Annotated in this window: 90 protein-coding genes and 7 tRNA genes (2 of these 97 running past the window's edge); 38 read left to right on the top strand and 59 right to left on the bottom strand. The window is 49.8% G+C overall.

From position 1 onward, the window contains the following. The 5 genes from PCI15_RS19245 to PCI15_RS19225 form a co-directional block, all read right to left on the bottom strand. A protein-coding gene (locus PCI15_RS19245; RefSeq protein WP_271271529.1) for an efflux RND transporter permease subunit crosses the window boundary here: on the bottom strand, positions 1 to 157 show its 5' portion. Its footprint begins 3,011 nt before the window's first position; only the first 157 of its 3,168 coding nucleotides appear in the window; it begins with the start codon at positions 155 to 157; its stop codon lies off the left edge, out of view. Positions 158 to 160: 3 nt separating this feature from the next. Further along, the gene (locus tag PCI15_RS19240) at positions 161 to 1,300 is read right to left on the bottom strand and encodes an efflux RND transporter periplasmic adaptor subunit (protein ID WP_271271528.1); all 1,140 of its coding nucleotides are present in this window, start codon (positions 1,298 to 1,300) and stop codon (positions 161 to 163) included. A 39-nt stretch (positions 1,301 to 1,339) separates the two neighbouring features. Next, positions 1,340 to 2,425, bottom strand: coding sequence for a DUF418 domain-containing protein (locus tag PCI15_RS19235; protein WP_271271527.1), 1,086 nt, complete (start codon positions 2,423 to 2,425; stop codon positions 1,340 to 1,342). 65 nt (positions 2,426 to 2,490) lie between these two features. Continuing rightward, complete coding sequence (locus PCI15_RS19230) at positions 2,491 to 3,756, bottom strand: sensor histidine kinase (RefSeq protein ID WP_271271526.1); 1,266 nt, start codon at positions 3,754 to 3,756, stop codon at positions 2,491 to 2,493. Continuing rightward, positions 3,753 to 4,424 (bottom strand): response regulator transcription factor, encoded by a 672-nt coding sequence (locus PCI15_RS19225; protein ID WP_271271525.1) that lies wholly within the window; start codon positions 4,422 to 4,424, stop codon positions 3,753 to 3,755. The genes PCI15_RS19230 and PCI15_RS19225 overlap by 4 nt, the downstream gene beginning before the upstream one ends. Positions 4,425 to 4,742: 318 nt before the next feature. Between PCI15_RS19225 and PCI15_RS19220 the strand changes: the two genes are divergently transcribed. Both PCI15_RS19220 and PCI15_RS19215 read left to right on the top strand, forming a co-directional pair. Further along, positions 4,743 to 6,383, top strand: coding sequence for a FecR domain-containing protein (locus PCI15_RS19220; protein ID WP_271271524.1), 1,641 nt, complete (start codon positions 4,743 to 4,745; stop codon positions 6,381 to 6,383). Between the two features lie 4 nt (positions 6,384 to 6,387). Then, positions 6,388 to 8,910: a putative bifunctional diguanylate cyclase/phosphodiesterase gene (locus tag PCI15_RS19215; protein ID WP_271271523.1), complete on the top strand. Its 2,523-nt coding sequence runs from the start codon at positions 6,388 to 6,390 to the stop codon at positions 8,908 to 8,910. Positions 8,911 to 8,955: 45 nt separating this feature from the next. Here the strand turns inward: PCI15_RS19215 and PCI15_RS19210 are convergent, their stop codons facing one another. Both PCI15_RS19210 and PCI15_RS19205 read right to left on the bottom strand, forming a co-directional pair. Next, positions 8,956 to 9,519, bottom strand: coding sequence for a flavodoxin family protein (locus tag PCI15_RS19210; protein WP_271271522.1), 564 nt, complete (start codon positions 9,517 to 9,519; stop codon positions 8,956 to 8,958). Positions 9,520 to 9,624: 105 nt separating this feature from the next. Continuing rightward, on the bottom strand, positions 9,625 to 10,362 hold the full coding sequence (locus tag PCI15_RS19205; RefSeq protein ID WP_271271521.1) for a DUF459 domain-containing protein: 738 nt from the start codon (positions 10,360 to 10,362) through the stop codon (positions 9,625 to 9,627). A 145-nt stretch (positions 10,363 to 10,507) separates the two neighbouring features. Here PCI15_RS19205 and PCI15_RS19200 point away from each other — a divergent pair, with 145 nt between their 5' ends. Then, positions 10,508 to 10,849, top strand: a complete 342-nt coding sequence (locus tag PCI15_RS19200) for a winged helix-turn-helix transcriptional regulator (protein WP_271271520.1) — start codon at positions 10,508 to 10,510, stop codon at positions 10,847 to 10,849. A 207-nt stretch (positions 10,850 to 11,056) separates the two neighbouring features. Here the strand turns inward: PCI15_RS19200 and PCI15_RS19195 are convergent, their stop codons facing one another. Beyond that, complete coding sequence (locus PCI15_RS19195; RefSeq protein WP_271271519.1) at positions 11,057 to 12,061, bottom strand: TRAP transporter substrate-binding protein; 1,005 nt, start codon at positions 12,059 to 12,061, stop codon at positions 11,057 to 11,059. A 242-nt stretch (positions 12,062 to 12,303) separates the two neighbouring features. Here PCI15_RS19195 and PCI15_RS19190 point away from each other — a divergent pair, with 242 nt between their 5' ends. Then, positions 12,304 to 12,966, top strand: a complete 663-nt coding sequence (locus tag PCI15_RS19190; RefSeq protein WP_271271518.1) for an ankyrin repeat domain-containing protein — start codon at positions 12,304 to 12,306, stop codon at positions 12,964 to 12,966. A gap of 48 nt (positions 12,967 to 13,014) precedes the next feature. Here the strand turns inward: PCI15_RS19190 and PCI15_RS19185 are convergent, their stop codons facing one another. After that, positions 13,015 to 13,857, bottom strand: a complete 843-nt coding sequence (locus tag PCI15_RS19185) for a FadR/GntR family transcriptional regulator (RefSeq protein WP_271271517.1) — start codon at positions 13,855 to 13,857, stop codon at positions 13,015 to 13,017. A 273-nt stretch (positions 13,858 to 14,130) separates the two neighbouring features. On the opposite strand from PCI15_RS19185, the gene acuI reads away from it, so the two are divergent. Then, complete coding sequence (gene acuI / locus PCI15_RS19180; RefSeq protein ID WP_271271516.1) at positions 14,131 to 15,117, top strand: acrylyl-CoA reductase (NADPH); 987 nt, start codon at positions 14,131 to 14,133, stop codon at positions 15,115 to 15,117. A 64-nt stretch (positions 15,118 to 15,181) separates the two neighbouring features. On the opposite strand, the gene PCI15_RS19175 is transcribed toward acuI, so the two are convergent. The 5 genes from PCI15_RS19175 to PCI15_RS19155 all read right to left on the bottom strand — a co-directional run bounded on the left by PCI15_RS19175 (position 15,182) and on the right by PCI15_RS19155 (position 21,422). Beyond that, positions 15,182 to 15,604: a hypothetical protein gene (locus PCI15_RS19175; RefSeq protein ID WP_271271515.1), complete on the bottom strand. Its 423-nt coding sequence runs from the start codon at positions 15,602 to 15,604 to the stop codon at positions 15,182 to 15,184. A gap of 126 nt (positions 15,605 to 15,730) precedes the next feature. Continuing rightward, positions 15,731 to 17,170, bottom strand: a complete 1,440-nt coding sequence (locus tag PCI15_RS19170; RefSeq protein WP_271271514.1) for an MATE family efflux transporter — start codon at positions 17,168 to 17,170, stop codon at positions 15,731 to 15,733. 197 nt (positions 17,171 to 17,367) lie between these two features. Beyond that, positions 17,368 to 18,738: an ankyrin repeat domain-containing protein gene (locus tag PCI15_RS19165; RefSeq protein WP_271271513.1), complete on the bottom strand. Its 1,371-nt coding sequence runs from the start codon at positions 18,736 to 18,738 to the stop codon at positions 17,368 to 17,370. A gap of 14 nt (positions 18,739 to 18,752) precedes the next feature. After that, the gene (locus tag PCI15_RS19160) at positions 18,753 to 20,927 is read right to left on the bottom strand and encodes a PepSY domain-containing protein (RefSeq protein ID WP_271271512.1); all 2,175 of its coding nucleotides are present in this window, start codon (positions 20,925 to 20,927) and stop codon (positions 18,753 to 18,755) included. A gap of 6 nt (positions 20,928 to 20,933) precedes the next feature. Then, positions 20,934 to 21,422: a DUF2271 domain-containing protein gene (locus tag PCI15_RS19155; RefSeq protein WP_271271511.1), complete on the bottom strand. Its 489-nt coding sequence runs from the start codon at positions 21,420 to 21,422 to the stop codon at positions 20,934 to 20,936. A 601-nt stretch (positions 21,423 to 22,023) separates the two neighbouring features. Between PCI15_RS19155 and PCI15_RS19150 the strand changes: the two genes are divergently transcribed. Both PCI15_RS19150 and PCI15_RS19145 read left to right on the top strand, forming a co-directional pair. Then, positions 22,024 to 22,650 (top strand): cytochrome c oxidase subunit 3 family protein, encoded by a 627-nt coding sequence (locus tag PCI15_RS19150; protein WP_271271510.1) that lies wholly within the window; start codon positions 22,024 to 22,026, stop codon positions 22,648 to 22,650. A gap of 5 nt (positions 22,651 to 22,655) precedes the next feature. Beyond that, positions 22,656 to 22,985 carry a cytochrome C oxidase subunit IV family protein gene (locus tag PCI15_RS19145; RefSeq protein ID WP_271271509.1) on the top strand — a complete coding sequence of 110 codons (330 nt, stop codon included), beginning with the start codon at positions 22,656 to 22,658 and terminating at the stop codon, positions 22,983 to 22,985. 31 nt (positions 22,986 to 23,016) lie between these two features. On the opposite strand, the gene PCI15_RS19140 is transcribed toward PCI15_RS19145, so the two are convergent. Next, a complete protein-coding gene (locus tag PCI15_RS19140) occupies positions 23,017 to 23,919 on the bottom strand; it encodes a serine hydrolase domain-containing protein (protein ID WP_271271508.1) in 903 nt (300 codons plus the stop codon). A 126-nt stretch (positions 23,920 to 24,045) separates the two neighbouring features. Beyond that, positions 24,046 to 24,522: a BamJ family beta-barrel-assembly machinery protein gene (gene bamJ / locus PCI15_RS19135; RefSeq protein ID WP_271271507.1), complete on the bottom strand. Its 477-nt coding sequence runs from the start codon at positions 24,520 to 24,522 to the stop codon at positions 24,046 to 24,048. A 368-nt stretch (positions 24,523 to 24,890) separates the two neighbouring features. Between bamJ and PCI15_RS19130 the strand changes: the two genes are divergently transcribed. The 3 genes from PCI15_RS19130 (at position 24,891) to PCI15_RS19120 (ending at position 27,246) form a co-directional block, all read left to right on the top strand. Next, positions 24,891 to 25,832, top strand: a complete 942-nt coding sequence (locus PCI15_RS19130; protein WP_271271506.1) for a GAF domain-containing protein — start codon at positions 24,891 to 24,893, stop codon at positions 25,830 to 25,832. A 189-nt stretch (positions 25,833 to 26,021) separates the two neighbouring features. Next, positions 26,022 to 26,393, top strand: a complete 372-nt coding sequence (locus tag PCI15_RS19125; RefSeq protein WP_271271505.1) for a group I truncated hemoglobin — start codon at positions 26,022 to 26,024, stop codon at positions 26,391 to 26,393. A gap of 382 nt (positions 26,394 to 26,775) precedes the next feature. Next, the gene (locus PCI15_RS19120; RefSeq protein ID WP_271271504.1) at positions 26,776 to 27,246 is read left to right on the top strand and encodes a hypothetical protein; all 471 of its coding nucleotides are present in this window, start codon (positions 26,776 to 26,778) and stop codon (positions 27,244 to 27,246) included. Between the two features lie 975 nt (positions 27,247 to 28,221). Here the strand turns inward: PCI15_RS19120 and PCI15_RS19115 are convergent. From PCI15_RS19115 to PCI15_RS19105, 3 genes are all read right to left on the bottom strand, one after another. After that, positions 28,222 to 29,163 (bottom strand): RCC1 domain-containing protein, encoded by a 942-nt coding sequence (locus PCI15_RS19115; protein ID WP_271271503.1) that lies wholly within the window; start codon positions 29,161 to 29,163, stop codon positions 28,222 to 28,224. An 87-nt stretch (positions 29,164 to 29,250) separates the two neighbouring features. Next, positions 29,251 to 30,651, bottom strand: a complete 1,401-nt coding sequence (locus PCI15_RS19110; RefSeq protein WP_271271502.1) for a sensor histidine kinase — start codon at positions 30,649 to 30,651, stop codon at positions 29,251 to 29,253. Further along, on the bottom strand, positions 30,632 to 31,315 hold the full coding sequence (locus PCI15_RS19105) for a winged helix-turn-helix domain-containing protein (protein WP_271271501.1): 684 nt from the start codon (positions 31,313 to 31,315) through the stop codon (positions 30,632 to 30,634). Before PCI15_RS19105 ends, PCI15_RS19110 begins: the two co-directional genes overlap by 20 nt. A 137-nt stretch (positions 31,316 to 31,452) precedes the next feature. Here PCI15_RS19105 and PCI15_RS19100 point away from each other — a divergent pair, with 137 nt between their 5' ends. Beyond that, the gene (locus PCI15_RS19100; RefSeq protein ID WP_271271500.1) at positions 31,453 to 31,938 is read left to right on the top strand and encodes a GlcG/HbpS family heme-binding protein; all 486 of its coding nucleotides are present in this window, start codon (positions 31,453 to 31,455) and stop codon (positions 31,936 to 31,938) included. A gap of 252 nt (positions 31,939 to 32,190) precedes the next feature. On the opposite strand, the gene PCI15_RS19095 is transcribed toward PCI15_RS19100, so the two are convergent. Next, entirely contained in the window at positions 32,191 to 33,303 is a 1,113-nt protein-coding gene (locus PCI15_RS19095; RefSeq protein WP_271271499.1) for an NADH:flavin oxidoreductase, read from the bottom strand. Positions 33,304 to 33,440: 137 nt separating this feature from the next. On the opposite strand from PCI15_RS19095, the gene PCI15_RS19090 reads away from it, so the two are divergent. Further along, positions 33,441 to 34,337 carry a LysR family transcriptional regulator gene (locus PCI15_RS19090; RefSeq protein WP_271271498.1) on the top strand — a complete coding sequence of 299 codons (897 nt, stop codon included), beginning with the start codon at positions 33,441 to 33,443 and terminating at the stop codon, positions 34,335 to 34,337. Positions 34,338 to 34,696: 359 nt separating this feature from the next. Here PCI15_RS19090 and PCI15_RS19085 read toward each other — a convergent pair whose 3' ends face one another. Both PCI15_RS19085 and PCI15_RS19080 read right to left on the bottom strand, forming a co-directional pair. Further along, positions 34,697 to 35,404, bottom strand: coding sequence for a TorF family putative porin (locus PCI15_RS19085; RefSeq protein WP_271271497.1), 708 nt, complete (start codon positions 35,402 to 35,404; stop codon positions 34,697 to 34,699). Positions 35,405 to 35,455: 51 nt separating this feature from the next. Further along, the gene (locus PCI15_RS19080) at positions 35,456 to 37,186 is read right to left on the bottom strand and encodes an amidohydrolase (protein ID WP_271271496.1); all 1,731 of its coding nucleotides are present in this window, start codon (positions 37,184 to 37,186) and stop codon (positions 35,456 to 35,458) included. A gap of 575 nt (positions 37,187 to 37,761) precedes the next feature. Here PCI15_RS19080 and PCI15_RS19075 point away from each other — a divergent pair. The 6 genes from PCI15_RS19075 (at position 37,762) to PCI15_RS19050 (ending at position 56,363) form a co-directional block, all read left to right on the top strand. Beyond that, a complete protein-coding gene (locus PCI15_RS19075; protein WP_271271495.1) occupies positions 37,762 to 38,418 on the top strand; it encodes a TetR/AcrR family transcriptional regulator in 657 nt (218 codons plus the stop codon). A gap of 2,060 nt (positions 38,419 to 40,478) precedes the next feature. Continuing rightward, a complete protein-coding gene (locus tag PCI15_RS19070) occupies positions 40,479 to 42,659 on the top strand; it encodes a type I secretion system permease/ATPase (protein ID WP_271271494.1) in 2,181 nt (726 codons plus the stop codon). A gap of 61 nt (positions 42,660 to 42,720) precedes the next feature. Next, positions 42,721 to 44,172, top strand: coding sequence for an HlyD family type I secretion periplasmic adaptor subunit (locus PCI15_RS19065; protein ID WP_271271493.1), 1,452 nt, complete (start codon positions 42,721 to 42,723; stop codon positions 44,170 to 44,172). A gap of 19 nt (positions 44,173 to 44,191) precedes the next feature. Further along, on the top strand, positions 44,192 to 46,447 hold the full coding sequence (locus tag PCI15_RS19060) for a type I secretion system permease/ATPase (RefSeq protein ID WP_271271492.1): 2,256 nt from the start codon (positions 44,192 to 44,194) through the stop codon (positions 46,445 to 46,447). Beyond that, positions 46,431 to 47,171 (top strand): hypothetical protein, encoded by a 741-nt coding sequence (locus tag PCI15_RS19055; protein WP_271271491.1) that lies wholly within the window; start codon positions 46,431 to 46,433, stop codon positions 47,169 to 47,171. Before PCI15_RS19060 ends, PCI15_RS19055 begins: the two co-directional genes overlap by 17 nt. A gap of 30 nt (positions 47,172 to 47,201) precedes the next feature. Further along, complete coding sequence (locus tag PCI15_RS19050) at positions 47,202 to 56,363, top strand: calcium-binding protein (RefSeq protein WP_271271490.1); 9,162 nt, start codon at positions 47,202 to 47,204, stop codon at positions 56,361 to 56,363. Between the two features lie 83 nt (positions 56,364 to 56,446). On the opposite strand, the gene PCI15_RS19045 is transcribed toward PCI15_RS19050, so the two are convergent. The 14 genes from PCI15_RS19045 to PCI15_RS18980 all read right to left on the bottom strand — a co-directional run bounded on the left by PCI15_RS19045 (position 56,447) and on the right by PCI15_RS18980 (position 71,206). Beyond that, a complete protein-coding gene (locus PCI15_RS19045) occupies positions 56,447 to 59,236 on the bottom strand; it encodes a DNA polymerase (RefSeq protein WP_271271489.1) in 2,790 nt (929 codons plus the stop codon). A 63-nt stretch (positions 59,237 to 59,299) separates the two neighbouring features. Further along, entirely contained in the window at positions 59,300 to 59,848 is a 549-nt protein-coding gene (locus tag PCI15_RS19040) for a hypothetical protein (RefSeq protein WP_271271488.1), read from the bottom strand. Positions 59,849 to 59,859: 11 nt separating this feature from the next. Beyond that, entirely contained in the window at positions 59,860 to 60,066 is a 207-nt protein-coding gene (locus PCI15_RS19035) for a helix-turn-helix transcriptional regulator (protein WP_271271487.1), read from the bottom strand. 11 nt (positions 60,067 to 60,077) lie between these two features. Continuing rightward, positions 60,078 to 61,265 carry a tyrosine-type recombinase/integrase gene (locus tag PCI15_RS19030; protein ID WP_271271486.1) on the bottom strand — a complete coding sequence of 396 codons (1,188 nt, stop codon included), beginning with the start codon at positions 61,263 to 61,265 and terminating at the stop codon, positions 60,078 to 60,080. Between the two features lie 595 nt (positions 61,266 to 61,860). Next, entirely contained in the window at positions 61,861 to 62,295 is a 435-nt protein-coding gene (locus PCI15_RS19025) for a DUF2787 family protein (protein ID WP_271271485.1), read from the bottom strand. Between the two features lie 62 nt (positions 62,296 to 62,357). Beyond that, positions 62,358 to 62,927, bottom strand: coding sequence for a hypothetical protein (locus PCI15_RS19020; RefSeq protein WP_271271484.1), 570 nt, complete (start codon positions 62,925 to 62,927; stop codon positions 62,358 to 62,360). Positions 62,928 to 62,967: 40 nt separating this feature from the next. Further along, positions 62,968 to 63,291 carry a YkvA family protein gene (locus tag PCI15_RS19015; protein ID WP_271271483.1) on the bottom strand — a complete coding sequence of 108 codons (324 nt, stop codon included), beginning with the start codon at positions 63,289 to 63,291 and terminating at the stop codon, positions 62,968 to 62,970. Next, entirely contained in the window at positions 63,284 to 63,640 is a 357-nt protein-coding gene (locus tag PCI15_RS19010) for a hypothetical protein (RefSeq protein ID WP_271271482.1), read from the bottom strand. The genes PCI15_RS19015 and PCI15_RS19010 overlap by 8 nt, the downstream gene beginning before the upstream one ends. Before the next feature lie 78 nt (positions 63,641 to 63,718). Then, positions 63,719 to 64,462 carry a hypothetical protein gene (locus tag PCI15_RS19005; protein ID WP_271271481.1) on the bottom strand — a complete coding sequence of 248 codons (744 nt, stop codon included), beginning with the start codon at positions 64,460 to 64,462 and terminating at the stop codon, positions 63,719 to 63,721. A gap of 10 nt (positions 64,463 to 64,472) precedes the next feature. Beyond that, complete coding sequence (locus tag PCI15_RS19000) at positions 64,473 to 65,369, bottom strand: helix-turn-helix transcriptional regulator (protein ID WP_271271480.1); 897 nt, start codon at positions 65,367 to 65,369, stop codon at positions 64,473 to 64,475. 280 nt (positions 65,370 to 65,649) lie between these two features. After that, entirely contained in the window at positions 65,650 to 66,831 is a 1,182-nt protein-coding gene (locus PCI15_RS18995) for a tyrosine-type recombinase/integrase (protein ID WP_271271479.1), read from the bottom strand. Between the two features lie 144 nt (positions 66,832 to 66,975). Beyond that, the gene (locus tag PCI15_RS18990; protein WP_271271478.1) at positions 66,976 to 68,973 is read right to left on the bottom strand and encodes an ATP-binding protein; all 1,998 of its coding nucleotides are present in this window, start codon (positions 68,971 to 68,973) and stop codon (positions 66,976 to 66,978) included. A 576-nt stretch (positions 68,974 to 69,549) separates the two neighbouring features. Continuing rightward, positions 69,550 to 69,634, bottom strand: a tRNA-Leu gene (locus PCI15_RS18985). A gap of 180 nt (positions 69,635 to 69,814) precedes the next feature. Further along, positions 69,815 to 71,206, bottom strand: a complete 1,392-nt coding sequence (locus PCI15_RS18980; protein WP_271271477.1) for a PepSY-associated TM helix domain-containing protein — start codon at positions 71,204 to 71,206, stop codon at positions 69,815 to 69,817. Between the two features lie 198 nt (positions 71,207 to 71,404). Between PCI15_RS18980 and PCI15_RS18975 the strand changes: the two genes are divergently transcribed. Then, positions 71,405 to 71,770: a hypothetical protein gene (locus tag PCI15_RS18975; protein WP_271271476.1), complete on the top strand. Its 366-nt coding sequence runs from the start codon at positions 71,405 to 71,407 to the stop codon at positions 71,768 to 71,770. Between the two features lie 72 nt (positions 71,771 to 71,842). Here the strand turns inward: PCI15_RS18975 and PCI15_RS18970 are convergent, their stop codons facing one another. Next, a complete protein-coding gene (locus tag PCI15_RS18970; protein ID WP_271271475.1) occupies positions 71,843 to 72,403 on the bottom strand; it encodes a TetR/AcrR family transcriptional regulator in 561 nt (186 codons plus the stop codon). Positions 72,404 to 72,583: 180 nt separating this feature from the next. Between PCI15_RS18970 and PCI15_RS18965 the strand changes: the two genes are divergently transcribed. The 8 genes from PCI15_RS18965 (at position 72,584) to betI (ending at position 82,347) form a co-directional block, all read left to right on the top strand. Next, on the top strand, positions 72,584 to 73,000 hold the full coding sequence (locus tag PCI15_RS18965; protein ID WP_271271474.1) for a VOC family protein: 417 nt from the start codon (positions 72,584 to 72,586) through the stop codon (positions 72,998 to 73,000). A gap of 153 nt (positions 73,001 to 73,153) precedes the next feature. Then, positions 73,154 to 74,203 (top strand): tRNA preQ1(34) S-adenosylmethionine ribosyltransferase-isomerase QueA, encoded by a 1,050-nt coding sequence (gene queA / locus PCI15_RS18960; RefSeq protein ID WP_271271473.1) that lies wholly within the window; start codon positions 73,154 to 73,156, stop codon positions 74,201 to 74,203. A gap of 195 nt (positions 74,204 to 74,398) precedes the next feature. Continuing rightward, complete coding sequence (gene tgt, locus PCI15_RS18955) at positions 74,399 to 75,538, top strand: tRNA guanosine(34) transglycosylase Tgt (protein WP_446680446.1); 1,140 nt, start codon at positions 74,399 to 74,401, stop codon at positions 75,536 to 75,538. A gap of 24 nt (positions 75,539 to 75,562) precedes the next feature. After that, positions 75,563 to 75,895: a preprotein translocase subunit YajC gene (yajC, locus tag PCI15_RS18950; protein WP_271271471.1), complete on the top strand. Its 333-nt coding sequence runs from the start codon at positions 75,563 to 75,565 to the stop codon at positions 75,893 to 75,895. Positions 75,896 to 75,959: 64 nt separating this feature from the next. Further along, complete coding sequence (gene secD, locus PCI15_RS18945) at positions 75,960 to 77,810, top strand: protein translocase subunit SecD (protein WP_271271470.1); 1,851 nt, start codon at positions 75,960 to 75,962, stop codon at positions 77,808 to 77,810. 13 nt (positions 77,811 to 77,823) lie between these two features. Next, positions 77,824 to 78,744 (top strand): protein translocase subunit SecF, encoded by a 921-nt coding sequence (gene secF / locus PCI15_RS18940; RefSeq protein ID WP_271271469.1) that lies wholly within the window; start codon positions 77,824 to 77,826, stop codon positions 78,742 to 78,744. Positions 78,745 to 78,875: 131 nt separating this feature from the next. Beyond that, on the top strand, positions 78,876 to 81,566 hold the full coding sequence (gene rnr, locus PCI15_RS18935) for a ribonuclease R (protein WP_271271468.1): 2,691 nt from the start codon (positions 78,876 to 78,878) through the stop codon (positions 81,564 to 81,566). A gap of 175 nt (positions 81,567 to 81,741) precedes the next feature. Further along, positions 81,742 to 82,347 carry a transcriptional regulator BetI gene (gene betI / locus PCI15_RS18930; protein WP_271271467.1) on the top strand — a complete coding sequence of 202 codons (606 nt, stop codon included), beginning with the start codon at positions 81,742 to 81,744 and terminating at the stop codon, positions 82,345 to 82,347. Between the two features lie 6 nt (positions 82,348 to 82,353). On the opposite strand, the gene PCI15_RS18925 is transcribed toward betI, so the two are convergent. After that, complete coding sequence (locus PCI15_RS18925; protein WP_271271466.1) at positions 82,354 to 83,244, bottom strand: LysR substrate-binding domain-containing protein; 891 nt, start codon at positions 83,242 to 83,244, stop codon at positions 82,354 to 82,356. A gap of 148 nt (positions 83,245 to 83,392) precedes the next feature. Between PCI15_RS18925 and betC the strand changes: the two genes are divergently transcribed. From betC to PCI15_RS18910, 3 genes are all read left to right on the top strand, one after another. Next, positions 83,393 to 84,964, top strand: a complete 1,572-nt coding sequence (betC, locus tag PCI15_RS18920; protein WP_271271465.1) for a choline-sulfatase — start codon at positions 83,393 to 83,395, stop codon at positions 84,962 to 84,964. 76 nt (positions 84,965 to 85,040) lie between these two features. Next, positions 85,041 to 85,982, top strand: coding sequence for a choline ABC transporter substrate-binding protein (choX, locus tag PCI15_RS18915; RefSeq protein WP_271271464.1), 942 nt, complete (start codon positions 85,041 to 85,043; stop codon positions 85,980 to 85,982). 313 nt (positions 85,983 to 86,295) lie between these two features. Next, the gene (locus PCI15_RS18910; RefSeq protein ID WP_271271463.1) at positions 86,296 to 87,609 is read left to right on the top strand and encodes a sensor domain-containing diguanylate cyclase; all 1,314 of its coding nucleotides are present in this window, start codon (positions 86,296 to 86,298) and stop codon (positions 87,607 to 87,609) included. Here the strand turns inward: PCI15_RS18910 and PCI15_RS18905 are convergent. From PCI15_RS18905 to betB, 6 genes are all read right to left on the bottom strand, one after another. Beyond that, the gene (locus PCI15_RS18905; protein WP_271271462.1) at positions 87,606 to 88,466 is read right to left on the bottom strand and encodes an urea transporter; all 861 of its coding nucleotides are present in this window, start codon (positions 88,464 to 88,466) and stop codon (positions 87,606 to 87,608) included. The two genes, PCI15_RS18910 and PCI15_RS18905, sit on opposite strands and share 4 nt — an antisense overlap. Before the next feature lie 172 nt (positions 88,467 to 88,638). Continuing rightward, positions 88,639 to 89,886, bottom strand: a complete 1,248-nt coding sequence (gene choV / locus PCI15_RS18900) for a choline ABC transporter ATP-binding protein (RefSeq protein WP_271271461.1) — start codon at positions 89,884 to 89,886, stop codon at positions 88,639 to 88,641. 2 nt (positions 89,887 to 89,888) lie between these two features. After that, entirely contained in the window at positions 89,889 to 90,734 is an 846-nt protein-coding gene (gene choW / locus PCI15_RS18895; RefSeq protein WP_271271460.1) for a choline ABC transporter permease subunit, read from the bottom strand. Between the two features lie 339 nt (positions 90,735 to 91,073). Beyond that, positions 91,074 to 91,970 carry a choline ABC transporter substrate-binding protein gene (locus PCI15_RS18890; RefSeq protein ID WP_376787847.1) on the bottom strand — a complete coding sequence of 299 codons (897 nt, stop codon included), beginning with the start codon at positions 91,968 to 91,970 and terminating at the stop codon, positions 91,074 to 91,076. A 334-nt stretch (positions 91,971 to 92,304) separates the two neighbouring features. After that, positions 92,305 to 93,996, bottom strand: coding sequence for a choline dehydrogenase (gene betA / locus PCI15_RS18885; protein ID WP_271271458.1), 1,692 nt, complete (start codon positions 93,994 to 93,996; stop codon positions 92,305 to 92,307). Positions 93,997 to 94,005: 9 nt separating this feature from the next. Beyond that, complete coding sequence (gene betB, locus PCI15_RS18880) at positions 94,006 to 95,463, bottom strand: betaine-aldehyde dehydrogenase (RefSeq protein ID WP_271271457.1); 1,458 nt, start codon at positions 95,461 to 95,463, stop codon at positions 94,006 to 94,008. Between the two features lie 362 nt (positions 95,464 to 95,825). On the opposite strand from betB, the gene serB reads away from it, so the two are divergent. Next, the gene (gene serB, locus PCI15_RS18875) at positions 95,826 to 97,094 is read left to right on the top strand and encodes a phosphoserine phosphatase SerB (RefSeq protein WP_271271456.1); all 1,269 of its coding nucleotides are present in this window, start codon (positions 95,826 to 95,828) and stop codon (positions 97,092 to 97,094) included. A 63-nt stretch (positions 97,095 to 97,157) separates the two neighbouring features. Here the strand turns inward: serB and PCI15_RS18870 are convergent, their stop codons facing one another. The 14 genes from PCI15_RS18870 to PCI15_RS18805 all read right to left on the bottom strand — a co-directional run bounded on the left by PCI15_RS18870 (position 97,158) and on the right by PCI15_RS18805 (position 109,272). Beyond that, a complete protein-coding gene (locus PCI15_RS18870) occupies positions 97,158 to 99,278 on the bottom strand; it encodes an EAL domain-containing protein (RefSeq protein ID WP_271271455.1) in 2,121 nt (706 codons plus the stop codon). Positions 99,279 to 100,857: 1,579 nt separating this feature from the next. Continuing rightward, positions 100,858 to 100,932: transfer RNA gene (locus tag PCI15_RS18865), tRNA-Gln, on the bottom strand. Between the two features lie 41 nt (positions 100,933 to 100,973). After that, positions 100,974 to 101,048, bottom strand: a tRNA-Gln gene (locus PCI15_RS18860). 12 nt (positions 101,049 to 101,060) lie between these two features. Beyond that, a tRNA-Met gene (locus PCI15_RS18855) sits at positions 101,061 to 101,137 on the bottom strand. Between the two features lie 28 nt (positions 101,138 to 101,165). Beyond that, positions 101,166 to 101,240 (bottom strand) — tRNA-Gln (locus tag PCI15_RS18850). A gap of 17 nt (positions 101,241 to 101,257) precedes the next feature. Next, positions 101,258 to 101,334 (bottom strand) — tRNA-Met (locus PCI15_RS18845). Between the two features lie 124 nt (positions 101,335 to 101,458). Next, the gene (locus PCI15_RS18840) at positions 101,459 to 102,721 is read right to left on the bottom strand and encodes a DUF1835 domain-containing protein (RefSeq protein ID WP_271271454.1); all 1,263 of its coding nucleotides are present in this window, start codon (positions 102,719 to 102,721) and stop codon (positions 101,459 to 101,461) included. Between the two features lie 231 nt (positions 102,722 to 102,952). Beyond that, a complete protein-coding gene (gene ychF, locus PCI15_RS18835; protein ID WP_271271453.1) occupies positions 102,953 to 104,044 on the bottom strand; it encodes a redox-regulated ATPase YchF in 1,092 nt (363 codons plus the stop codon). A 23-nt stretch (positions 104,045 to 104,067) separates the two neighbouring features. Further along, positions 104,068 to 104,655, bottom strand: a complete 588-nt coding sequence (gene pth, locus PCI15_RS18830; RefSeq protein ID WP_271271452.1) for an aminoacyl-tRNA hydrolase — start codon at positions 104,653 to 104,655, stop codon at positions 104,068 to 104,070. A gap of 23 nt (positions 104,656 to 104,678) precedes the next feature. Beyond that, positions 104,679 to 105,278, bottom strand: coding sequence for a 50S ribosomal protein L25/general stress protein Ctc (locus PCI15_RS18825; protein ID WP_271271451.1), 600 nt, complete (start codon positions 105,276 to 105,278; stop codon positions 104,679 to 104,681). A 185-nt stretch (positions 105,279 to 105,463) separates the two neighbouring features. Beyond that, the gene (locus PCI15_RS18820) at positions 105,464 to 106,405 is read right to left on the bottom strand and encodes a ribose-phosphate pyrophosphokinase (protein WP_271274657.1); all 942 of its coding nucleotides are present in this window, start codon (positions 106,403 to 106,405) and stop codon (positions 105,464 to 105,466) included. 271 nt (positions 106,406 to 106,676) lie between these two features. Continuing rightward, positions 106,677 to 106,751 (bottom strand) — tRNA-Gln (locus PCI15_RS18815). 84 nt (positions 106,752 to 106,835) lie between these two features. Then, positions 106,836 to 107,441, bottom strand: coding sequence for a lipoprotein insertase outer membrane protein LolB (lolB, locus tag PCI15_RS18810; protein ID WP_271271450.1), 606 nt, complete (start codon positions 107,439 to 107,441; stop codon positions 106,836 to 106,838). A gap of 76 nt (positions 107,442 to 107,517) precedes the next feature. Then, positions 107,518 to 109,272, bottom strand: coding sequence for a tetratricopeptide repeat protein (locus PCI15_RS18805; RefSeq protein WP_271271449.1), 1,755 nt, complete (start codon positions 109,270 to 109,272; stop codon positions 107,518 to 107,520). A gap of 402 nt (positions 109,273 to 109,674) precedes the next feature. Between PCI15_RS18805 and hemA the strand changes: the two genes are divergently transcribed. The 7 genes from hemA (at position 109,675) to PCI15_RS18770 (ending at position 115,119) form a co-directional block, all read left to right on the top strand. Then, positions 109,675 to 110,943, top strand: a complete 1,269-nt coding sequence (gene hemA / locus PCI15_RS18800; protein WP_271271448.1) for a glutamyl-tRNA reductase — start codon at positions 109,675 to 109,677, stop codon at positions 110,941 to 110,943. Positions 110,944 to 110,945: 2 nt separating this feature from the next. Then, a complete protein-coding gene (gene prfA, locus PCI15_RS18795; protein ID WP_271271447.1) occupies positions 110,946 to 112,034 on the top strand; it encodes a peptide chain release factor 1 in 1,089 nt (362 codons plus the stop codon). Further along, positions 112,034 to 112,873, top strand: coding sequence for a peptide chain release factor N(5)-glutamine methyltransferase (gene prmC, locus PCI15_RS18790; protein WP_271271446.1), 840 nt, complete (start codon positions 112,034 to 112,036; stop codon positions 112,871 to 112,873). Before prfA ends, prmC begins: the two co-directional genes overlap by 1 nt. Before the next feature lie 17 nt (positions 112,874 to 112,890). Beyond that, the gene (locus tag PCI15_RS18785; RefSeq protein ID WP_271271445.1) at positions 112,891 to 113,655 is read left to right on the top strand and encodes a HesA/MoeB/ThiF family protein; all 765 of its coding nucleotides are present in this window, start codon (positions 112,891 to 112,893) and stop codon (positions 113,653 to 113,655) included. A gap of 3 nt (positions 113,656 to 113,658) precedes the next feature. After that, positions 113,659 to 114,072, top strand: a complete 414-nt coding sequence (locus PCI15_RS18780; protein ID WP_376787825.1) for a CoA-binding protein — start codon at positions 113,659 to 113,661, stop codon at positions 114,070 to 114,072. A 186-nt stretch (positions 114,073 to 114,258) separates the two neighbouring features. Further along, positions 114,259 to 114,612, top strand: a complete 354-nt coding sequence (locus tag PCI15_RS18775) for a RidA family protein (protein ID WP_271271443.1) — start codon at positions 114,259 to 114,261, stop codon at positions 114,610 to 114,612. A gap of 153 nt (positions 114,613 to 114,765) precedes the next feature. Next, the gene (locus tag PCI15_RS18770; protein ID WP_271271442.1) at positions 114,766 to 115,119 is read left to right on the top strand and encodes a RidA family protein; all 354 of its coding nucleotides are present in this window, start codon (positions 114,766 to 114,768) and stop codon (positions 115,117 to 115,119) included. A 67-nt stretch (positions 115,120 to 115,186) separates the two neighbouring features. Here the strand turns inward: PCI15_RS18770 and PCI15_RS18765 are convergent, their stop codons facing one another. Further along, positions 115,187 to 115,343, bottom strand: partial view of an ankyrin repeat domain-containing protein gene (locus tag PCI15_RS18765; RefSeq protein WP_271271441.1) — the 3' portion only. Its footprint extends 476 nt past the window's final position; 157 of the gene's 633 nt are visible here — the last part of the coding sequence; its start codon lies off the right edge, out of view; the stop codon is at positions 115,187 to 115,189.

The raw sequence follows: 115,343 nt of genomic DNA, 5'->3' as shown, positions 1-115,343 counted from the left end.
ACCAGCCGGTACTGATCAGTACGGATTCCGGCGGGATTCTTGGAAAACCCTCGATGCGGATTGTCAGGGTGGTCATTACCCCCACAAAGACAATAAAGGCCATCATCAGATTGGCAGCGACCGGGTTGTGGATAAACCAGCGTACGGCGGTTTGCATTGTTTATTCCTCCCTGCCACTGACCCGCATACCCGGCAGGAAGGCTGCCAGCGGGGTGGTGGCAATGCGCCAGCTGCTGACATGGCTGTCGGGATTACGGATGATCAGGCGATTCTGTATCCGGCTGATGACGTCAGGCATCAGGTGTTGCAGCTGGCTGTTCCGGTCCAGATACCAGAGTTTACCGGCCTGGGTCAGGGCGCTGGCGGGAATGTTGAGGGCGTCGGGGATGGTGATACCGGGCAACCCGACTCTGACAAAATCACCGGACAGCACCGGGCTTTCGGTGGCATTGCTGATTTCCATAAAGACCCGGTACTGGCGGCTTTTCTGATCCAGAAATCCGCCGCCCTGACGGATGTCAGCGTGACCCAGCGGCTGGTTATCTTCAGCGAAAAGCTGTGCCTGCCGGCCAGCGACAGGCTGTTGTAACAGTGCCCATTCGTTCCGGCTCAGTTCAACGGTCAGTTCCAGCTGACGGTCATCCACCAGACGTATCATGGCATCTCCGGTATTTACGGTCTGACCCGGGCTGACCATCCGTTCTGTGATAAAACCGGAGAAGGGGGCCAGCGTCGTGGCGTTTTGCAGTGTCAGGCGGGCTGCGTTCAGACGGGCCTTCGCAGCGGCAACGGTTTTTTTTGCAACCCTGAGCTCAGGTAAATGCAGTGCCAGTTCGTTAGCGGGCCGGGTGCCGCGGCTTTTGTATTGCCGCCGTGCGGCGGTGGTTTTACTTTCGGCCCGTAGCAACTGGCGGCGGGCATCCGCAAGTGCTTGCTCCGCCTGAGCAACCTCAGCGATATAAGGGCTGTCTTCCTGACGGATCAGAATCTCGCCTTCTGCTACGTGGCTGCCGGCCAGTGCGGCAGGGGTTACTTCCGTAATCCGTCCGCTGACCGCGGCTTTCAGTTCAGCAGACCAGCGGGGCCGCACCTCAGCAAATGCACTGATACTGATACTGGCCGGCTGGGGGGTGACGGTTTCAACGCTGACCACCGGCAGGCGAGGGGCAGCCTGGGTATGGCTGATATCCACCGTGTCTTCAGTGGTGATCAGCCAGCCGACCACCGTTGCCAGTGCGGTAAAGGCGATGATCAGCCACAGCCAGCGGCGGCGGGGAGCAACAGAAGATTGTTGAGTCATTGGTGTATCCTGAAAAAAACAGACGCTCTGGCGGGCCGCTTAACCGGCCAGCCTGCGCATCAGGCTTTCGGCCGGGCCCCGTTTAAAGCGGCGCGACCAGTGATATGAAAACAGCAGGGACAGGCCACAGAACACGAACGCTGTCATCAGCGAGGTGAAAACGCTGAAGGTGCCAGTCCCTCCCAGCAGGGCTACCGGTCCCATGCCGAGCAAAATATGGGCGATGTACAGAGTCAGGCTGTGGCGGCCCGCCGGTGTTAAGTAGCTCAGCAATTTGCTGTTCTGCAGTTGTTGCCCCAGCAACAGGCTGAGTCCGGTGACGGTTGCCGCTGTACCGCAGCCGGCGAGAAAGTACAGGGGCATCGGCGGTACAGCATCGGTGGTTCCCAGATCCGCCAGTTCCGGATCAATACTGCTCAAGAAGGGGATCAGCAGGGTGCTGGCCAGCTCTGCCCCTGCGACCGCAACGGTACCTGCGGCAATTAACCACCACCGCGTGCCGGGTTGCTGCAGCTGGCAACGGCTGAGCACCATACCGAAGAGTAAATATCCCAGCCAGGGCGTGACCGGATGCCAGCCGTTGAAGAACAGGTTGCGGATGAAACCGCCCGGGGTCCAGAAGTCGGTATAACTGAGGTCGGTAAAGTTCCAGCCGGTGCTGAAATCCAGCGTGAGAATCAGCAACACGCTGAGGATATTGAGGCTGACGATGACGGTTATCAGATAGCCTGTGCGGAGGGAGAGCAACAGGGCCCCGAAAAAGAAATACACCGCGTAGTAATGGAGAATATCGGCATCGAAGATCAGCATATTCAGCAGGCCCAGTACCAGCAGAAAAACCGACCGTTTCAGGGTAACAATGGCAGTGGCGAAGGTTGACTGTTCCGGGGCAGCCCGCATGCCCGCCAGCCCCAGACCGATACCTGCCAGTACCACAAAGGTGGCGGCAGCCCTGCCTTCCAGCAGGCTTAACAGCTGCCCCAGTGTGCTGAAGTCATTATCGGAATCACCGCTGAAAATAATCCGGAAGTTGACGATGACCATTCCCACAAAGGCCAGAAACCGGGCGATATCCAGTCCGTCCAGCCGTGTAGTATGAAGTGTGTGTGATTGTGACAGCGACACCCGCTAACTCCTGCCTGAAAAATAGATTCAGGCAGGATCATGACAGAACACATCTTAAAGGTTTTTTAAGGTGCCGGACGGTTCCAGTAAACGCTGGCGACAGCGATGTTCCGGTCAAGGCTGAATTCAAACTGCCAGCCAAGTTTCTGGCAGATCCGTTCAACCAGCTGCAGCCCCAGACCGAAGCCGGGTTCCGGATTATGCTGATCCGCTTCGGCAGGATTGGTAACGCTGACACCCTGTGAGTTGAGCTGCAGGGAAATATTGCCCGGTCCGCTGTGCTGGCAGGCATTGCGGATCAGGTTTGCCAATACGACGGTGAGCAGCGGCTCCTCAATGATCAGCTCAGGGGCGAGTATATGCTGGCTGATCTGAATATTGCGCCCCTCCAGCAGATAACGGTGGTCACTGATCAACTGATCACACAGGGCATAGGGGTTTACGCTGATTTGGGGGATGGTTTTATTGCTTTCGCGGGCTAGCCAGAGCAGGGCTTCAGAGAGCTGCATCATACGGTTACTGGCTTTCAGTGCCCGGTTAACCGGCCGGCTGGCAAGGGTGTTGGCCGTTTGCACCTGCAGGGTATCCAGGCTGGCCTGTACCACCGCCAGCGGGGTACGCAGTTCATGGCTGGCGTGTTTGAGGAACTGCTGCTCCCGTTCATTCACCGCCTGCACATGGGCAACCCCTTCCTGTAACTGCCGGGCAAGCTGGTTCAGTTCGGTGATCGGAAACTCAATATCAGTCGCTTCCCGGGGATGGGTTTTCAGCTGGCCGGCCCATTCACTGAGCAGGCTGAGAGGCTCCAGTGTCCGCCGCAGAACCCAGGCAATCACCAGAAAAATAATCAGCATAATCACCAGTGTGAACAGCGCTGCCTGCAGCAGGGTTTCACTGAGAAACTCATCGAAGGCACTTTCTACCTGATCCGCCGGGTGCCGGCTGATCAGATAAAGCTTGCCGTGGCGGGGATCTTCGATAAATAACAGATACAGATATTCATAGCTGCCACCGGCGTTGCGCTGTTCTGCTTCTAATGAATCTCCCGGTTGCAGATTGCTGATATCAAAAATCTGTTGCAGGTCTGGCGGGACATTTTGCCATTGTCGCCAGGCACTCATACCGGGGGTTCTGGGCAGTGGCTGATCCGGACTTTGGCTGACGACAGACTCCGCTTCCAGCCACATGAGTTTGTCGGACAGGGTGTCGGCAGAATAAATACCGAGGCTGAAAATCAGGATCAGAAACCCGACAGTCAGTACTGAGCCGACCCAGAACAGTTGCTGCCGGAGGGTTTGTGCCAGTGGGATAGCGGCTTTACGGGGTTTCATTCCGGAACGTCCTTCAGGCAAAGTCCTTTGCCGGTGTATGTATGGATCAGCACCGATTCAAAGGGGTGGTCTACCACCTTACGCAACATGTGCAGCTGGACGTTGAAGTTACCACTGTCGACCTGTCCGTCGGGCCAGACATGCTGCTCGATGGTTTTGCGGGGCACTATTTCAGGACTGTGGCGGGCCAGCAGTTCAAGTATCTGCCAACTGATAGGGGACAGCCTGAGGGGCTGGTTGCTGCGGCTGGCCTTTTCACTGCGCAGGTCCAGTTTCAGCGGGCCGATGGTCAGCGTATCCGACGCCGGGTTATTGCGCCGGTATATGGCTTGCAGCCGGGCCCACAGAACCGGCATGGCGCAGGGTTTGGTGACGTAATCATCGACACCGGCAAGAAAGCCTTCCAACTGGTCAGCATCGGTATCACAGGCGGTAAGCATCAGTACCGGGGTGTTGTAGCCCTGATCCCGCAAGGTCTGACAGACACTGAAACCGTTCATCCTGGGTAACATCAGGTCCAGTATGATGATTTCAAAATTGCCCCGGCGGGCCATTTCCAGGCCGGCACTGCCGCTGTAGGCAAAATCGCATTCCACTTCAAACAGCGAAAGGTAGTCGGCAATGGCGGCGGCCAGTTCGGCGTCGTCTTCTACAATCAATACCTGCATGGTTGTTTCCCGGGTGGTGTTCAGCGTCAACGTCGGTATCAGTGTAACTGTTGCAGGGTTAAACCGTTGTTAATATCCTGCCGCCCCTGCTTATCTGAGAACGCCATATATCTATAGTCTGCAGCTAACTTCTTGTAGAATATCAAATTTGTATCAGAAAATGACCGATTCAGCCGGTTACCGGGTAGGCCAATGAGGATTGTGCTGCTAGAGTGGAGGCTGATGAAGTGAACAGGGGATTACCCTGAAACATAGCTTGCGTCAGTATCCGGCAGTATCAGGGAGCTGAGACCGCAAAGTTAAGAAGGATATATAACGATGCTAGGCCGCCGCATAATCGCTGCAACGGTATTATCAGTACTGTCTTCTTTCACCTCAGTCGCCATGGCGCAGGACTGGATTTATACCACCACCAAAGGCGATAACCTCTGGAATCTCAGTGAACAGTATCTGGACCGGGTAACCCGGTTCGAAGCGCTGCGTAAAATTAACGGAATTGAAAATCCTAAACAGATGCCGCCGGGCATTAAGCTGCGGATACCGCTGAAATGGATTCGCAGTAATCCGGTACCGGCTACGGTTGATGAGCTGTTAGGCGATGCCCAGCTACAGCGGGCCGGCACTTCCGAACAGCTGGCGCTGCAGCACGGTGATGAGGTGTTCCTCGGCGATCAGATCCGCACCGGCGGAGACAGCACTCTGGCGATCCGTTTTGCGGATAACAGCATTTTGACCTTATATGCCGACAGCCTGATTCGCTTCGATCACCTCAGTGCGCACGGTAAAACCGGCATGGTGGATTCCCGCCTGAACCTGATTCAGGGACGGATGGACACCCGTGTAACACCGGCATCGGGGCCGGGTTCCCGGTTCGAAATACAGACCCCTTCAGCCATCAGTGCAGTGCGCGGTACCGAGTACCGGGCACTGGTGGGTGAAGACGGTAAGGTCTCTAACATTGAAGTATTACACGGCAAGGTAAAAGTCAGTGGTGCCGGTAAGCATACTCTGGTTAAGCGTGGCTTCGGCACCCAGGTGGCTGAAGGCAAAGCGCCAATTAAACCCCGCAAGTTATTACCGCCTCCCGGGTTGACGGCCTTTGATGCGCCGGTACGGAATGTCAGCCAGTTGGTGAGCTGGCCGGCGGTTGATAAGGCTGAAGCGTATCGGGCAGAAGTGTCTGCCGATGCTGATTTTGATGTGGTGCAGTGGAGCCGGATCAGTGAGTACGCCAAGATTGCCTTACCGGATATAGCCGATGGTGAGTATTACCTGCGGGTACGGGCGATAGATGCGCTGGGGCTTGAAGGTCTGAACAGTGTTCAGCCGTTTGTGCTGGATGCCCATCCCCAGCCACCGTTGCAGTTACAGCCGGTCCCGGAACAGGTTCTGCGGGGCGACACTGCCGTCCTGCAGTGGACTGCGTCTGCGGATGCTGCCCGTTACCGGTTAGAAATTGCGACAGACGAAGCCTTTACCCAGTTGGTGATTGATCAGGATGATATTACCGGCAGCCGTTTTGATACTGCCGACTTGCCTGTGCCGGGTGAGTATTACTGGCGTCTGACCAGCATTACCGCCAGCGGTGAACAGGGTCCGGTGGGTATTTCCCGCAGCTGGCAGGTAAAACCGGCACCTGAAAAAGTGGAAGCGGCAGTGGGCGCAGTGTCGGAAGACGGCAAACTGGTTGCCTCCTGGCGCGCGGGCTCTGCGGAGCAGCAGTATCAGGTACAGATGGCGACCGATGAAAACTTTGAAGACCTGTTGCTGGACCAGTTGCAGGATGAAGCCCGGATCAGTTTCGATGCGGTAGAAGGGCAGGTGCGTTACCTGCGGGTCCGCAGTGTTGAATCTGACGGTTATCAGGGGCCGTGGGGCACCGTACAGCGAATCCTGCCGATACCGGATTACACGCCATTGTGGTTATCCGGCGCGGCAATGCTGTTACTGATCCTGTAATGATATGAAACTGTCAGAATCCCTTCGAAGCCGGCTGTATGCGGTATGTCTGATCCTGCTGTTGTTATTCAGTGGCCTGGGGCTGACATTTAACCGCGGGCTGGAACGTCTGGATCTGATGCTCTACGACCAGATGTTGCCGGCCCATGCGGTCAGCATGAGTGATCAGGTTGTCATTGTGGCGATTGATGATTACAGCCTGCAGCAACTGGGCCGCTGGCCCTGGTCCCGTAAACGTCACGCTGAGCTGGTATATAAGCTGACCGAGATGGATGCGGCGGTCATTGGTATCGATGTGCTGTTTGTGGAACCCCAGAAAAACGACCCGGAAGCGGATGAAGTGTTTGCCGAGGCGCTGGCCCGCAGTGGCCGCAGTGTTCTCAGTATCGCCCCGGGGGTGCAGATGCCCGGCTCCCTGATCAGCGAAGTTATGCCACTGCCGGATCTGGCGGTGAGTGCTGAAGCCATCGGACATGTGGATGTTGAGCTGGATGTTGACGGCCTGTGCCGCCGGTTTTTCCTCTACAGTGGTGTGGGAGATGCCCGCTGGCCGGCACTGGCGATGGCGATGTTGCGGGTAAAGGGTGAGACCGAACAACTGGACAGCCTGATCAATGTAGAAAATACCCCGGTGATCCGCTCGGATTACTGGTTGCGTCAGCAAAGCATCATGATTCCCTTTGCCAAAACCGGCGACCGTCCGCAAACCTATTCCTGGGCCGACATTATTTCCGGACGGGTGCCTGCTGAAGCGATCCGTGGAAAGTATGTATTGGTCGGTGCCACGGCCACCGGTCTGGGGGATGCTCTGTCAACGCCGGCAGCGGCGGCCCATGAGCGGATCCCCGGTGTTGAGCTGAATGCCCATATTCTGAATGCTCTGTTACGGGGAGAAGGCATTAATCAGGTCTCGTCGGCCTGGTATACGGGCATTACGCTGGCCTTCATCAGCATAGTAACTCTGGCTGTCGTGCTGCTGCCATTACGGGCCGGGCTGGTGTTTACGTTGGTGGCCCTGTGGAGCATTCCGGCACTGAGCCTGACGTTACTGGTAGGCTGGAAGTTATGGTTTGCTCCGGGGGCGGCCCTGATCATTGTGGCTTTGCCCTGGCCGTTATGGAATGTCTGGCAACTGGGCATTGATGCCCGGCTTAAGCACAAGTTATTACAGCAACTGGCCCATCAGGTTCAGCATCATGTGGCGACGGGCCTGCCCAATGCAGTAATGCTCCGCCAGAGGTTAAACCGGGCGATAGCTGAGCAGCAGGGGGCTGAAAGCTGTGTCGGTTTACTGGTGATTCATTTCAACTGGTCAGGTTCTGCCAGCACCACACTGGAATGCCCGGTGGACGATACTCAGTTAAAGAAGGTCGGCAACCGGCTGCGGGAAGTGATCCGCGATGAGCATTTTATCGCCCATCTGAACGGTGATGATTTTGCCGTTCTGCTGACAGACCTTCAGGACGTGGAACATATAAAAGATGCCGCGCTGAGCCTGCTGCAGGGCTTGCAAAAACCGCTGAAGATGGATGACGACAGCTATCTGTTACTGACGCCCCGTATCGGCGCTTCGGCATGGCCGGATGACTGCTTTGATGCAGACGGGCTGATTCGCAATGCGTATACCGCGATGTTCAAGTCCCGGGTGGATGACAGTGACACCCTGTGTGTGTATTCACAGGGGGCGGGCCTGCAGCTGGAACTGCGTTCTCAGGTTGAGCAGGCGCTGGTGCATGCGCTGGAACGCAATGAGTTTGAAGTCTATTACCAGCCCCAGGTCCGTGCGGATGATGGCCGGATGGTGGGGGTGGAAGCGTTACTGCGCTGGAACAGCCCGCAACTGGGACGTATTCCGCCGGGGATTTTCATTCCGGTTGCAGAGCACGTGGGGCTGATTCCGATGATTGGCAGCTGGGTGCTGAAAACCGCCTGTGAACAGCTCCAGGACTGGCACGATGCCGGTTTACCGCGCCTGCGCCTGGCCATTAATGTATCACCTCTGCAGTTTGCTGATCCTGAACTGGAAAGGCGACTGGCCCAAACGATCAAACACATGAGTATCGCCCCCGGTAATATTGAGCTGGAGATCACCGAAGGCTCCCTTATGTGGGACATGGATCAGGCTGTGAACATCATGAAACGGATGAAAACCCAGGGAGTGGATCTGGCGGTGGATGACTTTGGTACCGGCTATTCTTCCCTGAGCAGCTTACGGCATTTCCCGCTGGATCGCCTGAAGATCGATCAGTCCTTTACCCGGGAAATCGGTTCTGATGACGCGGCCACTGAGATTACCCAAACGATTATTTCGATGGGTAAACGTCTGGGGTTACGGATTATTGCTGAAGGGGTTGAGACCGCTGAACAGGCTCGTTTTTTGCGGGAACATGGCTGTGATGAGTTACAGGGTCATTATTTTGGCCGCCCACTGGATGCGGATCAGATCACTGATTTACTGGTGGATATCATGATCGCCGACAGCAGTAAAAAACGCGCTGCATCTGAAGATACCGAAGAAAGCCTGTAAACCTCCGGCGTCACCGGAGGTCTTTTTTGCCAGTCTCAGGCGGGTTTAATTAAAACGTTTGGTGATTTCGGCAATGCGTTTACCGAACAACCGGGCGGTTGCCAGATCACCTGCCGGCGGGGTAACTTCAGGAGAGGCATCTTCAGATGAGGCGACCGCACCCAGCATGGTACCGCTGCGGTTTATGGCTTCCGGATGCCCTTGCTGATGTTCCGGCGAAGTATTCATTTCTGTCTGGCCGACCCAGATCATGCCATGCTGAGCGGCGAATACAGCCATAGAAATCAGCGTGCTCAGTTTATCTCCGCCGATGCTGTGAGAGTTGGTAAAGCCTGCTGCTATTTTGTCTTTCCACTGTTGCTGAAACCATATATCAGAGGTTGAATCCATAAAGCTTTTGAACGGGCCGGATACATTTCCCAGATAAGTCGGTGAGCCGAAAATAATGCCATCAGCCTGGTTCAGTGTGCCGGCCTGACCGGTGAGGTCTTCAGCTTTAACCAGTTCAGTGTGTACACCACTGACCGCGGCTGCACCCTGTTCGATATGCCGGGCCTGTACTTCGGTATGGCCGAATCCGCTGTGGTAAACAATCGCAATAGTAATCATAAAATGTGTTCCGGTAATTAAGAGACGTTATATGAGGTCAGTAAAGCCCGGTGACTTTGTATCGGTCGCCGGGCATCGGGCACCGGGCATCGGGCTTTATGGTTTTCAGTCGTTAATCAGTGTCTGGACGACGGGGGCCAGTGCCTTTCCCAGTGTTTCATGGTTGCTGGCGCTGAAATGCACACCGTCAATGCCGTCGGTATCTGTGACTTTGCTGGCATCGAAGAATGTAATGCCGGTGCGGGTCGCTTCCTGTGTAAATGCTGCACTGAGCTGCACTGATGCCGCTTCACCGGCCTGGAACAGACCGCTTAACCCTGTTTTGCTGGTATCACCCATCGCAGCGGGGCCAATCACCAAGACATCCGGTGCCGGGTAGCGGGTAAAGACGGTTTTCTCAGCCTGGCTGACATTCGCTGCCATTTTGAATACCGCCCTGGCGATATCGGCCGGTGCCCGCACAGTACCCGCCTGCAGGTCATTGGTTCCGAGCATAATTACCACCAGATCCAGCGGCATATTGCGGGCAATTGCTGCCGGCAGAGCGGCGGCGCCATTAAAGTCCTCTTTTCTGACCAGGCCGTTATCATTACGGCCGTCAATGTCTGAGCGCCGACCAATCATTCCGTCAACAATGACAGTTGCTTCAGGCAAAGCGTTATCCAGCACGCCTGCCCAGCGGGTATCGTCGTTAAAACGTCCTGCAGGGTAGCCTTCGCTGACGGGGGACCAGCCCCAGGTGTTACTGTCGCCAAAGGCGAGAATTCGGGCTTCATCGGCACTGGCCGTGAAGGAAGATATGGCCGTCAGTAAAATTGCTGCGGGTAAAAAAGTTTGTTTCATCGTTACACCTCAAATACAGATAAGGGTTGAAACACACGTGTGAGTTATTGCGATACCGGTGTAGCTATAATAGATTTCAAGTGAACCAAATGAACAGTACGTACAAAAAAGTGCCCATAAAAATATCCAAAAAAGTGAGAGTTTCATGAACAGGCCAACTCCGGACCCTTATCTGGCGCAGTGTCCGTCCCGAAAACTGATAGAGGTTATCGGAAATAAATGGGTATTACTGGTCTTTCCGCTGTTATATAAAGGGCCGAAACGCAGCTCAGAACTGCTGCGGGAAATTGACGGTATTTCGCAGAAAATGCTTACTCAGACTCTGAGGCTGCTGGAGCAGAATGGTTTGGTGGAGCGCTGTGATTATCAGGAAGTACCGCCCAGAGTTGATTACCGGTTAACGGAGTTAGGCTTGTCGCTGGGGAGTTTGATTGGTGCGGTTGATGACTGGGTGGTTGATAATTTCTATGCAACTCAGGGGCAATGATTTATGAGTGCAGACATTGCCAGAATGATTAGACATACATAAAAAAGCCGCCAGGGTGAACAGCTGGCGGCCAGTTCGGTCAAGTGGGCACTCAGGAGAGGATGTCCGTGACCGGCAAGAACCTGTATTTCCCTTATCCATTGGCTCGCGGGGGAATACAGAGGTATAAGCAAGGTGTATGCCCCGCAGGGCATACAGGTATCGCTGTTAGATTTCAGCGCGGCCCAGTGAGCGCAGCAACTGGTTTACTTTGTCTTTACCGCCAACACTTTCATAGAACTTCGGCCATACGGCTTCCTGAGCACGCTTGGCCCATTCCGCTTCATCCTGCAGTGTGTCGATCTGCATGTTGTACTTGTTGACCAGTTCATCTTTGATGACTGCTTCTTTCTCTTTCAGCCAGGTAATGCTGTATTGAGTCGCTTCTTCACCGGCTTCCAGAATGGCTTTCTGGGTAGCAGCATCCTGATCCTGGAACAGGGATTCAGAGATGATCAGCGGCTCCAGCAGGAACAGATAGTGGAGGTCGGCGATATACTTCTGTACTTCACCGAACTTCATCGCGTAAATGGTAGTGTAAGGGGTGTCCTGACCGTCTACTACGCCCTGCTGCAGGGCTGTAAAGGTTTCAGACCAGGCCATTGGCGTTGGGTTAATACCCCAGGACTGATAGGTATCAATCATGATTTCATTTTTAGGTACCCGTACAACCACACCGTCCAGATCGGCCAGTTTCTTGATTGGCTTCTTGGAGTTACTCAGTACCCGGAAGCCGGAATAGGTCCAGCCCAGAATACGGGTGTTGGAATCACGGATGGTGTTTTCAACCAGCTCATCGGCAATCGGGCCTTCAGTGGCGGCGATGGCCTGGTCCAGGTTTTCAAAGATATACGGCAGGGACAAAATGCCCAGGCTTGGTGAGAACGGTGTCAGGTTGTTACTGGCCAGAATGGAGAAGTCGGTGGTACCCAGGGCGACGTCGTTGACGGTATCCTGCTCTGAACCCAACTGGCCGTTAAGGAACAGTTTAGCGGAATGTTTGCCGCCGGTTTTCGCTTCCAGAAGTTCAATAAATTTCAGCCCCAGCGCTTCCTGAGCACTGCTGCCACCGTCACCCACTGCAATGTTCCAGTTTGCGGACAGGGCGCTTGCCGAGAACAGCAGGCCTGCGGCAAGGGAAACAGCTTTAGCGATATTATTTTTATGTTTCATGTATAGCTCCTAGGTATGAAACCGGTGAATTTTTACCGGCAAAATGAGTCTGTTATAAGCAGTAGACTGACTGGGATAATCAGATAAATTTTTTACCGGTAATTAGATCCAACGTATCGCGAAATGTAGACCCAACTCTGTGCAAGCCAGAAATGGCGGGCTTCTCAGTGGTTCTGCCAGCTATAAAATATATTGTTTTGTAACGTGCCGGTGAGTAATAAGTGTCATAAAAGGTGAGATATATGAACGTAAAAAGCCCGTTATGCGGTGCCCTGATCGGCCTGTGCCTCTGGTCCGGCGTTGTTCAGGCGAGTGATGCACTGTTCCGGAACATTGAGCAGGCGGACAGCAGCGCAGTGACAGCGCTGCTTGAGCAGGACGCTGCCTTACTGGAAGTCCGGGACAGCAGGGGAAATACGCCGTTGCTGGCGGCAGCGCAGATGAACAGTGTGCCGCTAGTCAGGCTGCTACTGGCCAGCGGTGCGGCGCCCAGTGCGATGAATTATAAACACCGGGATATCCTGAACACGGCTGTTTCAGTGAGTAATCCGGAAATTGCCCGGCTGGCCTTGCAGGCCGGGGCAGATCCGACCCAGGTAACCTCGGTGTACGAAGGTTCGGCACTGATTTATGCCACCCATCAGGCTGAGCTGGAAATTATGCAGTTGCTGATTGCCGCCGGTGCACCGCTGGACCGGGTTAATAACCTGGGCTGGACGGCGCTGCTGGAAGCGGTGATTCTGGGGAATGGCGGTGAGGATTATGTCAGTGCGGTACGCCTGTTACTGGCGGCCGGAGCAGACCGGAATATCGCCGATAAAAAGGGTAAAACACCGCTGGATCACGCCCGGGATAAAGGCTATCAGACGCTGATCACCGTGCTGCAAACCCCGGTGAAAGAATAATCCCGTGAAAGAATAATCCTGTGAATGTGCTGTTACCGGAGCCGGACGCTATTGCTGCTTAGCCTCGTGCTGCTGGTTAAAGGTGTCATTCAGATAATCGAGTAATTCATTCAGAACGCTTAACAGCTGATCCTGATTCTGCTCACTAAATGCCTGACAAATCTGCTGGTGGTAACCGATGATCTTTTCCCGGCTGCGCAGACGGACAATTGTCATATTCATCACCGGTACCAGCGCATCAATGATGGAATAGACGATCATCTGCAGCATAGGATTTTCGGTGGCATCGGTAATGTAGCGGTGAAAGGCAACGTCTGCTGCACAGAACTCACTGTCGGAGATCGAGTCGTCTTTCTGGTGCTCAAGGCACTGATTTAAGCCGGCCATGTAGGTATCAGACCAGTTCTGCAGTGCGAGTTTGCAACACTCGGCCTGAAGGATCCTGCGGGTCTGAATGATGTCTGCCATCTCTACGGCGCCCATGCTGATCATCAGCATGGTAGAAGATGCCAGGAATTCGGTGGCATCTTTCATTTCAAAACCGTTGACAAAGGTTCCGCCGGCGGGGCCCCGTTTAGAGCGGATCAGATTCTGTGCGGCCAGCCGTTTAAGCGCTTCGCGGATCGTCGGACGGGATACGTCGAACTGAGCCGCCAGCTCGAATTCAGTGGGCAGACGGTCATCTTTTTTCAGCTCACCGCTGAGAATTGCCTGGCGCAGTTGCTCTGCAATCTGTTTGGTCGCACTGGCGGTCACAATGTTGCCAAAGGGTGCCTGTGTCTGCAGTGAGGAAAGCGCCGGCGTTGTGGCCAACGGTTTTTCAACAGATTTCCGGGGTGACTTTTTGGTAGATTTTGTATCAGACTTTTTATCAGACTTTATTTCAGACAAGGTAATTTCCTGAATTTACAGCGGTTACAACGGTGCCGCGGCCCGGCAAAAGGCTTTTATATACGCTGGGATAACAGTATCAGCCTTTGGTTGGGCTTGACAATTATTATCTAAATAAAATATTTTAATATTTGTCATACAAATAGAAATATATGATCTGCAGAGTCAGAAACAGGTTTTTAAGTGATATCTCAGTCACTGCCGGTTTCCGGAAGTGCCAGCGAAGAGGCTGCTATAAGCGCCTGAAAAAAACCGTGTTTACAGAGAGAATTTATGAATACTTTTAAAGCGTTACAGATTTCCAAAGACGGTGAACAGCAACAGACGGAATGCGTGCAGCTAAGCCGCGAAGATCTGATGCCCGGCGATGTGCTGGTGGCCGTTGAGTACTCAACCATTAATTATAAAGACGGCCTGGCGATTACCGGGAAAGGCCCGGTGGTCCGTAAATGGCCAATGATTCCGGGCATCGACTTCGCCGGCACGGTGATTGAAAGTGATCATGCTGAGTTTTCCGCCGGTGATGCCGTCGTGCTGAATGGCTGGGGTGTTGGTGAGGTGCATTACGGTGCTTATGCTGAACAGGCCCGGGTGAAGGGTGACTGGCTGATTAAGAAACCGGCAGGTATGACGCCGAAACAGTGTATGGCCGTCGGAACCGCTGGCTATACCGCTATGCTGTCGGTGCTGGCGCTGGAGAAACACGGCATTACACCGGATCAGGGGCCGGTGCTGGTGACCGGTGCCAATGGCGGTGTCGGCAGTGTTGCGGTATCGATTCTGTCGAAGCTGGGCTATGAAGTGATCGCTTCTACCGGGCGAACAGAGCATGCAGATTTCCTTAAGCAACTGGGGGCGAGCAGCGTGATTGATCGGGCGGAGCTCTCTGAAAAAGGCCGGCCGATGGGTAAGGAGCGCTGGCGGGCTGCGGTTGACTCTATCGGCAGCCATACGCTGGCGAACGTGATCGCCCAGACTCAGTATGGCGGTGCCGTGACCAGCTGCGGTCTGGCTCAGGGGGCGGATCTGCCACTGACCGTGATGCCATTTATTTTACGGGGTGTGTCCTTGCTGGGGATCGATTCGGTGATGGCGCCGAAAGCCGTCCGGGAAGAAGCATGGGCCCGGTTACAGCAGGATCTGGATCTGGAAAAACTGGAATTGCTGTCGGAAACCGTTGGCTTTGATCAGATCGTTGAAAAAGCCACTGACATTGTGGACGGTAAGATCAAGGGCCGGGTCATCGTCGAGATTGCCTGACCCGGGCAGCGGGCAGGAATACGCAAAAACGGCGCAGTCAGCGTCGTTTTTTTATGGGCAGGCGTTATAGCAGCATCACAAACTCATCGGCCTTTTCTTCGGGCGTCGCCCATGAAGTGACCAGACGGGCAACTGAGCTGTCGGCGGTTTTACGACACCAGACATAGAAGTCAAATTTCTCCTGCAGCCGGGCGATCAGTGCATCCGGTAATGCCGTGAAGATCTGATTGGTTGCTGTATCTGTTTCCAGTTGCAGGCCGTGGGCCAACAGGCCTTCAGAGAGTTTCATTACCATTTTATTGGCGTGGGCTGCCAGTTCGAAATAGAGGTTATCTTTGAATAACGCAACGAACTGAATACCCGGCAGACGCCCCCTGGACAGCATGCCGCCCCGTTGTTGCACATGAAAGGCAAAGCCTTCAGCCAGCGCTTGGTTGTTGATAATAATTGCTTCGCCGATCAGCGCACCGTTTTTGGTGACACCCATGGAGAATAAGTCGGTGAGCCGGGCAATGTCCTGCAGGGTAAGGTCAAGAGGGCGCCGGTTAGCCGGCTTGTAAAAAATGGCAGGCTGATGCCGGTTAAAAGGCGTCGCCGGCGCCCTGTGCAGAACCTATTTATCTTCGCTACTTTTTACGTATGAGCAGCCTAACTGACACTGGGATGAACTGAAGGGTGAAGCCATTGCCTCTGTTACCTCCGGTTCTGTGCAGGATACACTGGTATGTTCCCGCTCCAGTTGCCGGATTTGCCAGAAGACAACCGCCAGCGCGATTGTGCCCCAGACTACCGCGCCGGCCAGCTCACCGGCCAGTACACCGGCGGCACCGAACCACTGGGCAAACAGATACACCAGCGGAATGGTACCGAACAGCGCTTTGGCAAAGTTGAACAGGGTGGCCTGGGTGGCGTGGTTAAGGTTGTTTGAAGCGGCGTTGGCAATAAACAGCACACCGTTAAAGCTAAACCCGATCACCAGCCAGGTGGTGTAAAAATCGATCAGGTAGGCGGCGTCTCCGCTGGCGCTGAAGGCGCTGATGATCATGTCTCCCGCCAGATACAGTACCAGCCAGACGAACAGGATATAGACAAAGTTAATGAGCAGGGCATTGAGCAATGTTGCTCTGACCCGGTCGTAACGGTCGGCACCGGCGTTCTGACCGATAATCGGACCGATGGCACCGGATAACGCGAATATCAGCGCAAAGGCCACCGGGGTGACTCGGCCCAGAATGGCCGCACCGGCTACCGCACTGTCACCGAAACTTGCCATGGTTCTCAGCACATAGCTGCCGCCAATCGGTGTAGCCAGATTGGTCAGCACCGCGGGAACCGCAATGGGTAAAATGGCGGTCAGGTCCCGGCGCATCTGGGCAAAGTCCGGTTTGCAGTGGATCTGGTGCCGGCGAATTACCACATACAGCGCGATGCCCACCAGTGCCACCCGGGAGATGACCGAAGCAATCGCCGCCCCCTGAATTTCCAGCCCGAAGGTAAAGATAAACAGCGGATTGAGCAGGGCATTGACAATGGCTGCGCCAAGGGTGGTGTACATGGCATTACGGGCATCGCCCAGTCCCCGCAAGGTGGCGGCGGCAGACATGCCACAAACCAGTAACGGCGTACTTGGGAGCAGTATCTGGCTGTAATCCATCGCCAGGCTGAGGGTGACATCCCGGGCGCCGAGGAACATCAGTAAGTCTTCCAGCCAGAACCAGGCGGGCAGCGTCACTAACAGGGCCGCAATCAGGCTGAACAGCAATACGCTGGAGCAGTACTGGCTGGCCAGTTCCCGGTTGCTGGCCCCTTCTGCCCGGGAGACCAGTGCGCCCATGGCAATCTGAATACCGATGCCTACGGACGTTAAAAAGAACAGCAGAGTACCGGAAAAACCGATCGCAGCAGCCAGCTCTTCCTGCCCCAGTAAACTGAGGAAGTACATATCCACAAGGTCAACGGCAAACAGCGCCAGTAAGCCAACGGTACTGCTGAGCGTCATCACTGAAACGTGTCGGAAGGTTGAGCCCTGAACGAACTTGGCGCTTTTCATCATCTTATTTGCAAAACCGGCTGACGGAAAAGGAGAGATAAGATACCTAATCTACTAGAGAAAACAGCATCTGTAACCTGACAAATGGGTGGCGGATGAGGAGGGAAAAACGTCTGGGACGGCAGAAAGTGGCTGTTTGTTGGTAGGGTGAACAACCGGAGCCTTTGTGTAAACGCTCCGGCCGGGTTCCGGTTCAGGCTTTAGTGTAATTTGGCGAGAACCGGGCTGTCTTTAAGTGCCGCATTTTCCTGCGCCATCAGCATGGCCGTATCGTCGAATACATCAGTGACTGATTTGTCGGCACCTGCTTCAAGCAGGAACTCCATGGTTGATGCGTCTTTACCCAGCAGGGCTGCATACATCAGAGCGGTGGTTTCTTCGCCGTCTTTTGCGTCCAGATCGACACCGGCAGCCACGATCTTCTTCAGCAGTTCGGTTGACTGCCCACCTTTGACCGCATAGGTCAGGGCGGTACCGCCTTTAGCATCTTTGTCGTTCAGGTTTGCATTGGCTGCAATCAGGCGATCAATGACCGGCGCAAAATCTTCGCCCCGCAGCAGGGCTGCCAGTAGCGGTGTGATGCCTTTTTCATTGGCAGCCAGTGGATCTGCACCGGCATCAAGCAGGGTTTCGATAACGGCTGGTTCTTTAAATGCCAGTGCCAGCAGCAGTGGTGTATTGCCGGCATTGTCTTTTGCATTCACATCAAAGTCACGGGCCATCAGCGCATCATAGCCTTCGGCTTCTTCTTCACGGTTAGCCATCAGCATGTGCAGCGCGGTCTGTCCACGGTCATTGGTGATGTGCAGGTCGAAGCCTTTGTCTTCAAGAAACGTCAGGCGTTCTTCAGAGGTTGCTTCATCGGCCACGGTCAGCAGCACCCCGGAATATCCGTAGTTGTCAGCCACTTCCGGTTCTTCGCTCATGTCGTAGAATTTTTCCAGCATTTCGACATTGTCGTTCTTGGTCAGTGCCCGCATGAAGAGGTCGCGGCCTTCACCGTCGATATAGCCGGGGTCGTAGCCTTTATCTTCAAGCAGTTCAAACATTTTCATGGCCCGCTTATTGTAGGCGAAGGCGCCCAGCGGCGTGATACCTAACCGGCTTTGCTGGTCGAAATCCAGACCGATTTCTTCAAAATATTCGACGATGCCCGGGCGGAATTTTTTGTTTTTTGACAGCCAGTATTGCGGGGTTTCACCCATATAGTCTTCAACTTTATAGTCGGCGCCGAATTCGGCGAACAGCTTAATCAGCTCCAGATCACCGTAGCGGGCAGCATAAAGTTCAGCGTACACACCTTTACCCCCTTCAGGCCGGTAGGGGACGCCCTGTTCCAGCAACCAGCGCATGACTTCCGGAGACGCACTGCCACGCAAAGCGTAATGCAGGGCCTGGCGGCCGATTTTCTGTTTTTCGAGCAGGCTGTAGCCTTCGTCCATTCTGGCCTGTACGTCCTCGACAGTGGCGTCTTTCCAGAACTTTTTAGTCAGGAAAGGGTTTTTAGCATGCGCGCTGGTGGCGAGCAGTGCGGTAACCGCGATGGTGGAAATCAAGGTTCCGAGTTTCATTGCAGGGTCCTCTGTCAGTAGATGTCTTCAAGGTAACGGCCGCACAGACGTAATTCAGCAAGGCTGAGTCCTGTGCTGGCGGAGATAATGTCAATTTCATGTGCGACAGCCTGCGCCATGCGGGAAGATCCGCAGACCATGATTGTCGCACCCTGATGTAAATGTTGTGCCACGATGTCGCTGGCACTGCGCAGCCTGTCCTGAACATAGGCCTGATCATCGTGCCGTGAGAATGCCGGGTGGAATCCGCTCAGACGTCCGTCGCTCTGCCATTCCTGAATGGCATTGCGGTAATAAAAGTCGTTGTCGGGATGACGCAGGCCGAAGAACAGTTCCATGGGCTGTTTCCGGTTATTGCGAATCATGCCGGCAAAAGGTGCAATCCCGGTACCAGCACCGATCATGATGGTGGGGGCACGGCGGGCGGGGCGGAAGTCAGGATTATGTTCCACATAGGCGTCGATGTGCTGACCGGGTTTAAGCCCCAGCAGGTAGTTCGAGCAAATTCCGCCTTTGACGCTGGCAACGCACAGCTCAACCATGTCTTCACCTTTTGATGAGGCGAGGGAATACAGCCGCGCCACCGGGTCCTGCGGGGGGACTATGCCCAAAAGATCTCCGGCACTGAAACCGGGCAGACGACGTTTCTTTGGCGCACGGAACCGCAGGATCGCTGAGGCGGTGCCGTCATAACCGGTGAAGTCTTCCCGTTCAGCCAGTTCCAGTGGTCGGGTTTTCGGGCGGGGTGGCGTGTAATCAAGAGTCAGGCTGCTAAGCTCCAGTGCGGCAGCCAGTGTGTGTCCCCAGGCAGTGAAAGCCTGTGCGGAACGGCGGTTAATGTCCCCCATGGGCAACAGGCTGGTGCGGCCGGAGGCCATGAGTGCATTCTGGCAGTTGATGGCAAATGCGCAGTATGCCGGGAAGGCTTTATCGCCGAAGCCCAGCACGGCAAAGTGCTGACCACCCTGATAGCCGGGTAAGCGTTCGAGGAACTGTGCAGCCCCTGACGGTGGCGTGCCATCACCGTACGTGGCTGCCAGAAGCAGTAAGGTCGCGTCTTCGCGTATATAGCAGGTTTTATTCATCCCGCTGAGGTGCACGGTTTTACCTGCATCACGAAGTTGTTGTGCCAGGTAGACGGCGAACCCCCAGGTGGTGCCGGTTTCAGAGCCAACCAGTATGACGATGTCGGCGCTTGCAAGTGACACCATACCGCGGGGCTTAGGGTGGCGCCGGCGTAACCAGACGATCAGCCCTGTGACCGCAAAGAACGGCACTGACAGCGAGATAAGGCCGGCAACTGCCCCCCAGGGAGAAGCGCCCTGTCCGGTATGCAGCAGGGTAAAGAGATCCAGCGCGCGGGTTAGAAACGGTACGCTTTCCTGGCTGAGTATGTCTCCGGATTGGCGGTCAATGAAGGTCAGTGTTCCTCCCTGACGCAGTACATAGACATCCCACCAGTCGGACCAGATAGGGAAGCTCAGCTCGGTCAGGTCACTTAGCGCAATGGTATCGAAGACAGCCAGTTCGGCGGCCGGAACCGGATCGGCCTGGGTCAGGGTTTCCGGATATTCCGGTGTATCGTCCACGCCGGAAGGCAACAGACCGTTTGATACCAGTGACATCCAGGTACCTGACAGCACTGTTACGAATAGAGGGATAATCAGTAAGCGGCCCAGAACGGTGTGCCATTTATCGAGCCCCCGGCCTTTAATCCTGCCAAAAATCCGGCGGTAGCCTCCCAACCGTCGGGCTAACAGCGTAAGGCCGGTGATCATCAGCAATAGCATAGCAATGACACTGATGAGTGTAATGGGCCGGCCATTGGGGCCCAGCGCCAGATTACGGTGCAGGCTGTTAACCAGATCCATAATAGATTCGGGCCTGTCTTTACGTGCCAGACGGCCGTTAAAGGGGTTGAAGGGCACTTCGCGTGATCCGGCGGCATCGGCCCCGCGCAGGAGCACACGGCCGGAATAATCGATCCGGATCCGGTCAATCTCAAAGTAGGGATTCTTTTTTGCAGACAGGCGCAGTACATCCCCGACGGTCAGGTCACCCAGGTTATGGACATTGCGGTCAAACCGTTTCAGCAGCGGATCAACCGACAGGATCGATCCGGTGACGGCTAAAAAGATCAGTAGCAGGCCAGGAATGACTCCCGCCCAGCGGTGTATCTGACGCCACATCCTGGTTTAAAGCTTGTAACGGATGTAGCGGACGTAGCCAGTACCGGGCGTTTTTGCCCGCTGGCTGGCTTTGGTGAGTTCAATCTCAGCATCCGCTTGCACGTTATCAGCATTTTCTACGGAGGTTTCCACACGCAGTTTATATCCGGCATCTACCCAGCTTGGGTCAATATCAACCCGCATTACTGAACGTGCGCCGCCTGCTGTGGATGCACCGGTGATGCCGTCGATATTTTCCCGTGCACGGGAGTGATATCCGAACCAGCGTTTTGAGTCCGGCCACCAGATCTTATCCGGGCCGGAAACCCATAAAGTGCGGTCAAATTTACCTTCCGGGTTTACCAGGTAGAGATGAAAGTATGCTTCAGGACCGTTGTATTCGTTTAACTGAACCAGCACGACCGCTTCATCTGCCTTGGCGGGGGCTGTAAACGCCAGCAGCGATAGCAAGACAAGCAGGGACGCGCGTAATTTAGCTGGTAGTGGAAGCGACATTTCAGGTCTCCAGTGGGTGTGTTTTTGCAGTACATCACCTGATCAGATGACCGGGTGACTTGAATCTGTTCGTTACCGGAAGCTTCCTTTCTTATTGAAAGGAAATAGGCGGTACTTGAATCTAAATGATAATAAGAATGTGTGGCATTATTGGTATTTAGTGCCTTATGTCAATAGGTAATGAGAATAGTTCGTAATTGAATGATGTATGTCACTTTTCGAACATAAGGTTTTTAAATCAGTGGGTTACAGATGAACTGCAGGCAGATTATTCAGCCTCTGAAGCAAATCTGGCCTGCCAGAACAGGATTTGTTTTGTTTGAAATATTTCTGTTTATCGCTTCCCTTTCGTTTGAATAAGGTTTGGATTTACCCGGGCAGCGACGGGCATTGCTTAAGGCAATTTTCCTGCCGGTGTAAAAATTTTTGCTAAAAGTTAACCGAAATCAATAGATGCAGCTGCCAGTGGGATTATTCTGTGCTCATTCTTAATTAATTATTTATATCTGTACCTCATTAATGGAAAGCGTAGCCGGTGACTGCTTAAGAACGCAGTTGTTGTTTCACTTTTTATTGTCAGGCACAGAAGGAGCGTTTCGCGATGGCCGATAGCAGTGTGATCACGGACAGAGAGATCCCCGGGGCTGATCAGCCAGTCAGTTTTCTGCCGAAACCGAACCGGATCCCGGGTAACGGGGCAGTATGGGTTGGTATCTATGCCGAAATGACAGAGTTTGCGCTGATGTTTCTGGTGTATTTCATTGCCAAGGTATTTCATCAGGAAGTGTTTAATCAGGGGCCTTTGCAGCTCAATACACTGGCCGGCACCCTGAATACACTGGCACTGTTAACCAGCAGTTTTTGTGTGGCAAAGGCGGTTGCCTGTGTACGCATGAACCGGATTACAACGGCGATCCGCTGGCTGTGGGGCACCATCATTTGTGCGGTGTTCTATCTGGTGGTTAAAACCTGGGAGTACTACTGGAATATCGAACAGGGTATCGAAATTGAAACCAACCTGTTCTTCACCGTTTATTACTACATGACCTTCAATCACTTTCTGCATGTGGGCTGGGGGGGCGGTGCAATCCTCTGGGCTATTTACAGGCTCAGGAAGGGGGCTTATTCCGCCGACAACCATGAAGGTCTGGAAGCCATTGCCTGTTACTGGCACATGATTGATCTGGTATGGATCATTATCTTTCCGCTGCTTTATGTTCTGAGGTAACTGATATGTTTGCTGCGCTTTCTCACCGGGTAAAAGGCTCTGCGTTTAAGGGCTATGGAATTAAGAACTGGGTCTGGCTGGTGCTGATCACGCTGACTTTAGGCAGTGCTGTGATTGCCGAATCGGCGGAACCCAGCCTCATCATTACGCTGGCAGTTGCGGTGACTGTTGGGGTTAAAGGCTGGCTGGTGGTCGACTACTTTATGGAGCTGCGCAATGCCCACCGGTATTTTCGCATTGCCATGAATCTTTATTTTGTCGTTTTGCCAATGATGATTTTGCTGGTGTACCTCTTTCCGGAAGGCATCGCCAATCTGGTGGATCTGGAAGGGTAGAGGTGCGGGTCAGTTAGGTTCCGCTGAAAGTTCAGGATGTATAGCGCGGCAAAATCAGATCGGTGAAAACCTTTTTGTTCTCAAGGTGTGGCCGCCGTGATTCTGAGGTAATGACGGTGAGCAGGTTCAGCCCGGGGACGATGAAAATATACTGCCCGCCCAGGCCTGCTGCATAGAAGTAGTCCACTTCGCTGAACGCGCCTGTCCACCAGTGATAGCCATAGCCGTCACTTTCAGGAAAACCGCCGGCTACCTGTTTTTGGGTGGCTTCTGACATGAAGGCCGGTGAAATGATCTGGCTGCCATTTGCTGCACCGCCATCCAGATACAGCTGACCTATTCTAGACAAGCTGACAGAGGAAAGGTCGAGTCCGAACCCGCCATGATAATAGCCTTGCTGATCGTGCGACCACTGGCTGCGTGTAATGCCCAGCGGCATGAATAAATGTCGTCTGGCAAAGTCGTGCACATTCAGTGAGGTGAGTTTGTACAACAGGGCTGACAGTACATGTGAACCGGCAGAGCTGTACTGGAACCGGGTGCCTGGTTCATATTTCACCGGGCGTTCAAGATAGAACCTGACCCAGTTCTTACTTCTGAAATACCCTTTGGGTTGCCGGTCTGAGCTGTCCAGTCCGGAGGTCATGGTCAGTAAATGCCGGAAGGTAATCCTGTGTGTACTGGCATCCAGCTTACCGGACCGGTAATCGGGAAAATACGACATGACCGGCGTATCAAGGTTTTTCAGATAGCCCTGCTGAATCGCAATGCCGTACAAGGTTGCAATGATGCTCTTGGTGACCGACCGGACAGTGCGCACTTTATGTTTGTAGCCCGGCTTTGCAAACTCAGAAATTAGCTCACCGGACTGATACACAGATACGGTATAGATGTGAGGGTAGTGATTTTCAACCGTCTGTTGCAGTGAATCCATTCGGGTATCCGGGTGGCTGTTCAGGTTGCTGCTTGTCTTCTGAAAGCCTGAACTACCAATCGCCAGACCGGATATACCGGTCAGGTTTTAACGGCGGCAACAGGTTTATTCAGGTTATGTGAGACATTAGGGATTGATGGCCAGTAACTCAACCTCAAAAATCAGAGTAGACCCGGGTGTAATAATGCCCGCTGAGCCATTGCCGTAGGCCAGATCGGCCGGAATAAACAAACGCCGTTTTTCCCCGACAACCATCAGCTGAACACCTTCAGTCCAGCCTTTAATGACCTGATTAAGGCCAAAGCTGATAGGTTCGCCACGGTCAACTGAGCTGTCGAATACCCGGCCGTCAATGAGGGTGCCGTGATAGTGAACCTTCACTTTATCTGACGCCTGCGGATGTTCTGAACCGCTGCCGGTTTGCAGAATCTCATATTGCAGGCCGCTGGCGGTCGTCGTTACTTCCGGCTTTTCGGCATTCACCGTTAGAAACTCAGAACCTGCAGAACGGTTTGTTTCTGCTAACTGTTTGCTTTGCTTTTTTGATCTTATCAGCAGCCAGCCAATGCACACGACGACAGCGATCAGGATTATTTCAGTCATAGGTTCAGGATTCCGGTTAAAAACGGTTACTTTAAAGACAAGGTAATCCTTATGTAAAGGTATTATCTGCGTGCTTCACCGAAATGCAGAAAATGCTTAAGCAGACAGGGGGAGGGGATAAACAGCGGGAGCAGGGGAAGTGAAATGTACGTGAAGTTTATCCGGATAGCCTTCAGAGTGTGGTGTTACCGGATAATAAACCGGATTTTGTAACGGGCCAGGCTTGATATTACTCATTCACGAATCTTAAACACAGTGTTTTACTGAGCGCATGATAGCCGTAGAAAAGTGGTTTGCGTTGTGGTGTTGCCCGGCGTCATATGGTTTTGCCGGAGCGATGTGTTATTCAGATATGAAGGTTTGTATTGATGACTGATAAGCAGTATGAAGGCAGTGTTGAGTTGTTAGAAACGATCAGTCAGACCTTATCCCGGTATATTACTGAATCGAATCCCTATGTTCTGTTTAATGGCTTACTTGATGATCTTCTGAATCTGACGGGCAGTGAGTACGGGTTTATCGGAGAGACTTTTTACTCATCGGAAGGCCTGCCCTATATTCAGAGTTATGCCACAACCAACATCGGCTGGAATAAGGAAACACTGCGACTTTACGAAGTTACTGCAGAGCAAGGTATGGTCTTTGCCAAACTGGATTCTCTTTATGGGGCTGTGCTTAAAACATCCCGGCCGGTTATTTCTAATGATCCGGCCAATGATCCGCGTAGAGGAGGTTTACCTAAAGGACATCCTCCGCTGAACAGTTTTCTGGGGTTGCCGATGTGTAATGGTTCGCAGTTGCAGGGCGTGGTGGGGATTGCTAATCGCAATGGTGGCTATGATGAAGCCCTGATTGATTATCTGGCACCTTTTATTTCAACCTGCAGCAATCTGATCCGGGCATACCGGAATAATGTCAGACGCCGTCAGGTTGAAGATGAGCTGGCTTCTTACAAAAGGCGGCTGGCATCAGTCATGAACAAACGTCAGATGACTGACGATACGGTCACCACTCTGTCTGCCGGTATTCTTGTGCCGGGGGACGGGTATCGTTACTGTCTGGAAAACCGCACGTTACTGTTTCAGGAGCAACAGGTGCATCTTAGCCGGAAGGAGGCTTTACTGTTTCATCTCCTGGCGTCCCAACCTGGTCATGTGGTGCCTTATCCTGAACTTGAACAACAGATCTGGCCGACCGTAATTGTTGATGAATCATCTTTGCGTTCATTGTTGCGCCGGGTGCGGCAAAAAGTGCCCGGGCTGAATATTAAAACAATTGCCGGGGTTGGGTGCCTGCTATTGGTTGAATAGCTTTTCAAAGGCCTGGTTTGCTCTTTTCAGTGGCGGCTAGTCACGCTTTTTTCACGCAAATATCACGCTGTTCTCACAACATTGAGTGATCACACTGTTAGGATTTTTCTGAGCGTAAATGCCGCTGAAACTGGCAGTAAGCTGGCTTGCGAGCCTGTTTAGCTGATCAAAAATTCTGAAGGTGAAAACATGAGTGAAAAGGCTTTGTATGAACGTTTAGGTGGCTATGATGCCATCAGTGCTGTTGTAAATAATCTGCTACCTCGCTTGCAGGAAGATGCCTTGCTGGGGCGTTTCTGGCAAAACCGCGGTATTGACGGTATCAACCGTGAAAAGCAATTGCTAATTGATTATTTGTGCAGCGCGGCCGGAGGCCCCGTTTTGTATACCGGGCGGGACATGAAGGTGTCTCATGAAGGTATGCACATCAGTGAGCAGGACTGGAATGCTTTTCAGGGACATCTGAATGAGACGCTCGACTTTTTCAGTTTACCTGCAGCAGAACGCAATGATGTGCTGGCATTCATCGACAGTACCAGATCAGATATTGTTGAAGTTTGATTCTCATCCTGAAGACTGGCTGTCGGATTACAGCCGGTCATGCAACAGGGGATGTTACCAGTCAGTGTCCGGTTGTAAAAAGGCTGCAGTCCGGCTGTTAGCCTGGCTTTACATTTTCAGTACATTTGTCCGCGTTAGTTTTTTTTCATTTCTTATAACTGCTTATTAAGTAAATCATTAAACGGGAGCAGTACGAATTTTGCATCTTGGTTCCGGGTTCTGAAGTGGTGCTGGTGTGTTTTGCCTGACCACATCGTTTGTTCATAGAGCGTATGGGAGAATTAAGATGTATTTCAAGAAAATAATACTGGCTGTGGTTCTGATCTCTCTGGGATCAGTGGTAAATGTTTCTGCTGATAACCGTGGTGCAGGTAATCATTATATGCTGAACCTGGTGGGTTCTGGCGATATGTATCTTTCAACGGTGCCAGATATTGATGGTGATGGTTATGAGGATGATGCACTGTGTTTTGATATAGAACTGATTAATGCCAAAAACCGCAGATACATCGGTACTGCAACTGATTGCCTTTCGAATATTAACCTGGCAGGTACTGGTATTCAGCTTGTCGGCACCACGTATTTTTATATGCCTGAAGGTACTCTGGTCACCAGAGGAAGCACCACCGTGCAACCGGTATTGCACCCTACGGTCACGCCTTCCGGGCAGGTGATAACCCATATTACCGGAGCATCAGGTGATGGGAATGCAGTCATTGCAGGAACAGGACGCTTTGCGGGTGTTCAGGGAACCGTCCGCTTGTCCGGAATGGTTGATATGACAGACTTTACCGGTGCAGAAGGCACCCCAATCGTGTTCGACTGCCTGTTTGTTGTAGATCTTGATGGATGACTGATGTGATATTACCAATAAACAACGGATAGTGAGATGAAGCAGCATGTCAGCGGAGTGATTGGTGCGCTGCTTCAATCCTTAGTGCTTCACTGAAAGTTAGAACTGTAGACAGACAAAACCTGAACCCTTTAAAAAGGTTTTTGGTAAGCGAATCCGACATGTATATCAATTCTGCTTCTTACCGACACAAAAATTGAAGGCTGAAACCGCGTTCGATCTCTGAGGGGCTTTTCCCGGAAGATGAGTGGCCCGGGTGGGCACTGACTTAAGCGCAAGCACCACCCCCGAAGGCAACGGATTTTGAATCACTTGAAGTGCTCTGATTTTTCGTGAATCTTAATGGATAGTATTGGACTTTGCTTGAAGGCGCATTGTAGTTTAGGGGAGATTTCTGGCTCGAACCGGATAGTTATGCGTACATAATATGCACTGAATTGAGGTATCGGATGATCAGAGTATTCCACCTGGTATTGTTAATATGTATTTCTGCCCAAATACCCTTTGTTGAAGCTGACAATCATCCAATGATGACAGAGTGTGAGAAATACGGTGGCCGAACACTTCAACTGTGCAGAAGCATTGTTAATGAAAGCAGGTGGTCTGTCAGGATGAATCCTCATACATTTATAACTTGGGGGTATCACTTTCCTAGAGAGGCTTACGCCCGCATTTGGCGAGATCAAAAGATGAGTATTTCCGACAGAGATTCTCCGTATTTTTTACAACTTACTGAGTGGAGTAACCCCGCGCTGATTCGCAACACCGCAGATGGTTTTTTGCAATTGCTTACCGGGCAGGGGAGACATCAGGTACCTATAGATAGTAATTCAATATTTCACCCTGAAAATAGCAGTTATGTATTAAAGTAAGTTGTTGTTTCTAAACATAATAAAGCGATGTTCTATGTTTTAAAACGGGTTTGAGCTATAGGTTTAGTAGTCTTCAGGCTTTCCACTATCAGACGCTGAGAATTTAATCAGTACATGATATTTTTGGCTCAGGATTTTTACCTCGTTCCCATTGCCATATTCTGCCGTCAGACAGTGCAATACTGTCCTGGCTGCCAGCGGCAACGGCGGTAACCTTCTCCATCATTTTCCTTGGAGTTAAGCCTGTTCCCCGCCCCCACATCCACAAGGAGCCATCATTTTTAATTGCAAGTGAGTGACTGCTGCCTGTCGCTATTGATGCCGTACTCGCAAAAATTTTTCCCCAGCGCACAGCCTTATCGCCGTAACCGTGCTTTCCAAGAGGGCCGTAAATATTACCTCCGGTCCCCCAGACGCTACCGTCCTGCTTACGAATCAATGTGTGTCCTGTATGTGAAATCACCTGTGCAACGTTGTCTGCCGTTTTTATATACTCTGATGTTTCCGTCAACTTACCGTCACCATACTGGCCCCGGTGAGCGAGACCTTTTACAAATAAATCACCGTTTAAGGTTACATAGTAATTAGCGCTGTCTCCTATGGCTGCTGTTTTGACATTATCAGCAACCCATACGTTTTTTTCTGAGACCGTTTCACCGAAGCCCATAATGCTTTTTGTATCTGAATAGCGCAAAGAGTTATCTTCTTTGATAATAAAAACACCTGAGCGTCCTGCATAAAATGAGCGGACATCAGTCATGATAACTTTTGCGTTTACAGACCTGTTGTCCCATGCCATCAAAGTATTTTTATCCGTCAGCAGATAATAATTGTTCTTTCCAACACCCACTTGTTTTGCATTGATGGAGATTTGTTCAGGTTTGTTTTTTCCGTTCCAGCTCAGAACTTTATTCCCGCAAATAGCCATATACTTATCGTAATAAGCAGCGAGCAACGGAGAGGAACTGTCAGCCTGAACCGTTGTGCTGATACTGCTACACAAAATACTCAGGGCAAAAGAGAGATATGATGGACGTAATTTCATTTGAATAACTCGAATATATTCTGGGATTTTTTTCAGAAAAACGTATAACGAACCTGTCAGGTCTGTAATGGGATAAATTTAACTCTTTTAGCTTGAAGTATGTGTCTCTGCGTAACGGGGCAGAATCACCGTGAAGCAACTGCCTTTTCCTGGTTCGCTGTTCAAACGGATGTCTCCCTGATGTGCAAGGACTATTGCTTTCACTAATGCCAGACCTAATCCCATGCCGGGTTCTGAGCGGCTGGGATCGGCTCTGTATAAACGGTCGAAAATCAATGGTTGGTCTTGTTTGGGGATGCCGATACCTGTGTCTCTCACATACAACAGAATTCGGTCTGGTTCACATTGAACGCCCAGCTCAACCTGTCCTTCAGGCTCTGTGTACTTAATGGCATTATCCAGTAGATTCCCGATCAATTGTTGCAGACGCATCCGGTCTGCTGTCAGTTCACAGTCATCAGTTAACTGCAATTGCAGTGACACGCCTTTTTCTTCAGCAACATATTGATATAAGTCGAAGCACTCAGATAACAGAACAGACAGTGACACTGTTTGAGGGTGTAACCGCAACATACCATTTTCAGCTTCAGTCTGATCCATCAGAGCGCGAAGCATTAACTCAATGCGCTCGCTTTCCTCTGCACAATCCAGTAATGCTTCTCTGACATCAGTGGGGTTATCCGTACCTAAAGCATGCTCCAAAGACAGACGCATACGGGATAATGGTGTACGCAGGTCATGAGCAACCGCATCCAGCGAATGCCGCATACTGTCTACCAGCCGTTCAATTTGTTCCAGCATTTCGTTGAATAGTTGTGCTAACTCGCCAAGTTCGGACTCAGAATTACGCACATCTACTCTGACATTAAGGTTGTTTGCTCTGATAGCCGTAACCGTGTGAATAAGGTCATGTACCGGACGTAGCGCTCGCCAATTCATATAGGCGGTTAATAGCAATCCGAAAAGCATCAGCGGTACCATGATCAGTAAAACCAGCTGTCGGTATTCTGCTAACTCTGCATGGCGCTGTGCTTCGGACAGACCCACGAGTAAAATTGCTCCGGAGGGTAAAATGACCTCACGGGCAAGCATATGTATACCTGTAGATTTTAATTCACCGTGCAGCCAGTCCTGATGATTAGTATTTCGTAAGTTCTCAGGCCTTTGCCATCCTTCAGGGCCTACTTGTATCAGAAGTTTTCCGGCTGCATTAGTCAGTTCTACCAGCATCTCACTACGTTGAAAAAAAGGTGCATCCCGGTTAATGACAAGTTCCATCTTGTGCAGTCCGGCCTGTTGCTCCACCCGCTGATAGCTTTCAATAAACGAATTGATTAACTGTCGGTCCCGTTCAAGTTGTGAGCGTTCCAGCAGGTAGTTAGCCGTGATAAGAAGCGCCAGACCACTGAGTATAAAAAGCACAGCAAAGCGGGCTGTAAGAATCAGAGCTGTATTGCCTTTCAGGGTTTTAATCGCTTTTGAAAACATAACCTAACCCGCGCAATGTATGGATTAACTTACATGAAAAGTCCTTGTCGACTTTGCTCCGTAAGCGGCAGACTAATACATCAACGACATTGGTTCGGGGATCGAAGCTATAGTCCCAAACCTGTTCTAATATGATTGTTTTAGACAAAACGCGGCCCGGATGCTTCATCATGTATTCCAGTAGCTGAAACTCGCGCGGCTGCAGATGGATACGCTGACCGTCACGGTGCACTACTTTTCGATAACAGTCCAAAGTCAGATCCGCATAGTGTAGTTGAGTAGACAGAGTACTCTCTGGCTGGTAGCGGCTTCGTCTTAGCAGTGCCTGGGACCGGGCTAGTAACTCATTAAAAGAAAAGGGCTTTGTAAGGTAATCATCGCTACCTGTCTCCAGGCCTTTTATGCGGTCTTCTATCGAGCGTTTAGCGCTGAGAATAATAACCGGTGTCGCATGACCACAAGCTCGTAAGGATTCAATAATAGATAATCCATCCCGTCCAGGTAGCATTACATCAACGATTAGCATGTCGTACTCGCCTTCCAGCGCAGCGTTAAATCCAGCATCCCCATCGTGCTCTACATCAACAACATCCCCCAGTTCACGAAAGCCCCGGGCAATGTAATCTGAAATTTTCAGATCATCTTCAATCAGTAGTAGTTTCATAATCGCAACGTTAGCACTCTTTATCTATCAGACACACCAGCTACTGGTGAACCTTTCCAAACTGTAATGTTTGGGCAAGGTTCAGGTAACCGTCACAGATCAGACTGGCTTTATCTACTATCAATGAGGATTGAATTATGAAAAAGCAGTTACTGGCAATGGCGACAACAATGACACTGGCGATGGGAGCACAGGCAACTGAATTACCGACGCAGCCATATCTGGATATGGAAACCGCACTGAAACTGGCACATACAGCTGTCAAACAATGTAAAGACGACGGTTACAATGTCAGTGTCACCGTTGTTGATGCAGCGGGTCTGACACGGGCTCAGTTGCGATCAGATAAAGCAGGGCCACATACAGTTGAGAGCAGTCGAAAGAAGGCGTTTACATCTGCCAGTATGGGGCGTCCGACAGCAGACTTTGCTAAGTTGATTGCAGAAAAGCCGATTACGGCCGGATTACGGGATATGGATCCAAGTATCTTGATCTTGGGTGGTGGTGTACCGCTGAAAGTAAAGGGTGAAAAAGTTGGCGGTATTGGTGTAGGTGGCGCGCCAGGTGGGCATTTAGATCAGGCCTGCGCTCAGGTAGCAATCGATAAAGTACTGGGGAAATAATCCAGGCTGTCAGGAACCACGCCCCGTATTGACGGGGCTTACTCAAGTGGTATCGGTGGCATTGTCTTAAGATCAACCGTCTGCCCCGAAGGCAACGGATTTTGAATCACTGGTAAGGTGCTGTATTTTCCTTAATCCGAACAGATAGCGTTGTTTTTCAGTGACCGCAGTAACAAATGATACCAGGCTACAGTGGCCCACAATTGAACATTGTGGGCACACAATCTTCACCTGCTCTGCAGCTAGTCTGATTCAGGCGTGATTCTTTCGGAGAAAATCATTTGCTGTTCTTAAGTCCGCAATTGGATTGAACATTTCAAAACTGAACTCATTGAGTTGCCTTCCGGATTCAACAAGGTTTGGCCAGTCAGGGTTAGCAAGGGCTGCTTTGCCGATTGATAACATATCGGCTTTTTTTGCGTTCAACAGTTTCAGAGCGTCTTTTTCCTGATTAATACCGCCATTTGCGATGACTGGTAAATCTGCACTGGTCTTTGCGAGCTCTGACAGTGACAAATGGCCGTCAAATGCCGGTGCATTCGCTACATGTTCTGTTGTATGAATATAGTCGACGCCTAAGCTACTGATGTATTCGAAGGTATACCGTGCATCAGCTTCTTTGGCGGGCCATTTATACTCGAAATCGTTTACTTTTCCCTGAGAGAACCGAACACCAAGGATGAATTCAGCCCCAACGGCATGGCGGACAGATGTAATGATTTCTTTATACAGGTTTAAGCGGTTGGCCAGGTTACCTCCAAACCGGTCTGTTCTTTTATTGGTATAAACAGTCAGAAACTGGTCCAGCAAATACCCATTTGCGCCATGAATTTCAACGCCATCAAAACCTGCCTCTTTAGCCAGTCTGGCGGCGTGGACAAAACCTGCAATAACATCTTCAATCTCCTCCTGGCTGATTTCTTTTGGAGTAGAATACTCTCCGTTGCCATAGTAGAAAGTCATTTCTTCACCCAGGGGTTTTACTGCAGAAGGTGCGGCACTCTGACCGGTGTACTTGTTGTATTGGGAAAGTGCCCCTGCGTGCATGAGCTGAGCAATAATTTTACTGCCGGCTTTATGAACCGCTTCTGTAATGGTTTTCCAGCTTTCCATGTGAGTTTCATCTGCCAGGCCGGGCTGGTATTTGTACCCCTGGCTGAAATGCTTATCCGTGTAGAGACCTTCGGTAATAATCAGTGAAAAACCACCGGCAGCGAAAGCCTGGTAGTAATCTTTCATCAGAGGTCCTGCAGTGCCGTCTTCATAGGCACTTACACGTGTCATGGGGGCAACAACCAGCCTGTTTTTTAAAGCCATGTTTCCGATTTTGAAATTGGAGAAAAGATTTGTTGTTTCGTTACTCATTGTAAATTCCTTGGTGTCTTAATCTTTGAATGCATTCTTACATGGGATACTTATTTACATAATGGTCATCAAAGTTGAATGATTGTTAACTTTTTGTTAAATGTTGTTGAGTGTTTTAGAGAGCAGGATTCATAGCAATGAGTAAGATCAATCAGCTGGAAAGTTTAAGGGTTTTGAAAACAGTGGTTGAATTTGGCAGTTTCAGTGTGGCTGCAAAACAGCTCAATTTATCCGTGGCCAGGGTATCTAAGTCAGTTAGCAGTTTAGAGTCTGAATTAGCCGCTAAGCTTTTTGTCAGGAGTACCCGGCATTTACAGCCAACGGATAATGGGATGCGCTGTTATCAGTATGCAATTAAAATGCTCGAGGAATGGAGTCATTTAACTGACGAAGTTACTGAAGCACAGTTTAAGCCCCAGGGTAATATAAAGATCAGTGTACCTATGACCTGGGGTGTTGGTGTATTTTCAACTATTGCTGCAAAGTTTATGGTCAGGTACCCCGATATTAACTTAGATGTATTTATGACGGATACATACGTAAATGTTATAGAAGGAGATTATGATCTGGTGTTGCGACTGGCCAGTGAGCTGGAAGACAGTACACTTTTATGTAAGAAACTTAAAAGCTATAGATTTATTGCTTGTGCTTCACCGGATTATCTGAAAAACAATCCCCCATTAAACGCTGTAGAAGATCTTCACCGTCACAAGTGTCTGGCCTTTTCTCAGGAAGGGAGTAACCCCAAATGGGAGTTTATTAAAGATAATAAACGGGTCACGCATTATGTTAATGTTCATCTTAAATCGAATAATAGTATTTTATTAAAAGATGCGCTGCTGTCACATGTGGGGATCGCCGTAGTCCCTGACTTTGTTGTCGGTGATTATATTGAATCAGGTGAACTTGTGCCTGTTTTACAGGGCTATAAAACAAAAGATTTAAATCTTTACTCGCTAAGGGTTGTTGACCAATTATTACCAAAGCGTCTTCAGTTATTCATTCAATATATTTCAGATGAACTTAATAGATAATTAAGTGTTTATGAAGGATTTAATTCATTATTCATGAGGGCTGAAACAGGCTCACAATCTCCTGATACTTATGTCGGAAGTTGTTTATGATTTTATTTTTTAAATAAAAGAAGCCCGTTTATCAACGGGTCTGAGGTTGTTGGTTACTGTCTGTTTCCTTGGTCTGAAGTCTCTTCAACAGGTGTTTTCCGACTATTCTATAGCTGACCGGTCTCTGGCAAACTGGAGGCGATCCACTATACGTACCAGCTATAACACTATCCATTAGTAACGTAATCCGCCCAGTGAATAAAGACACCCTTAAGCAATAACGTCTTACGCGAAAAGGTATCTGCCAAAGGAAAATCGTTCAATATGCTTTAGAAACTATGTGAAATAGCAAATACCAGGGTGTTATCATCAAAATCTTCAATTGCAGAGTTGGGTAGATTATTTATGATATAAGCCACAGAGAAATCCAGCTCTGATATAGATTTTGTCAAACCTATTGCGTAGTCCTGATAATTATCATTGCCAGGCCCGTATAGCCCTTCAACTCCAGATCCAAAATTGTGGGACGCATGCAAGTCTAGCGTCAGCGTATCACTCAATGGATAGTTAAGGTCCACTCCAACCTTGCTCAGCTTCTGATCAAGATCAAAGTTATTATCAGTGTAGGAATATGTCGCTGTCATATGCTTATACGCCAGAACGGCGGTGATCTCAGCAAAATCTCCTCCGAATGGGGTATCACGACCAGGGAAGGTGTAATACGAAAGATAGCCGCCATAAAACAACTCATCCGACAACGCACCTTTATAGCCTATGGCATAGTCAATCTCGGTTGTAGCATCATCTCCAGGCCCGAAATCAACACTGGTACCAAACATATCAAGAAATATGCCACTCTCAAATTGTAGATTAAGATTCCCCTGTGCTGCTGCATGACCTGCAGATTGAGACTGGCCATTAAGCCTGTAATCACTGGTAAATCCTATATGACCGGAAAGCTCAGCTGCATTTACGCTGAAAATAGGAGTAAGCAAAGCAAGAGAAAAAAATATTTTATTCATTTTTTTACCATTCATTATTATTTTTTTTAAGAAGGTTTCTTTATTAAGAAAAGAGGAGGTTCGCAGCTATTGTTGGAACACAATCCTGCCGTTGCTCATTGTCATTACAACGTTAACTTTATGAATCTGATTGGGGGCAATTTCAAAAAGATTTTTATCTAATATCGTAATATCAGCCAATTTACCGACCTCAAGCGAACCAATCTTATCGGACAGGCCTAGTTGATAAGCTGCATCTAAGGTAAATCCACGAATCATTTGTTCTAATGTAAGAGTCTCGTTTAAAGGAGGTGTAGCGGGCATATCTTCTACTCCCGCAAATTTTCGCGTCATACCCATTTCGATATTAATAAGTGGCCCCATGCCTGCAATATCACCTGTTGAAGGGAAGTCACTACCAAAGGTTACTTTGCCGCCACTATTAAGAACTTCCCGGAAACGATATAGCTTTGCAGCACGCTCTTCTCCGAGAACGCCTTGCACTAAAACACCATCATTCGCAAACCAGAAGGGAGTTGTTTGAGAAATTACATTCAGCTGACCAAATCGTTCCAGGTCTTCGTCGCGTACCAATTCGACATGAGCAAGCGCCCGTCTACTCTGCTTATTAGACACGGCCTTGTCTGCAGCTTCATAAGCATCAAGCGCTTCAGCTACGGCCCTGTCGCCGATTGTATGTATGTGAGTATCAAAACCAGCTTTTTCCACATCGATAACAAAACTTTTAAGCAATTCAGCGTTGAAATTTGTTTCTCCTTTATGGCCGTGCTGATCCTCATAGGGTTCATATTGCGCAGCGGTATACGCTTCGGAAGTACCATCATTTACGATTTTCATCACACGGGGTGTAACTAATTCAGACGAATACTTTTCAGCGTATCCCTGAAGCGTATTAACTGCTTTTGTAAGCTGATGGGGTCCCTGCACCATATGAGAAGTAACTATTCGGAAAGGCAGCCTTTCATTTTCTGCCAGAATATTTAATGCAGGGTAAGCAAAACCTTCAAAATAGCTGAAGCCAGCGTCATATACAGAGGTGTAACCGTTCGACATATAGAGCGGAAATACATTCTCTGCCCCACTGATGATAGTTTCCTGACTCACTGCGCCAAGCTGCTCCATCATTGGGAAAAAAGTCATCTGTTCCCGACACCACCCGGTAGGATTGCCGTCTTTATCACGCTGATAAAAGTGAGAGCCTGGCAATGGGTCTGGCGTATTCTTATCTATATTTGCTAGCTCAAGCGCCTTGGAATTCACCCAGGCAGCGTGGAAACCGTCATCGATTACAACAACTGGTCGATCAGGAATGATTGCATCTAACAGTTCCTTGGTCGGACCTTCTGGTCCAAAAGCACTTACAGAAAAACCTGACAGAAGAATACTCTTCATATCTGGATTACTGTCGGCATACGCTTTTATATCTTTCAGCCACTCTTCTATTGTTCCTGAACGGTCAAGAAAGCCCATATGGCTCATTCCGGCCGCAACAATGGGATGACTATGCGCATCAATTAAACCGGGAAGCACCATCCTCCCTTCTAAATCAATAATCTCGGTGTTTTGACCTGTGGAAGCCTTCGCCCCTTCGTTATCACCAACATACACAATTTTATTGCCTTGCACGGCGACAGCTTCTGTCCATGGCTGCTCATCATTTTGTGTATATACCTTACCGTTCACAAACAGATAGTCAGCATCTGCTGCCTGAACGGGTGATGCGCCTAAACCTGACGAGAACAAACAGCTGACAGCGATATGCTTCAGCACGGTTTTGGGTCTAAATCTATCGAGCATTCTTATCACCTCTGGTTAATTTTCCAATCGAAGTACAAGTGAAAAAACAAAGTAATTGCATCTAGAAATCGAGGGGTTATCACGTCTAGCAATATTGCTAATTCGAGAAATTTCTCGGTTCTTTTTCGAGAGATTATTCGAATTAGAAAAATTGGTCAAGCTTTGTTGACGATGTTGAAAATCCAATTCCATAGGAGGTTGTAACTAGTTCTTGGCGTAAAAATGAAAAGAATATATATGTATCTATTTGTTTTATATGTATTTTTTATTTTCTCTTATCTCTTGCTTCCCCAGCGAAAAACATCTAGGGCTTTTACCTGGATAGCACGTTTAAATCGTGTCTAAGTTTTGGTAAAAAAATAAATTTTTGAAAATGATTTGGGCGATAGGTGAGGAAAAAGAAAATATATCAAGACATGAAGAGATAGCTCGCGCAGAGTTGCAGACATGATAAAATCACATATCGTTTCTGCTAGGCCTGATCTAACAGCCTCATCAGGAAGTTAAGCTTTGGACTTCGAGAGATGTAACAACAACCTCTCACATACAACACCAAAAACTTACAGGAAAGACTCTTGCCGCTTACTTCAGGTAAAGCCCAAAAGACCAAAAGCCTTATGCCACGAGCAGCACCAATACAGGGGCGCTCTAAAGCTAAGGCCGTTCAAATAATATATACAGCTTCTGAGCTGCTGGAGAGAGTAGGCTTAGATGAGTTCAGTACGAGCCTGGTCGCAGAAGAGATGAATATCTCTATAGGTACGCTGTATCACTACTTCCCCAATAAGCATGCAATACTGTATGCCATGGGATCACGCTGGCTGACACTCATCGATTCTTTTATGGATGAGATCGCACGCTGGCCTATAGAAACAATGAACATTGAGATGTTTGTTAATGACCTGATCGATGGGTTATCTGCTTTATACAAACAACAAAAAGCTCTGCTGTTTCTATCAAGAGCAATGTTCTCCCTCCCGGATCTGCAGAAACTGGATGAAGCACACAATACAAAAACCATCATCACAATGGCTGAGCTATTTAAACGTTTAGGGGTCCGGGGCCAAATCAGAGAACGTGAACGATTAGGAGAATTGTTTCTTGAGCTAGGTGATCGTGGATTAATGATGATTGCCAGTGAAAAGGGGCAGCGTGCTAAACGTTCTTCTGATGATTTGAAGCTGGTCCTATGTGAACTTTTGAAGCCTAGGTTATTGCCAAAGGGGTCTTAGCTATAAGTGAGGTTTCCCCTCGGTTCTATGGGCATTCAGTTAGATTCTGGTTGTCAGAAAGCGAATCCGTCGTGTATACCCATTCGGTTTCTTACAGGCACAAAAAAGCCCCGACTCTCCCGAAGAGAAACGAGGCTTAATCAAGTGGTACCGGTGGGTACTTACTTAAGACCAGCCGCCACGCCTGAAGGCAACGCATAAGCTCTACTGAAGAGTTTTTAGAAAGCGAATCCGTCGTGTATACCCATTCTGTTCTTGCAGGCACAAAAAAATCGAAGGCTGAAACAGCGTTCGATCTCTGAGTTTCTTCTCTTGGAAGATAAGTGGTACCGGTGGGCGCTGACTTAAGAGCAACCGCCACGCCCGAAGGCAACGCTAGATGTTATGAAAAGCGAATTCGTCGTGTATACCAAATTTCAGGCACAAAAAAAGCGATTATCTTTCGATATCGCTTCGTTTGATACAACGATCTTTAAATAGATCAAGTTGTGGTACCGGTGGGCGGACTTGAACCGCCACGCCTGAAGGCAACGTCGCTCTTTTTGGAAAGTGAATCCGTCGTGTATACCCATTCTGTTCTTGCAGGCACAAAAAAATCGAAGGCTGAAACAGCGTTCGATCTCTGAGTTTCTTCTCTTGGAAGATAAGTGGTACCGGTGGGCACTGACTTAAGAGCAACCGCCACGCCCGAAGGCAACGCCGCTCTTTTTGGATAGTGAATCCGTCGTGAATACCAAATTTCAGGCACAAAAAAGCGATTATCTTTCGATATCGCTTCGTTTGATACAACGATCTTTAAATAGATCAAGTTGTGGTACCGGTGGGCGGACTTGAACCGCCACGCCCGAAGGCAACGTCGCTCTTTTTGGAAAGTGAATCCGTCGTGTATACCCATTCTGTTTCTTACAGGCACAAAAAAATCGAAGGCTGAAACCGCGTTCGATCTCTGAGTTTCTTCTCTTGGAAGATAAGTGGTACCGGTGGGCACTGACTTAAGAGCAACCGCCACGCCCGAAGGCAACGCCGCTCTTTTTGGAAAGTGAATCCGTCGTGAATACCAAATTTCAGGCACAAAAAAAGCGATTATCTTTCGATATCGCTTCGTTTGATATAACGATCTTTAAATAGATCAAGTTGTGGTACCGGTGGGCGGACTTGAACCGCCACGCCCGAAGGCAACGGATTTTGAATCCTAAGAGAGCTACTGATTCTTTGGGTATTTGCTTGATATAAGGATATTAATTAGCCATAAAAAATGTTTTATGTTGATTGAAGTGCATCGTTTATATGTTCTTTGCGTACATGAAATGCACAGATCAGTAATCTGTTTGTTGGGTTGTCATTGATGAATTGTTGTATGCAAGCGTCCTGTGGACTTTCTGAAACGTAAAAAGAATTTGTGAACTCGTCCACAGCTGCCAGCTAACGTATTTGAGGTCTTTCTCGCCTGTTACGGATTGACACGTGAGATATTCATGAAGTCTAGATCATAACTTTGACATGGCAGCGTAGAGAATGACTGGTCAGCTGGCTGCTACTATACCCAATACTGAAAGTGTCACTTTATTTTATTGTATTATAAATCAATTGGTTATATGTGCTGCTGGACTGTTTGCTCATAGATTGAATATGTTATTTAAGAAGCCTGAGCGTTGATGTTTTTGTACTTTTAGGTGGTATCTGAGTTCTATGGTTATTTCAAATGGCACTATAGATGAGATTTATTCTTGTTTGATATCGCCCTTTTGATCTGGTAGTTTTCTTGGACATGTTACACGAGGAAGTTGTAATTCAGTTAGCTATTTGGATTGATTACTAGAAGGATTCTTCGTATTTAAACCTTGTGTTTATTAAAGCTATAAAGGACTATACATATGAGTTTCGTCTCAGGTTTTTCTATTCCTCCAGCGCAATCCTTTCCGTGCTTGAATTCTAAGCTACTAACTCCCTTTTTAATTCATCATAAGTGTTAAAAAAATGTCTTTAAGCGCTGAATAGCGTTTATTGGGCGTTTTTCTTACCAAGTTATCGGGTGTATCGCTTTGTTGTGAGTAGCTAGCATGAATTCAATTGTCTCTGAATCATTCGGTTCAGAAATAGATTACGAAACACAAAGCCTGCTCAGTGCTTTGCAAATTCTTTGTCAGATATTACAGCTGACTGATGATCCTCATACCTTTGAGCGTTCTGCTCAGTCAGCGCTTTCTGAAACACCCAGGAAAGCCGTTAAGCTAATCGCCCGGGAACTGGGCATAAAGGCTGTTTTTAAATCAGATAAAACGCTCGATTCTGACCGTCTTCCGTTATTAGCCCGCGATACCCGGGGACACTGGCTGTTAGTGGCACAGAAAACCGACGATGCCATCCTGATTCAGCGACCTGAGCAGCCTTCACCTGAATTACTCAGTGAAGAAGAATTCGGTGAATTGTGGAGCGGGGAAACGCTGCAGTTAAAAAGCCGCGCAACTGCCGGCTTACTGAAAAAGTTTGATATTCGCTGGTTCATTCCTGAACTGCTGAAATACCGGAAGCTGGGGATGGAAGTGCTGGCTGCCTCTGCCATTTTGCAGTTATTCGCACTGATTTCTCCGCTGTTCTTTCAGGTCGTAATGGATAAGGTGCTGGTTCATAACGCCGTGTCTACGCTGGATGTGCTGGTCACCGTGCTGGTGGCGGTAGCTTTATTTGAGATTCTTCTGCAGACCCTACGGCAATATCTGGCAACCCGAACCGCGGCACGGATAGATGCAAAACTGGGCAGTAATCTGTACCGGCATTTGGTGGACTTACCGCTGGCGTATTTTAAAAGCCGTTCTGTTGGTGTGACGGTCATGCGGGTAAACGAGCTGAACGCCATTCGGGAATTCATTACCAGCACGGCCAATACCCTGATCATTGACCTTGGCTTTACGCTGATTTTCTTTGCGGTGATGTTCCTGTATTCACCGCTGTTAACCCTGATTGTTATCGGTGCCATTCCTTTATACGCACTGGTTTCGTTTTTTATTACCGGGCCGTTACAGAAACGGGTAGAGGACCTGGGCCGTGACAGTGCGGTGAACAATTCTTTTCTCACTGAAGCGCTTACCGGCGTGGAAACCGTTAAGGCGTTGGCGCTGGAATCACAGATGGCCCGCCGCTGGGAATATCAGACCCGGGACTTCGTCTATTCAAACTTTAAAGTGCAGCAACTCTCCCAGTTATCTAACTCACTGATTCAGGTGATCTCAAAAGTCACCATGGTGTTGGTGCTGTGGATTGGTGCCCGGCAGGTTATTGGGCTTGAGCTGTCTATCGGCCAGCTAATTGCGTTTAACATGATGGCCAATCATGTCAGCCAGCCGATTATCCGCTTAACGGAACTTTGGCGTAACTTTGTGCAGGCACGGGTCTCGGTTGAGCGTTTAGGTGACGTACTGAATACCCTGCCGGAAGTGAATAATGAACAGGCAGTGCTCACAAATGGCTTGCGGGGCAATGTGACGCTGGAAAACGTACTGTTCAGATACACTCCGGACAGCCCAGTTATTCTGAATAATATCAGCCTGAATATTCCTGCCGGTAAAATGGTTGCCTTCGTGGGTAAATCCGGTTCCGGTAAAAGCACCATTACCCGGCTGGTGCAAAAGCTCTATACCCCGGAGCGGGGCCGTATTCTGCTGGACGAGCAGGACGTTGCCGGTATCGACCCTGTGTCGTTACGCCAGTCTATGAGCATAGTTCTACAGGAAAACTTTCTGTTTAACCGCAGCGTGCGCGACAACATCGCCATCATGAAACCTTCTGCACCGCTGGAAGAGGTGGTAACCGCCGCTAAAAAAGCCGGTGCCCATGAATTCATTCTGGAACTTAAAGACGGTTACGACACGGTGCTGGCAGAAGGTGGCGCGTCATTATCCGGTGGCCAGCGCCAGCGCATAGCCATTGCCCGCTCACTGATTACTGACCCTTCCGTGCTGATATTTGATGAAGCAACTTCCGCACTGGATGACCATTCTCAGGCAATCATTAAAGAAAATATGCGGCTTATACAGCAGGGCCGTACGGTGATTTTAATTGCGCACCGCTTATCAACCGTAAAAGACTGCGACTGTATTTTTGTGCTGGATAAAGGGCAGATTGTGGAAGCGGGCAATCATAATCAGCTGCTGGCGAGGCCGGACAGCGCCTATCGCCAGCTATGGCAATTGCAGCGGGCTGAGCTGAATCAGGATCAAAGCACTCCTGTGGCTACAGGCTAAAGCTGAGTGGGAACATATTCAGGGCTGACTTTTTAAGGATATTTTTTAGGGACGAGCAATAATGCAGGAAAACACCGCGGCGCTGTTTGATAAAGACCAGCCACAAACCGCAGAAGCACAGACTGGTGATCAGGCTGGTGATCATACTGGGCCTGATACTTCAGGCAATGAAGCACCGGTTAAAGGCACTAAACCTGCCAAGCCACAACTGGCCTATGAATTCCTGCCGGAATATCTGGACGTACTGGAGCGGCCGCCTTCCAGTGTAGCCCGTTACTTTGTGCTGGGCATCATCGCTCTGGCACTGATTACGTTGGCATGGGCGATTCTGGGCCGTATCGACATTATCGCCAGCGCCAAGGGCCGGCTGATTATTGATGACCGTTCAAAAGTGGTACAGGCACCGGATCAGGGGGAAGTGAACGCCATACAGGTACGGGACGGGCAACTGGTCAGAAAAGGAGACGTACTGATTGCGCTGAACCGAACATCCTCAGAAGCGGAAAGCGCCCGGCTGGAAAACCGTTTAATCACCGTTGGCCTTGATATTGCCCGTACGGAAGCATTGTTAACCGACGATCCCAAGGCATCTTTTGCCCCACCTGTGGCAGCACCCGCGCACCGGATTAAAGAGGCGGAAGTGACGCTGGACGCTGAAATGATTGACTATCAGGTGCGGGTCAGCTCCCTTGAATATCAGATAAAACAAAATGAAACCCAGCGCACGCTAGCGGCAAAAGTTGCTAACGAAACCCGTTCATTAATCCGCAACGTTAAAGAGCGCCTTAAAGGCCGTAAACGCCTGCTGGACAGTGGCCACATTCCGCCGCTGGAATATCTGGAACTTGAAAAAGAAGTCATCGAAGAAGAACGGGATTACGCCCAGTTAATTGCCGATGCTGCCAGCCTTGAACTGGAAGGGCTCAGGCTGGAACAGCAGTTGCTGCAACTCAGTGCTGAAAATAAGAAAACTTTGCACGACCGTTTAACGGAACTGCGCAGTGAACATACCGATGCTGAAAAACAGCTGATTCAGGCTAACGAATTGCTACGGAAGATGACCATTAAAGCACCGGTCGACGGCGTTGTTCAGCAACTGGCGGTGTATACACTGGGTGGGGTGGTGACGCAGGGGCAGGAACTGATGATCATCGTACCGGAAGGGCTGGACCTTGAAGCGGAAGTTACCATCGAAAATAAAGACGTCGGCTTCGTACGGGCGGGTCAGCCGGTGGAAGTGAAGGTCGACAGTTTTCCATACACCAAGTACGGCACCATCAAAGGGGAAGTCATTCATGTATCCAGAGACTCCATGGAAGATGAGCAACAAGGTCTGGTCTTCCCGGCCCGGGTACGGCTCGCTGCCCAAATGGTACAGGCGGATGACGAGATTATTCAGCTTTCAGCGGGGATGAGCATCTCGGCGGAAATAAAAACCGGTGACCGCCGGGTGATTGATTACCTGCTGAGCCCTCTGAAGGAATATCAGTCGGAATCACTGAACGAACGGTAAAAGGCGTAGGGAAACAGCCATGCACAATACACATTCAATGAATCCCGCCAGCGATCCGGCAGGAATGGATCAGTTAGAGCGGGAAATAGCTTCCGCCTCGCTTATTCAGCACGACCATATAGCTACAGATCCATTAGAAGACAGTGGCCTGCAGGCGCTGGTACGTATAGCTAAGTACTTTGATATTGCCCTGGATGCGCGGCAAACCTGGTATAGCCACGGTAAAACCGAGGGCCTGTTCAGCCATATTGATATTATCCGCTGTGCCAAACGGGCAGGGCTGAAAGCCCGGTTAGTCACGCTCGATCCGGCAAAACTCACGCAGACACCGGTGCCCTTTATTATCAGCAGCCAGTTAACCGGCCAGCGGTACGTCGTGCAAAACCTTTCTGCAGACAATGCAGAAATACTCGACCCGATGACCGGGCAGGTAACCCGGCACTCGCTGGCGCAGCTGCAGGCGCTCTTTACTCAAGCAGGCTTTGCAAATGAAGCCATTCTTTTTTCTAAACAGCCCGCCTGGCAAACCACGGATAAAAAATTTGGTTTTGCCTGGTTTATTCCCTCTGTTCTGAAACATGCCTCCCTGTTTAAACGCATCATTATTGCTTCACTGTTCATCCAGATATTCGCACTGGCATCCCCCAAGTTTTTTGAAGTGGTGATTGATAAAGTGCTGGTCAGCCGGGGCTTACAGAGCCTGGATGTGCTGGCTATTGGTTTATTGGTCATCGCCATATTTGATCCGTTGATGACCTATATTCGCGGGTTAATCTTTTCCCATCTGGCCAGTGGGGTGAACTCAGAACTTTCTGCCCGGTTATTCCGGCATCTGATTTATCTGCCGCTGAACTATTTTCGGGAGCGGCAGGCGGGCAACATCATTGCCCGGGTGCGGGAACTGGATCATATCCGTAATTTCCTTACCGGCTCTGCGCTGATGATGATTGTCGATCTGGCATTTCTGGGTGTATTTCTCGCCGTGATGTACAGCTACTCAAGCCAGCTGTTCTACATTGTGCTTTCTACACTGGCAGTATTCGGCCTGCTCTGGCTATGTGTGGGGCCATTTCTGCGTAAACGGGTGGAAAAACAATATGAACGCAATGCCGATAACACCTCTTTTCTGACCGAAAGTGTGACCGGCATTGAAACCATAAAATCCTTAGGCATGGGAGAGCGCTTTGCGAAGGAATGGGAAGAAAAACTTGGAGCATCACTCAAGGCCTCGTTTAATGCCAGCATGCTGGGGCAGTGGGCCGGTGGCGCCATTGGTCTGGTACAGAAAATATCCTCTGCACTGATTCTCTGGTTTGGTGTGACCCTGGTAATAGATGGCGACCTTTCGGTCGGCCAGCTTATTGCCTTTAACCTCTATGCGGGGCATGTGACTATGCCGATTCTGCGGCTGGCGCAGATCTGGCAGGACTTTCAGCATACAGGCATTTCCATTAAACGTATTGGCGACATTCTAAATGAAGATACCGAATCCGCTGTCAGCGCCGGGCGTTCCTCGCTGGACAAGATCGACGGCAATATAGAACTGCGTAAAGTGACCTTCCGCTATACGGACGATGGCAAGGAAGTTATCCGCCGGTTGGACCTGAACATAAAAGCCGGGCAAACCATAGGCATCACCGGGCTGTCTGGTTCCGGTAAAAGCACCATTACTAAACTCATCCAGCGGCTATATACCCCGCAAAGTGGCCAGATCCTCATTGATAATGTGGATATGGCCATGACAGATCCATCCATACTTCGCCGGAATATGGGCGTCGTTCTGCAGGAAAACTTCCTCTTTAACGGCTCCGTGAAAGACAACATTGCCCTGAGTAATCCTTCGGCAGACATGGCGGCTATAGAGCACGCCGCAGCACTGGCCGGCGCTGATGAATTCATTAACGAACTGCCCCACGGCTACGACACGCCGGTAGGCGAGCGGGGCGGTGCACTCTCAGGCGGCCAGCGCCAGCGCATCGCCATCGCCAGAGCTTTAGTAGCCGACCCGAAAATCCTCATCTTCGATGAAGCTACTTCGGCACTGGATTACGAAACCGAATCCGCAATCTTAAAAAAGCTGCCGGAGATCGTAAAAGGCAGAACCGTCATTATGATCGCTCACCGACTGAACTGTATGCCGTTATGTGACCGGGTAGTGGTTATGGAACATGGGGAAATAATAGAAGCTGGACATCATGATGATTTAATTAAGAATGATGGACAGTATCGAGAATTATGGGAATTGCAGAGCGAATACTATGAAGTTTATCAATAATATATTATTAGTTTTGATTGTGTCTGTTATAGCAGGTTGTGATAACCGTTCTACCGATGAAAAGTTTCCTCCGCTGTCTAAGTATTACCCACCAACAGAAGATTATCCTCAAGGTTATGCCGATGTGCAAATGGGGGATTATTTGTTACGAGTGCCTGAAGAAATTGCATCGGTTGGCAAAAACGGGAGCTTTTCCGTATACATGAGTTGGCCAGAGTTTGAAGATATTAAAACAAGCGGGTATTTCAGACAATCATCGGTACAACGTAACATAGACACGATAGAAGTTTTTTTCAGATCTTTTCGTCAAGGAATTAAAGCGGGAGACCCTTGGCAGCAAGGAAATAGGGCTCGAGAAAGAAAAATAAATTTGATTAAAAAACTAAAAGGTCAAGAACATAAATCGGTAGAGTTTCCTAGTTATTGGGAATTCCGTAATCCAATTCTTAACAATAAACCGAATCTCTATATGCCTATGGATAAAAATATTATTGATCCGTTTGGATTACCCGTAATATTTGGCTGTAGTACTTTTAATTTGGATGTTGAATGGGACGAGATTACTAAGGTAAGAAATGGTCTTCCGCAGTGTGGCAGGGTTTTTCATTGGCCAGACGGTCATTCTGTTCATATTCGTTTTAAACGAAAACACCTGAAGGATGCTGTACTGATATATCAAAAGGTCATGGCGTTACATAACTCCATGATAGTAACTTCACCATAAAAATAGAAATAAATACAAGGATCCGTAAAAATGGCTTATATCTTTACATTACAACAACAAGAAACGATTGAAGCTTTGAAACTGGCAGTAGAGACTGACTCTAATCGAAATTATTCTGAAGTGTATCAGTATATCGCTGATATATTATTTCATCGTGAGGAAATGTTAAGCGGCAGTGGTAATCATGTAGTTTATGGACCTTCATTGGCGGATCAGGATCCGGCTATTCGTGAAGTGGCGCTCTGGTTTGCAGGTGCAGCACAGGTTAATGCTGGCGAAGGTGCTTTTTCTGTATTGATTCGAGAGTATACGGATTATCAGTTGCAATTGCGTAATCCGAATTGGACGACTCTTTCTTCTGAGCAGCAAAAAAGTTTAATGCAGGCAGCATCAAACAGGGTCGCGGAAAATGCTTTAGAAGATTTAATAAATAATAGGAATTGGGAGTTACCTACTTTAGATTCCATTGCGAAAGAAGATGCAGTTGGTACCGGTGAGATACTTTTCGATTACCTGGATGTAACCGATTCTGCACATTCGAAAGCTCAAAATAGTGCTTGGTCGGGCGCTCTGCTGTTTTCCATGCTGGATGCTACTGATACTCCATCTAGTGAGCAAAGCTGGCGTTTATTGGGGACTGAGTCAGATAGCCAGCTAGATACTCTTGCTGATTTCAGAGATGTAATTTTTGCCTACACATCATTTATTTATGCATTTAATAAAATGTCAGTAGCTGGATCTATTTTTGATGGTAGCGATGATATAAGTATTGGGTTACAAACTTATATCGCAGACCCTTTTTTTGCTGGACCAACTGCGGAATCAGTATTAGATAACATGACTAATGGTGATGCTGCTGATAGTGCTATTGATTTTATACGGTATCATGGGCCTGAATTCCTGTTGTCGAAGTTAGCTGCTTTAATGGGTGTTGAATTTACGGCATCAACGTCACCAGAAAGTCTTGCGCAGCAGGCTCAATTCTTATTCACCCATATTACTTCGAATGATCAACTATCGTTGTCGTTTAAAAGACTAGAAGGAAGTGAAGACTTTGCCGTGTTAGCACAACAAAATAATGAAGAAGGACAGGCGTATCGATACGCCTTAGTCAATCTTCTGCCTTTTGTCGTTACCGGAAACTCCAGTCTTTATTCTCAGCATAATCAAAACGGCGAGCTGGATCTGGAGAGCTTTGCGGCAGAATATCTTGATGATCGTGCTCAAATGCTCGAAGGTTATCTTGCGATTAAAAAAGCAGGAACAAATTTTGTACCTACCAATTCTGATATCTCATGGGCTAATGATTCAATATTGTTCCATGATCTTGATACAGGTATTTATTTTTCAACATGGTCTGCGAGATCTGATTTTAGCCCTAGTCTTTCATATCCCTCTGAAGGTTCTGGAGTACAAAGAAAAATTTTTGGTAGTAAAGAAAATTCTAATATTTTAACGGGTGCTGAAAAAGATGATCACCTTTATGGTGGCACTGTTGATGACACCCTAATTGGAAAAGAAGGAGCTGATAAGCTATACGGTGGTGACGGAATTGATAGATTATTTAGTTCTGATGAGCTAAATGTAGATGATAATGCTGTTGATGTTTTAGCTGGCGGGAAAGGCGATGATATTTACTATATGGCTGGCGGTGATATTGCTAAAGACACCGAAGGTAATGATGTTTACATCATTAATTCAGAATCAGCAAATGGCCAAAGAATCGTTATTGAAGATACTAATAATGTAGGTTCGATAATACTTAATAATGAACGTGTTACTTATGCTGTTAGTAAGTCAAATTCAGATAACTCTTGGTTGTTTAGTACGAATACTCTTAGCCTTTTAGGAACCTCTCTTATTATCACTGATTCCTATGGTAACGAAGTTGAGATTAAAAACTTCAGTAGCGGTGACTTAGGCATTACTCTTGACATAGAGATTGATAACACCCCAGAAGATATCATCATTGAAAATACTTATACAGGTGATAACTCAAGCCCGACAGCGGACTACATTAGGGCAAGTGATAATAATGACAAAGTCGTTTCTGGCGATTTGAATGATACTGTTTTATCTCTTCAAGGAGATGACATAGTAGAAGCTGGTGATGGCAATGACTTCGTTGATGGGTTTACAGGTGATGACCAGCTCTATGGTGAGGCGGGAAATGATCATATTTTCGGTGGTTTAGGAAAGGATACGATTTACGGTGGTGTTGGTAATGATCGCATTATCTTAGATCTTAATGATGGTCACAGAGGTTCTGGAGAAGAGTTTGCTGATGGTGGTGAGGGTGACGACTGGATCAGTGGTGGCGCAGGTAAAGATGTTATCTATGGAGGTACTGGTGACAATAATCTGTTCGGTGGGTCTGGAGCGGATATTATCAAAGCCGGTGATGGTGATGACGTTATTAGTGGCGATGGTTACGCCATATTATCAAGCGGCGAAGGGAAAATTTCTGGAAGATTGCAAACAGACTATACCGACCTCACTGACAATTATAACGATCAGATTGATGCGGGGGATGGTAATAATGAAGTTTTTGGTGGTGCAGGAGCCGATGTAATAACAACGGGGGCCGGTAATGATGCAATCCATGCTGATAAAGAAGATGCAAGCTTATATGGAGGCACGTACAGCGTTGATTTTGCTACTTTAGCAGAGGTTCTTCATGGTAACGATACTATCAATTCTGGTGCGGGCAATGACGAAATTCTTGCTGGCGGTGGTAATGACTTTGTAAATGCCGGAGATGGTGATGACACCGTATGGGGGGATGACTTCGCAGAAGTTACTTCCGGCGGTAACGATATTATTTACGCAGGTTCGGGTCGTGATCTTGTTTATGGCGGTAAGAAAAGTGACCATATTTATGGCGGTTCCGGAAATGATTCTTTGTATGGAAATGAAGGGTCTGATTTCATTTATGCTGGTACAGAAAATGATGTTGTTCACGGTAATGAAGGCTCAGACTTCTTATACGGTGAGGCGGGAGACGATACTCTTGAGGGGCACGATGGTAATGATTTATTAGTAGGTGGTAGAGGGGTTGATCATCTGAATGGCGGTGCAGGGCGTGATACTTATCGCTTTGAACGTGGCGATGCGGTTGTTATTAATGACATTTCAGACAATATTATTGATACAGCAGGTGAAGGAAACAAAATAATTTTTGGTGCTGGAATAGATGTTAATGATATTAATATAAAGGTTTTTGGAAACGACCTTTACCTTACATATTTTGATGAAGGTTTACTTATTTCTGATGGTTTTAAAGGAGTTATTGACAGTTATTTATTTGACTCCTCTGGAATTACCTTTTCTTACCGTGAGCTTTTTAGTAAGCGTCATACCGATTTTTTTAGTATTTCGGGCACAAGCGAAGCTGATGATTTATTTGGTGGTGCAGGATCTAGTTTATTACGGGGGGGAGATGGTAATGACACTCTATCGTCAGGCCATGGTCAAGGTGAATTATTAGGCGAAGGGGGGGATGACTTACTTGTTGGTAATATTGCTGATGATTCACTTCATGGTGGTATGGGTAATGATTTTTTAAAGGGTGGAGATGGTAATGACACCCTTAATGGAGGAGAAGGTAGTGATGTTTACTTCTTTGACTCGGGTTTTGGGCATGATGTTATTAATAACGATGACATGACTGACAGTATTGATGTGATTCTCTTTGGGAAAAACATTTTGCCCGATGCTGTTGTTGCAAGCCGTGTTAATGATGATCTAAGGCTGCAGGTAGATGATGATTCCATCACAGTTTTAGGCTTTTTCAGTGCATCAATGCAAAATAATCAAGTTATTAATGAAGTACGTTTCTCAAATGGAGTTATCTGGAGTACGGCGCAAATTGGCGCCATGATATTACAAGGCTCAGAAGCAGACGATACCTTGAATGGCTATTTTGGTGATGATCATCTTTCTGGTTCAGGTGGTAATGATTCATTAAAAGGTTTTGCTGGAAACGACGTGTTAGAAGGGGGCGCAGGAAGCGACAACCTCTCAGGTGGTGAAGGAAGCGACAGTTATCATTTTAGCCTCGGTTTCGGTCATGATGTCATTAATAATGAGGATTCGCTAAGTGACAGTGTAGATCGCATTGTATTTGATGAATCGATTGCACCTTCTGACGTTTCTCTCAGTCGCGCTAATAATGATCTGGTCATTAAAGTTGCTACGGACCAGATTAACGTGACTAACTTCTTTTTATCATCGATGAGGAGTGATTATTTATTAGATGAAATTCAGTTTAGCGATGGTACCCGTTGGGGTAGTCAGGACATTGCTCAGATTGTACTGACTCCAACGGACAATAATGATGAGCTTCATGGTTATGATACGAATGATGTGATTGCTGGAGCAGCAGGTGATGATGATATATACGGACACGAAGGCAATGACACTTTGCGTGGTGATGCAGGCGCGGACGTTTTATATGGTGGTGCAGGTCAAGACTCACTAGAAGGTGGTGAAGATAACGATACTCTTTATGGTGGTGCCGATGCGGATCAGCTTTACGGTAATGAAGGTGATGACCGTTTAGAAGGTGATAGTGGAAATGATGAGCTTGATGGTGGAGAGGGGCGGGATCACCTCGTCGGCGGTGATGGTGACGATACGCTTCGAGGCGGTTTAGGGAATGACATTCTAGCCGGGGGGACAGGTAACAACACCTTCTTTTATGCTAAGGGCGATGGGCGTGACTCAATTTTCAACGCTCACGAGGGACAGAGTACGCTTATCCTGTCCGGCATTGCTTTATCAGAGGTGCAAATCAGACGTTCATCAACAAGCATGGTTCTTAGCTTCTTAGGCTCCCCAGGTGATCAGATCGACTTAAGGAATATGTTCTCAGGGTTGTCGAATACGACTTACATGCCACAAAGTGGGCTTTCTATTAGTTTAGATAATCAGCCTCCAATTTACTTCTCGCCAGAAGTCTTAGCTGATTTGATGGTAAAAGGTTCTGTGAACGATGATGATATTGACGGTACTTCACTCAGCGATCATGCAGAAGGTTTTGCTGGCAATGACGTTATCAGCACTGGTGATGGAGATGATATTCTTGATGGTGGTACTGGCAATGATTCATTAAGTGGGGGTGATGGAAATGATCACCTGATCGGAGCAAACGGGGAAGACCGCTTATATGGCGGTAATGATGATGACCGTCTTGATGGCGGTGACGGAAATGATGGCCTTGTTGGCGATAGAGGCAATGATTCACTGAACGGTGGGGGAGGTGATGATTTACTCAGCGGGGGCCGGGGTGACGATCAATATTATATCGCTGCCTCTGATGGTAATGATCAGATAGATGATGACTCGGGACTTGATCAGCTTATTTTTTCTGATGTTTTGCCAACAGATCTTTTGTTACGTAGAGATGGATTTAACTTAGTGGTAAGGAATACGGCTAGTGGTTCGGTGATTAATATCTCTGAGCAATTTACCGATATAGCCGGTCAGCCAGGAGCTAAAGCAATAGAGTCTTTTGTGTTTTCTGATAATACAGTTTGGTCATTTGATGATATCGCCGTTGCTGCTACAGCAGGCACATCGGCTAATGATGTTATCCACGCCCATGCCACTTCAGACATCATTGATGCTGGTGATGGAAATGATGAAGTCTTTAGTGGTGGTGGTGATGATACTGTCCGTGGAGGAAAAGGGAATGATACTCTTCATGGTGAGTCAGGAAATGACAAATTGTACGGTGGTGATAATAACGACATTTTGATTGCCGGTGATGGCGATGATTACCTTCAAGGTGATGGTGGTAAAGACGAGCTTCAGGGTGGGGATGGCAATGACACTCTGAAAGGAAACGGCGGCTCAGATAAGCTTTATGGAGGTAGTGGCGATGACAAACTTTATGGAGGAGGGGGTAATGATGAACTTTACGCCCAGTGGGGAGATGACAAACTGTACGGCGGTAATGGCCACGATATTCTAAATGGAAATTTAGGCGGAGTAGACCAGCGTCTTTTTGGTCAGGAGGGGAATGATACTCTTGTTGGACAAGGAAAACTCTATGGTGGTAATGGTGATGATGTTATTCAAGGTATTGGTTTATTAAGCGGTGATGCTGGTAACGATACGTTAACTGTTCGACAGGATTACACTAACGGCAATAATATTAACAGTTTGTTCGGTGGTGATGGAGACGACACGCTGATAGCCAGCGAACAAACATGGGGTAACGTGTCCGTTGAGCTAACAGGAGGCAAAGGTAATGATTTGCTATTTGGTTCTTATGCTGATGATACGTATTACTTCAATCTGGGTGACGGCTCTGATCGTATCATTGAAACGCGAAACGGTGGGAGTTATAGCAATATAACCCCTTCCAATGACCGTTTAATCTTTGGTGCGGGCATAACGTCTACAATGCTTTCTGCAGAAAGACAGAGTAATGATTTACTTCTTAAAGTCGGAGATTCGGATGATAGCATTCTTATTGAACGTTGGTTCCAAGAGTCTACAGATCATTTCAAATTAAACCAGTTTGTTTTTGACGATGGCACTGTGCTTACTGATGCTGATATCGAAAATATTGCTGTAACGATTGGTACTGCTATGGGAGATTCGCTCTTAGGTTACCGTCAACTTGATGAAGTCATTCAGGCAGGAGAAGGTGATGATCAGGTCTGGGGGCGTGCCGGTAACGATCAACTGTATGGTGATGATGGTAATGACATCCTTGACGGGGGGGATGGTAATGACAGCCTTGATGGCGGTGCAGGAAATGACCAGCTAAAAGGTGGTCTCGGCGATGATGTTTATATTACTGGCAGTGGTAACGATACTATTGTTATTGATGCTAATGGTGGCCATGACACGATAGATGTTAAAGCCGGTGGTTCTAACGGCATTATCTTTGGTGCTGGCCTTACTGCTGACCGTCTCGACTTTAGCCAGGAGGGTGATGATTTACTTATTAAAGTTGATGATGGCAGTACTCAAACTATCCGTGTGACAGATCACTTTTTAGGTGGAGAAGCTGCTATCGATTGGCTACGCCCTTCAGGTTCAAATGCTTTAACGGCATCTCAGATTAATCAACTTATTATCGATGCCGCTAACGGTAATGAAGGAAATGAAGGTTCAGGTGACGAAGGTTCTGGTAATGGAACTACTGGCAATTTTGACACTGTGGTTGTTGGTTCTACCGCTGGTGAACAGTTATTAGGAACCAACGGTACGAACCTGATTCAGGGCCTTGATGGTAACGATCAGATCTTTGGTTTTGCCGGTAATGATCAGTTAGAAGGCGGCAGTGGTGATGACCGTTTATACGGTGGTAACGGTTCTCGCACGAACTCTGGTGATGATGTTCTGATTGGCGGTGAGGGTAACGACATTCTGGTGGGTGAAGATGGTAATGACCGTCTTGAAGGTGGTGCCGGCAACGATCATTACTATTACTACGCAGGTACCGGTAAAGATGAAATCATTGATGCTGAAGATGGCCAGGATATTCTCTTCTTTAATGACGTAGCACCTGACCGGCTTAGCTACCATCAGGACGGTAGCGATTTGATCGTACTGGTGGATGGTGATCTTGAACAGCAAGTACGGGTTAAAGATCACTTCCTGGGTGGTAATCATGAAATTATGGTTCAGCCTAATGGCGGCTACACGCAAACGGCAGCAGCCATTGCTAATCAGCTAACGGCCTTACCTGGTACAGATAACTCCTCCGGAGAAGATCCTGATACAGGTTCAGGAACCGATACCGGCAATGGTGATACGGGAACTGACGGCGGTGATGGCAATAGCCAACCGGGAGATACTTCACAACCGGCAGAGCCTGGTACTGATCTGTCAGGTGATGACACTGTCACAGGTACCGCTAATGCAGAGGTGTTGGTATCCGGTTCCGGAAATGACACTTTATCCGGGTTAGCCGGTAATGACCGTCTTATAGGCGGTACTGGAGATGATGTATACATCATCGGGGCTGCCAACGGGCTGGATACGGTGATTGATTCTGAAGGCCAGAACATAATCCGTTTCGTTGATGGTATTGGTTTTAATGATGTTGCCAGTGGTCTGGTGAAATCCGGTAACGATTTGATTCTGCGAATCTCAGGATCTGCCACCAATCAGGTGCGAATCGCAAATTTCTTCACTGTTGCGAACACTATCGAAAAGCTGGAGTTTGAAGTGGGTGGCCAGATAACTGCCGCTCAACTGTACGGTGCCTTTGGCAGTGCAGCGCCAACAGCAACGCTTACCTCGGGTGAACTAATGTTTGGTGATGGACAGGCTAATACACTGACAGGTGATACTGCAAATGACATGCTGTTCGGAGGGCGTGGTGACGATACGCTTCAGGGCAATGCCGGTGACGACCAGTTGTTTGGTGGTGCAGGTGATGATGTATACCTGATCGGCGCTTCGCACGGTAAGGACACCATCATTGATACTGAAGGAACGAATATCATTCGTTTTATCGATGGTATTGGTTTTAATGATGTTGCCAGTGGCCTGATGAAATCCGGTAACGATTTGATCCTGCGTGTTGGCAGTGGAGGCGATCAGGTTAAGATAGAGAGCTTCTTCAGTGTGGCGAATACTATTAATAAACTGGAGTTTGAAACTGGCGGGCAAATTACTGCTGCTCAGTTATATGGCGTATTTGGTGCAGCAGCACCAACGGCCACAACGATTACCTATGATGCCCTTACTGGCGTTATTACCGGTACCGCCGGGAATGACACCCTGAATGGCAGCGATGGTAATGATCAGCTCTCAGGAAATGCCGGCAACGATACCTTAGACGGCGGTGCTGGCGATGACCGTTATCTGTTTGGCAAAGATGACGGGCAGGATGTGATTGCTCAGAACGATGCTGATGGTAATGATACGCTGGTTTTCGACGGCAATATTGCAACAGATGAACTCTGGTTTAGCCGTCAGGGTGAAGATCTGCAAATCAATATTGCTGGTACGGATGATCAGGTTACCGTTGATAATTGGTATACAAATGATGGTGCGCAACTGGATGAGATTGAAGTTGGTTCATCCGTGTTGCGTAACAGTCAGGTTAACCAGTTGGTGAATGCCATGGCTGCATATAGCGTGCCTGAAGGGGATGGTGGTGTTATTGCCCAGTCTACCAAGGATGCATTGCAACCTGTACTGACTCAGGTTTGGGAAACCAGATAATTACTTGATTGTGGTAGAAAAGCCCGACTTCTGTCGGGTTTTTTTAGGTGTATCAATTCAGACTTGATCTGACAATTACCGATTTATTGGTAAGGTGACGTTGCTTCCAGGTTATTAATATAACGTAAGCATTTCTCTGCCTGTCCTTTTTGTATGAAACTGGCTATATCAATATGACACCAGCGCTGTTGCAGCGTATGTAATAACTGAATGACTGATCGGGTAAGTGGAATAATTTGATAGGGTAAAGAGGAACGATTTCGACTACCACTTTTCACATCGTCTAATGATGTTGGGTAGCCTTGTGCGGTGAGCCAGTCCGCGAGCTCCTGTTGTTTCATATCCTTTATTAAGCCATAAGCCTGTTGGCCGTACGCCCGCAGAAAAACGCGTTTTAACAAGCTGTCAGATCGCTCTCCATCCAGGAACTTGATACCACACCCGGTTTGGTAAGCTTGTTTCACTGCTAAATAATCTTGCCAGTGTTCCCAATCATCCAGCGTTTTTAGACAGTGTTTTCTTCTCCAGCCATCAAAAATCGCACGTACTTGCTTAAATTCTTCAAGATTGCACCAAGGTTTACTTTCAAATGCGATATGTTCAGTGCTTCGAACTTCCTGCATAACAGGATTGACAGGGCAACGTTTGAAATCGTATTCAAAATTGATTAGCCGTTTTTGCTGATGGCGAATTAAATCGGCGTCAGTCAGCCACTGTTCGCGCATTGAGATCAGAGAACTGTAAGTGTAGTTATCACCTGGAGCGCGATTAAGATACTTACTAACCATATGAGCATTCTGCTCAGCTTTGATTCCATCGGTATCCTTAGCCGATGTTGCAGGTGGTTTGTAACCTGCTTTAGCCAGCACGATATTTTCACCTACTGCGGACTTAGCGGTTAATTGGCCTCGAGTTTTCATGCCAATTAATTGTCGAACCTCATGCTTTTTCTCCAGCATGTGCTCGCCTTTATAGAGTAAATCGCAAATTTCTTGATAACGCTGGCATAAAGGACCTGAGGTGTCGATCTGGTCTAGGGGGATATTACAGATAAAACCATCGGTCGTGACATTTGTAACTATTTTATCGTCTGGAATTCTTGAGAGTAATTCACCAATCACCGCCCGCACAAAGGACGTTGTATGACCAGCGAATTGTGGACTTGAAATAGCGCTCTCACCGATTTTTTTACTTAACCCTGTTTTAGCATCAAAGCCCGTTTTGTTTTGCAACCCTTGATATGTTTTACCATAACAATTGTTGCCAACAGCTTTGACAAGTTTTTCATAAAAAGAATTACCTTGGTTTTTATAATGAGCACGTCGGTCCCTTACCCACTGTACAAAGGGCTGAAAAATTCTCACAGCGGTTGTTTTCCACGGATAAATAACACCGTGCTTAATGGTCATTTTACAACCAAGGCTGTGGGCTAAGGCTATTTCAGGCGCGCCGCAGTAAGATTCGCCTTGTAGTGGGAATATTTTGCCTTTATCTCCAGCATCAACGGGGAGGCATGGAAAACGGACATGCTGCGGAAAATGAAATTTAACGTAGGCAAACCCCATAACATGCCCAAGATAATCATCAACAGCGGTTGATACGAAGGCGGCTTCATAATCGATAGGATGAATATCACACATACCGCGTGTGTAAGCACCTCGCAAGTCTATATCTACCCAGTTATCAACAGGCGTTGGGCCTTTGTAATAAGCTTCGTTTCTGCCACCGGCGCAGCAGTCAATAACGAAGGGACGGAAGAACTTATTGTCAGGTGTGAATACCTTCGTTGTACGCTTTTGAGTACGGTTTTTTTTCACATGCCAGTATTCTTCTTGCTCATACGACACGCCAAAAAGTGCTGCGTAATCTAAGCCGTCCTGATGTTGTAACGTTTTCAGAAAACAGGCAGTTGCGGCTGAGCTTAAAGTAGCGGGAAGATTATTTAACCCAAGCTCGTTCCTGGCAAAGTCGTGCATAGCCAGCCCATATTCACATGCGATTTCAGCATCACGCAGTGCATATTCTTCAAATCCTTCCGGATCTGCTGCTAGGTATTCTTCCATTCGTTCAATGCTGAAAGGCTTCGGTATTTCCCGCTTTGGAATATCGAGCATGTCTCCCACGGTTGCCAAGCTAGCATATCCAGGAGTTAACAGCAGTGTGTCCACGAATCGGACCAAACACCTTAACCGTTTATTACCTTTGCTTTTCAGTACGATTGGATCAGCTTTAAAGCGCCTGCTGTTAACTACATCAATATCAATTCCGTAAGGTTTCGTCAGGCTTGTAAAGCTTCCACCAACAGAATCTGCTTCGGTTTTGAAATCAAAGAAATCTTTAAAACTGCCTAAATCAGCGCGTATAAAATGCGCATACAAAAATATTCCAGAAGGGGCTTCATCAATCACGCCTTCTTGCAACGCGCTATTTACAACATTGCTAATGAAGCTTGCAAACGTAGGTCTGTCACTCTTTTTAGGGCCTTTAGGATAGTATATGTACGTAAAAGTCTGCTGCCCGTGACGGACGTAAGCCTGGAGGCTGAGTACTTTAATGTGAGCTTTTTCATTAACCAATACTTCGGTGAACTCAGAGTCAAAGCCGATATGTATGACAGGGCCAGTCGCTTCGCTGATCATCCCTTCCATTGAATTACTTACAACAAAGGCATGCAGATCGAGCTCTATTTCCCGTGTTAATGACATTTCAGGCATTTGCTGAGCAGACTGCATTGCCTGAGATATATTGGTATATATTTCTTCATCTGCGAACGTTTCAGCAATGTTTAATGAGTGAAGTGGCGTTAACTCGCTGATATCAGGGGCTGATAACGTCAAGCGGTTCTCTGGTAATGTATAAGGAAAGTCATGCATCGTAATTCATCTCAAAAAAAAAGCTTCCAGACAGGAAGCTTTGGTTTCTTTTAAATAATGTTTTTAAGCCGCTTTGCTATCTTTTTTAACGTCATTCGCTACGGCTTCATCGCTATTGGCAGTGGTTGAAGGATGAGCTACAGCCACTTCATCAGCAGTCTTGATACGTAAAGCGTCCCAGTTAATTTGATACGGTTTTCTAGGATTCGTAGAGTTGACTGCTTTAAGCAGTTCGACGATTACATCATTTATATCGGTGTAATCTTCATCGGATAACCAGAACACGGGTTTACCTTCAGCATCAGAGATAACGGCGGCTTTCCCGTCATGAGAGGGGGATATGCCACCTACATAATCAGTGGCAATGAACCCTCCCTCAGGCAAGCAGATGCGTATTTGCTTATCAGGGCATTTTAAAGCTGCGTCAGTGACCATTTTTAACAGCCGCTGGCCTTCTTCAGGGTTGGCTTCTTTAATGTACAGCTTGCCCTTCCCTTGATGGTCAGCACCATAGAGGCAACTGGCTTTACCGGGGAAGTACTGAGCAAAGGCCAGTTGTTCAAGACGCACGCCAGCACGGTTATCAATGTTAAACAGAGGTGATTGAGACATAGTGTTACTTCCTACAGGTTGTTCTGGCTTGCGCCATGGGTTGATATTTGGGATTGCTCCCAGGCTTCGATTTCAGCAAGAGGAAAGCGGATTTGCTTACCAATGCGGATAAACGCTGGAAGCTGAGCAGGAGTACGCGTAATTTGAGCACTGACAGTGCTTGGATTTAGTGCGTACCGCTCAGCAAATTGTTTTATGGTGAGTACTTGTACCGTCATGATGTTTACCCTTAGTTATCATCAGGAGTGTTGAATAGGTCACCGAACAGCGCGTGCACAGTTCTTTCACTTGCAATAGAAAGCTGTTCGGGGATGTGATGGGTATAACGCTCAGTGGTGGTGGCGTTCTTATGATTGAGAAGCTGTTGAGTAGCTCGTAGGTCGCCGTTAACCGCGTTACACTTACTGCCGAAACTTCTACGAGTATCGTGTAACCAATACTCAGGTAGCATTCCTGCCGTGCCTGCTTCCGCCATTACTTCAGCGCGAATCTTGTTGAATGATGCTCGCGGATAAGCAATATAACCTTCTGCACGCAGAGCCGACGGAAAGATGAATTCATTAATCTGCCATTGCGTACACTGCTTTAAGATGTGACGAGCAGCGCTGTTCAATGGATAGGTTGCATCATCGCCGTTTTTTGAGTCAGGTATAATGACGCTTAACCCGTCAGGCTGGATATCGCACCACCGCATTCGCATTGCTTCACCAATACGGCAGCCAAGAGCACAGGCTAAAACTTGGCAGTGGCCTTGGGGGGTATTCAGGGATAATGCTTTCTGAACATGCAGTTGCATTTCCGTATCAGTAAGTGTCCGCTTACGGGTATTTCTTTCTTTAAGCAGCTTAATTCCCATGCACGGATTTACGTCCAGTAAACCTTCGTCACAAAGAATATGTAAGTCTTTCCGATAACGGTTAAAAATACGATTAACAGTAGCAGTTGATCGGCCAGTTTTAGCTGCATTCATTACTGCTAATGCTGTAACCTTCACGTGCTTGTTCACCGCTATATCACCGACACGCTGACCATCTTTTAAAACTAGGTTATGCAGTACTTTCTGCCTGGACCTAGCACCTTTCGAGTCTTTTAAGTCGTCGATATATCTAGAAACATATAATTCCGTTGCTTCTTCAAGACTAATATCTGTCACTGATACACTTTTTTGATTACGACGCAGGTGAATATCTTCATCTACTCGTTTAAGCGCAGCCCGAATAGGAACTCCGCGGCAGCTGGTAAAGCAAATTCTTTTACCGTTGACTGATATCCGCGCACCATAAGAATCTTCTTCCACACCTCGCCATAAGCGCTTACGCGGATGATCCTCAATACGGTATTCAATTGCTGACTGCCCTCGGATAGGGCGTGGCAATACGTCGATTGCTTTTTGGTTTGGTTTTACTATATTCGCCATTTTCTTTTACTCGGTCTGTAAAGTTTTACAGTCGTATAAAACGATTACTGTCTCTTCACCCCCTATATATAAACGCTATTTTTGAAGAGACAACGTAGGCAGTTTTTAGGTGGAGTTGGTGAATATTGTTATAGCTAGCAACGGATGATTAATGCTTCAGGAAGCCGCTGTAAGGCGAAATTTGATCGTTGGAATTAAAATTCGACTTGTAATATATCTACGCAAAAAAAAAGGGCCGTAAAATGCTTCTAAGAGGCGTCTATATTTTTTTCGAATAAAAAATTAAATTTTTATGCCTTTAGGCGGTGGGTTGAGGGTGCATGACATAAGTAGGCTGTGTATACCCAATACGCTATTTGTCACTTTTTTATAACTTATTGATTTTTGGTGGTTTATTTGTAGTTCAACGTTGCAGGTCAGAAGTCTCCACAAAGGATTTAAAATATTTCGCAAGTTTTTAGGAAAAAAGAAAGCAAAAGGTATAGTGCACTGCGCTCGCTAGCGCGATGCTCGTGAGAAAAAAAGAAGGCGGAGCTGCTGGCGCAGCTCCGGTTCATTTTTAGGATTTTTCTGGTACTAAGCACCTGTTACTCACTTAGCTATCTAAAGTGACACACACTTCAAATACATCCATCTCATAATAGCTAATGAAATTAGCTTCAAACATCTGATAGAAGTCGCCAACTTCAGAAATAGACATGACTTTATAGTGCCGCACTTCACAAATACCTTGGCTAACATCGAAGTCTATCTCTTTCGCCAGTTCAGCGTCCTGGCCTTTGCCGACATATGAGAAGTCTGTGATGTATGCCACTTGGTAATGTTCAGCATTACGGGTCAGTCTTACTTCCACAGGATGGTAGCCACCTTCCTCAGCAGAGTAAGTGGGGTCACGAAAGTTAAATGTAATAGCCGTGTGTTCAGGTATTTGTTGGGCTGTGTACTTCTTAGAAATCTCAGCATTTAACAGCCTTGAGAAGCCTTCAGATACGGGCAGGGGACAGCCGTCCAGCTTTATTGGCAATCGCATAGTGTTTTACCTTGTAGGGTGTAGGGTTAGTGAGTGTTAATTTGCACGCGGTATGTGCGAGGTTATGGTGTAGAGGCAGGCGAACGCTGGAGTAATTGCTCAGCTACAGTTTCAAAATCATCAACCTGTAAGTGCAGGAATGCATTCTTTTCACTGGCTTTAGTCAGCGCTATATCTGGTGCTCTTAAAATCGCAGCCAGAAATGATGCGTTGTTGGATGATTTACCACGCATACAGGGTTTTAGCAGCGTTGATTTGAATGGTCGGTTAGCCTGAGTTGAGAGCGTTTCAATCACCACAGCCAGATCGATCCATTCTTTGGAATGCAGACCACCGCCGTCATTACCGCTGATGCGCAGATACAACTTCTGGTCGTTGATGTTTTGTGCAAGCTGATAGTAAATCTTACCTGTTGATGTAGGACTTAATTTATCAGCCAGGCCACGTTCAATGATGAGTGCATAGTCTGAGTTTACTGGATCTGCTATTCCAGAACCTTCAGTAGCTTCTGATGCTATGGGGATTACATTCGCCTCTGTTGAAATGTCATTTACGTTTTCTGTTTGGGGTGTTTCTTCTGTCGGCTGTTGATCAGCAAGTGCTGTTTCAGCTGTCTTTTTACGAGGTGACATCGTATTAATTCCTTCTGTTTAGGGTAAGAGGGGGACTGCGTTAAAGATCTTGATAGATTTGCTCTGCCTGAGCGTGATGGTGAGGCCAAACCTGAGAGTGCAATGCTTTCAACGCCGCTGTGATAACCGCCAGATCATCCAGGTAGCCAACGAGTGGCAATATATCGGGCATCGCGTCGATCGGATCAATGAGGTATACGAGTGCGCTGATAACGATCGCTTTGGCCCAGACAGGCACATCTGCATCGGTTAACAGGACATAAAGCAAAATGGCTTCATGCAAGATATCTTCAAGATGTGAGATGTCTTTTAGCTTGTTCCAGAAACTGTCGTGTGAGAATGACTCGGCAGGCGGGTTAGCCATGTCTTAGCTCCTTTATCAGTGGGTGTTTAGTTGGGATTAGCAGGTAAAAGCCAGCGCCATCATCATGAACAATGGCTAGAGACAGCTGATAGCCGTTGGGTAATTGATCTGCGAACTCGGAATAGGTCAGCGCAAATATCAGCTGTTGTTGTAGTTCTGTTGATAAATGCTGGCTTTCAAAGCAATCGTGATGATGAACAACCATTAGAGTTGTCGAGCAGTCCGCCCAAAATGCCTTAGCTTCTTCTTGATTACTGAAGGGGTCGAGTAAGCAGGATTTCAACTGTTTGCTAAGCTCAGGCGTTAGACCGAGATCATCACACACGGGCCATTGTCGGGTGATAAACATGTAAGGCTCCAGAAACGAAAAAGCCCCGATCATTTCTGACCGGGGCTGCTTTAAGAAAGGTACGTTGCATTGGCTGACTTACAACTGAACGTATCCTAAGGTGACGGCGGAGACGATGTCGCTGACGGTATTTGCAACGCCTTCAACAACGGCTTCAGCTGATAGAACAACCGCGCCGGGTATATTGGTGACGGTATCGATAGGGTTGAACAGAGTGCCTACTACTATGCCAACCATTGAGTAGCACACACCGATAACAACTTCGAACAGATCAATCACCACGCCAAGAAATGCATCAATGTATTGTGTGCTTTGCTCATTATCGTCGCGTTCTATCTGATAGCCGATATAACTCATTTCTTTAGTAATGAAGTTAGCTATGCTGGCAATGGCATAGGTGGCATGACTGGCACCGTCCCAAGTGAACAGGGTGAAATTACCGTTGCCATGATGCTTATAGGTGACAAAGTGATAGCCATTGGCATACACGCCCATCATGTAAGCCCGCTCCAGATTTTTATCACCCCAGTTAAACCAAGGACGTTCTTTGGCCCATGGCTTATCAACAGAGCGGTCCAGGTAATCATGCTCAAGGGTGTTGATCCAAATTGTATTGCCGTTACTACCGCCTCCGGATTGTTGCTGGATGATGTGTTGGGATTCACAGGTTGTCATTCGGGAGGATGTCAGGGCTTCTACCGGGTGACGAAGGGTACAGAAACCTTTACCAATGGTTTTAGTAAAGGCATGGGCGGGTGCGGTCAGCATCATGAAGAGCGTGGATGCGGCAAATGTAGCTTTTATTAAGCGGGTTAGGTTCATATAAATATCCTTATTGTTCGTCTTGCTGAATAAACGTATCCAGCGAAAGGGAGAGGTCTTTGAGAATTTGTTTCTTGATGGCTATCGGCGATAGCACTTGAATATGCGGCAACCAGTATTTGATGAGCGGTATGATCTGCGTGGCGTGTTGTATACGTGATGAGATGAGTAATCCACCACTATCCAGTTCGTGTAATAGCTTTTGCTCAGGCAGTAATGGACGGCGCTTGAAGTAACTAGCGATGTTCTGTTCTACCGATACGATGACTTCAAAGCTCTGAGCGCCGTACCAGATAGTGGTATTACGATTGATTTCATCCTGGATGATGGGGTCGATATTAAAGGCGGCTTTGAGGCTTTCAATGCCACGGATTGCTGCTACGACAAAAGACTTTAATCGGTCATCATGGACTGCTGCCAAATACCAAAGCCCTTTGTAGTTTACTAGCCGATAGGGGGCTACCTGTTCATAACTTTTCGCTTTATACGTGAATGCAATTAGGCAGGTTTGTCGTATAGCGGCTTCAAGCTGATTAAACTCTCTGAGAAACGTCTGGCTGTCTTCGTACGACATACCTTTGATCAGGTAAGGCGCAGTCTTGCTGCTGTCGAGCAAAGTGCCTAATAGCCTGTCATCCATGACGGGAAATAACCCGTCTATATCCAGTATTTGTGCAAAATGGCGTAAGTCGTGATTGCTGCGCTTGCCCAGTGCCGATGTCAGGCGATATCCGCCATCATCATGGGTAAGGGGCAGGTAGCCTAAACGCTGGTGGAGATCGCGCTGTATGGTGCGAGTCGAGACATTAAACTCAGCCGCCAGCGCGTCAATGTACAGCGTCGCACCTGAGTTCAGTTTGGTCAGTATTAGCCCAAGTCGCTGGCCAAGTTTATCGCGTGATTCCACAGTATTTAGCAGTGTCTGAAAAAAAGCTTGATTGTCTAACACGGCCCGGACAGGGCATGTCGTTTCAGAAAGTATTCCGCAAATAAACTGAAAGCACCGCCACTTCTGACATAGCGACGAGTAGTTGTCATTGTGATTAAAAAGTAACCGATAAGTACGACACAACCTGTCGTACCTATCGGAGTTTTAGTGGGGAATGGAGCCTTACACAGATCAACGAACCTATGGCTAGCATCGACAGATACATAAATAGCAGAAGGGGATAGGTGCTATTTAGACATCAGCTCACGATGTCAGTTAATTGTTCACTGGTATCGCGCTGTCGCTCAACGGTGAGTTTCGCGTACCGCATGCTGGATGTGTAATGCTGATGTGCCAGTTGAGCCTGTACATCGTTCAGTGAAAATCCCGCTGATACAAGGTTGCTAGCGACCGAGTGTCGAAGCGTATGGAAGACAATGTTCTCAATATCTTTAATACCGGCGCGTAACAGTATCTGTCGGTAAGCTACCCGGCAATCAGTCAGTGGTTTTCCTGGTTTACGACCTGCAAAGATGTAGGGGTTACCGGGCTTCTTTGGCAGGTTTGTCAGGATGCTAATGGCTAAGTCTGACAGATAGACAACGCGGCTTTTGCCGTTTTTTGTACGCGGGATAAATAACGTTCGCTCGTCGATATCTAAGTGCTCATACTTAGCTAGCCGCATTTCGCTGTTACGGGTACCGGAGAGTGCTAGCATGGCGATAAATGCACCAATGTATGGGTTACGTTTATAGGCGAGAGCTTCGCGAATCAGCGCCTTCATCTCTCCTGCATCCAGAAAGCGGGTGCGTACGTTATCTTCTTTTAGTAGCTTGATCTTCATGGCCTCATTCACCGGTACAATATCAAAGCGTACCGCGAATTGCCCCATGGTTTTCAGTACGGCTAGTACACGGTTACAGGTTGCATTGGCGTAAGCCGGACGATCTTTAGTTGGTTCATTCAGTTTTAGTTGAATCAGCTGAACATGTGTGGCTTTGAGGTCAGTATATTTCAAGTGGCCAACCAGTGGTTCAATATGCAGCTTGAAACGTTCAATATCTGACTTCCAGGTCTTCTTGTGCTTCTTCTGTAGGGGTAAAAAAGTGTGCCAGAAGAATTCGCTTACGGTCGGTATTTGCTGCTGTACTTCCTGTTCACCTTTAGGATCTCGACCTTCAGCCAGCATGGCTCTATAGCTGCGAACGGCTTTTCGTGCTGCAGCAACATCGATATCAGGAAAGCGGCCAAGATTGATGCTGCGTTTACGGCCATTAAAGGTATAGCGCAGCAGGAAGCGCTTATTACCGGATTTACCGGAAAGACATTTAAGCCCGGTTAACTCAGTATCTGTAACTTCAAGTTCAGTGGATGAAGATGCTTTATCGTTGGCGGGTAAAGACCGAATACGGTCGTTGGTGAATTTGAATTTCTTGTTCATAAAACCTCCGGAATTAGATATCCGAAGGTTTTATATATGACTAAAAAGTGTGTAGTTACAGGTTGGGTTACACGACCATCCTATGCCAGAAGCGGTTATTAACGCCTAATATTAGATGTATCATTGATGATTTTTCGTATTTTATTAATCGAAATCTAATTCAGTCACTGTATTAGATATATCTTGGCCAATAGTTATTGCTTTATTGACAAGCTCCTCCTTTGGGGAAGTGATTTGTTGTTTATTCTGGTTTAATTTTAAGTGTTTCAATAAATGCTTGTGTCTTATGCTGTGGTCTGAAAATATTGTACCCCATGGTTTTACATACATACGAAAGTTATCGGTGTTAAGTAATAACCCGGGCTCTCCATGAGGCTTCATAGAATTTAATTGGCCTTGCATAATAGCTTTAGCATTAGGGTCGTCTGTAATTTTTCTACCAGTTAAAATAAAGTCCCATTTATGCTTCCCATCATTAAAAAGCGGACTGCTAGAAATAACACTATAGTAATTTTGAATTTGGGTGTAGTGCTTATCCTTTAGAGTGTCCGAAGGACGCTTTAGTTCAACAACGAGACAGCGATAGTATTCATTTCCAATCTCATCTACTTCAATAGTTCTTCTTATTGAAAAGATATCCATTTCTTTGTTTTTGTGCTTATTGGTTAGACTTCCTTTTTGGTAGTAATTTTCATTTCCATGAATTTTAAGTAACTCACATAATGCAGCCTCAAAGTCAGGTTCTTCAGCTGTCAGTAAGTGGTATTGCTCACCAAATAGCCAAAGATTATTCTCTACGATAGACTGGATTTCACCAACTTCCTTTGTTTCTTTTGTATAATCTTCATTTAATGAGTTGATTATTTGAAGTACATATTGTCTTTGTTTTATTTCATCTATCGCTTTAGTAATATTACTTAAAGTAGTTACTTTAAGTATTTTAGCTAACTGCCTCTCTTCTTCTCTGCTTAGAGAAATAACCCCATTTAATACATCAAAAAGATCATCGTTTGGGTTTAAGGTTATCCTGTCAAGAAGCTTAATAAGTATCTTTTTTTGAGTTTTATTTAGGCCTGAAGAAAATATTTTTGGGTCGGCACTGTAAAGAACTTTAATCGTATCTTTTAGGGATTCATGCTTCCAACCTCGTAACGCAACAGAGTCATCTGAGTGTTCAGGAAAAATTCCTTCGCTTTCGTATTCCTCAATAAGCTTGTCGGCTGCTTTGTTTCTGAATTCAAGTAATAGATCTTTTAGTTTGTCACGTACAAAACGCTTAATATGTTTATACTCGTCCGAATCAATATTTTGTGGAGAGCTAATCATGTCATTATGATTAGCATCAAAGTTATTAAAAAATGACGATGATACATAAGAACTAGTATAAAACCCGGTTTTCAAATTTACCTTGGATAATTCTTTATGACAGACTTTATTTTGAGAGTCGGTAAAATAAATGTAAGAGTTTTCTTTTGGTTTTTCTTTCCAAATAACTACTTTAACTTCGAAATCAAACTCGCCAATTTTATTTGAGTAAGTTTTGTTAACGTGTTCGAGAACTTCTAGACGTTCATTGTTTACGTAAATATTGTTTTTATTATTAGCTACTAATAGCCAAGAAAATTCTTTTTGAATAGTTGGTATAACCGAGTTTTCAATAAAGCTTCGACTGAAGCTTTTCTCATGCATGCCTATAAACTCGATGTTAGTTCCAGTGTTTTGGGGTTGAAAAAAATCCCTTTTATGATTTACTTCGTAGTTGTTTAGGCTGTCTGAGCCAATTGAAATAGAACAAGAGCTATTTGTGCTAACGCTGTCCCATATTGCTTTACTTGAAATTTTATGGAAAGAGAATCTGCCTAAGCCTTTTTGCCCTTTAATTGTTGGCGATGAGTTTTTTTTCTTAGGTGAGTCTTTATATTTTCCAAAGGTGGCTTCATGATGCTCTGGGTCAATTCCATCGCCATTATCCGAAATATGTAAACTATCTATTGTTCCTAAGTCATTATCTTCATAGTTTATTTTTACTTCATTTGCATTTGCATCAAATGAATTCCATATATACTCAGAGATAATTTTATCAGTATGGAAATTACTAAATTCATTTTTTACTGAATTTGAGCTTGTTTCAATCGTTTCCAAAACTTCGTCTCCATGAAGAAATTCTATTCCTAAATATCAACTCAAACCATGTTAAGTGAGCTGAGTTGTAAATAATGAATATGCGTGGTTTTATGATGGGATATGCGGATAAGAGTCGCAGCTAAAATCCTAATATTCTGATGAGTTAAAGAAAAAGGCAAGAGAAATTATAAATTATAGATGATAGAGGAAGATATTTAGAAACCAGAATCACCAAAGTGCACTATGTGAATATCTTAGTTATGGTCGTTTAGTATCAATCAGGGGCTTGGAATTCGAGTCTGTTCTTTGTACAAAATTGACCTGAAAGACCGGATTTTTAACCGGGCCTTCGATCGGATCGAAGATGTTGTATTTTCAGATCAATACTCAACTGATACAGGCTGTTTTTGAGATTCGAGGAGTAACGAGGACTTTAATAGGTTTACTTGCGCACATAATCTGCACATGGAAAGACAGGATATGCACCGGAAGCGTAAATTTCAGGCACAAAAAAAGCGGTAGCTGTTAAGCTCCGCTTCTCTGTAGACCCCATGAATAGGGCTTTAATACTTAATCGATGACTTGATTAAGTCGTGGTACCGGTGGGCGGACTTGAACCGCCACGCCCGAAGGCAACGGATTTTGAATCCGTCGTGTATACCAATTTCACCACACCGGCACATATCATTTCGCAACTTACTCAGTCAGTTAATTACCCGAGCATAAGCAAGTGCCCGGTATTATACGAATCCATTGTTAGGCGTCAATCAGCAAACAGAAATAAACTGAAAAAACGCAGGGTTTCAGGTATTTGCCGGTATCGCGTGGGCAAACAATAAGTTGTGTTTGTCCGGTTAGGTTAGCTGTTCTGCAGTTTGGCTGTGCGTTTAAGCAACCGGCTGAATATCTGTTCCAGCAGCCAGATGACAATCAGACTGGCGCCTGTCAGAGGGAAGCAGACCGCGATGACTGACCCGATAATCAGGGCTGTTTTCCAGCGTTTTGCCGGGATTGTCGCGGGTGGATTCAGGCTGGCACCTGCTTTGGCGGGACGTCTTTTCCACCACAGGATGATGCCGCTGATACACAGGAACAGTGTGAGCACACAAATAACGGTGTTGAGTATCAGGTTAGCTGTTCCCCACAGGCCCATATGCAGGGGGATGCCGATCGCCATGGCTTTGGCCATCAGGCTGTAATCTCTGAACTGAATATCCATCAGAAGTTTGCCGCTGTACTGGTCGATGTGCAGCGTGCGGTCATCCAGTGGCGAAATACGGTCTTTGCTCATGGTCGCGGCTACAACAGAATAGACGCCGTTTTCCCCGCGGGGCAGGTTGACCCGGAAGGATGTCATACCGAGCTGCTGTGCGTAGCCGGTGATTGTATCAAGATTAACAGGAGTGCCTGCCGGGGTCGCCTGTGTTCCGGCAGCAGAGCCAGACACTGGTAAAGGAGCCTGTTCCAGATTCCAGGGGATTTCTTCAATAACCCCGGGATTAAGGCTGGCATGGGTTTTTTCAGAGGTCGGAACGCCACCAAAGACGCCGGTGGGGAAGGTGTTCCAGGGTTGGACGATCTTTGCTCCCCAGATGCCCGTCCACGAAAGGCCGGTAATGCTTAAAAACAACAGCGCCAGCGCCAGCCAGGCCCCGGTGCTGATATGCAGTTCTTTCCACAGGGAGCGTCCGTTTTTGCTTAGTTGCGGAATGAACAGTCGGTACCAGTGCTGTTGCTGGCGGGGCCACCACATAAATAGCCCTGTCAGAATGAGAACCAGGGTATAACCGGCTGCCAGTTCGATAAGGGCATCGCCGGTTTCACCCAGTAAAAAGGTTCCGTGTATTTCGTCTGCCAGTGCATAGAGACTGTCGTCTTTGCTGGTGCTGCCCAGTATTTCCCCGGTATACGGATTCACATAGACGTTTCGGTTTTCACCCTCAGCGGTTTTAACCGTGAAGTGGCTACTTTGTTCAGCTGTTTCCGGTAAGCGAAACTGGTTAACCGTAGCCTGTGGATATTCTGTTTTGACGGCCTTCAGCTGACTTTGCCAGCTCAGGTATTCAGATGCGACAGGTTCAACGGTTAGCTGTTTGCTATGCAGGGCCGGCGCGATCAGCGGCTGATACAGCAGCATAATCAGCCCTGTGAGGCTGAGCATAATTATGAAGGGGATGACGTAAAGGCCGGCATACATATGCCAGCGCCAGGCAGTGCGGTAGCGGGCTGGCTGTAAAGATGAAGGCGACATGGTTAGTCCTGTGTAGGGCTCTGAAAGCGCGGCACTTTAGCAACCGGTTAACCGCCCGAAAATGTGACCTGTTGTCGCGTGGCGGTTTGTCGCAGGGAGATTTTTGCCGGTTGTATGCCACTAAAGGTGACATATTTTCATTCTGTGGCTATGGTACTGTCAGTTGGGTGTTTACTTATTTAAGCGCTGGTAATTCATATGGTTACACGTTTTTTACTGTGCATTGTCTGTACTGCTCTGGCGGCCTGTGGCGTTAAGCCCCAGACCGTCAATGAGCTGATTATTCAGAACCGTTCTTCTGAGATTGTTTATGATGTGAAGCTGAAAATACCCAAAACTGGCCGTGTGGTCAGTTGCAGCAGTATCTTATCCGGCAGGGAATGTTCACTGGGCTTTCCTGAACGGGCGTTGCAGGGCAATCTGGCCAACCTGAGTTGGCAGGAGGATGGTGTCGGTTATAGTCGAACATTGTCAGCCGGTAACATTGCTGCCGTTACTGATAAGCCATTGCATGCGGTGGTTGTCATTTTTCCCGGTGGATACCTGCAGGCGGAGCTGCGGTAGCTCAGACTGCAAACGGTTTTGCTGCGGGCTTTATCGCTTAATTACGGTTGTTAAGCTAAGCCTGTGTGCCTTTCAGCGGGCAGGCAGTCCGCATAGCTGGCAGGCGAGCTGTCGGGCCGTTTCAGCAGCTTGCGGTGCGCTGCGGACCTGCGCCGTCACAATTGCACCGTCAACCAGCAGCATGGCCTGTTCGGCAAGCTCGCTGTCGTGCAGTAGTTCTTTCAGACAATCCCGGAACCATTGCTTATGCCGGCAGGCGAACTGATGAACCGGGTGATCTTTGTCGGCAAATTCGGCACTGGCATTAATGAAGTTACAGCCAAAGAAATTGTCGTCTTCAAACCATTCCTGAAGCGCATCAAAAAATGCATGCAGGTGATAACTGTCCTTTTCCTGTGGGTGGGCTTCACGGGATGTCTTAATGGTGGAATCAAACAGTTCTACCAGATTCTGATGACGGTATTCCAGTACCGCCAGAATCAGCAGTTCTTTACTGCGGAAATATTTATACAGGGTCGTTTTGGATATGCCGGATACCGCCATGATGGTATCAATGCCGGTGGCGTGAAAGCCGTGTCTGTTAAACAGCTGTAAGGCTGTTTCGATCAGAAGTTGCTGTTTATCCCTGGCCATTATTGGGTCCGCTGTATTTTTGATGGGCAGAGTGTATGTCAGGCGGGCGCCGGGTGCCAGTGCCTGACTTACCCTGTTGGGGGTATTTATTTTAAATGTGAACAGATCTGTTCAGTTGTGTTATGTTGCTTGCGAACAGATCTGTTCACTAATGGTAAATAGCATATCTTTGGAGGCAACATGACCGGTAATTCTGATGGGGCTCTGACCCGTGGTATTAATCATTTGGGGCTGACCGTGCCGGAGCTGGCGGTAACTGCGGATTTTTTTCAGCGGGTACTTGGCTTCAGCAAAGTGGGCGAGAAGCCGGATTATCCGGCGGTGTTTGTCAGCGATGGCCACACGATGATTACCCTCTGGCAGGCGAAAGCTGAGACGCCGGTCGGCTTTAACCGGCAGCAGAATATCGGTTTGCATCATGTGGCGCTGGCGGTGGCCGATACAGCAGCGCTGGATGCTTTATATGAACGCCTGTTAGAACAGGATAATGTCACGGTTGAGTTTGCCCCTGAAGCGCTGGGGGAAGCACCGTTCCGCCATATGATGTGCCTGATTCCCGGCGGTATCCGGACGGAGTTTATTGCGCCGGCGGGCTGACAACTTCAGCTGTTTGCGCAGGTGAAACGGGAATTAACCGGCTGCTGCTCTCCGGTGGCCGGTTAATTGCAGTATTTCCCTGTCAGAACGCTGAATTATGCTTCATTTTCCGGTAGGATAGCCGTCCTTTTTTCAGTTCCGACAGATCCTACCATGCAGGTTAAAGATTTCCATTTCGAACTCCCTGATGAGTTAATTGCCCGTTATCCCCTCGCTGACCGTACCGCCAGCCGTTTACTTTGTGTTGACGGTAACAGTGCTGAACGGGCGCACCGGCACTTTTATGAAGTGCTGGACCTGCTGAATGAAGGGGATCTGGTGATCTTCAATAATACCCGGGTCATTCCTGCCAGAATGTTCGGCCAGAAAGCCTCCGGCGGTAAAATTGAAGTACTGATCGAACGGGTGCTGGATGAACAGTCTGCACTGGCGCATATCCGTTCCAGCCGTTCGCCGAAAGAAGGGGCCGAACTGACCCTGGAAGGTGGTCTGAAAGCGACTATGGTCGGCCGTCATGATGATCTGTTTGAGCTGCGTTTTGACCTCACTGAAGGCAATCTGATTGAAGCGCTGGAGCAGTTTGGCCATATGCCGCTGCCGCCCTATATGAAACGTGAAGATGAGCTCTCTGACCGGGAGCGCTATCAGACCGTGTATAACGAAAAGCCCGGTGCTGTCGCTGCACCGACAGCCGGTCTGCACTTTGACGATGCCCTGCTGGCCAAACTGGCAGATAAAGGTGTGGAAAAAGCCTTTGTGACCTTGCACGTGGGGGCGGGGACGTTCCGCCCGGTGAAGGTCGATACCATTGCCGAGCATAAGATGCATGCGGAGTATATCGAAGTCTCTGAAGAGGTTTGTGCGGCGGTAAAAGCGGCTAAGGCCCGCGGTAACCGTGTGGTGGCGATCGGCACTACCAGTGTGCGCTGTCTGGAAACGGCCAGCCGTGACGGTGAGATCGCGCCGTATTTTGGTGATACCGATATCTTTATTTTTCCGGGCTATGAATTCAAAACGGTTGATGTTCTGGTGACGAACTTCCATTTGCCGGAATCGACCCTGCTGATGCTGGTGTCAGCTTTTGCCGGTTATGACAACATGATGGCTGCATACCATGAAGCGGTTGCGGAGAAATACCGTTTCTTCAGTTATGGCGATGCGATGTTCCTGCAGCGTCAGGATAAAAGTGTGGCACAGGGGTGAAACTGTTTGTGGCTGAAGTAATCAAAGCCATTTAACCGTGCGCCATATGCTTTAACCCGGGCACCGGCAACTGTATTTCAGCCGGTACCTTGTGATTGATAATAATGCCCTTATATCTAAGGGAAGTTTGCCGGGACGATGAAGTTTCCCGGCTCAATATACCGATTAGGAATTGCTGTGAGCAGAGAATGTTTTATGAAGTTTGAATGTCTGGCGACTGAGGGCAAAGCCCGTCGCGGACGTCTGAGCTTTCCCCGTGGTGATGTTGAAACCCCAGCCTTTATGCCGGTGGGTACCTATGGCACGGTAAAGGGCATGCTGCCGCGGGACATTGAAGCCACCGGGGCACAGATTATTCTTGGTAATACTTTCCATCTGATGCTGCGTCCGGGCACGGAGATCATCAAACAGCACGGTGACCTGCACGACTTCACCAACTGGAAAGGTCCGATCCTGACCGACTCCGGCGGTTTCCAGGTGTTTAGCCTGGGCGCAATGCGCAAAATTACCGAAGCGGGTGTGACTTTCCAGTCGCCGGTAGACGGTTCCAAGGTGTTCATGGGCCCTGAAGAATCCATGCAGGTGCAGAAAGATCTCGGTTCAGACATCGTGATGATTTTTGACGAATGTACGCCGTATCCGGCCACTGAAATGCAGGCGGCTGAATCCATGCGTCTGTCACTGCGCTGGGCGAAACGTTCTAAGGATGCTCACGGCGATAATCCGTCAGCTCTGTTCGGCATTATTCAGGGCGGTATGTACCCGCATCTGCGTGATGAGTCTCTGGAAGGGCTGAACGAAATTGAATTCGATGGTTATGCCATCGGCGGTTTGTCGGTCGGCGAGCCGAAAGACGAAATGGAAAAAGTGCTCGACCATCTGGCCTGGAAAATGCCGGCAGACAAGCCCCGTTATCTGATGGGGGTTGGCCGTCCGGAAGATCTGGTGGAAGGTGTGCGTCGCGGTGTGGATATGTTCGACTGTGTGATGCCAACCCGTAACGCCCGTAACGGTTATCTGTTTACCCGTACCGGTATTGTGAAGCTGCGTAATGCGGCGAATAAAACCAATACCGCGCCGCTGGATGAAGAATGTTCCTGCTACACCTGCCAGAACTTTAGCCGCGCCTATCTGCACCATCTGGATAAGTGTAAAGAGATCCTGGGCTCGCAGCTGAATACCATCCATAACCTGCATTACTATCAGGAACTTATGGCCGGTTTGCGAAAGGCTATAGAAGAAGGTAAATTGAGCGACTTTGTCGATGAGTTCTACCGGTTGCGGGGGCTGGAAACACCGCCACTGGCCGATACAGAATCAGCTAATAATGTTTAATAAATCAGTAACTAGGAGAAGCCAATGAGCTTTTTTATCTCACCAGCATACGCTGAAGGCGCAGCCCCGGGCGGTATGGATCCAAGCATGTTCAACCTCATCTTCCTGGTGGGCTTTGGTCTGATTTTCTACTTCTTCATGTGGCGCCCACAGGCAAAGCGTGCGAAGGACCATAAAGCACTGCTGTCTGGCCTGAGCAAAGGTGATGAAGTCATCACCGCCGGCGGCATCCTGGGTAAGGTTGTGCGTCTGAATGATGATTACGTTGTTCTGGAAGTGTCCGGTGAAACCGAACTGACTTTCCAGAAAACCCACGTAAGTGCGGCGCTGCCAAAAGGCACAATTAAAGAAATCTAGTCGTTCACAGCAACGCCATTACTGACCGGTAATGGCGTTTTCGATTACAGAAGGCAAGGGCAGTATGCTCAATAAATATCCGTTATGGAAAAACGCGCTGATCGTTCTGATATTGCTTATCGGTGGTCTGTATGCAGCGCCGAACTTATATCCTGATGATTATGCGGTACAGATTTCCGGCAGCCGTGCCGCCTATACCGTCGATCAGCAAATGCTGAACCGCGTGACCAAACAGCTGCAGGCCGAAGGACTGGTGTCCAAGGAAAGTGAGCTGAATGGCACCAGCGGTCTGATACGTTTCTCCGACAGCACCACTCAGTTGGAAGCAAAAGAAACGGTAAGCCGTATTCTTGGTGATAACTACGTGGTTGCCCTGAACCTGGCACCGACTACCCCTGAATGGCTGACCTCCGTTGGCGCGGGCCCGATGAAACTGGGTCTTGATCTGCGCGGCGGTGTGCACTTCCTGCTTGAAGTGGACATGGCACAGGCGGTTGCTCAGCGGCTTGACGTATATGTGGGCGAAATTAAGGCCAAGCTGCGGGCTGAAAAGTTGCGTTACCGGTCAGTTGTACACCGTGAAGACGGTAGCCTGGAGCTGAAGTTCTCCAAGGCTGATGTCCGTGACGAAGCCAGCCAGTTGCTGAAACAGGATTACACAGAATTCTTGCTCACCGATGAAGATGCCGACGACGCGTATTACGTGGTTGTCAGCCTGCTGGAAAGCAAGGTTCGCGAAATTGAAGACTATGCAATCAAGCAAAACCTGACCACCCTGCGTAACCGGGTGAACGAGCTGGGGGTGGCTGAGCCACTGGTGCAGCGTCAGGGCCGTAACCGTATCGTTGTTCAGCTGCCGGGTATTCAGGATGCCGCAGCGGCGAAACGGATCATCGGTAAAACGGCGAATCTGGAATTCCGTTTAGAAGCGAAGACTGATGCCTCAAGTGCATCAACCGAAACCTACACCTTCCGGGATTCATCACGTCGGGCGACGCTTGAGAAAGACATCATCATCACCGGCTCCAGCGTCTCCAACGCGCAGTCAACCTTTGATGAAAACGGTCAGCCACAGGTATCCATTACGCTGGATTCCAAAGGCGGTGAGCTGATGAACCGGACTACCCGTAACGCAGTTAAGCGCCGTATGGCGGTACTCTTTGTTGAGCATAAGAGCCGCAATCTGGTGAAGACGGTTGACGGTGAACAGGTTACCGAACGTGTACCCTACGTTGAGAAACACATTATTTCTCTGGCGACCATTCAGAGCATTCTGGGCTCCAGCTTCCGGATTACCGGACTGGACGGGGCCGGTGAAGCTTCTGAACTGGCACTGCTGCTCCGTGCCGGTGCGCTGGCGGCGCCAATCTACTTTGTAGAAGAACGTACCGTCGGTCCTAGCCTGGGTGAACAGAACATTGAACTGGGTATTACCTCCGTTCAGATCGGTTTCGCGCTGGTACTGCTGTTCATGCTGGTGTACTACCGGGTGTTCGGTTTGCTGGCAAACGTTGCCCTGACACTGAACCTGGTATTGCTGCTCGCAGTGATGTCCATTATGTCAGCCACGCTGACGTTGCCGGGTATTGCCGGTATCGTACTGACGGTAGGTATGGCGGTGGATGCCAACGTGCTTATATTCTCGCGAATAAAAGAGGAGCTGGCCAACGGGCTGCCTCCGCAGTCGGCCATTAATGCCGGTTTTGAGCGTGCATTTACCACTATTTTTGATGCCAACATCACTACCTTACTGGCGGCGGTTATCCTGTTTGCCATGGGTACCGGTCCGGTTAAGGGCTTCGCGATCACCCTTTCTGTGGGTATCGTAACCTCGATGTTTACCGCCATCATGGTGACCCGTGCGTTAGTGAATTTAACCTACGGCGGTCGTACGCTGAACAAGCTGTCGATCTGACCCGGGGGATAACATGGCAAGTGAAAAAAACTTTAACTTTATGGGCCTGCGCAAGATTGCAGCGGGCCTGTCGATTGTCGTACTGCTGATCTCTGTTGCTTCACTGGCTATGAATGGCCTGAAGTTTGGTCTGGACTTTACCGGTGGCTCACTGGTGGAAGTGGGCTATGAACAGTCTCCTGATCTGAATGAGATCCGTGGCAAGTTGCAGAGTGCGGGCTATGAAGACGCGGTGGTTCAGACTTTCGGTTCGCCGGTGGATATTCTGATCCGTCTGGGACAAAGCCACGACCCTAAATTAGGGGATCAGGTATTGTCGGTACTGGAGACAGGTGAAGATCAGGAACTGACCCTGCGCCGTAACGAATACGTGGGTGCACAGGTCGGTGAAGAGTTGCGTGAGCAGGGCGGTTTAGGCCTGTTGTTGGCGCTGTTCATGGTCATGGTGTACGTTGCCTTCCGCTTCCAGCTGAAATTCTCAGTGGGGGCGGTCGCGGCGCTGGCGCATGACGTGCTGATTGTGCTTGGGGTCTTCTCGCTGTTTAAGCTGGATTTCGACCTGACAGTACTGGCAGCTTTGCTGGCGGTAATCGGTTACTCTCTGAACGATACTATCGTGGTATCTGACCGTATCCGGGAAAATTTCCGGATGGTACGTAAGGCGACGCCGGTGGAGATTATGAATATCTCCCTGAACCAGACTCTGGGGCGGACGATTGTTACCTCCTTAACCACCTTACTGGTGCTGACTGCGCTGGCGGTGTTCGGCGGTGAACTGATCCACGGCTTTGCGATTGCACTGCTGATCGGTGTGCTGGTGGGTACTTACTCATCCATCTATGTAGCCGCAAACGTGCTGCTGGCCATGGGCGTCTGTAAAGAAGACCTCATGCCGCCGGAAAAAGAAGACGAAGAAGTGGACGAGCGGCCATAGGCTGCCCGCTGACTGTTAACTGCAAACCGGCCATCTTTGGCCGGTTTTGTTTTTCTGTTGCAAAGTAACACGTCGTTCATACCTGATCGGTGTTATATTGATATGCAGACAAAATTACCTAAAGACTTGTAATGCCTAAAAAAGAATTGCCGGAAGCCGGCGTGGCGGTCGACCCGCACGCTGCCCGAGAAGCGGATAAATATGAACGGCCAATTGCCAGCCGTGAACTGATAATGGAAACCCTGAATGAACAGGGTGAGCCTCTGACACGCTGGCAGCTGGAAAGCCTGCTGGACATTCAGGATGAAGATGCCTCCGAAGCCCTGCGCCGCCGTTTGCGGGCCATGGAACGGGACGGTCAACTGATGCGTAACCGTAAGGCCCAGTATGTATTACTGAGTAAGCTGGACCTGATTGGCGGCCGTATTCAGGGGCACCGGGACGGTTTTGGCTTCCTGATTCCCGATGAAGGCAATGATGATATTTTCCTCAGCGCACGTGAAATGCGCCAGGTGTTTGATGGTGACCGGGCACTGGTCCGGGTGGGCGGTGAAGACCGTAAAGGCCGTAAAGAAGGGGCCATCGTTGAAGTACTGGAGCGCAATACCCATAAACTGGTGGGCCGCTATCAGGGCAATGGCAGCTTTGGCTACATGGTGCCGGAAAATCAGCGCATTACTCAGGATATCCAGATCGTCCCGAATGAAGAGACACCGCTGGATTACCGTGACGGTCAGTTAGTGGTTGCTGAGCTGGTCATGCCGCCGGGTAAGCGTAACAAGCCTACCGGCCGGGTGGTGGAAGTACTGGGTGACCATATGGCTCCGGGTATGGAAATTACCGTCGCGATTCACAACTATGACATTCCCGATCAGTGGAATGACGATGTCCGCCAGGCCACGGCTGAACTGAGTGCCGAGGTTGAAGAATCTGCCAAGACTAACCGTATCGACCTGCGACACCTGCCGCTGGTCACCATCGACGGCGAAGATGCCAAAGACTTTGATGATGCGGTTTACTGTGAGAAGAAGAAATCCGGTGGCTGGCGTTTGTGGGTCGCGATTGCAGATGTTTCCTGGTATGTCCGGCCTGATTCTCCGCTGGATGTCGAAGCCCATAAGCGCGGCAACTCTGTGTACTTCCCGGAGTTTGTGGTACCGATGCTGCCAGAGCTGTTATCGAACGGCCTGTGCTCGCTGAATCCTCATGTTGACCGTCTGGCGATGGTCTGTGAAATGACCATCAGCGCCACCGGTAACCTCAGTGGCTATAAGTTCTATGAAGCGGTTATCCAGTCCCATGCCCGCCTGACCTATACAAAAGTTGGCGCGATGCTGCAGGAAGCGGACAGCGATAACGGTAAGGCCCTGCGCGAAGAATACGCCAGTGTCGTGCCGCATCTGGAAGACCTGTACGGTCTGTATCACGGCCTGCGTAAAGCCCGTGAAGTGCGCGGTGCAATTGACTTTGAAACCACTGAAACCCGTATTCTGTTCAGTGATGAGCGCAAGATCGAAAAGATCATTCCGGTGGTACGCAACGATGCCCACAAGATCATTGAAGAATGTATGCTCTGTGCCAACGTGGCCTCAGCCCGCTTACTGCGTAAGCTGAAGCAGCCGGCCCTGTATCGGGTGCATGACGGCCCGAAAGAAGCACGGATTGAAGCTTTGCGCAGCTATCTTGGTCCGCTGGGGCTGATGCTGGGCGGCGGTGATGAACCGACTCCGGCAGACTATCAGGCGCTGACTGAAGCACTGGAAGGGCGTGCTGATAAGCATGTTATCCAGATTATGATGCTGCGTTCCATGTCGCAGGCGGTTTACAGTCCGGAAGAAAAAGGCCATTTCGGCCTGAATTATCCGGCCTATACCCACTTTACCTCGCCAATCCGCCGTTACCCGGATTTGCTGGTGCACCGGACCATCAGAGCGCTGATTCATACCGGCAACGACAGCAAGCAACTGGGCCGCTGTGACGGCTTTGAACCGAACGCTGCCTTCAAGCACCAGTACACCCTGGAACAGGTGCTGGAGCTGGGTGAGCACTGTTCGATGACCGAGCGGCGTGCGGACGATGCCACTCGGGACGTGATGTCCTGGCTGAAGTGTGAATATATGCAGGATCAGGTTGGCGGTGTGTTCGACGGTGTGGTGTCAGCGGTCACCGGCTTTGGTCTGTTTGTTGAGCTGGAAGAAGCCTATGTGGAAGGCCTGATTCATATTTCTGCACTGCCGGGGGACTATTATCACTACGATGCTGCCCGTCAGTGTCTGAAAGGGGAGCGCAGTGGCAAGGGCTTCCGTCTGGGCGATAAGTTACGGGTACAGGTAGTCCGGGTTGATCTGGACGAGCGGAAGATTGATTTTGAACTGCGTGAAACCCTGGAGACCGCCCGCAGTATGCGGCCGGATGCTAAGCCGGGTAAGAAGAAACGCAGCCAGCGTGAGCTGCTCCGTGACGGTGATATCACGCTGGCAAAGCTGGCGGATAAAAAGCGTCATAAGCGGGCCCATCCGGGGGCTGTGCAGGTCCGGGAAGAGCGGGCTGTTGCTCAGACGGAAGAGGCCGTAACGGCCTGGCCGTCTGACACCGCTGCCCGTACCGATCAGGAAGCCAAAGCGCCGCGTAAGCGTCCGGCTAAAAAGCCGGCTGCGAATCCGGACGTGCCGGCGGTGAAGCCTAAGAAGAAATCAGTCCGGGCGTCGCTGAGCAAGGCCGAGCAGGAAATGATGACGCTGTCGAAAAAACAGTCGAAAGGGTTAAGTAACCGGGCGAAAAAACGTAAGTTGAAAAAGCTGCGTCAGAAGGCCGCTAAGTAACGCTGAATGCTGGCACAGGCAGTGAAAATCTGCCTGTGTGCGACGCAAAGTGATTGATTTTATTAGCAGACTTGACTCCCGGCTTAGAAACAGGCAGTTTTTGTTGAATGCCTGTTTAAAAATTGTGGTTAATCAGGCCAGAGAATAATAAAAAAGCAAAGCGAGTTACCTATTCATGCCTAAAGTCGGAATGCCTGCCATCAGAAAGCCCCAGTTAATTGACGCAACCATGGAAGCGATTAACGAGGTCGGGCTGCAGAAGGCCAGTGTTGCGATGATCAGCCGCCATGCGGGTGTGTCTCCGGCGATTATTAATCATTATTTCGGCGGTAAAAACAGCCTGCTTGAAGCGACGATGCGATCGGTGCTTCAACAGCTTTCTGAAGGCGTACGCCAGCGGCTGGATGAAACCGATGCCGATGATGTGATCGCCCGGGTTAAGGCCATTGTTGGCGGTAACTTTGACCCCCGACAGCTGGATTCCAAAGTGGTTAAAACCTGGCTCGCATTCTGGTCACAGGCGATGCATGAGCCGTCTCTGTACCGTTTACAGCGGGTCAATGAACAGCGTCTGTTGTCACATCTCAAGCATGAACTGAAACGGGTATTGCCCAAAGAGCAGGCGGTCTTTGTCGCGCAAAGTATTGCGGCGCTGATCGACGGTATCTGGCTCCGTGGCGCGCTGGCACCTTCCGGTATTGACGGTGATCTGGCGCAGCGAATCATTACTGATTACCTTGAACGTCAGCTGCCACCGGAAGTACTCAAAAAGTATTCCTGATCGCCTTTATGCCTGCTGTAACCATTCTATAAACTGCTGGCAAATATCCGGCTGGCGCGGTGTCGGTGTCGCGCTGATAAAATACCCTCCCTTTGAACTCAGGCTGAAATCCTTCAGCCCGGTGAGTACGCCTGACTCTATCAGCTCATCCACCAGTGTGCCCCACCCGATGCCCACGCCCTGACCGGCAATGGCTGCCTGAATCAGCAAGGTGTAATTGTTGAACGTCAGTACCGGTTCTCCCGGCTGAACCTGACTGCGCCGGCCGCTGAAAAATCCCGGCCAGTCCATCCAGCCTTCCCCGGCATCCGCACCGAGCTTCAGCAGTGGCAGGCTGGCGAGTTTTTTATGGCTGGTGACCGGGCCGTGTTTGGTCAGAAAGCCGGGGCTGCATACCGGAAATACCTCTTCAGCAAACAGTGGGATGCTGTCAGCGGAAGGCTGGCTGACAAAGCGGATGGCGACGTCGGCATCCTGACTGCGTACCTCATGACTGCCCTGAGAGGTGATGATCCTCACCTCGGTGTCCGGGTGTAATTCCCGGAAGGCCGGTAACCGGGGTAATAGCCAGTAAGCGGCAAATGCAAAGTCGGTGGCGACATTTATATGGGGATGACGCTCCGCGCTCTGCAACTTTTCGATCCGCCCGGCGATGCTGTTAAAGCCTTTCTGGCAGACCTCAAACAGCTGCTCGCCGGCGTCGGTCAGTTCAACCCCCCGGTAGATTCTGCGGAACAGCTGTAACCCCAGTTGTGCTTCCAGACCGCGCATTAGCTGGCTTACTGCTGATTGAGTGGAGCTGAGTTCCCGGGCGGCGGCTGTGAAGCTTAAGTGTCGTGCTGCAGCTTCAAAGACAAGCAGGCTCTGCGGTGACGGTAACCTATCCTTTAATAACATAAGTTCAGCTTACTTTAGTGATTAGTTTTCAGTGAGTTTACAGCGTCGGCAGAAATAATAAATACTCGCTGTATCCACGTTGTTATGTAAAAGCGGGTTAATTGTACGCCAAACCACTGCCCGGTGGGCGTAATCAGAATAAGTATAAATGACTAGAGATATTAGTCTGGAGAATGTTATGAGTGATGCTGCCAAGCAACCCAATATTCTGTTCATCATGGCGGATCAGATGGCCGCGCCGGTGCTGAAAACCTATGGTGGTAAGACTGCCAAAACCCCTAATCTGGATAAAATGGCGGCTGCCGGTGTGGTGTTTGAATCCGCCTACTGTAACAGCCCGCTGTGTGCGCCGAGCCGCTATGTGCTGATGAGCGGTCAGTTACCGAGCAAGATAGGTGCCTGGGATAATGCAGCAGAATTCCCCGCGGATATCCCGACCTTCGCCCATTATCTGCGTCATGCAGGTTATCAGACCGCACTGTCCGGCAAGATGCATTTCTGTGGCCCGGATCAGCTGCACGGTTTTGAGGAACGTCTGACCACGGATATTTACCCGGCTGACTACGGTTGGTTCCCGGACTGGGAAAACTTCGATAAGCGTCCTACCTGGTACCACAACATGTCATCTGTGACCCAGGCAGGTCCGACGGTACGGACTAACCAACTGGATTTTGACGATGAAGTGGTATTCCACGCCAAGCGTTACCTGTTTGAGCGCGCCCGTAATCCGCAAGAGCGGCCATTCTGCCTGACAGTTTCCATGACCCATCCCCACGATCCGTACGCGATTCCCGAAGAATACTGGAACCGTTACAGCGAGGAAGACATTGAGCTGCCGTCTTTCGAACTGGCTGACGACGAACAGGACCCGCATTCCAAGCGTTTGCTGCACGTCTATCAGATGGACCGTAAGAACATTACCGATCAGCAGATCCGCAATGCCCGCCGTGCCTATTACGGTGCCTGCAGCTATGTGGATGATCAGATCGGTGACCTGCTGAAAGCGCTGGAAGACTCCGGTATGGCGGACGACACCATTGTGGTGTTCTCCGGTGATCACGGTGACATGCTGGGTGAGCGTGGCTTGTGGTACAAGATGAGCTATTTCGAATGGTCTGCCCGGGTGCCGATGCTGGTGTACGCGCCGAAGCATTTCAGCCCGCAGCGGGTGAAAGAATCTGTCTCCACCATGGATTTATTGCCGACCTTTGCCGAACTGGCCAACGGTGGGCAGGCACCTGAATACGCTATGCCAATCGATGGCCGCAGCCTGATGCCACACCTGACGGGTAACGGCGAAGCGCATGATGAAGTGATCGGTGAATACATGGGCGAAGGTGTTGTTGCGCCAATGTTCATGATCCGCCGGGGGGCTTACAAATACATCTGTTCTGGGCCGGACCCTGATCAGCTGTTTAATCTGGAAACTGATCCGCAGGAACGTATCAACCTGGCGGAGCTGGAAGCACATGCTGAGCTGCTGGCGTCATTCCGGGCGGAAGCCGCGGAGCGCTGGGACAGTGATGCAATTACCCGGGATGTCATCATCAGCCAGAAACGTCGTCGTCTGGTGGCTGAAGCTCACAAACAGGGTAAAGAACCTATCTGGGATCATCAGCCAATTTTTGATTCCAGCACCATGTATATGCGCAATAACGTTGATCTGGATGATCTGGAAGCGAAAGCCCGTTTCCCGCGTATTGCTGACAAAGCATCGTAACGGCGTTTTATCGGGGGCGGACAGTTATGTGGCTGTTCGCCGGTCATTTCTGTGAATAACAATAAGTAAGTGAAATATGAAAACGACTACATCTTTACTGTTTGGTGCGGCATTAATGAGTGCCGGTGTCGCACAGGCCAGCGATCCTGAAGCGTGTCAGACCGTACGGTTTACTGATCCGGGCTGGACTGATATTAACTCCACCAATGCGCTGGCGAGCACCGTATTGCAGGGGTTGGGATACAGTACCGAGATCAGCACGCTGGCGGTACCGATCGGTTTTGAAGGCCTGAAGAGCAATGAGATTGATGTGTTTCTGGGCAACTGGATGCCAGCACAGCAGCAATTCATTGATAAGTACGCTACCCCCGGTGATATCGATGTGGTGGGCACTAACCTGAACGGTGCCAAGTTTACGCTGGCAGTACCGGAGTACGTGTACAACGCGGGTATTCATGACTTTGCTGACCTGATTAAGGCAGAGGACAAGTTCCGTAAACGTATCTATGGCATTGAAGCCGGTGCGCCGGCCAACCAGTTATTGCAGAAAATGATCGACAGTGGTGATTTTGGTCTGCAGAAATGGCGTCTGGTTGAGTCCGGAGAGCAGGGCGTGATGAGCCAGGTGAAACGCAGCGTCAAACGTGATGAGTTCATTGCTTTTCTGGCCTGGGAGCCGCATCCGATGAACACCAATTTTGATCTGAAATATCTCACTGGCGGTGATAAGTATTTCGGTGCCAACTTTGGTGGTGCTACGATTCAGACCCTGACCCGTAAAGGCTACCGTGAAGCCTGCCCGAATGTTGGCCGTTTGCTGGATAATCTGAAGTTCACCCTGACCATGGAAAACCAGATGATGGGACACATTCTGGATGATGCTCAGCAACCTGCCGATGCAGCTAAACAGTGGCTGCAAAAGAATCCACAGGTGCTTAACAGCTGGTTGGAAGGCGTGACGGATTTACAGGGCAACTCCGGTCTTGAAGCGGTGCAGCAGCACCTGGCCATCAAGTAATACTTTACCCTTGCGAGCCACCGTTAACGGTGGCTGCTTTAACCGGCCGGAGTGCCGGTTTTTTTGTATCTGCCCGCAGTGGATATTCATGCTTTGGTGGGGGGGGTGCTCTTTTCGGGGGTGAAAATACCCGAAATGGTTGGTTATATGCATTAAACTGGCCGGCTCCACTTGTTTCGGGGGAGGCTTGGCGTAGTCTGAACAGATCTGCCTGCATTGCATGCAGCAGCCCGCAGGTTTGAAACCGTGGGAAAGGATCTCCCAAGCAATCACTGCGGATAACATGTTTCGGCTATGTGTCCGGGAGAACCGCGTGAGTAAAGATGTAAATTTTGCCCACCTGACTGCCTTTGAATCGGTTGAGCAACTGAGCGCATTTGATGTGATGCCGGACCCTGTCTGGGTATTTGACGTGGATGCCTACGGTTTCTGGTGGGGCAACGCCCGTGCCGTAGAATACTGGGGCCTTGAACATTATCAGCAACTGGTAGATAAAGACCTTTCCTCTGATACCGACGGTGCCCGTAACCGGATACGCGGTATTTTTGAAAAAGCCTCTCAGGAGGGAATGACCTCCGATCCCTGGACAACGTATCCTAACGGCGAAGCCACCACGGTACTGATCCGCCACAAAGCCGTACTGCTGGGCCCGCAGCGACACCGGGGTATTATCGGTTTTGTGCTGGAAGAACACCAGCTGGGTGAGGCAGAGCAACTGCTGTTTGCCGAAGCGACCCGTTATGCATCTGTTGCCGTGACCAGCTATACACTGGACGGTGATCTGTTATTTGAAAACCCTGCCTCGGCAAATCTGTATGGCTATGATAGCCGGGATAATCTGCCGGAAAATGTATCTCTTTTTGAAAGCCGTTTTTCTGATCCGCAAGAAGCCCGTGAACGGCTGGAGAAAGGCCGCAAAGGGGAAGACTGCCGCCACACCCATCTGATGGTGCCCCGGCACGGTGTGCAGCGGCATGCTGTAGACATTCGCAGCAGCCGGCATCCGATCACCGGTGAATATCTGATGCTGGTGTCTGAATATGATGTGACGGCGTTACACAACGCGTTGCAGGAAGCAGAACTGGCAAAAGATGAACTGAAAAAACTGGCTAACTATGATGCGCTCACCAATTTACCCGGTGTGCGGCTGTGTAAGCAACGGATCGACCGGGCGGTGGATACTGCCAGAGCGAATGATCACCGTTTTGCGCTGATGTTTCTTGATCTGGACGGTTTTAAGGCGATCAATGATACCTATGGCCATCTGATTGGTGATGATTTGCTGAAAGTGATTGCCAGGCGCCTTTCCGGGATAGTCCGGGAAAGCGATACCGTTGGGCGCATCGGTGGCGATGAGTTCATTATTCTGCTGGAGCATATCAGTTGTCAGGAAGTCGCGGTGGTGATTGCCCGGGAAATCCTGCAGATATTTGCTGAGCCGTTCCGTGTAATCAGTGAATGCGGTGCTGATCTGAGACTGGATGTAGGTGTCAGTATCGGTATTTCGGTGTTTCCTGATTATGCTGCCGATGCTAAAGAGCTGTTCTGTCAGGCGGATCAGGCCATGTATCAGGTGAAACAGGCCGGTAAGAATAACTTCAGCCTGGCCGATACCGCTGAGTGTTAGCTTTTGCCCTGTTTTCTGGCGGAGGTAAACGCGATAACCAGCCAGCTGGCCAGCACAAAAGGTGCGGTAAATACCGGTATTCCCGCCATCTGAAAGCCCCGGGCAAGTAATACGCTGATCCCAATGCCCAGCAGCGGGAGGATAAACCGGCGTGGAAAGTATGCGCCCAGCGCTATGCCGGTCAGTACTGCGTTGTAACTGTAACTGCCATTATTGATCAGCGGCCCGGGGAAACTGAGAATGCCGGCGATGAATACGCCTGTGGCGCTGGCAATCAGTGTCCACATGGCGGCCGGCCGTGAATAGCAAAGCAGGCCGGCGAAGCACAGAATGCCACTCAGGGCATTATCCTGAAAGACGACCTGACCGATGCCTCTGGCAACCGCTGTATAGAACTGATCGATCTCTGTGCCGGTTGGCAATGCGGGCGGGCTGAGCTGTAAGCCGCCGGCGATCAGTAAAATGACCCAGCCGGTGACAATATACGGGGCGGTGAACGGTGGCAGGGTGCTGCGTTGCTGAAATTGTTGTAACAGCAACGCGGTGAGGGCGCTGCCGGCAATGATCAGCAACAGTGATGTCACTGTGATGGCCAATGTGTTGCTGATTGCCAGCGCCAGCAGGGCGGCGTTGAACCCGTACAGCCCCTGACTGACATCCGTTGCGCTGACTTTCAGTAAGCGGGCGGTTAACAGGCTGGTCAGAATGGCGGCCAGAGCAATGAATGCCTGGCTCAGGGCATTTACGGCAATGGCCAGAATAAACAGGCAGCCTGCCCGGCTGCTGGGTTGCAGAAAGATCTGACCATAGCTGCGTAATATCGCATTGTGGCACATGTACTCAGGCAGTTTCAGCATGGTTCTGGCACGGGGTGTCGGTTAAACAAAGAGTTATGTTCTGTATTCTATGGGCAGTGCTTTATCTGCGCTATCCATAAATCCCCGTTTTCCGGTGATTTTCCGGCATATAAAAAAAGCAGGCTGAATGTGCCTGCTTTTGTTTGTTACCTGTGGATACACCGTTACCGGTTTACTCGGTTTCTTTGTTGAAGTGCTTACCCAGCAGTGCATGGTAGAAGTCATCATCTTCCAGCATGCCGGTGCATTTGCCCTCTTCACACAACAGTACCGGTAAACTGGTCCGGTGGCGGATCTCGATGGCGTCACGCATGGAGATATCCGGCGTGGTGATCATCAGCTGATTCGGCTGAATCAGATCCAGGTCTTGACCTTCCTGCCATTGCTGCAGGCTGAGGGGGGCTCCGTTGCGGCTCGCGCCGGCAGGGGTGCCGTCGGCGTTCAGGGTGACCCGTGTATCGGTGTGGCTGTCCAGAATCAGCGCGTCATCACGGCGTTCCAGCTTCCCGATGTCGGTCATCAGCGCACGGCCACGCAGTACGTTTAATGGATTCGTGTGAGCAACGAAGTCCTGTACGTAAGCATTGCTCGGATTCAGAACGATGTCTTCCGGCTTGCCGTGCTGGATAATCTCTGCGGACTCCATGATGGCAATGTTGGTGCCGATTTTCAGGGCTTCATCCAGATCGTGGCTGACGAACAGAATGGTTTTGTTGAGGCGTTTCTGCAGTTCGATCAGCTCATCCTGCAGCTGGCTGCGGATCAGTGGATCAAGGGCGGAAAAAGGCTCGTCCATGAGCAATATGTCGCTATCAATAGCGAACGCTCTCGCAAGTCCAACCCGTTGCTGCATACCCCCGGAAAGTTCGTGAGGATATTTGCCGTGCCATTCGTCCAGCCCGACCATTTTCAGTTTTTCCATGGCCATTTCGCGGCGGGTCGCTTTGTCGATACCCTGCATTTCCAGACCAAAGGCGACGTTATCCAGTACGGTTAACCAGGGCATCAGTGCAAACTTCTGGAATACCATGGATACCCGTTTGCTGCGCATGTGGCGCAGGGTGTTGGCGTCACACTCGGCAATGTTGACCATCCGTTCGCCGTCACGGACCAGCAGTTCACCGCGGCTGACTTTGTTCAGGCCGTTAACGGCCCGCAGCAGGCTGGACTTACCGGAGCCGGACAGGCCCATGAGTACGCAGATTTCACCCTGCTGAACTTCGATGCTGGCGTTTTTGACGCCGACCACATCGCCGGTGGTTTCGATAATTTCCTGACGGGTTTTACCCGCATCAAGCATCCGCAGGCTGTCGTGCGACCAGTTGCCGAAAATAACATCCAGATTACGGATGCTGATTGCGCTTACGTGTTCCTGCATATCAGTTGCCTGAGAGGTTGAGGCCGAAGTTAGTGAAGTCATGATTAACCTTCCTCCTTCGCGCCGGGTGCTTTACAGATACGGTCGAGAATGATCGCAACCAGTACAATCGCCAGACCGGCTTCAAAACCCTGTGAGATATTGACGGTGTTCAGGGCACGGATAACCGGCTTACCCAGGCCGTCGGCACCTACCAGTGCGGCAATGACTACCATCGACAGCGACAGCATGATGCACTGGGTGATACCGGCCATGATGTTTGGCATGGCTGCTGGCAACTCAACTTTATATAGCAGTTTGAACGGGGTTGCGCCAAACGCTTTACCGGCTTCGATCAGGTCTTCCGGTACCCGGCTGATGCCCAGATAGGTCAGACGGATCGGTGCAGCGATGGCAAAAATAATGGTGGAGATCAGACCTGGTACGACGCCTAAGCCGAACAGTACCAGGGTCGGGATCAGGTACACGAACGTCGGGATGGTCTGCATCAGATCAAGAATTGGCCGCAGTATGGTATATACCCATGGCTTGTGTGCCGCCAGAATACCGACAGGGATACCCATGATGACCGACAGGGTCGTGGCGGCCAGTACCAGTACGAAGGTTTCCAGCATTTCCTGCCAGTAGCCCAGATTGAGGATCAGCAGCAGGGCGACCACGACAAAGATCACCAGCGGAATACTGCGGTGCAGGAACCAGGCCAGTGCGGCGGTCATTGCCATCGGAACAAACGGCGGGAACATCTGGAAGATGTCTACCATCGACAAAATCAGCCACTCCAGAGAGACCGAGATGGCGTCGAATAATCCGGCCGCATTAAAGGTGAGCCAGTCGACGAATGATTCCATCCAGTCACCCAGCGGGATTTTGTTGTCGGTTATCCAGTTCATCAGAAAAAACCTTTTATATTCAGAGTCGCTCCGTCAGGCGGGCGCTCTGTTTATTATTGTTTGCCTGTATTTACAGACGGTTTTTGTGGGCCGGAAGAGTTAATCTCAACAGCGGTGCCTGCCCGTGCAACCGCTTTCCGGCGTTTTATCCAGGTCGCCAATGTAAGCGTTTAGGCAGCCGGGTACTGAGCGTCAGCCGGCTAAACTCTTACACTGTCAGGTATTGTGTGAAACGGTCGACCGGCCGCAACGGTTACCCGCTGCGGCGGTCTGACAGAATGCCGGTATGCTGCGCACAGCCGGCACGGTCTGATTAAGTCCGCAGACTTTTCAGGTCTGTTACAGGCCTAACTGGCCTTTAACCGCTGTCATTGCGTCGCCACCGTCTTTAGTGGTTACGCCTGCCAGCCATGCATCCAGTACCTGAGGATTGGCTTTGAGCCATTCTTTCGCTGCAACTTCAGGCTTTTTGCCGTCGTCCAGAATGGCACCCATGACTTCGTTTTCCATCGCCAGGCTGAATTCCAGGTTGTTCAGCAGCTTACCCATGTTCGGGCAGTCTGTGGTGTAGTTCTGGCGTACGTTGGTGTAAACGTTAGCACCGCCGTAGTTCGGGCCGAAGTAGTCGTCACCGCCGTCCAGGTATTCCATTTCGATGTTGGCATTCATCGGATGTGGCGCCCAGCCCAGGAAGACAACCCACTGGTCACGCTTAGCAGCACGGGATACCTGAGAGATCATGCCCGCTTCAGAGGACTCAACCAGTTTGAAGCCTTCCAGTTCGAAAGCGTCTTTGTCGATCATGTCCTGAATCAGACGGTTGCCGTCGTTACCCGGTTCGATACCGTAGATACGGCCTTTCAGCTTATCTTTGAATTTAGCAATGTCGGCAAAGCTCTTCAGGCCGGCATCGTAAGCGTACTTAGGTACAGCCAGGGTGTACTTGGCGCCTTCCAGATTCGCACGCACGGTTTCAACCGTACCGGCGTCGCGGTATTTAGCAATATCCGCTTCCATGGTTGGCATCCAGTTACCCAGGAATACGTCGATGTCGTTGTTCGCCAGAGAGGTGTAGGTAACAGGTACAGAAAGCAGCTGAGTGCTTGGCTTGTAGCCCAGCGCAGATACAACTTCACTGGTGACTGCCGTGGTGGCGGTAATGTCGGTCCAGCCCACATCGGAGAAACGCACATCATCACAGGAAGCGGCAAATGCCATGGACGCAGAGAGGCCCATTGCGACGGTTAACCCGCGCAGGATGTTCTGTGTTTTACGGGTTTGCTGTCGAGTCTTCATGAGTTTTTTACCTTTATTGTTGTTGTCTTCTCTCAGGATTTTCTGAAACCAGAAAATCTCCCCTTGCTTACAGGTTCTGTTCCGGAAATGAGCCCGGCGACAAAGCCTGAAATGAGTCTTATGGTAACGGCTCAGTGGGCTGATGCCCTGCGGTTAGTCCTTTAACCTGAGCCCGGTAACAGACTGCTCTGCAGTTACCGGGTTCGAAAAACAGTTTGCCCCTGAAAGATAATAGCCGGGAATCAGGCCGCTATCCGTCAGGGGACAGTGTGGTTCAGATTTCGCGTTTTGGCGTACCGATACGCTGACGTTCCTGCCACTGTTCATCAATCCAGACGTCAACGTTGGCATCCGGCAGAGCTGCTTTACCCAGAATCATGTCAGCAGCTTTTTCCGCCACCATGATGCTCGGCGCATTCAGGTTGCCGTTCGGGATGGTCGGGAAGATGGAGGAGTCCACCACCCGCAGGGATTCAATGCCCCGAACCTTACATTCGTTATCCAGTACCGCCATCGGATCGTCATCCGCACCCAGTTTACAGGTGCATGAAGGATGATAAGCACTTTCTACATTTTCCCGTACCCAGCGGTCGATATCTTCATCGGACGTGATGTTAATACCTGGCTGAATTTCTTCGCCGCGGTATGCGTCCATCGCTGGCTGGTTGAGGATTTCACGGCTCAGGCGGATGGTGTCGCGCCAGTCCTGCTTATCCTGCTCAGTGCTGATGTAGTTGAAGATAATCCGTGGCTTAGCAGCCGGATCATTGCTGGTGATCCAGACTTTACCGCGGCTTTCCGGTTTGTTCGGGCCTACATGAACCTGGAAACCGTGGCCGTCGAATGCGGCCTGACCGTCGTAACGCATGGCCGCCGGCAGGAAATGGTACTGAATATTTGGCCATTTCAGACCTTCACGGGAACGGATAAATGCACAGGATTCAAAGTGGTTGGTGGCACCCAGACCGTCTTTAAACAGGATCCAGCGGGTACCGATCATGCCTTTGCTGATCAGGCCCAGTTTGCTGTTCAGTGAGATTGGCTGTTTACAGTGATACTGGAAGTAAACTTCCAGGTGGTCCTGCAGGTTTTCACCGACACCGGGCAGATCCTGAACCACATCGACCCCAGCATCCTGCAAGACTTTAGCCGGGCCAATGCCGGACAGTTGCAGCAGCTGTGGTGAACCGATAGAACCGGCGCTCAGCACCACTTCTTTACGGGCGGTGGCGGTTTTAATGCTGCCACCCTGCTGGTATTCAATGCCGGTGGCTTTTTTGCCGTCCAGCAGAACCTTGCGGGTCAGCACGCCTTTCATCAGTGTCAGGTTCGGGCGCTTCAGAGCCGGGCGCAGATGCGCATTTGAAGTAGATGCGCGCACGCCGCCGTCCACGGTCATATGCATTGGGCCGAAACCTTCCTGACGGTAACCGTTGTAATCATCGGTGGTCGGGTAACCTGCTTCTTCACCGGCATCAATGAATGCCTGATACAGCGGGTTGAGTTTCATCTCATTACCGTTGCAGGTGCCAACAGGGCCGCTGCCGCCGCGGTAATCATCTTCACCCTTGTACCAGGTTTCTGCTTTCTTGAAATAAGGCACACATTGCTGGTAGCCCCAGCCTTTGGCACCGTGCTCTTCCCATTCATCGTAGTCACAGGCGTGGCCACGGACATATACCATGCCGTTAATGGAGGAACCGCCGCCCAGTACTTTACCGCGCGGGCAGTGCATTTCCCGGTTGTCCAGATACGGTTCTTTATCCGTATGGAACTGCCAGGCATATTTCTCGGTGTTCATCGGATACGACAGGGCTGTCGGCATCTGGATGAAAATGCTCTTGTCGCTGCCACCGGCTTCCAGTAGCAGTACCTTGTTGTTGCTGTCTTCTGAGAGGCGGTTAGCCAGTACGCAGCCGGCAGAACCTGCCCCGACAACAATGTAATCAAATTCAGTATTGCTCATCAGTTAACCTCAGTTATAAGGGCAGTCGATGTCGCCCAGCTCAACGAAGACGCTCTTTACCTGGGTGTAGTGGTTCAGGGTTTCGATACCGTTTTCACGGCCGATACCGGATTGCTTGTAACCGCCAACAGGCATCTCAGCAGGAGAGGCGCCCCAGTTGTTGATCCAGCAAATACCGGCCTGCAGGCGGGCAATGACACGGTGAGCACGGGAGAAGTCCTTGGTGAACACACCGGCTGCCAGACCAAATTCGGTATCGTTAGCGCGGCGGATCACTTCTTCTTCGTCGCTGAAGCGCAGGATGGACATAACCGGGCCAAAGATTTCATCTTTTACGTTCGGCATGTCGTCGGTGCAGTCAGCAAACACGGTAGGGGCAACAAAGTAGCCTTTATCCAGTCCGTTTTCAGTAACACGGTTACCACCACATACAAGGCGGGCGCCGGCGTCTTTGGCGGCATCGATGTATTCCAGTACCTTGTGCATGTGCTTTTCAGAGATCAGTGCACCTACCTGGGTGTCCAGGTCGGTCGGATCACCAACAATCATACGGCCGGTGCGTTCAGCGATCTGGGCAACAAACTCGTCATAGATGCTGTCGTGTACAAATACCCGGGTACCGTTGGTGCAGACTTCGCCCTGAGTGTAGAAGTTGGCCAGCATCGAGCCGGATACGGCATTTTTCAGGTCCGCATCGTCAAACACAATCAGTGGTGATTTACCGCCCAGTTCCATGGTCACATCTTTCAGGGAGCCGGCGGCATCAGCCATGACTTTCTTACCGGTACCGCATTCGCCGGTGAAGGATACTTTTTCGATTTCCGGGTGGCGGGACAGGGCCTGACCGACGCGGTAGTCACCCTGTACAACGTTGAATACACCGTCAGGCATACCGGCTTCGGAGTAGATTTCAGCCAGTTTCAGAACCGACAGCGGGGTTTCTTCAGACGGTTTGAACACCAGTGCGTTACCGGCAGCCAGGCACGGGCCTGATTTCCACATGGCGATCTGAATCGGGTAGTTCCAGGCACCGATACCGGCACATACACCCAGTGGCTCGCGGCGGCTGTAGAAGAAGTTACTGCCGCCCAGATCCTGTTGCTGGCCGTGAATCGTGCCGGCCAGGCCTGCGAAGAATTCCACTACATCAGCACCGGTTGCGATATCGACGCAGTTGGCTTCCTGCATTGGCTTGCCGGTATCCAGTACTTCCAGAGCGGCCAGTTCATCGTTGCGTTCACGCAGGATAGCAACGGCTTTCATCATGATACGGCCACGTTCAGCACCGGACATCGCTGACCATTCAGCAAAGCCTTTTTTAGCACTTTCTACTGCAGCATCAACGTCTGCCAGTGAGGCCTGCTGTACTTCACCGATTGCTTCACCGGTTGCCGGGTTACGGGTAATAAAAGTTTCACCGGAGGTGGCGTCCTGATAACGGCCGTGGATGTATAAGGCGTGTTGCATAGTCTGTGTACCCTGTGAGCAATCGGTATCGCGAGGTAAAGCAGCGGTGGCCGATGGCTTAGATTTTTTATTAATCGGTCATTTAATTAAAAATAACTGTGGCGATTTTTTGATCCGATGTCAAATCTATTCACTGTCCGGGCCGGGAATGGTCGCGGATGGTCAAGTCGGAAGGTGGCTTTGAATATCAAAAGGCTGAAAGTGTTACCGGGTGAGAAATTTTTCCGGGATTGTTATCTGTATGGGTAATGCGACCGCTATTATCTTAAAAGCGACATCTGTTATAATCGCGGCCTCTTACAGTGGTGCGGATGAAGTCTGCTTCAGCCACTGAAATACCTCTGGCCGTGCCCGGCCGCCTGATGAGAAGTGAGAACACCGTGAACACTAAGTCTGCCAGTGAAATTCTGTTGCTGAAAATAACCGGGGTTGATAAGCCCGGTGTAACCTCCTCTATTACGGCGATGCTGGCCGGTTATGCGGTGGATATTCTGGATATTGGCCAGGCGGTGATCCATGATTCTTTGTCCCTGGGAATTCTGATCGGTGTGCCGGCCGGTGCTGAGTCTTCGCCATTATTACGGGATGTGCTGTTCAAAGCCCATGAGCTCGGTGTTCAGGTGAGCTTTGATCCGGTGGATGAAAGTGCTTATTCCCAGTGGGTGGAAGAGCAGGGCAAAAGCCGGCATATCATTACTCTGCTGGCGCGTAAGATCAGTGCAGAGCACATTGCGGAATTGTCCCGCGTTGCGGCTGATCATGGTCTGAATATTGATAACATCAGCCGGTTATCCGGACGGGTGGCGCTGGAGACTGATCCGGCAGCGAAAACCCGCGCCTGTGTGGAGTTTTCGGTACGGGGAATGCCGGCGGATGCCGAAGCGCTGCGTACTGCGTTTCTGGGGCTGGCAAAGGAAATGGATATTGATATCGCTATTCAGAAAGATGATATTTATCGCCGTAACCGCCGCTTAGTGGTCTTTGATATGGATTCCACTCTGATCGAGGCTGAGGTGATTGATGAGCTGGCTAAAGAGGCCGGCGTGGGCGATCAGGTAGCGGCAATCACTGAATCGGCAATGCGCGGTGAAATCGACTTTACTGAAAGTTTTGCCCGCCGGATGGCATTGCTTAAAGGATTGGACGAATCGGTACTGGAGCGGGTTGCGGCCCGGCTGCCCCTGACAGAAGGGGTAGAAGAGCTGGTGGCTAATCTGAAGGCGCTGGGCTTTAAAACAGCGATTTTGTCCGGTGGCTTTAACTACTTTGGCCGTTTTCTGCAGCAGAAAATGGGCTTTGATTATGTGCATGCCAACGAGCTGGAAATTGTTGATGGCAAGGTGACGGGCAATGTTGTGGGCACTGTGGTTGATGGCCAGCGTAAAGCGCAGTTACTGCGGGAAATTGCCGCCAGTGAAGGTGTGAGTCTGGAGCAAACCATCGCGGTGGGTGACGGCGCAAATGATTTGCCAATGCTGTCTATTGCCGGGCTGGGCATTGCCTTCCGGGCGAAGCCTCTGGTACGGCAGAGCGCCAAGCAGGCTATTTCCACGCTGGGGCTGGATGGCATTCTTTATCTGATCGGATTCCGCGACCGGGATACGTTGCAGGAAAGACTGCCGTCTGAGTGAACAGGCTTCAAGACAAAAAAAGGCTGATTGTGATGCAATCAGCCTTTTTTGTCTGGGTTCGGTTCAGTCAAAGAAGTCGTATTCCATCTCCGGCTTGGGGGGCTGCAGATAGTAGCCCTGAATGAACGGCACCCCGGCCTGCCAGAGTCGGCTGAGCATGCGGGTGTCTTCTACCATAGGCGCGATGCAGGCAATCTTGTCTTTGTTCAGCTGTTTGATCAGGTCGGTGAAGGCCGGGTTGGTTTTGCCTTCCTGATTAATATCGTTCAGATATTTCTGATCCAGTTTTACCAGATCCGGTTTGGTGTCTGTACACAGCCGGTCAGAATCATCGGATATTCCAAAATGTTTAATACAGATTTTACAGCCAAGTTTTCGTATGCCATGAATGAATTTGGCCGCTGCCGCCTGATTTTCCCGGATATCAGCTTCGCTGATTTGCAGACAAATCAGTTTGGCCGGAATTTTCTCTTCATTAAGCGTTTGGCGTAGCCAGGTAAGCATTGGCTGTGACTGCAGGCTGCTCAGGGTCAGGTTAATAAACAGACGTACCGAGAGGTCATTGCTGAGACCTTCATGGATCTTTCTCAGGCTGTGCTCGATGACCCATTTATCGAGCCGTACGCTGGTTGTAGGGCTGTCAAGGCTGGCGATAAAGTCGCTGGGGGAGATGGCGTCAGCGTTATCTTCATCCTGCAGGCGAAGTAACACTTCATAGTTACCGATTCCCTTGTTAGCCCGTAATGAAACAATAGGCTGGAAATGCAGGCTAAAGCTGTCTTCAACCATAGCATCACGGATCAGATCAACCGCTTCGTCGGTCTGATCTTCTGCGGCTTTAGCCGGAGCCTGATAAAAACTGATGCCATTTTTGTCAGCGTCCAGCGCCGCGTTTGCTGCCTCTTCTGCCCGGTCAATCAGTTCCAGATAATGGGGGGTGTTATCATTAATGCCGGTGATGCCGATGCTGCACTGAATATTCAGTCCTGTGCCTGCTATATTCTTACCTGCTTTAATAATGGCTTTGCGAATCAGTTCAGCTATTCGCATCGTTTTATCCAGATTAGCGTCCTGATAAAGAATGGCAAAGACATCTTTTTCCAGGCGGGCGCAGGTATGGGTCTGACTGACTTTGTCGCGGAACAGGGTCGCCAGTTCTGCCATCATTATGTCTGAACCCTGCTGCAGGGTGTCCTGCAGGTCATGGTAGTTATCCAGACGAATATAGAGCAGATTGGCATCAGCGCCTCCCAGAAGGGCTCTCTGGGCGGTCATCTCAAGTTTATCAAGCAGGAAGTGTTTGTCTCTCAGGCGGGTAGCGGTGTCAATGTTTTCCAGTGTTTCAGCTTCGCCGTATCCGTCAGGTTTAAACGCCAGCTGGATGCAATCCTGATTTTCAAACCGGCTGTGTTTAACTTCAAGAAGGGTTTTGAACAGGGTACCGTCACTGCGGCGTCCGGTCAGTTCAATGGAATCACCTTCGCCGGCACGGTGCTGAAGACCGGACAGCAGGTTGTTGAATTCGTTGTGATGATCCGGGGAGATGAAGCTCAGCAGGCCGTGACGCTGAAGGATGTGGGCACCGTCAATTGCCAGCAGTTCATGGCAGGCATCGTTACTGAAGATGGGTGCCATTACGAGGTTCAGGTAGATGATGGCGGAACGGGAATTCTCGGCCAGCTTCTGATTATTTTTTTCGGCTTCCGCGAGCAAAGCTTCCAGTTGCCGAACCTGTTTGCGTCTGTCGAGATGCTGGAGCTGCTGATGAATCTGCAATAACAGCAGTTCGGTTTCAGCCAGTGACGCAACCGCTGCCATGCCATCCCGGATTCCCAGGATATTGGCCTGGCGGGTATTGTTCGTTACCAGCTGGATGATGGGGATATCTTTATCCAGACGCTGAACCATTTGCTGGACATGTTTGGCGCTGATGTCTTTGGCCGTATGCTGACTGATGATCAGATCCCAGGAGCGTTCACTTAAGGCCCGGGCAAACTGGCGTGGGTTATGAATATTTTTACTGCGGGGGATCAGCCTGACCTGTTTAAGTATCGCCAGAATCGGTGAAACTTCCTGTTCACTCAGGCCGACAAATAAAATATAAACGTTCTGCTGTAATCGTTGCCGGTCGCCGTTCATGGCAAGGCGAATTGTAGCTTCCGGTAGGCTGCTTTCAATTTTCATATTTTGGGCACAGTATTACGTTTTTGAGTTGGATTTTTGTTGTTTTTTAACTTCTTATCAGGCAAGTGTAGCCCGTTTGGTTTTGCCTGTCAGTGGCTTTCCTGTTTAATAACTGAAATCCACAGGGTTTTCTTAATCTCAGGACAGGCGTGCCGGGCCCTGTGGGAAGGCTTGTCTGAATACGCTGTAGCAATAATGAACGGCTGCGTTTGAATGGCTGATTAACAGGTTTGCCGGTGGCGGTTGTTAAGGTGAAAAAAATTCGGTTTGTAGCCGGTTTATTTCCCTGGTTTTGTTTGAATATGGCGACAGATTTTTCAATAAAAGGCTCCGGGTCATTGAGCCGGATAGCATGGTTGTAAAGCTGGCTTTGTTATTATCTGCAGAAACCGGTGATATCTGACTTCTCTTACATCAGAAGGGTGACGGCAGAAAAGATGTGCTGACGGACAGGGCTGGGCCGGAGCTTTCCCCGGTGTAACGGGGGTGATCAAAGCCGGGTGTTTTTCAACAAAGAAAGATGGTTGGGACAGGAGGATTTGAACTTCCGCCAATGTAACGGGAGTGATCAAAACCAATGTCTTTTTAAGGATAAAAGTAGATGGCTGGGAGAGGCGAATTCGAACTTCCGCCATTATAACGGGAGTGATCAAAACCAGGTGTTTTTTTAACAACGAAAAGATGGCTGGGACAGGAGGGTTTGAACCTCCGCCATTATAACGGGCGTGATCAAAACCAGAGTCTTTTTTAAGGATAACAGTAGATGGCTGGGATAGGAGGATTCGAACTTCCGCCAATGTAACGGGAGTGATCAAAACCAGAGTCTTTTTTAAGGAGAAAAGTAGATGGCTGGGAGAGGCGAATTCGAACTTCCGCCATTATAACGGGAGTGATCAAAACCTGGGGCTTTTTTAAAGTAAATAAGAGATGGCTGGGATAGAAGGATTCGAACTTCCGCCAATGTAACGGGAGTGATCAAAACCAGTGTCTTTTTTAAGGAGAAAAGTAGATGGCTGGGATAGGAGGATTCGAACTTCCGCCATTATAACGGGAGTGATCAAAACCTGGGGCTTTTTAAAGTAAATAAGAGATGGCTGGGATAGGAGGATTCGAACTTCCGCCAATGTAACGGGAGTGATCAAAACCTGGGGCTTTTTAAAGTAAATAAGAGATGGCTGGGATAGGAGGATTCGAACTTCCGCCAATGTAACGGGAGTGATCAAAACCAGTGTCTTTTTTAAGGAGAAAAGTAGATGGCTGGGATAGGAGGATTCGAACTTCCGCCAATGTAACGGGAGTGATCAAAACCTGGGGCTTTTTAAAGTAAATAAGAGATGGCTGGGATAGGAGGATTCGAACTTCCGCCATTATAACGGGAGTGATCAAAACCTGGGGCTTTTTAAAGTAAATAAGAGATGGCTGGGATAGGAGGATTCGAACTTCCGCCAATGTAACGGGAGTGATCAAAACCTGGGGCTTTTTAAAGTAAATAAGAGATGGCTGGGATAGGAGGATTCGAACTTCCGCCAATGTAACGGGAGTGATCAAAACCAGTGTCTTTTTTAAGGAGAAAAGTAGATGGCTGGGATAGGAGGATTCGAACCTCCGCATGACGGGATCAAAACCCGTTGCCTTACCGCTTGGCGATATCCCAACACTGGGTAAGATGCTTATGGTGATTTCATAAGCTGTTTATGGCTGGGATAGGAGGATTCGAACCTCCGCATGACGGGATCAAAACCCGTTGCCTTACCGCTTGGCGATATCCCAACTGCATAAACATGGTGGCAATAGCGGGACTCGAACCTGCGACCCTCGCATTATGAATGCGATGCTCTAACCAACTGAGCTATATTGCCAATTCAGAAAGCGTTGCCACTTTAAGAATGGCTGGGATAGGAGGATTCGAACCTCCGCATGACGGGATCAAAACCCGTTGCCTTACCGCTTGGCGATATCCCAGCAGAACGATAGGGGCATGGTGGCAATAGCGGGACTCGAACCTGCGACCCTCGCATTATGAATGCGATGCTCTAACCAGCTGAGCTATATTGCCTTAGCACTTATCGAGGTCGCGAATTATTCTCTTTTTTCATAGGTCTGTCAACTGATTAGGGGGCAAAAAACACGAATTTCTATGAGAAAAATGCGTGCTGCCAATCCGTCGTTTCAAGCAGGGCTCAGGAGGGCTTTTCAGTGGCTGCGGGGATCCGGATTCCGCCCACCCAGCGGGGCTGTTTCATCAGTGTGAGTGCATTTACTTCGCCCTTCAGTACCTGCCGGCCTGTGGGCGTGACTGAGAGTGTCTTTTGGGGCCATTCAGGGTGATCTGAGGTGATTCGGATAAGTGCTTCTGAGGTGTCTGTCAGCGCCCGGATAACCGACCAGAACATCAGGTCTCCAAGCCAGGGGAGGGGTTCTCTTTCGCGCATATAACAGGCGAACAGTTTTCCGGCTGTCAGGGTATCCGTTTCACTGAGGAGTTGCAGTGCGAGGCTGGCGGTCAGGCTCAGGCCGGTATGCGGATCGGGTAATTCTGCCAGATGGCGGTGCAGGGCTCTGGCCATTAGCGGCAGTGCCGGCGTACCTGTTCCGGCTAACCGGACCAGAGCCTCGGGGGACGCTGAGCAGAGCGCTTGCCAGGCGTTCTCCCCCAGCTGTAGCTGGGCGTTGCTGACCGGTGTGCGATGCTTGTCCCAAAGATAGCGAAACAGTTCAGGGGATAATTGCCCCAGACCAATGAAGTCGTTCACCCCGGGAACCCGGTCTACACAGATCAGCTCCAGCGGGGCATCCGGGGCATGGCGGAAAAAATAGCTAAGCAAAAAAGCGAGAATAAGCTGGTCGTAGCTGTCGTGCTCGAACCAGAGCACGACGTTTTGCCATTTTGCAGTCCCGGATCGGGCCTGAAATGCCTGCAGCGGGCCATAGGCTGCTTTGGCCTGCGCGGTGGCGTCTGCTAAATCAATGGAGTACGCGTCAGCCACATAGCGGCTGCGCATTTGTATGAGCTTCTCTATGGGAAGGTCCTGAACCGGCCCCTGACAGAAAGGATCAGTGAATGCCAGATATTCACCGCAAAAGCCTGCCAGCTGCAGGCCGTGCTGTATGTCGTGGCCACAGCGAATGTGCAGGGTGTCCGGTGTGTCCGGTGTCCGGGGTTCCAGTGTCAGGCTGTCGATATGGGCCTTCATGGCGGGCCAGCTGTCAAAGCCGTTTTCCCGGGCGATGATGAGTTGGCAGTGGCTCAGCTGAATCTGGCTGAGGAGTGATGCTGTTCGGGGATGGGCGTGGAAGCGCTGAATAGCATCGCTGTCTTGATTACGCACCTGTTTCAGTAATTCTTTAGCGCGTTTCTTTTGCTGTTCAAGGTTGAGCTTGCCATGAAAAATATCACGGGGACGGGCTGGTGGTGTGAGTGGCCGGTTGGCGTTAGCGTGCATAGATTGCTCCGAAATAGCATCATTCCTGCGTCCGCATGACAGGTGGATCAAAGCTGATCTCGGATCATTTATCTGTGGTGCAATCTGGGCGCAGCCCTTTCCGCGAACATGGGTGCCATCAGGCATAAATGCAATGTAATGGCGGTTGGGAGTGAAAGCAAGCCGGGTAGCGTTTGGCGGGGATAAAAAAAGCCCCGGGCATTGCTGCGCGGGGCCTTTCTGAATCAGTGATCAGACATTGAAACGGTAGTGAATGACATCGCCATCTTTGAGGATGTAGTCTTTACCTTCCAGACGCCATTTGCCGGCATCTTTAGAGCCCTGTTCGCCGTTGTGTTCGATGTAGTGATCATAGCTGATCACTTCGGCGCGGATGAAGCCTTTCTGGAAGTCGGTGTGGATAACACCGGCGCCTTCAGGCGCGGTTGCACCAATCTTAACAGTCCAGGCGCGGACTTCCTTAACACCGGCGGTGAAGTATGTCTGCAGGCCCAGCAGTTCGTAACCGGCACGGATCACGCGGTCCAGACCCGGTTCTTCCATGCCCATTTCCTGCAGGAATTCCAGCTTCTCTTCATCGTCCAGTTCGGAGATTTCCGCTTCCATCTTGTTGCAAATTGCAACCAGCTCGGCGTTTTCAGATTTGGCCAGTTCGCGTACTGCATCCAGGTGCGGATTGTTCTCAAAGCCTTCTTCATCAACGTTAGCGATGTACATGGTCGGCTTGGTTGTCAGCAGGTGGAAGGTTTTCAGGGTAACCTGCTCGTCATCACTCAGGTCCATGGCGCGGACCGGATGGCCTTCATCCAGATGTGGCTGCAGTTTTTCCAGCAGAGCTTTAGCTTTTACGGCTTCTTTGTCGCCGCCTTTGGCCAGTTTCTGAACCCGCTGGAGTTGCTTTTCAACAGACTCAAGGTCTGCCAGCGCCAGTTCGGTATTGATGATTTCAATATCGGCCAGCGGATCAATTTTGTTGGCTACGTGGATAACGTTTTCATCTTCAAAGCAGCGCACGACATGCGCGATCGCGTCGGTTTCACGGATGTTGTGCAGGAACTTGTTGCCCAGGCCTTCGCCTTTAGATGCACCGGCGACCAGGCCAGCGATATCAACGAATTCCATGGTGGTTGCCAGCACGCGTTCCGGCTTAACGATATCTGCCAGGGCGTCCAGACGCGGGTCCGGCATGGGGACAACGCCTGCATTCGGTTCGATGGTGCAGAACGGGAAGTTCTCAGCGCCAATACCGGCTTTCGTTAGAGCATTAAAGAGTGTCGATTTGCCGACGTTAGGCAGGCCAACAATGCCGCATTTGAAACCCATGACAGTATCCTGTAGTTAAAGATTTATGCTTTGAAAGAGTGCAAGGTGTTCATCGCTTTCAGCCAGTCGCCACTGCAGGCCTGTTCCAGTACCCGCAAGGCTTCATCGCTGGCGGCCTGAGTCAGGTCACGTTCGCTGGACGGTGCTTTTTTCAGCACGAATCCGCTGACCTGGCTGGCGCTGCCGGGATGGCCGATACCTAAGCGTAAACGGTAGAAATTCTTGTTGTTGCCCAGCTTGCTGATGATGTCCCGCAGACCGTTATGGCCACCGTGTCCGCCGCCCTGTTTGAGCTTGGCTACACCGGGTGGAAGGTCGAGTTCATCGTGGGCAACTAATATGCCTTCAGGGGGGATTTTATAGAAGTTGGCCAGTGCGCCAACCGCTTGCCCGCTGAGGTTCATAAAGGTGTTCGGGATCAGCAGGTGAACCGGTTGCTGGTTCAGCGTGGTTTTCCCGTAGAGACCGTGAAACTTATTTTCGGTCTTAAGAGGGGTCATTTGTCGCTCAGCGAGCTGAGCGACAAAATCAGCACCGGCATTGTGACGGGTCTGGTCGTACTGCTGTCCCGGGTTACCCAGGCCAACAATTAACTGAATCCGATCTTTCATGCCGGTACCTTTAGCAGGCTAAATTACTTAGCTGCTTTAGCACCACGTGGTGCGTAAGTCTGAGCGATGCCCTGATCGTGGTCAGCGCCGCGACGCAGCTGAACAATCTCAACGCCAGCAGGCATAGTGATGTCAGACAGGTGCAGGATCTGGCCCATTTCAACGCCGGACATATCAACTTCCAGAGCTTCTGGCAGTTTTTCTGGCAGACACAGAACCTGAACAGTGTTCTGCTGAACAGCGAATTTACCAGACGCTTTACCAGCCGGAGACTGAGCGAAGCCAGTGAAGTTCAGAGGAACCAGAATCTGGATCTTGTTGGACTTAGTGATGCGCTGGAAGTCAACGTGCATAACAGTGTTACGCGCCGGGTGACGCTGGAAGTCACGTACGATTACTTTTTCTTCTTTACCGTTCAGTTCCAGAGTCAGGATAGAAGAGAAGAAAGTAGGATCTTCGATCTGCTTAACCAGAGCACGGTTTTCCAGAGTGATGGAAACAGGCTTCTTGTTTTTAGCACCACCGTATACAACGGCAGGGATCATGCCAGCGTGACGCAGGCGGCGGCTCGCACCTTTCCCTTCGTCTGTACGGGCTTCAGCTTTGATTACGAAATCAGTCATTTTAATACCTTTAAACAGTAAAACTGCAAAATCCTTGCGACCAGGTCTTGCAGTCAGTTAAGCCAGTTGGCTAAGTTCCTTCCTTAATGGAAGGGGTGTTATCGGTGCCGTGTTCTTATCTGAACTCTTTAAGGTGTTCCTAGCGGAACTCCTAAGACGTTCCTAGCGGAACTCCTAAGACGTTCCTATCGGAACATGGCACTGATAGATTCTTCGTTGCAGACGCGGCGTACCGCTTCTGCCAGCATTGGCGCCAGCGTCAGCTGACGAATGCGGTCACACTTCTCACCAGCCGGTGACAGTGGAATGGTATCGGTAACAACCAACTCATCCAGTTCGGAGTTGTTGATGTTGTCGATAGCCGGGCCTGACAGCACAGGGTGAGTTGCGTAAGCAACAACCTTGGAAGCGCCGTTCTGTTTCAGGGCGCTTGCGGCTTTACACAGGGTGCCGGCGGTGTCACACATGTCGTCTACCAGAATGCAGGTACGACCCTGTACGTCACCGATAATGTTCATTACCTGGGCTTCGTTGGCTTTTTCACGACGCTTGTCGATGATTGCCAGATCGCAGTCCAGTTGTTTTGCTACAGCACGTGCACGTACCACGCCGCCTACGTCCGGGGATACAACCAGCGGATTTTCGTAGTTCTGACGGGCGATCTCGTCCAGCAGTACCGGAGAGCCGTAAACGTTATCCACAGGGATATCAAAGAAGCCCTGAATCTGGTCAGCGTGCAAGTCAACGGTCAGTACGCGGTCGATACCTACGCCTGCCAGCATGTCAGCAACAACTTTTGCACTGATTGCTACACGTGCGGAACGTGGACGACGGTCCTGACGGGCATAACCGTAGTACGGGATAACCGCCGTGATACGGGTAGCAGAACCGCGGCGCAGGGCGTCAGCCATGACAATCAGTTCCATCAGGTTGTCATTGGTGGGTGCGCAGGTCGATTGCAGAATGAAAACGTCTTTACCACGCGCGTTTTCATTGATTTCGACGTTTACTTCACCGTCACTAAACTTGGTGACTACTGCTTCGCCCATTGGGATATCTAGGCGTTCAACGACTTTCTCGGCAAGCTCTCGGTTGGCGTTGCCAGTGAAGACCATCATTTTAGGCACGGTGGTTACCTTCTCGGATGCTGTAGTGGTTAACAGAGATTCATTCATGTGATTTTGGCCTGGCAGTTGCTCAGTTAAACACTGAAACTGCAGAAATCTCTCATTATTGCCTGTTTCAGACCAGAGGCTTTGCCGCCGGCCAGCGGGGCACTGGGTTTGCTGCAGACTGAACACAAAAATAACCCCAACCCGTCTTTTATAAGGCAGGTAAAAGGTATCAGATGTCTTTAGCCGGAGATAATGCTGTGCACCATACTGAAAATTTCAGAGATGGCTGGGATAGGAGGATTCGAACCTCCGCATGACGGGATCAAAACCCGTTGCCTTACCGCTTGGCGATATCCCAACATTAACCCTTACAGGAACCAGGCCTGAATAACGGCGCACATTTTCTAGGAAGCGTGTTGTAAAGTCAATGCAAAACCGGGGGTTATCGTGACCCGATCTGCCACTCTTTAGCTATAAGGGTAATCCGCAGATTGCCCTGATTCAGGACGATTTTACCCGGCAGGGGAATGCCGTCCCGGGAGGTGTAGCGTAAGTAGTTAATCTGCCAGTTATTTTGTTGCAGAGACTTGAGTCTGTTGGTGTCAAAAACCGGCGTGTATTCGCTGCCCGGGGCTGGCTGACCTTTCATCCAGAAAGGCAGGTCATTCAGCGGAAAACGCCAGCCAAGCCGTTCTTCCATCAGCGCTTCCGGTGAGTTTGAGTAGATTGGGTCTTCGCCGGCGGCAAGGATTTCAATGCCCCGTGGGCTGCCGGTGATTCTGGCGCCCCCCTGACCGAGCGGGCCGGTCAGTTCGATGTTAAAGAATTCTTCCTGTTGCTGCCATGCCAGACTGGCGCTGTGCCGGGTTTTACTGTCACGGATGCCTGCTTTGCCGGTGACTTCCCAGGCGTCAATGGTTTGCAGTCTGGCCAGATGCTCTTCCCAACTGATGCCTGTGTCTGTTACCGGTTCGGGTTCCGGCGTCAGCGAAGAGCAGGCAGAAAGGGTAATGGCCAGAAAAACAGTTAACAGGGCACGGAACAGCATGAGTGTATGTCTCGTCAGCGTGGGGAATGGTCAGTAAAAGCCTGAGGAGTACTCAGGCTGTTAATCAGGCTTATGGTCAGTTAGCCGCGGTCTGGCCAATGGCTTCGGCGGCTTCCAGAATGTACAGGTTATCCGGATGTTCAGCCTGGCTTTTCTCCAGCAGTTTCATTGCTTCTGCCACCTGACCTTCAGCAAAGTAGACCTGGATCAGGTGACCGGCAACTTCTGCATCCGGGTACATTTCGTAGGCACGTTCCAGGAACGGCAGGGCTTCTTCATTGCGGTTCAGCTTGTAAAGAATCCAGCCCATGCTGTCCAGCACGGCGGCATCGTCAGGGGTAATTTCCAGCGCCTGTCTGATCAGCTCAAGGGCTTCATCATAGCGGTCGGTATACAGGGTAAGTGTGTAGCCCAGGGCATTCATCGCCATACTGTTATCCGGGTCCAGCTCCAGCACTTTACGCAGGTCCTGTTCCATCAGTTTGAAATCCTGGGCAGACATCATCATTGCCCGGGCGTACAGCAGGGCGATATCTTCTTCATCTTCCTGCAGGGCTTCGTCCAGTAAATTGATGGCCGCGCCTTTATAGTCGTGCAGATCCAGCCATTCCGCTTCGATGATAAAAATCTGTACGGCCCGCTCCGGGATGGCGTTGCGGGCATCGAGCATGATTTTCTGCAGCTGTTGCCGTTTGTCGGCGTTGTCCAGCAGATCTGAAATTCTGCTCAGTGCCGGCAGCAGGTTATTGGGATCTTTTACCTTGCTGAAATATTCCAGCGCCTGCTCATCGTTTTCACGCTGCAGTTCAATCAGCCCGAGATAATAGTAGGGGGTTGTGTTCTGCGGGTAGCGCACCAGTATTTTTTTGAAAACCGCTTCGCTTTCATCCACCAGATCTTTTTCGAGCATCAGTAATGCCAGGTAAAAGCCCAACTGAGGTTCGGCGCGGCGAAGTTCCAGTAACAGGTTTGCCTGTTTAACGGCTTTTTTGTTCTGGTTGTCCTGAAACAGTAACTGGATATACAGCGTGCGCAGTTGCTGTTCGGGCTGTTTGCCTTCAACGACGTTTTTCAGTAACGCGAGGGCCTGTTTAGTTTTGCCCTGCTGGCGCAGCAGTTCAGCTTTCTGGAACAGGGCACCGTGGTGTTTGGGCGACAGTTTGATTGCCTTGTCAAAGGCCTTTTCTGCGGCTTCCGGCTGGTCGTTACTTTTATACAGAATACCCAGGGTGGTCAGCAGGGTTGCGTTGGCTGTATCAGTATTCTTCGTGCTGAGTACGTCGATATATGCCTGACGTTCGTCCTGGCTGAGTTTGCCTGAACTGTTGGCAATCATTTGCAGCGTTTGCGGGTTGCTGTGATCAAGTGCTTTGTTCAGTAACGGCAGGGCGTGGTCAAAGTCACCCTGTTGCAGCAGGATGCTGGCGGAAATCTGATAAGGCTCCGGGTTATCCGGTTCTGCTTCCTGCCAGAGGTTGGCAGCTTCCAGAATGCGCTTGGGCTGATTCATATATTGGGCAATATAGGTTGCACGTTTGGCGATTGCCGGGTCTTTGGTCAGCCGGGACTGGCGCATGTAATTAGCCAGTGATAACTCGAACTGTTCTTCCTGGCCAGCCAGTTCAGCGATGATCAGGTCATAGAGGGTTTCCCGGTTCAGTTCGCCGGGTGTGTATTCAATGGCAGCTAAATCGGTCTGACGGCTCTGCAACAGGCTGTCAGGCTGGGACGGCTGCTGTGCACAGCCGCTGATCAGCAGGCCGGCAAGTGCCATTGCGCCGGCGGTTTTGCCGGGCAGGGAGCGCAGTACCGCGCCGGATAGTTGTGACACCGCCAGGCGGTATGGAAGAAACCTGGTTCTGAATTGTGTATTCACTATATATAGTTGCCTTACTGATTAGTGTCTGTCGGGTCCCTTGTAAGCGTCCTGTATAGCATACGGGGCTTATCGACACGTTTTGCAGAGTCCGTTTATTGTGATCACTATAGATGAATCCAGACTGAGTTGTCATGTCTGAGAAAGTGTCTATAAGCTGCATTTCTGCTTAGTAGACCACAAAACTTGTGTCAGGGTTGCACTCAGATCAAGAAAAATCTTCTTGTTTGTTGTTAGGCTTTTAACCTTTTAAACAATAAGGTGTATTATGACGCGCTTATTTGTGCCGGCGGCTGTTGTTGCGGGCGTCAGATACAGGCTTCATATCGATCTTAAACAGGGGTGGCGTTTACCTCCATGGCTTTGTTGGCACTGGGAATAAATCATAAGACAGCTTCTGTCGCAGTTCGTGAAAAAGTAGCCTTTGCTCCGGAGCAGATGGCCGATGCGCTGTCACAGGCCTGTCAGGTCGCAAAACTTCGCGAAGCAGTGATTTTGTCGACCTGTAACCGAACCGAACTGTACTGTTCTACTCAGCTGGAAGGCACCCGTGCCTTACTTGAATGGCTGGGGGATTACCATCAACTGGACGCAGACGAGCTCCAGCAGGCCAGTTATGCTCACTGGGATCAGGATGCTGCACAGCATATGATGCGCGTCGCCAGCGGGCTGGATTCGCTGGTGCTGGGCGAACCGCAAATTCTGGGTCAGCTCAAATCTGCCTATGCGGTATCGCAGGAAGTCGGCGTGGTGGGGGCGGAACTGTCCCGGCTGTTCCAGCAAACTTTCTCTGTGGCGAAAAGAGTACGTACTGATACGGCGATCGGTGAAAACCCGGTGTCGGTTGCGTATGCGTCCGTCAGCCTGGCGCAACATATATTTGCTGATCTGAGTACCAGTAAGGCGCTGCTGATCGGCGCCGGTGAAACCATTGAGCTGGTGGCCCGGCACCTGAAAGAAGCCGGCGTGAGTGACATGACGGTCGCAAACCGTACGCTGGTGCGGGCTGAAACACTGGCTGAGAGTTTTAATGCCAAAGCGATTCTCCTCGGAGATATTCCTGAAGCGCTGGAAGATGCAGACATTGTGATTGCGTCCACCGCCAGCCAGTTACCGATTCTGGGTAAGGGAGCGGTGGAAGCCGCGCTGAAAAAGCGTAAACACCGGCCTATCTTTATGGTGGATATTGCGGTTCCGCGGGATATCGAACCCCAGGTGTCTGAACTGGATGACGTGTATCTTTACACCGTTGATGATTTGCGTGAAGTGATCGAAGAGAACGTCCGCAGCCGTGAATCAGCCGCCCGTGAAGCGGAGGCAATGGTTGCTGTCGGGGCCACTGAGTTTATGCGCCAGCTGCGTTCGCTGGAAGCGGTCGGTACGGTGATGGCGGTGCGTAATCAGGCGGATAAACTGCGTCAGCAGGAGCTCGATAAGGCGATGAAGCAATTGTCTAACGGCAAAGATGCTGAAACGGTGCTGGCCAACCTGGCCCGTGGCCTGACCAATAAATTAATTCACCACCCGACGGTTCAGCTGCGCCAGGCCAGCGCTGAAGGGCGGACAGAAATGCTTGATATTGCCCAGCAGTTATTTCAGCTGGAAGAACAACGACAAGAAGATTAAACATGAAAGCGTCAATTTTAACCAAACTGGAAACACTGGCCGATCGCTACGAAGAGCTGGCGGCCCTGCTGGGTGATGCAGGGGTTATCGGTAACCAGGATCAGTTCCGTGCCTACTCGATGGAGTATGCGGAAATTGAACCGGTTGTGCAGTGTTTTCAGGGGTATCAGAGTGCTCAGGGTGATCTGGAAGAAGCGCTGCTGATGCAGGACGATTCCGATCCGGATATGCGCGAAATGGCCAAAGAAGAAGTGGCCGGTGCCAAGCAGCAGATTGAAGAACTGGAAGGCCAGCTGCAGATTTTGCTGTTGCCGAAAGATCCGAACGATGCCCGTAACGTCTTTCTGGAAGTCCGTGCCGGGACCGGCGGCGACGAGGCGGCTATTTTCTCCGGCGATCTGTTCCGCATGTATTCCCGCTTTGCAGAAACCCAGGGCTGGAAGGTTGAAGTGGTCAGTGCCAACGAAGGTGAGCACGGCGGCTATAAAGAGATTATTACCCGGATCATAGGTAAAGATGTGTATTCCCGTCTGAAGTTTGAATCCGGCGCGCACCGGGTGCAGCGGGTGCCTGAGACTGAATCTCAGGGCCGTATCCATACGTCTGCCTGTACGGTTGCGATCATGGCGGAAATGGATGAAGCGGATGCCATCGAAATTAACAAAGCTGATCTGCGGGTGGATACCTTCCGGGCCTCCGGTGCCGGTGGTCAGCACGTCAACAAAACCGACTCTGCAATTCGTCTGACCCATATCCCGACCGGGGTGGTGGTTGAGTGTCAGGAGGAACGTTCCCAGCATAAAAACCGTGCCAAGGCGATGTCATTACTGGCATCCCGTCTACAGGCGGCGGAGCAGGAGCGGCATGCGGCAGAGCAGGCCAGCACCCGTAAAAGCCTGGTGGGCAGCGGTGACCGTTCAGAGCGTATCCGTACCTATAACTATCCACAGGGCCGGGTAACCGATCACCGTATTAACCTGACGCTTTATAAACTGTCTGAAGTAATGGAAGGGGCGCTGGGGCAGGTGGTTGATCCGCTGGTGAATGAATATCAGGCGGAACAGCTGGGCGCTCTGTCTGCTGAAAACTGATGCCTGATATCCGCCAGGCATTACAACGCAGTGTTGATCTGGAAGCGCTGAGCGAGTCAGCGCGACTGGATGTCGAACTGTTGTTATGTCACGTATTAGATAAATCCCGAACCTATCTGATGATGCACCCTGATGCTGTGCTCTCCGCTGAGCAGCAGGTGCAGCTTGAAGCGCTGTTGCAACGGCGTATTCAGGGTGAGCCGGTTGCGCATTTACTGGGCCAGTGGAGTTTCTGGAGTTTTGATCTGGCGGTGAATGCCAGCACGCTGATTCCCCGGCCGGATACCGAATGTGTGGTTGAAAAAGCACTGGAGCTGTTGCCTGCGGGGCCGGCAAAGGTTGCAGATCTGGGCACGGGCACCGGTGCGATTGCGCTGGCGCTGGCCACTGAACGGCCAGCGTGGCAGGTGTTTGCGGTGGATTTTGTGGCAGACGCCGCAGAATTAGCGGAACAGAACCGCCGTTCGCTGGGTCTTAGTAATGTTACCGTGCTACAGGGTAGCTGGCTGGAACCGGTCTCTGAAGATTTACATATGGTGGTGAGTAACCCGCCTTATATTGATCCTGAAGACCCTCATCTGGCGCAGGGGGATGTTCGTTTTGAACCCCGCTCGGCGTTGGTGGCGGATGATCATGGTCTGGCCGATATCCGGACCATCTCAGCGCAGGCCTGGAAACAGTTGCATAACGAAGGCTGGCTGCTGTTTGAGCATGGTTATGATCAGGCGGCCGCCGTGCAGGGCATTTTGCAGGCGCAGGGATATTCACAAGTGGCGTCCGCACAGGATCTGGCCGGTAATGACCGGATGACCTGGGGACGTAAGCGGTTGATCTTATAGCGGCGTAGAGGATTCTGATGTTAGATGATGCGCAATTATTGCGATACAGCCGGCAGATTATGTTGCCGGAAGTGGAAATTGGCGGACAGGAAGCCTGGCTGAATGCAAGGGTACTGGTATTAGGCGTTGGTGGCCTGGGCAGTCCGGTTGCGATGTATCTGGCGGCAGCAGGCGTCGGTAAGCTGATTCTGGTGGATGACGACAAGGTTGAACTGACCAATTTACAGCGTCAGATTGCCCATGGCACCGAAGATATTGGCAACGCGAAAGTTGCCTCTGCGGCGGCCACGCTGGCATCGATTAACCCGGACATTGACGTCGAGACGGTTGAACAGCGCCTGAGCCCTGATGATCTGGGTGAATGGGTGCAAAAAGTGGATCTGGTACTGGATTGCACGGACAATTTTGATACCCGCTTTGGTGTCAATCAGGCTTGTGTAACCCATAAAAAGCCACTAGTCTCCGGGTCAGCTATACGCCTCGAAGGGCAGGTTGCGGTGTTTGATCCGCGACAGGATGATTCACCCTGCTACCGGTGTTTGTACCGTGAAGGCAGCGATGAAAACCTGACCTGTTCTGAAAGCGGTGTACTGGCACCATTGGTGGGCATTATCGGTTCTGTCCAGGCAATGGAAGCGTTGAAGGTTCTGGCCAGTGTCGGTACCCCACTGGTAGGTAAGTTACTGTTACTGGACGCGCGTTACATGGAGTGGCGCAGTCTGAAGTTAAAACGCGATCCGCAGTGTCCCTGCTGTGGAAACAATGACCGGAAGGAAGGTTGAGTGATGGATACAATACGTTCTGTATTAACCAGTGCCAAAACAATTGCGATGGTGGGTGCGAGCCCGAAAGCACACCGCGCCAGCAATCAGGTCATGCACTTCCTGCTTTCTAAAGGCTACAACGTTATCCCGGTTAACCCGAACAAGGTTGGCGAAGAAATTCATGGTCAGACCGTGGTTGCCAGCCTGGCTGACATCAATGAGCCAATCGATCTGGTGGATATCTTCCGTAACTCAGTTGAAGCGGGCGATGCCGTGGATGAAGCCATTGCGGTGAATGCCAAAGCGGTGTGGATGCAACTGGGTGTGATTAACGAACCGGCTGCCGCCAAGGCTGCTGCGGCAGGTTTGCAGGTGGTGATGGATAAGTGTCCGGCCATTGAGCTGCCCCGCCTGGAATTGCCACAAAGCGCATAATTCTGTGTGACCGGCTGCTGTGACGCCACAGCAGTCGTCAGTTTTTTTAATTTCCTGCCATTTTTCAGATATTCGTTATTATTCCCTGTTTTGTGTGAGTATTTTGAAGTGATTCCGCTGGAAACCACCGGTTCAGCAGGTAGACTATTGCGCTTTACAGACTAATTTAAGATATCGGAAAGACATATGACTATCGAACGCCTGGAAACTCAGCAGCGCATGAGCCGCATTGTGAAGCATAACGGTACAGTTTACCTGTGTGGTCAGGTGGCTGCAGACGCCTCTGCAGACATTAAAGAACAGACCCAGACCATGCTGGATAAAGTGGATGCTCTGCTGGAACAGGCTGGCAGCGATCGTGAGAACATGTTGTCTGCCACTATCTATGTGCGTGATATGAAAGATTTCGCCGCCATGAACGAAGTATGGGATGCCTGGGTACCGGCTGGCCACGCACCGGCACGTGCCTGTGTTGAAGCCCGCATGGCCCGCCCTGAACTGCTGGTTGAAATCTCAGTGGTTGCTGCTGAAAAGCAGTAAACAATTGCGAGCGGTTCCTGAAACGCCCTGGCCTGTGCCGGGGCGTTTTCGTTTTCTGACTGTGAAATTTTTAGGGCAGTGGGCTGGTAACAGACAGTCGAGCGGGTAGACTGTCGGCCTTTGACTGATAATTTACAGACTTCGGAAAGCACTATGACTATTGAACGCCAGGATACCAACGAACGCTCCAGCCGCATTGTAATTCACAACGACACCATTTACCTGTGTGGTCAGGTGGCGGCGGATGCCTCTGCCGGTATCCAGGAGCAGACCCAGAGCACACTGGATAAGGTTGAAGCATTGTTGGCGCAGGCTGGCAGTGATCTTGAACACATCCTGTCTGCCACGATTTACCTGCGGGATATGAAAGATTTCGCCGCGATGAACGAAATCTGGAACGCCTGGGTACCAACCGGTTTTGCGCCGGCACGTGCCTGCGTGGAGGCACGTATGGCCCGTCAGGAATTGCTGTTTGAAATCTCAGTGATTGCAGCGGTTAAAAAGTAAAACTGCGATTGAGTCACAGATAACGCCCCGGTTGTTACCGGGGCGTTTTTGTTTGTGGCGCAGGTACTCAGCCCATCATCAGACGCCGTACCCGTAAGTCTTCGGCGCAGCGTTTGGCATATGTAAACATTGCCGTGGGGTATAGCTCCGGAGAAAGGCCGTCCGGGGTCAGGTCGCTGTTAATCAGTAACTGAATCAAATTCTGATCTTCCAGTAACAGGGCG

The sequence above is a fragment of the Aliamphritea hakodatensis genome (genome assembly GCF_024347195.1).
In the GTDB taxonomy this organism is placed as follows: Bacteria; Pseudomonadota; Gammaproteobacteria; order Pseudomonadales; family Balneatricaceae; genus Amphritea; species Amphritea hakodatensis.
Note: the sequence above shows the minus strand (reverse complement) of the source record. Positions and strands in the feature narration are given on the sequence as shown.

What these genes read in the sequence shown, in the direction of transcription:
- PCI15_RS19240 (WP_271271528.1), bottom strand. Translation starts at nt 1,300, where the DNA reads ATGACTCAACAATCTTCTGTTGCTCCCCGCCGCCGCTGGCTGTGGCTG.
- PCI15_RS19230 (WP_271271526.1), bottom strand. Translation starts at nt 3,756, where the DNA reads ATGAAACCCCGTAAAGCCGCTATCCCACTGGCACAAACCCTCCGGCAG.
- PCI15_RS19225 (WP_271271525.1), bottom strand. Translation starts at nt 4,424, where the DNA reads ATGCAGGTATTGATTGTAGAAGACGACGCCGAACTGGCCGCCGCCATT.
- PCI15_RS19220 (WP_271271524.1), top strand. Translation starts at nt 4,743, where the DNA reads ATGCTAGGCCGCCGCATAATCGCTGCAACGGTATTATCAGTACTGTCT.
- PCI15_RS19215 (WP_271271523.1), top strand. Translation starts at nt 6,388, where the DNA reads ATGAAACTGTCAGAATCCCTTCGAAGCCGGCTGTATGCGGTATGTCTG.
- PCI15_RS19210 (WP_271271522.1), bottom strand. Translation starts at nt 9,519, where the DNA reads ATGATTACTATTGCGATTGTTTACCACAGCGGATTCGGCCATACCGAA.
- PCI15_RS19205 (WP_271271521.1), bottom strand. Translation starts at nt 10,362, where the DNA reads ATGAAACAAACTTTTTTACCCGCAGCAATTTTACTGACGGCCATATCT.
- PCI15_RS19200 (WP_271271520.1), top strand. Translation starts at nt 10,508, where the DNA reads ATGAACAGGCCAACTCCGGACCCTTATCTGGCGCAGTGTCCGTCCCGA.
- PCI15_RS19195 (WP_271271519.1), bottom strand. Translation starts at nt 12,061, where the DNA reads ATGAAACATAAAAATAATATCGCTAAAGCTGTTTCCCTTGCCGCAGGC.
- PCI15_RS19190 (WP_271271518.1), top strand. Translation starts at nt 12,304, where the DNA reads ATGAACGTAAAAAGCCCGTTATGCGGTGCCCTGATCGGCCTGTGCCTC.
- acuI (WP_271271516.1), top strand. Translation starts at nt 14,131, where the DNA reads ATGAATACTTTTAAAGCGTTACAGATTTCCAAAGACGGTGAACAGCAA.
- PCI15_RS19175 (WP_271271515.1), bottom strand. Translation starts at nt 15,604, where the DNA reads ATGGGTGTCACCAAAAACGGTGCGCTGATCGGCGAAGCAATTATTATC.
- PCI15_RS19170 (WP_271271514.1), bottom strand. Translation starts at nt 17,170, where the DNA reads ATGATGAAAAGCGCCAAGTTCGTTCAGGGCTCAACCTTCCGACACGTT.
- PCI15_RS19165 (WP_271271513.1), bottom strand. Translation starts at nt 18,738, where the DNA reads ATGAAACTCGGAACCTTGATTTCCACCATCGCGGTTACCGCACTGCTC.
- PCI15_RS19160 (WP_271271512.1), bottom strand. Translation starts at nt 20,927, where the DNA reads ATGTGGCGTCAGATACACCGCTGGGCGGGAGTCATTCCTGGCCTGCTA.
- PCI15_RS19155 (WP_271271511.1), bottom strand. Translation starts at nt 21,422, where the DNA reads ATGTCGCTTCCACTACCAGCTAAATTACGCGCGTCCCTGCTTGTCTTG.
- PCI15_RS19150 (WP_271271510.1), top strand. Translation starts at nt 22,024, where the DNA reads ATGGCCGATAGCAGTGTGATCACGGACAGAGAGATCCCCGGGGCTGAT.
- PCI15_RS19145 (WP_271271509.1), top strand. Translation starts at nt 22,656, where the DNA reads ATGTTTGCTGCGCTTTCTCACCGGGTAAAAGGCTCTGCGTTTAAGGGC.
- PCI15_RS19140 (WP_271271508.1), bottom strand. Translation starts at nt 23,919, where the DNA reads ATGGATTCACTGCAACAGACGGTTGAAAATCACTACCCTCACATCTAT.
- bamJ (WP_271271507.1), bottom strand. Translation starts at nt 24,522, where the DNA reads ATGACTGAAATAATCCTGATCGCTGTCGTCGTGTGCATTGGCTGGCTG.
- PCI15_RS19130 (WP_271271506.1), top strand. Translation starts at nt 24,891, where the DNA reads ATGACTGATAAGCAGTATGAAGGCAGTGTTGAGTTGTTAGAAACGATC.
- PCI15_RS19125 (WP_271271505.1), top strand. Translation starts at nt 26,022, where the DNA reads ATGAGTGAAAAGGCTTTGTATGAACGTTTAGGTGGCTATGATGCCATC.
- PCI15_RS19120 (WP_271271504.1), top strand. Translation starts at nt 26,776, where the DNA reads ATGCTGAACCTGGTGGGTTCTGGCGATATGTATCTTTCAACGGTGCCA.
- PCI15_RS19115 (WP_271271503.1), bottom strand. Translation starts at nt 29,163, where the DNA reads ATGAAATTACGTCCATCATATCTCTCTTTTGCCCTGAGTATTTTGTGT.
- PCI15_RS19110 (WP_271271502.1), bottom strand. Translation starts at nt 30,651, where the DNA reads ATGTTTTCAAAAGCGATTAAAACCCTGAAAGGCAATACAGCTCTGATT.
- PCI15_RS19105 (WP_271271501.1), bottom strand. Translation starts at nt 31,315, where the DNA reads ATGAAACTACTACTGATTGAAGATGATCTGAAAATTTCAGATTACATT.
- PCI15_RS19100 (WP_271271500.1), top strand. Translation starts at nt 31,453, where the DNA reads ATGAAAAAGCAGTTACTGGCAATGGCGACAACAATGACACTGGCGATG.
- PCI15_RS19095 (WP_271271499.1), bottom strand. Translation starts at nt 33,303, where the DNA reads ATGAGTAACGAAACAACAAATCTTTTCTCCAATTTCAAAATCGGAAAC.
- PCI15_RS19090 (WP_271271498.1), top strand. Translation starts at nt 33,441, where the DNA reads ATGAGTAAGATCAATCAGCTGGAAAGTTTAAGGGTTTTGAAAACAGTG.
- PCI15_RS19085 (WP_271271497.1), bottom strand. Translation starts at nt 35,404, where the DNA reads ATGAATGGTAAAAAAATGAATAAAATATTTTTTTCTCTTGCTTTGCTT.
- PCI15_RS19080 (WP_271271496.1), bottom strand. Translation starts at nt 37,186, where the DNA reads ATGCTCGATAGATTTAGACCCAAAACCGTGCTGAAGCATATCGCTGTC.
- PCI15_RS19070 (WP_271271494.1), top strand. Translation starts at nt 40,479, where the DNA reads ATGAATTCAATTGTCTCTGAATCATTCGGTTCAGAAATAGATTACGAA.
- PCI15_RS19065 (WP_271271493.1), top strand. Translation starts at nt 42,721, where the DNA reads ATGCAGGAAAACACCGCGGCGCTGTTTGATAAAGACCAGCCACAAACC.
- PCI15_RS19060 (WP_271271492.1), top strand. Translation starts at nt 44,192, where the DNA reads ATGCACAATACACATTCAATGAATCCCGCCAGCGATCCGGCAGGAATG.
- PCI15_RS19055 (WP_271271491.1), top strand. Translation starts at nt 46,431, where the DNA reads ATGAAGTTTATCAATAATATATTATTAGTTTTGATTGTGTCTGTTATA.
- PCI15_RS19050 (WP_271271490.1), top strand. Translation starts at nt 47,202, where the DNA reads ATGGCTTATATCTTTACATTACAACAACAAGAAACGATTGAAGCTTTG.
- PCI15_RS19045 (WP_271271489.1), bottom strand. Translation starts at nt 59,236, where the DNA reads ATGCATGACTTTCCTTATACATTACCAGAGAACCGCTTGACGTTATCA.
- PCI15_RS19040 (WP_271271488.1), bottom strand. Translation starts at nt 59,848, where the DNA reads ATGTCTCAATCACCTCTGTTTAACATTGATAACCGTGCTGGCGTGCGT.
- PCI15_RS19035 (WP_271271487.1), bottom strand. Translation starts at nt 60,066, where the DNA reads ATGACGGTACAAGTACTCACCATAAAACAATTTGCTGAGCGGTACGCA.
- PCI15_RS19030 (WP_271271486.1), bottom strand. Translation starts at nt 61,265, where the DNA reads ATGGCGAATATAGTAAAACCAAACCAAAAAGCAATCGACGTATTGCCA.
- PCI15_RS19025 (WP_271271485.1), bottom strand. Translation starts at nt 62,295, where the DNA reads ATGCGATTGCCAATAAAGCTGGACGGCTGTCCCCTGCCCGTATCTGAA.
- PCI15_RS19020 (WP_271271484.1), bottom strand. Translation starts at nt 62,927, where the DNA reads ATGTCACCTCGTAAAAAGACAGCTGAAACAGCACTTGCTGATCAACAG.
- PCI15_RS19015 (WP_271271483.1), bottom strand. Translation starts at nt 63,291, where the DNA reads ATGGCTAACCCGCCTGCCGAGTCATTCTCACACGACAGTTTCTGGAAC.
- PCI15_RS19010 (WP_271271482.1), bottom strand. Translation starts at nt 63,640, where the DNA reads ATGTTTATCACCCGACAATGGCCCGTGTGTGATGATCTCGGTCTAACG.
- PCI15_RS19005 (WP_271271481.1), bottom strand. Translation starts at nt 64,462, where the DNA reads ATGAACCTAACCCGCTTAATAAAAGCTACATTTGCCGCATCCACGCTC.
- PCI15_RS18995 (WP_271271479.1), bottom strand. Translation starts at nt 66,831, where the DNA reads ATGAACAAGAAATTCAAATTCACCAACGACCGTATTCGGTCTTTACCC.
- PCI15_RS18980 (WP_271271477.1), bottom strand. Translation starts at nt 71,206, where the DNA reads ATGTCGCCTTCATCTTTACAGCCAGCCCGCTACCGCACTGCCTGGCGC.
- PCI15_RS18975 (WP_271271476.1), top strand. Translation starts at nt 71,405, where the DNA reads ATGGTTACACGTTTTTTACTGTGCATTGTCTGTACTGCTCTGGCGGCC.
- PCI15_RS18970 (WP_271271475.1), bottom strand. Translation starts at nt 72,403, where the DNA reads ATGGCCAGGGATAAACAGCAACTTCTGATCGAAACAGCCTTACAGCTG.
- PCI15_RS18965 (WP_271271474.1), top strand. Translation starts at nt 72,584, where the DNA reads ATGACCGGTAATTCTGATGGGGCTCTGACCCGTGGTATTAATCATTTG.
- queA (WP_271271473.1), top strand. Translation starts at nt 73,154, where the DNA reads ATGCAGGTTAAAGATTTCCATTTCGAACTCCCTGATGAGTTAATTGCC.
- tgt (WP_446680446.1), top strand. Translation starts at nt 74,399, where the DNA reads ATGAAGTTTGAATGTCTGGCGACTGAGGGCAAAGCCCGTCGCGGACGT.
- yajC (WP_271271471.1), top strand. Translation starts at nt 75,563, where the DNA reads ATGAGCTTTTTTATCTCACCAGCATACGCTGAAGGCGCAGCCCCGGGC.
- secD (WP_271271470.1), top strand. Translation starts at nt 75,960, where the DNA reads ATGCTCAATAAATATCCGTTATGGAAAAACGCGCTGATCGTTCTGATA.
- secF (WP_271271469.1), top strand. Translation starts at nt 77,824, where the DNA reads ATGGCAAGTGAAAAAAACTTTAACTTTATGGGCCTGCGCAAGATTGCA.
- rnr (WP_271271468.1), top strand. Translation starts at nt 78,876, where the DNA reads ATGCCTAAAAAAGAATTGCCGGAAGCCGGCGTGGCGGTCGACCCGCAC.
- betI (WP_271271467.1), top strand. Translation starts at nt 81,742, where the DNA reads ATGCCTAAAGTCGGAATGCCTGCCATCAGAAAGCCCCAGTTAATTGAC.
- PCI15_RS18925 (WP_271271466.1), bottom strand. Translation starts at nt 83,244, where the DNA reads ATGTTATTAAAGGATAGGTTACCGTCACCGCAGAGCCTGCTTGTCTTT.
- betC (WP_271271465.1), top strand. Translation starts at nt 83,393, where the DNA reads ATGACTAGAGATATTAGTCTGGAGAATGTTATGAGTGATGCTGCCAAG.
- choX (WP_271271464.1), top strand. Translation starts at nt 85,041, where the DNA reads ATGAAAACGACTACATCTTTACTGTTTGGTGCGGCATTAATGAGTGCC.
- PCI15_RS18905 (WP_271271462.1), bottom strand. Translation starts at nt 88,466, where the DNA reads ATGCTGAAACTGCCTGAGTACATGTGCCACAATGCGATATTACGCAGC.
- choV (WP_271271461.1), bottom strand. Translation starts at nt 89,886, where the DNA reads ATGACTTCACTAACTTCGGCCTCAACCTCTCAGGCAACTGATATGCAG.
- choW (WP_271271460.1), bottom strand. Translation starts at nt 90,734, where the DNA reads ATGAACTGGATAACCGACAACAAAATCCCGCTGGGTGACTGGATGGAA.
- PCI15_RS18890 (WP_376787847.1), bottom strand. Translation starts at nt 91,970, where the DNA reads ATGGGCCTCTCTGCGTCCATGGCATTTGCCGCTTCCTGTGATGATGTG.
- betA (WP_271271458.1), bottom strand. Translation starts at nt 93,996, where the DNA reads ATGAGCAATACTGAATTTGATTACATTGTTGTCGGGGCAGGTTCTGCC.
- betB (WP_271271457.1), bottom strand. Translation starts at nt 95,463, where the DNA reads ATGCAACACGCCTTATACATCCACGGCCGTTATCAGGACGCCACCTCC.
- serB (WP_271271456.1), top strand. Translation starts at nt 95,826, where the DNA reads ATGAGAAGTGAGAACACCGTGAACACTAAGTCTGCCAGTGAAATTCTG.
- PCI15_RS18870 (WP_271271455.1), bottom strand. Translation starts at nt 99,278, where the DNA reads ATGAAAATTGAAAGCAGCCTACCGGAAGCTACAATTCGCCTTGCCATG.
- PCI15_RS18840 (WP_271271454.1), bottom strand. Translation starts at nt 102,721, where the DNA reads ATGCACGCTAACGCCAACCGGCCACTCACACCACCAGCCCGTCCCCGT.
- ychF (WP_271271453.1), bottom strand. Translation starts at nt 104,044, where the DNA reads ATGGGTTTCAAATGCGGCATTGTTGGCCTGCCTAACGTCGGCAAATCG.
- pth (WP_271271452.1), bottom strand. Translation starts at nt 104,655, where the DNA reads ATGAAAGATCGGATTCAGTTAATTGTTGGCCTGGGTAACCCGGGACAG.
- PCI15_RS18825 (WP_271271451.1), bottom strand. Translation starts at nt 105,278, where the DNA reads ATGACTGATTTCGTAATCAAAGCTGAAGCCCGTACAGACGAAGGGAAA.
- lolB (WP_271271450.1), bottom strand. Translation starts at nt 107,441, where the DNA reads ATGCTGTTCCGTGCCCTGTTAACTGTTTTTCTGGCCATTACCCTTTCT.
- hemA (WP_271271448.1), top strand. Translation starts at nt 109,675, where the DNA reads ATGGCTTTGTTGGCACTGGGAATAAATCATAAGACAGCTTCTGTCGCA.
- prfA (WP_271271447.1), top strand. Translation starts at nt 110,946, where the DNA reads ATGAAAGCGTCAATTTTAACCAAACTGGAAACACTGGCCGATCGCTAC.
- prmC (WP_271271446.1), top strand. Translation starts at nt 112,034, where the DNA reads ATGCCTGATATCCGCCAGGCATTACAACGCAGTGTTGATCTGGAAGCG.
- PCI15_RS18785 (WP_271271445.1), top strand. Translation starts at nt 112,891, where the DNA reads ATGTTAGATGATGCGCAATTATTGCGATACAGCCGGCAGATTATGTTG.
- PCI15_RS18780 (WP_376787825.1), top strand. Translation starts at nt 113,659, where the DNA reads ATGGATACAATACGTTCTGTATTAACCAGTGCCAAAACAATTGCGATG.
- PCI15_RS18775 (WP_271271443.1), top strand. Translation starts at nt 114,259, where the DNA reads ATGACTATCGAACGCCTGGAAACTCAGCAGCGCATGAGCCGCATTGTG.
- PCI15_RS18770 (WP_271271442.1), top strand. Translation starts at nt 114,766, where the DNA reads ATGACTATTGAACGCCAGGATACCAACGAACGCTCCAGCCGCATTGTA.